Source organism: Streptomyces sp. WAC 06738 (genome assembly GCF_003945505.1).
Lineage (GTDB): Bacteria > Actinomycetota > Actinomycetes > Streptomycetales > Streptomycetaceae > Streptomyces.
Genome location: NZ_CP029618.1, coordinates 5,739,180 through 5,854,522, shown reverse-complemented (window position 1 = coordinate 5,854,522; position 115,343 = coordinate 5,739,180). Strand labels below are relative to the sequence as shown.

The 115,343-nt window shown below is 69.7% G+C and carries 79 protein-coding genes and 10 pseudogenes (2 of these 89 cut by a window edge); 49 read left to right on the top strand and 40 right to left on the bottom strand.

All coding sequences use genetic code 11. The features are described from left to right. Nucleotides 1-2,219, top strand: the 3' portion of a protein-coding gene (locus DMB38_RS25860) for a family 20 glycosylhydrolase (RefSeq protein ID WP_125937167.1). It extends 598 nt beyond the left edge of the window; only the last 2,219 of its 2,817 coding nucleotides appear in the window; its start codon lies beyond the left edge, outside the window; it ends in the stop codon at nucleotides 2,217-2,219. Nucleotides 2,220-2,341: 122 nt separating this feature from the next. Here DMB38_RS25860 and DMB38_RS25855 read toward each other — a convergent pair. Further along, nucleotides 2,342-2,859 (bottom strand): annotated as a pseudogene (locus tag DMB38_RS25855) (alkaline phosphatase); the annotation flags it as partial. A gap of 348 nt (nucleotides 2,860-3,207) precedes the next feature. On the opposite strand from DMB38_RS25855, the gene DMB38_RS37180 reads away from it, so the two are divergent. The 4 genes from DMB38_RS37180 (at nucleotide 3,208) to DMB38_RS25845 (ending at nucleotide 6,024) form a co-directional block, all read left to right on the top strand. Continuing rightward, entirely contained in the window at nucleotides 3,208-4,530 is a 1,323-nt protein-coding gene (locus tag DMB38_RS37180) for a family 20 glycosylhydrolase (protein WP_240662474.1), read from the top strand. A gap of 99 nt (nucleotides 4,531-4,629) precedes the next feature. Beyond that, nucleotides 4,630-5,256, top strand: a complete 627-nt coding sequence (locus DMB38_RS37175; RefSeq protein ID WP_240662473.1) for a LamG domain-containing protein — start codon at nucleotides 4,630-4,632, stop codon at nucleotides 5,254-5,256. Nucleotides 5,257-5,310: 54 nt separating this feature from the next. Continuing rightward, nucleotides 5,311-5,442, top strand: a complete 132-nt coding sequence (locus tag DMB38_RS37555) for a hypothetical protein (protein WP_276314975.1) — start codon at nucleotides 5,311-5,313, stop codon at nucleotides 5,440-5,442. A 132-nt stretch (nucleotides 5,443-5,574) separates the two neighbouring features. Then, nucleotides 5,575-6,024, top strand: a complete 450-nt coding sequence (locus tag DMB38_RS25845; RefSeq protein WP_125937166.1) for an SgcJ/EcaC family oxidoreductase — start codon at nucleotides 5,575-5,577, stop codon at nucleotides 6,022-6,024. 293 nt (nucleotides 6,025-6,317) lie between these two features. Here the strand turns inward: DMB38_RS25845 and DMB38_RS25840 are convergent, their stop codons facing one another. The 4 genes and pseudogenes from DMB38_RS25840 to DMB38_RS37165 all read right to left on the bottom strand — a co-directional run. Continuing rightward, on the bottom strand, nucleotides 6,318-7,610 hold the full coding sequence (locus DMB38_RS25840) for a Gfo/Idh/MocA family oxidoreductase (protein WP_125937165.1): 1,293 nt from the start codon (nucleotides 7,608-7,610) through the stop codon (nucleotides 6,318-6,320). 460 nt (nucleotides 7,611-8,070) lie between these two features. Further along, nucleotides 8,071-10,158: a ThuA domain-containing protein gene (locus DMB38_RS25835; protein WP_125937164.1), complete on the bottom strand. Its 2,088-nt coding sequence runs from the start codon at nucleotides 10,156-10,158 to the stop codon at nucleotides 8,071-8,073. After that, nucleotides 10,155-10,334, bottom strand: a pseudogene (locus DMB38_RS37170) (RICIN domain-containing protein); the annotation flags it as partial. The pseudogene DMB38_RS37170 and the gene DMB38_RS25835, both read right to left, overlap by 4 nt. A 44-nt stretch (nucleotides 10,335-10,378) precedes the next feature. Beyond that, nucleotides 10,379-10,829, bottom strand: a pseudogene (locus DMB38_RS37165) (hypothetical protein); the annotation flags it as partial. A 469-nt stretch (nucleotides 10,830-11,298) separates the two neighbouring features. On the opposite strand from DMB38_RS37165, the gene DMB38_RS25820 reads away from it, so the two are divergent. The 3 genes from DMB38_RS25820 to DMB38_RS25810 all read left to right on the top strand — a co-directional run bounded on the left by DMB38_RS25820 (nucleotide 11,299) and on the right by DMB38_RS25810 (nucleotide 15,008). Beyond that, nucleotides 11,299-13,122: a heparinase II/III family protein gene (locus DMB38_RS25820; RefSeq protein WP_125937163.1), complete on the top strand. Its 1,824-nt coding sequence runs from the start codon at nucleotides 11,299-11,301 to the stop codon at nucleotides 13,120-13,122. 190 nt (nucleotides 13,123-13,312) lie between these two features. Next, nucleotides 13,313-14,086: a hypothetical protein gene (locus tag DMB38_RS25815; RefSeq protein WP_125937162.1), complete on the top strand. Its 774-nt coding sequence runs from the start codon at nucleotides 13,313-13,315 to the stop codon at nucleotides 14,084-14,086. 145 nt (nucleotides 14,087-14,231) lie between these two features. After that, a complete protein-coding gene (locus DMB38_RS25810; RefSeq protein WP_164716115.1) occupies nucleotides 14,232-15,008 on the top strand; it encodes a serine protease in 777 nt (258 codons plus the stop codon). A gap of 107 nt (nucleotides 15,009-15,115) precedes the next feature. On the opposite strand, the gene DMB38_RS25805 is transcribed toward DMB38_RS25810, so the two are convergent. From DMB38_RS25805 to DMB38_RS25795, 4 genes and pseudogenes are all read right to left on the bottom strand, one after another. Next, on the bottom strand, nucleotides 15,116-16,717 hold the full coding sequence (locus tag DMB38_RS25805; protein ID WP_164716113.1) for a sigma-70 family RNA polymerase sigma factor: 1,602 nt from the start codon (nucleotides 16,715-16,717) through the stop codon (nucleotides 15,116-15,118). A gap of 476 nt (nucleotides 16,718-17,193) precedes the next feature. Beyond that, entirely contained in the window at nucleotides 17,194-17,616 is a 423-nt protein-coding gene (locus tag DMB38_RS37160; protein WP_346429543.1) for an RICIN domain-containing protein, read from the bottom strand. Continuing rightward, nucleotides 17,608-19,170, bottom strand: a pseudogene (locus DMB38_RS25800) (beta-N-acetylhexosaminidase); the annotation flags it as partial. The pseudogene DMB38_RS25800 and the gene DMB38_RS37160, both read right to left, overlap by 9 nt. Nucleotides 19,171-19,594: 424 nt before the next feature. Further along, the gene (locus tag DMB38_RS25795; protein ID WP_125937158.1) at nucleotides 19,595-21,439 is read right to left on the bottom strand and encodes an alpha-L-fucosidase; all 1,845 of its coding nucleotides are present in this window, start codon (nucleotides 21,437-21,439) and stop codon (nucleotides 19,595-19,597) included. A 350-nt stretch (nucleotides 21,440-21,789) separates the two neighbouring features. Here DMB38_RS25795 and DMB38_RS25790 point away from each other — a divergent pair, with 350 nt between their 5' ends. The 3 genes from DMB38_RS25790 to DMB38_RS25780 all read left to right on the top strand — a co-directional run bounded on the left by DMB38_RS25790 (nucleotide 21,790) and on the right by DMB38_RS25780 (nucleotide 25,879). Further along, nucleotides 21,790-22,710 (top strand): helix-turn-helix domain-containing protein, encoded by a 921-nt coding sequence (locus DMB38_RS25790; RefSeq protein ID WP_240662472.1) that lies wholly within the window; start codon nucleotides 21,790-21,792, stop codon nucleotides 22,708-22,710. 365 nt (nucleotides 22,711-23,075) lie between these two features. Continuing rightward, nucleotides 23,076-24,989 carry an alpha-L-fucosidase gene (locus DMB38_RS25785; protein WP_164716111.1) on the top strand — a complete coding sequence of 638 codons (1,914 nt, stop codon included), beginning with the start codon at nucleotides 23,076-23,078 and terminating at the stop codon, nucleotides 24,987-24,989. Nucleotides 24,990-25,471: 482 nt separating this feature from the next. Then, on the top strand, nucleotides 25,472-25,879 hold the full coding sequence (locus DMB38_RS25780; RefSeq protein ID WP_125937156.1) for a hypothetical protein: 408 nt from the start codon (nucleotides 25,472-25,474) through the stop codon (nucleotides 25,877-25,879). Between the two features lie 277 nt (nucleotides 25,880-26,156). On the opposite strand, the gene DMB38_RS25775 is transcribed toward DMB38_RS25780, so the two are convergent. From DMB38_RS25775 to DMB38_RS25750, 6 genes and pseudogenes are all read right to left on the bottom strand, one after another. Next, nucleotides 26,157-28,247, bottom strand: a complete 2,091-nt coding sequence (locus tag DMB38_RS25775; protein WP_276314974.1) for an alpha-galactosidase — start codon at nucleotides 28,245-28,247, stop codon at nucleotides 26,157-26,159. Between the two features lie 129 nt (nucleotides 28,248-28,376). Next, nucleotides 28,377-28,559, bottom strand: a pseudogene (locus DMB38_RS25770) (RICIN domain-containing protein); the annotation flags it as partial. Next, on the bottom strand, nucleotides 28,505-29,197 hold the full coding sequence (locus tag DMB38_RS37550; RefSeq protein ID WP_276314997.1) for an Ig domain-containing protein: 693 nt from the start codon (nucleotides 29,195-29,197) through the stop codon (nucleotides 28,505-28,507). The gene DMB38_RS37550 and the pseudogene DMB38_RS25770, both read right to left, overlap by 55 nt. Before the next feature lie 1,866 nt (nucleotides 29,198-31,063). Continuing rightward, a complete protein-coding gene (locus DMB38_RS25760; protein WP_125937153.1) occupies nucleotides 31,064-31,891 on the bottom strand; it encodes a carbohydrate ABC transporter permease in 828 nt (275 codons plus the stop codon). Continuing rightward, entirely contained in the window at nucleotides 31,888-32,823 is a 936-nt protein-coding gene (locus tag DMB38_RS25755; RefSeq protein ID WP_125937152.1) for a sugar ABC transporter permease, read from the bottom strand. The genes DMB38_RS25760 and DMB38_RS25755 overlap by 4 nt, the downstream gene beginning before the upstream one ends. A gap of 1 nt (nucleotide 32,824) precedes the next feature. Further along, nucleotides 32,825-34,111 (bottom strand): extracellular solute-binding protein, encoded by a 1,287-nt coding sequence (locus DMB38_RS25750; protein ID WP_125937151.1) that lies wholly within the window; start codon nucleotides 34,109-34,111, stop codon nucleotides 32,825-32,827. Between the two features lie 241 nt (nucleotides 34,112-34,352). On the opposite strand from DMB38_RS25750, the gene DMB38_RS25745 reads away from it, so the two are divergent. Then, on the top strand, nucleotides 34,353-35,381 hold the full coding sequence (locus tag DMB38_RS25745; protein ID WP_125937150.1) for a LacI family DNA-binding transcriptional regulator: 1,029 nt from the start codon (nucleotides 34,353-34,355) through the stop codon (nucleotides 35,379-35,381). 150 nt (nucleotides 35,382-35,531) lie between these two features. Here the strand turns inward: DMB38_RS25745 and DMB38_RS37150 are convergent, their stop codons facing one another. From DMB38_RS37150 to DMB38_RS25735, 4 genes and pseudogenes are all read right to left on the bottom strand, one after another. Further along, nucleotides 35,532-35,645: a discoidin domain-containing protein gene (locus DMB38_RS37150; RefSeq protein ID WP_240662470.1), complete on the bottom strand. Its 114-nt coding sequence runs from the start codon at nucleotides 35,643-35,645 to the stop codon at nucleotides 35,532-35,534. A gap of 39 nt (nucleotides 35,646-35,684) precedes the next feature. Next, nucleotides 35,685-36,407 (bottom strand): discoidin domain-containing protein, encoded by a 723-nt coding sequence (locus DMB38_RS37145; protein WP_240662469.1) that lies wholly within the window; start codon nucleotides 36,405-36,407, stop codon nucleotides 35,685-35,687. 145 nt (nucleotides 36,408-36,552) lie between these two features. Further along, nucleotides 36,553-37,446 (bottom strand): annotated as a pseudogene (locus DMB38_RS37140) (glycoside hydrolase family 20 zincin-like fold domain-containing protein); the annotation flags it as partial. A 505-nt stretch (nucleotides 37,447-37,951) separates the two neighbouring features. Next, entirely contained in the window at nucleotides 37,952-38,713 is a 762-nt protein-coding gene (locus tag DMB38_RS25735; RefSeq protein WP_125937149.1) for an FCD domain-containing protein, read from the bottom strand. Nucleotides 38,714-38,924: 211 nt separating this feature from the next. On the opposite strand from DMB38_RS25735, the gene DMB38_RS25730 reads away from it, so the two are divergent. The 12 genes from DMB38_RS25730 to DMB38_RS25675 all read left to right on the top strand — a co-directional run bounded on the left by DMB38_RS25730 (nucleotide 38,925) and on the right by DMB38_RS25675 (nucleotide 50,648). After that, entirely contained in the window at nucleotides 38,925-39,992 is a 1,068-nt protein-coding gene (locus tag DMB38_RS25730; protein WP_125937148.1) for a sugar ABC transporter substrate-binding protein, read from the top strand. Beyond that, the gene (locus DMB38_RS25725) at nucleotides 39,989-41,518 is read left to right on the top strand and encodes a sugar ABC transporter ATP-binding protein (protein WP_125937147.1); all 1,530 of its coding nucleotides are present in this window, start codon (nucleotides 39,989-39,991) and stop codon (nucleotides 41,516-41,518) included. Before DMB38_RS25730 ends, DMB38_RS25725 begins: the two co-directional genes overlap by 4 nt. Nucleotides 41,519-41,603: 85 nt before the next feature. Continuing rightward, a complete protein-coding gene (locus tag DMB38_RS25720) occupies nucleotides 41,604-42,560 on the top strand; it encodes an ABC transporter permease (RefSeq protein WP_240662748.1) in 957 nt (318 codons plus the stop codon). Nucleotides 42,561-42,657: 97 nt separating this feature from the next. Further along, nucleotides 42,658-43,509 carry a fumarylacetoacetate hydrolase family protein gene (locus DMB38_RS25715; protein ID WP_125937146.1) on the top strand — a complete coding sequence of 284 codons (852 nt, stop codon included), beginning with the start codon at nucleotides 42,658-42,660 and terminating at the stop codon, nucleotides 43,507-43,509. Nucleotides 43,510-43,534: 25 nt separating this feature from the next. Next, entirely contained in the window at nucleotides 43,535-44,872 is a 1,338-nt protein-coding gene (locus tag DMB38_RS25710; protein WP_125937145.1) for an L-fuconate dehydratase, read from the top strand. Further along, entirely contained in the window at nucleotides 44,869-45,645 is a 777-nt protein-coding gene (locus DMB38_RS25705; protein ID WP_125937144.1) for an SDR family oxidoreductase, read from the top strand. Before DMB38_RS25710 ends, DMB38_RS25705 begins: the two co-directional genes overlap by 4 nt. After that, nucleotides 45,645-46,640, top strand: a complete 996-nt coding sequence (locus DMB38_RS25700) for an aldo/keto reductase (protein WP_125937143.1) — start codon at nucleotides 45,645-45,647, stop codon at nucleotides 46,638-46,640. The genes DMB38_RS25705 and DMB38_RS25700 overlap by 1 nt, the downstream gene beginning before the upstream one ends. 2 nt (nucleotides 46,641-46,642) lie before the next feature. Further along, complete coding sequence (locus tag DMB38_RS25695) at nucleotides 46,643-47,383, top strand: (Fe-S)-binding protein (protein WP_125937142.1); 741 nt, start codon at nucleotides 46,643-46,645, stop codon at nucleotides 47,381-47,383. Continuing rightward, nucleotides 47,380-48,834: a lactate utilization protein B gene (locus DMB38_RS25690; protein ID WP_125937141.1), complete on the top strand. Its 1,455-nt coding sequence runs from the start codon at nucleotides 47,380-47,382 to the stop codon at nucleotides 48,832-48,834. Before DMB38_RS25695 ends, DMB38_RS25690 begins: the two co-directional genes overlap by 4 nt. 2 nt (nucleotides 48,835-48,836) lie before the next feature. After that, nucleotides 48,837-49,475 carry an LUD domain-containing protein gene (locus DMB38_RS25685; RefSeq protein ID WP_206337743.1) on the top strand — a complete coding sequence of 213 codons (639 nt, stop codon included), beginning with the start codon at nucleotides 48,837-48,839 and terminating at the stop codon, nucleotides 49,473-49,475. A gap of 13 nt (nucleotides 49,476-49,488) precedes the next feature. Beyond that, a complete protein-coding gene (locus DMB38_RS25680) occupies nucleotides 49,489-49,800 on the top strand; it encodes an L-rhamnose mutarotase (protein ID WP_125937140.1) in 312 nt (103 codons plus the stop codon). Nucleotides 49,801-49,805: 5 nt separating this feature from the next. After that, entirely contained in the window at nucleotides 49,806-50,648 is an 843-nt protein-coding gene (locus tag DMB38_RS25675; protein WP_240662468.1) for an amidohydrolase family protein, read from the top strand. A gap of 154 nt (nucleotides 50,649-50,802) precedes the next feature. On the opposite strand, the gene DMB38_RS25670 is transcribed toward DMB38_RS25675, so the two are convergent. Then, complete coding sequence (locus DMB38_RS25670) at nucleotides 50,803-53,487, bottom strand: glycoside hydrolase family 95 protein (protein ID WP_240662467.1); 2,685 nt, start codon at nucleotides 53,485-53,487, stop codon at nucleotides 50,803-50,805. A gap of 792 nt (nucleotides 53,488-54,279) precedes the next feature. Between DMB38_RS25670 and DMB38_RS25665 the strand changes: the two genes are divergently transcribed. The 5 genes and pseudogenes from DMB38_RS25665 (at nucleotide 54,280) to DMB38_RS25640 (ending at nucleotide 62,229) form a co-directional block, all read left to right on the top strand. Then, nucleotides 54,280-54,558, top strand: a complete 279-nt coding sequence (locus tag DMB38_RS25665) for a transposase family protein (RefSeq protein ID WP_125937139.1) — start codon at nucleotides 54,280-54,282, stop codon at nucleotides 54,556-54,558. 405 nt (nucleotides 54,559-54,963) lie between these two features. After that, complete coding sequence (locus DMB38_RS25655; protein ID WP_125937138.1) at nucleotides 54,964-57,945, top strand: PDZ domain-containing protein; 2,982 nt, start codon at nucleotides 54,964-54,966, stop codon at nucleotides 57,943-57,945. Between the two features lie 417 nt (nucleotides 57,946-58,362). Next, a pseudogene (locus DMB38_RS25650) lies at nucleotides 58,363-58,511 on the top strand (IS5/IS1182 family transposase); the annotation flags it as partial. Between the two features lie 230 nt (nucleotides 58,512-58,741). Continuing rightward, nucleotides 58,742-58,903: pseudogene (locus DMB38_RS37705) on the top strand (transposase); the annotation flags it as partial. A 737-nt stretch (nucleotides 58,904-59,640) separates the two neighbouring features. Further along, nucleotides 59,641-62,229, top strand: coding sequence for an alpha-L-fucosidase (locus tag DMB38_RS25640; protein WP_125937136.1), 2,589 nt, complete (start codon nucleotides 59,641-59,643; stop codon nucleotides 62,227-62,229). A gap of 432 nt (nucleotides 62,230-62,661) precedes the next feature. On the opposite strand, the gene DMB38_RS25635 is transcribed toward DMB38_RS25640, so the two are convergent. The 6 genes from DMB38_RS25635 to DMB38_RS25610 all read right to left on the bottom strand — a co-directional run bounded on the left by DMB38_RS25635 (nucleotide 62,662) and on the right by DMB38_RS25610 (nucleotide 72,078). Continuing rightward, nucleotides 62,662-66,069, bottom strand: a complete 3,408-nt coding sequence (locus DMB38_RS25635) for a ThuA domain-containing protein (protein WP_240662466.1) — start codon at nucleotides 66,067-66,069, stop codon at nucleotides 62,662-62,664. 262 nt (nucleotides 66,070-66,331) lie between these two features. Further along, on the bottom strand, nucleotides 66,332-67,276 hold the full coding sequence (locus tag DMB38_RS25630) for a sugar phosphate isomerase/epimerase (protein ID WP_240662465.1): 945 nt from the start codon (nucleotides 67,274-67,276) through the stop codon (nucleotides 66,332-66,334). Then, on the bottom strand, nucleotides 67,273-68,502 hold the full coding sequence (locus DMB38_RS25625) for a substrate-binding domain-containing protein (RefSeq protein ID WP_125939272.1): 1,230 nt from the start codon (nucleotides 68,500-68,502) through the stop codon (nucleotides 67,273-67,275). Before DMB38_RS25625 ends, DMB38_RS25630 begins: the two co-directional genes overlap by 4 nt. A gap of 8 nt (nucleotides 68,503-68,510) precedes the next feature. Beyond that, nucleotides 68,511-69,545, bottom strand: coding sequence for an ABC transporter permease (locus tag DMB38_RS25620; protein ID WP_125937134.1), 1,035 nt, complete (start codon nucleotides 69,543-69,545; stop codon nucleotides 68,511-68,513). Next, nucleotides 69,542-70,600, bottom strand: a complete 1,059-nt coding sequence (locus tag DMB38_RS25615; RefSeq protein ID WP_125937133.1) for an ABC transporter permease — start codon at nucleotides 70,598-70,600, stop codon at nucleotides 69,542-69,544. Before DMB38_RS25615 ends, DMB38_RS25620 begins: the two co-directional genes overlap by 4 nt. Continuing rightward, on the bottom strand, nucleotides 70,597-72,078 hold the full coding sequence (locus DMB38_RS25610) for a sugar ABC transporter ATP-binding protein (protein WP_125937132.1): 1,482 nt from the start codon (nucleotides 72,076-72,078) through the stop codon (nucleotides 70,597-70,599). The genes DMB38_RS25615 and DMB38_RS25610 overlap by 4 nt, the downstream gene beginning before the upstream one ends. A 180-nt stretch (nucleotides 72,079-72,258) precedes the next feature. On the opposite strand from DMB38_RS25610, the gene DMB38_RS25605 reads away from it, so the two are divergent. The 3 genes from DMB38_RS25605 to DMB38_RS25595 all read left to right on the top strand — a co-directional run bounded on the left by DMB38_RS25605 (nucleotide 72,259) and on the right by DMB38_RS25595 (nucleotide 74,384). Further along, on the top strand, nucleotides 72,259-72,510 hold the full coding sequence (locus DMB38_RS25605) for a helix-turn-helix domain-containing protein (protein ID WP_240662747.1): 252 nt from the start codon (nucleotides 72,259-72,261) through the stop codon (nucleotides 72,508-72,510). Nucleotides 72,511-73,125: 615 nt separating this feature from the next. Continuing rightward, nucleotides 73,126-73,473, top strand: coding sequence for a hypothetical protein (locus DMB38_RS25600; RefSeq protein WP_125937131.1), 348 nt, complete (start codon nucleotides 73,126-73,128; stop codon nucleotides 73,471-73,473). 47 nt (nucleotides 73,474-73,520) lie between these two features. Then, nucleotides 73,521-74,384, top strand: a complete 864-nt coding sequence (locus DMB38_RS25595) for a helix-turn-helix domain-containing protein (protein ID WP_125937130.1) — start codon at nucleotides 73,521-73,523, stop codon at nucleotides 74,382-74,384. 350 nt (nucleotides 74,385-74,734) lie between these two features. Here DMB38_RS25595 and DMB38_RS36245 read toward each other — a convergent pair whose 3' ends face one another. The 7 genes and pseudogenes from DMB38_RS36245 to DMB38_RS25560 all read right to left on the bottom strand — a co-directional run bounded on the left by DMB38_RS36245 (nucleotide 74,735) and on the right by DMB38_RS25560 (nucleotide 83,839). Then, on the bottom strand, nucleotides 74,735-76,057 hold the full coding sequence (locus DMB38_RS36245) for an LAETG motif-containing sortase-dependent surface protein (RefSeq protein ID WP_164716106.1): 1,323 nt from the start codon (nucleotides 76,055-76,057) through the stop codon (nucleotides 74,735-74,737). A gap of 638 nt (nucleotides 76,058-76,695) precedes the next feature. Further along, nucleotides 76,696-80,004, bottom strand: a complete 3,309-nt coding sequence (locus DMB38_RS25585; protein ID WP_164716104.1) for a type ISP restriction/modification enzyme — start codon at nucleotides 80,002-80,004, stop codon at nucleotides 76,696-76,698. A 788-nt stretch (nucleotides 80,005-80,792) separates the two neighbouring features. Then, nucleotides 80,793-80,978, bottom strand: coding sequence for a hypothetical protein (locus DMB38_RS25580; protein ID WP_125937128.1), 186 nt, complete (start codon nucleotides 80,976-80,978; stop codon nucleotides 80,793-80,795). A gap of 74 nt (nucleotides 80,979-81,052) precedes the next feature. After that, nucleotides 81,053-82,424 (bottom strand): annotated as a pseudogene (locus DMB38_RS25575) (tyrosine-type recombinase/integrase). Next, a pseudogene (locus DMB38_RS37135) lies at nucleotides 82,421-82,537 on the bottom strand (MerR family transcriptional regulator); the annotation flags it as partial. The pseudogenes DMB38_RS25575 and DMB38_RS37135, both read right to left, overlap by 4 nt. 21 nt (nucleotides 82,538-82,558) lie before the next feature. Then, the gene (locus tag DMB38_RS25565) at nucleotides 82,559-82,936 is read right to left on the bottom strand and encodes a hypothetical protein (RefSeq protein ID WP_125937127.1); all 378 of its coding nucleotides are present in this window, start codon (nucleotides 82,934-82,936) and stop codon (nucleotides 82,559-82,561) included. Between the two features lie 189 nt (nucleotides 82,937-83,125). Next, nucleotides 83,126-83,839, bottom strand: a complete 714-nt coding sequence (locus tag DMB38_RS25560; protein WP_164716102.1) for a hypothetical protein — start codon at nucleotides 83,837-83,839, stop codon at nucleotides 83,126-83,128. A gap of 629 nt (nucleotides 83,840-84,468) precedes the next feature. Between DMB38_RS25560 and DMB38_RS36475 the strand changes: the two genes are divergently transcribed. From DMB38_RS36475 to DMB38_RS25545, 3 genes are all read left to right on the top strand, one after another. Then, a complete protein-coding gene (locus DMB38_RS36475) occupies nucleotides 84,469-84,837 on the top strand; it encodes a hypothetical protein (protein ID WP_206337742.1) in 369 nt (122 codons plus the stop codon). A 14-nt stretch (nucleotides 84,838-84,851) separates the two neighbouring features. Continuing rightward, nucleotides 84,852-86,291, top strand: a complete 1,440-nt coding sequence (gene gndA, locus DMB38_RS25550) for an NADP-dependent phosphogluconate dehydrogenase (RefSeq protein ID WP_125937125.1) — start codon at nucleotides 84,852-84,854, stop codon at nucleotides 86,289-86,291. Between the two features lie 282 nt (nucleotides 86,292-86,573). Next, complete coding sequence (locus tag DMB38_RS25545; protein ID WP_125937124.1) at nucleotides 86,574-87,893, top strand: epoxide hydrolase family protein; 1,320 nt, start codon at nucleotides 86,574-86,576, stop codon at nucleotides 87,891-87,893. 112 nt (nucleotides 87,894-88,005) lie between these two features. Here the strand turns inward: DMB38_RS25545 and DMB38_RS25540 are convergent, their stop codons facing one another. The 4 genes from DMB38_RS25540 to DMB38_RS25525 all read right to left on the bottom strand — a co-directional run bounded on the left by DMB38_RS25540 (nucleotide 88,006) and on the right by DMB38_RS25525 (nucleotide 94,256). Further along, a complete protein-coding gene (locus DMB38_RS25540; RefSeq protein WP_125937123.1) occupies nucleotides 88,006-89,397 on the bottom strand; it encodes a sulfatase in 1,392 nt (463 codons plus the stop codon). Nucleotides 89,398-89,574: 177 nt separating this feature from the next. Then, nucleotides 89,575-91,635 (bottom strand): sulfatase, encoded by a 2,061-nt coding sequence (locus tag DMB38_RS25535; protein ID WP_125937122.1) that lies wholly within the window; start codon nucleotides 91,633-91,635, stop codon nucleotides 89,575-89,577. Nucleotides 91,636-91,661: 26 nt separating this feature from the next. Continuing rightward, entirely contained in the window at nucleotides 91,662-92,327 is a 666-nt protein-coding gene (locus tag DMB38_RS25530) for a hypothetical protein (RefSeq protein ID WP_125937121.1), read from the bottom strand. 27 nt (nucleotides 92,328-92,354) lie between these two features. Next, the gene (locus DMB38_RS25525) at nucleotides 92,355-94,256 is read right to left on the bottom strand and encodes a sulfatase-like hydrolase/transferase (protein ID WP_206337741.1); all 1,902 of its coding nucleotides are present in this window, start codon (nucleotides 94,254-94,256) and stop codon (nucleotides 92,355-92,357) included. A 404-nt stretch (nucleotides 94,257-94,660) separates the two neighbouring features. Here DMB38_RS25525 and DMB38_RS25520 point away from each other — a divergent pair, with 404 nt between their 5' ends. The 4 genes from DMB38_RS25520 to DMB38_RS25500 all read left to right on the top strand — a co-directional run bounded on the left by DMB38_RS25520 (nucleotide 94,661) and on the right by DMB38_RS25500 (nucleotide 100,426). Then, a complete protein-coding gene (locus DMB38_RS25520; RefSeq protein WP_125937120.1) occupies nucleotides 94,661-96,067 on the top strand; it encodes an arylsulfatase in 1,407 nt (468 codons plus the stop codon). 235 nt (nucleotides 96,068-96,302) lie between these two features. Continuing rightward, nucleotides 96,303-99,308, top strand: a complete 3,006-nt coding sequence (locus tag DMB38_RS37700) for a sigma-70 family RNA polymerase sigma factor (RefSeq protein ID WP_346429519.1) — start codon at nucleotides 96,303-96,305, stop codon at nucleotides 99,306-99,308. 141 nt (nucleotides 99,309-99,449) lie between these two features. Next, the gene (locus DMB38_RS25505; protein ID WP_240662464.1) at nucleotides 99,450-99,683 is read left to right on the top strand and encodes a hypothetical protein; all 234 of its coding nucleotides are present in this window, start codon (nucleotides 99,450-99,452) and stop codon (nucleotides 99,681-99,683) included. Next, the gene (locus tag DMB38_RS25500) at nucleotides 99,680-100,426 is read left to right on the top strand and encodes a peptidoglycan-binding domain-containing protein (protein WP_125937118.1); all 747 of its coding nucleotides are present in this window, start codon (nucleotides 99,680-99,682) and stop codon (nucleotides 100,424-100,426) included. The genes DMB38_RS25505 and DMB38_RS25500 overlap by 4 nt, the downstream gene beginning before the upstream one ends. A gap of 188 nt (nucleotides 100,427-100,614) precedes the next feature. Here the strand turns inward: DMB38_RS25500 and DMB38_RS25495 are convergent, their stop codons facing one another. Beyond that, nucleotides 100,615-101,406, bottom strand: a complete 792-nt coding sequence (locus DMB38_RS25495) for an SAM-dependent methyltransferase (RefSeq protein ID WP_125937117.1) — start codon at nucleotides 101,404-101,406, stop codon at nucleotides 100,615-100,617. Between the two features lie 148 nt (nucleotides 101,407-101,554). Between DMB38_RS25495 and DMB38_RS25490 the strand changes: the two genes are divergently transcribed. The 3 genes from DMB38_RS25490 (at nucleotide 101,555) to DMB38_RS25480 (ending at nucleotide 105,469) form a co-directional block, all read left to right on the top strand. Beyond that, nucleotides 101,555-102,643: a MerR family transcriptional regulator gene (locus tag DMB38_RS25490; protein ID WP_125939268.1), complete on the top strand. Its 1,089-nt coding sequence runs from the start codon at nucleotides 101,555-101,557 to the stop codon at nucleotides 102,641-102,643. A 223-nt stretch (nucleotides 102,644-102,866) separates the two neighbouring features. After that, entirely contained in the window at nucleotides 102,867-103,427 is a 561-nt protein-coding gene (locus tag DMB38_RS25485; protein WP_125937116.1) for a GNAT family protein, read from the top strand. 74 nt (nucleotides 103,428-103,501) lie between these two features. Then, nucleotides 103,502-105,469: an ABC transporter ATP-binding protein gene (locus DMB38_RS25480; protein ID WP_240662463.1), complete on the top strand. Its 1,968-nt coding sequence runs from the start codon at nucleotides 103,502-103,504 to the stop codon at nucleotides 105,467-105,469. Nucleotides 105,470-105,497: 28 nt separating this feature from the next. Here DMB38_RS25480 and DMB38_RS25475 read toward each other — a convergent pair whose 3' ends face one another. Then, nucleotides 105,498-106,952, bottom strand: coding sequence for an aminotransferase class V-fold PLP-dependent enzyme (locus DMB38_RS25475; protein ID WP_125937115.1), 1,455 nt, complete (start codon nucleotides 106,950-106,952; stop codon nucleotides 105,498-105,500). A gap of 341 nt (nucleotides 106,953-107,293) precedes the next feature. Between DMB38_RS25475 and DMB38_RS25470 the strand changes: the two genes are divergently transcribed. The 6 genes from DMB38_RS25470 (at nucleotide 107,294) to DMB38_RS25445 (ending at nucleotide 114,039) form a co-directional block, all read left to right on the top strand. Continuing rightward, the gene (locus DMB38_RS25470; protein ID WP_125937114.1) at nucleotides 107,294-108,211 is read left to right on the top strand and encodes a class I SAM-dependent methyltransferase; all 918 of its coding nucleotides are present in this window, start codon (nucleotides 107,294-107,296) and stop codon (nucleotides 108,209-108,211) included. Between the two features lie 229 nt (nucleotides 108,212-108,440). Beyond that, complete coding sequence (locus tag DMB38_RS25465; RefSeq protein ID WP_125937113.1) at nucleotides 108,441-109,190, top strand: class I SAM-dependent methyltransferase; 750 nt, start codon at nucleotides 108,441-108,443, stop codon at nucleotides 109,188-109,190. A 160-nt stretch (nucleotides 109,191-109,350) separates the two neighbouring features. After that, a complete protein-coding gene (locus DMB38_RS25460; RefSeq protein ID WP_125937112.1) occupies nucleotides 109,351-111,360 on the top strand; it encodes a sulfatase in 2,010 nt (669 codons plus the stop codon). Nucleotides 111,361-111,454: 94 nt separating this feature from the next. Beyond that, on the top strand, nucleotides 111,455-112,135 hold the full coding sequence (locus tag DMB38_RS25455) for a DNA alkylation repair protein (RefSeq protein WP_125937111.1): 681 nt from the start codon (nucleotides 111,455-111,457) through the stop codon (nucleotides 112,133-112,135). Nucleotides 112,136-112,232: 97 nt separating this feature from the next. Then, nucleotides 112,233-112,685 (top strand): SPW repeat protein, encoded by a 453-nt coding sequence (locus tag DMB38_RS25450; RefSeq protein ID WP_125937110.1) that lies wholly within the window; start codon nucleotides 112,233-112,235, stop codon nucleotides 112,683-112,685. A 223-nt stretch (nucleotides 112,686-112,908) separates the two neighbouring features. Continuing rightward, complete coding sequence (locus DMB38_RS25445) at nucleotides 112,909-114,039, top strand: beta-lactamase family protein (RefSeq protein ID WP_240662462.1); 1,131 nt, start codon at nucleotides 112,909-112,911, stop codon at nucleotides 114,037-114,039. Nucleotides 114,040-114,051: 12 nt separating this feature from the next. Here DMB38_RS25445 and DMB38_RS25440 read toward each other — a convergent pair whose 3' ends face one another. Next, a complete protein-coding gene (locus DMB38_RS25440; protein ID WP_125937109.1) occupies nucleotides 114,052-114,666 on the bottom strand; it encodes a TetR/AcrR family transcriptional regulator in 615 nt (204 codons plus the stop codon). Nucleotides 114,667-114,772: 106 nt separating this feature from the next. Here DMB38_RS25440 and DMB38_RS25435 point away from each other — a divergent pair, with 106 nt between their 5' ends. Next, nucleotides 114,773-115,343, top strand: the 5' portion of a protein-coding gene (locus DMB38_RS25435; protein ID WP_125937108.1) for an ABC transporter permease. 404 nt of this gene lie beyond the right edge of the window; only the first 571 of its 975 coding nucleotides appear in the window; it begins with the start codon at nucleotides 114,773-114,775; its stop codon lies beyond the right edge, outside the window.

Genomic DNA, 115,343 nt, shown 5'->3' with positions numbered 1-115,343 from the left:
CTCGCTCGTTCCAGGACGTCGGGGAGGTCAAGGAGTACATCGACACCCTGTCCCGGCTGAAGATGAACGTGCTGCACCTGCACCTCGCCGACGACCAGGGCTGGCGGATCGAGATCACCAACGACGGCAAGGCGCCGGGCGATCCGATCGACTACAGCGCGCTGCACCGCGAGTCCGGCGCGACCGCGATGAACCAGCAGGGCCACCGCAACGAGTTGGGCCTTACCGGCTACTACACGCAGGAGGAGTACCGCGACATCGTCGCCTACGCCAGGGAGCGGTTCGTCACCGTCGTCCCCGAGGTGGACGTTCCCGGCCACACCAATGCCGCCCTGCACGCGATCCCGGAGCTGAACACGGACCGCTCGCTCCCGGCGCGCGACCCCGGCACCGGGGTGGTGGACTGGAACGGGACCGGCAGCGTGGGGTACTCGGCCCTGGACGAGCAGCACGATCTGACGTACACCTTCGTCAAGCATGTCTTCGGGCAGTTGGCCGAGATGACGGGCGGCCCATACGTGCACCTCGGCGGCGACGAGTCGCATGCCATGGGGCACGAGCGCTACGTCGACTTCATCTCCCGCGCGGTTCCCGACATCAAGGCCGCGACCGGCGTCGGGACGGTGGGCTGGTCGGAGTACGCCGAGGCCGGGCTGTCCCAGGGGCCGGGTTTCTGGGACGGATCGGTCGTGCAGTACTGGGTCGGCAGCGGCGACTGGGTACGCGACTTCATCGCCAAGGGCGGCAAGGCCGTGGTGTCCGCCGCGGGCGGTGCGTACCTGGACCAGAAGTACACCGGCGAAACCCCGATCGGCCTGACGTGGGCCTGCAGCGGCACGTGCGACTTCCAGCGCTACTACGACTGGGACCCGACGACGACGGTGAGTGGCGGCATCCCCGAGGAGGGTGTCCTGGGCGTCGAGGGCCCGCTGTGGTCGGAGACGGTACGCGGCGGTGACCAGGCGGCCTTCCTCACCCTGCCGCGAGCCGCCGCGATCCTGGAGACCGGATGGACGCCCGCGGACCAGAAGGACGTCGCCGACTTCGGCGCCCGTCTCGCCCGGCTCGGCCCGCACCTCACCGTGGCCGGCGCCAACTTCTACGAGAGCCCGGGCACCCGGTGGGCCGCCACTGTCGCCGGTACCGACGCGACCGCGCCACGAGGCGTCACGACCCGCGTCGAGCTGGGCCAGGTCGCCGCTCCGGGGACCAAGGTCGCCGAGGACGGCACGCAGATTCTCCCGGACACCGTGTCGAGCGACGGTGACCCCGCCTCCGCCAGCGCACTGACCGAGCCTCTGACCGCGACGGCGACCTGCGGGAACCGGGAGCTGCCGGTGACGTTCACCCAGAGCCGGTCACGCGATTCCCTGCACGCCGCCGGTCTCTACACCGCAGGTGTGCAGGCGGCGTTCACCAAGGACACGGCCTGCACACTGAGGACGTCGGCGGGCGACGAGGTGTCTGTCAAGGTCAGGAGTGCCGGCACCCCGGACGCCGAGGAGCCCGCCGCCGCCTCTCCTACGATCTCCGTCCCGTCCGACGTGAACGCGGGTACCTGGGTGCCGCTGAAGCTGACCGGTTTCGCGCCCGGCTACGTCGACATCCGCATCGACGGCGAGACCGTCTACACCGTGCGCGCCGACACGGCCGGCCGGTTCGAGCGCCACGGCGTCATACCGGCTGAGACCTATCACGGTGAGCAGACGATCAGCGCCGTCCAGGGCGAGCGGTCCGCGCACGAAACCGTATCGGTCACCTCTGAGGTGCGGCCGCTGCCGGATCTCATCGACCAGTCCACGCTGCGCGTGCATGACGTCGACAGCGAGGAGACCACCGGCGAGAACGGCGCCGCGGTCAACGGCATCGACGGAAAAACCAACACCATCTGGCACACGCAGTGGCACGGCACGACCCCAGGCTTCCCCCATCACCTCACCCTGGACCTGGGCCGGCAGTACGACGTGACCGGCATGCAGTACACGCAGCGGCAGAACGCCCGCAACGGCCGGATCAAGGACTACCGGATCGAGGTGAGCGCCGACGGCACCACCTGGACCCAGGTAGCCACCGGCTCCTTCACCGAAGCACTCACGCCGCAGAACGTCGAGTTCAGCGCCTCGGGCGGCCGGTACGTCCGCCTTACGGGCCTCAACTCCCAGGCGGGCAACGCCTTCGCCGGCGCAGCAGAACTCAATGTCGGAGGCCGCCCCATGTGAGACCAGGTGCCCCGGTGTGACACATGCTCCGATGCCAGGCGTGCGGAACCTGGCATCGGAGCATGCCGGTTCCGCGAAGGCGCCGTACGGGTCGACGTTGGGCCAGTACAAACGCCAATATCTCAGACGCTGATCACTTCGACTGCGGCGTCGGTGAGACGAGCGATCACTTCGGGAGAGGCGGCTGAGTCGGTCACCAGGACGTCGATGCAGTCCAGGCCGCAGATCCTGGCGAACGCCCGCCGCCCCAGCTTCGAGAGTCGGCAGCCACGATCACCCGGTTGGCACGTTCGGCGAACAGGCGGCTGACGCTCGCCTCTTCCTCATGGTGGGTCATCAGTCCCAGCTGGGGATCCACCCCGTCGATGCCGAGGACCGCGACATCCAGCGACACGTCGCCCATCACGCCGTTGACCAGCGGACCGACGAGTTCATACGTCTGGGGTCGCGCGACACCGCCGGTCAGCACCAGTTTGATCTGCGAGCGGACTGCCGCTTCGCCGGCGATGTTCAGCGCATTCGTCACCAGGGTCACGCTCGGCGCCGGTGTCCCTGCAATCTGCTCGACGCCTTCTCCTGCTGCGCGGATGATCAGCGCGCGTGCCACCTCGGTCGTGGTGGTACCACCGTTGATGCCGACCGCAGTCCCCACCCCGCCACCCCGTGCCCCCGCGCGGTCTCCGCGGGCCGCTTCTCGTCCTCGGTCGTCGCGATCCTCCCGGTCGTCGTGCTCCTCGCCCTCATCGAGCGGCACGTCGTCCCGGGTCTGACGACCGACTCCGTCACACAGAAGGCTGGAGGCGCGTCCGAGCGCCTCTGGCCAACGTTCTTGATCAATGGGGAGAACAGTGACCATGCGTCGTTCACTGCCGGTGCTCATCGCCGTCCTCGCCGCCTTGCTCGGCTCCCTCCTCGCCCCGGCCGCGGCAGCCGGCCCCAACTCGCGTACCGACGGCGGCCCACCGCCCGTCGTGCCCCGGCCGGCGCAGTGGGAGGACCTCGGCGGCACCGTCGCCCTGACCGCGCCCGTACGACCACCGAGGCCGGACGACGCGAACTGCCGGGCCCCGCCCGGCAGACCGAGCAGGAACTGGCCCGGCAACTGCGCGCCGGCATCGAGGCGGTCACCGGGCTTCGGCTGCCGGTCAGCAGCGGGCCCAAGGAGCCCCGGCCGGGCGACATCCACCTCCGGCTCACCGACGACGCCGGACTCGGCGCCGAGGGCTACCGTTTCGACAGCGCGGACGCGATCCGCATCGAGGCGGCCTCCACCCACGGTCTGTTCTACGGCACCCGCACCCTGCTCCAGACGCTGCGCGCCGACTCGTCACACCGCGCCGTGCCGCGCGCCCGCAGCACCGACGTGCCCACGCAGCAGGTGCGGATGGTCCAGCTCGACGCCGGGCGCAAGTACTGGGAAATGGACTACCTGGAGAACCTGATCCGGCGCATGGGCGACATGAAACTCAACACCCTCTTCCTGCACCAGTCGGACTCCGAGGGCTTCCGCCTCTCCAGCCCGAAGTTCCCCGGGCTCGCCGACCGCGAGCACAGCTACACCCGCGCCGACATCGAGCGGCTGAAGGCGCTGGCCGCCCGCCACCACGTGCAGGTGATGCCGGGGATCGACGTGCCCGGGCACGCGACCGTGATCAGCGAGGCGTTCGGCATCGGCTTCGGCACCGAGCCCGACCCGTGCACCGGCGCGCACACGCACTCCCATCTCACCCCGGACTGGATCATCGACATCACCGACCGGCGAGCGATCAGGAAGACGAAGGAAATCGTGGCCGAGTTCAGCGGCTGGTTCGACGCCCCGTTGTTCAGCGTCGGCGCGGACGAACTGCCCGGGCAACTGGAGCAGTGCCCGCGCGTGCAGCGCCACCTCGCCGGGGACCCGGGCGTCAGCACCCTCGGAGACCTGCTCAACCGCTACATCAACGACCTCGACGACGTGGTGACCGCACACGGCAAGCGGACCGCGATCTACAACGGTTCCGAGCACATGGAGGCGCCGCAGCAGCGGGTCCACTCCTCGGTGGTCTTCCTCACCTGGGAGGGAACCGGCAGCGAGCCGGTGATCCCGGGTCACGACGAGATCGCCATCGGCCCCTTCTACGTGACCCCGAACAACTACCACAACCTCTATCCCGACGAGCCGTGGATGTACGCGCGGTGGGTGCCGAACACCGCACCCGACATGCTCGGCTCCGGCCTGACGAACTGGGCCGACTACAACTTCTGGGCCGAGGACGCGTACTTCGAGCAGAAGATGGCGGCCCCGCGGGCGCTGCTGGCGGACCGTACCTAAAACGGCTCCGCCGTCCCCGACTCGCTCACCGCCTTCCGGACCCGGGTCGTCGCAATCGGCGACCCGCCCGGGGTCACACCCGCGCCGCAGCCGCCCCGGGTGGACGACGGCCGCCCCAGCCACCACTGGACCTTCGACGCGGCTCCGTACCCGGCCGGCTGGACCTACGCCGGCCGCCCGCCTCATACGATCATGGCCGAGGAGGTGGCCGGCGACCTGCCCGGTACCTCGTACATCATCAACAACCCGGCCCTCGTCGACGACGGCGTGCGCGGCCAGGCGTTCCGCTTCGACCATGACAAGGACGGGGTGGGCTTCGGCGGCCTCGACGTCGCGGCACCCTGGACCGCCTCCACCTGGGTCAAGCTCACGGGCACCACCAGCGACCAGGTGCTGCTCAGCTCCAGCGCCGGTGCGCTGAAGCTGCAGCAGTACCGCACCGCCAAGGTCGGCTTCACCCGCTTCGGCGTCGCCGACCACAGCTTCGACTACACCCTGCCGCTGAACCGCTGGGTCCAGCTCACCTGGGTGGCCGAGCCGGACCGCACCACCCTCTACGCCGACGGCGACCCCGTCGGCACCGTCAACGCCTCGATCCCCCTCCCCCAGAGTTCGATCGGCGCGCCGCACGCAAGCCTCCACGGCGACCTGGACGAACTCCTCACCTGGGACGAGGCCCTGAGCCCCGACCAGGTGCGGGAGAACTTCGCCGGGTACGGACGCTGACCCGTGCCATCAGGTGGCCCCAGAGACCCGGGGGGGTGCCTCAACCGCGGCCGGGTGGTTGAGGCACCGCAGCGGCGTCAGGCGAATCCGGCGCCACTGCGCCTCCTCCGCTCGATCCACCCGCAGATCCGGGACATGATCGACAACGCCCCTCAGCCGGACGAACTGCTCGCCACCGCAGCCTGAGGGCCCAGCCTCAGCCGTACAGGATAGATTCTTAAACAACCCTCAGGCGGTCGAAATCACCGGGACGGTTCCGACGTCTCCTGCAACAGGCGCCCGAGAAGAGGGTGCCACTGAGACGACAGGAACGCGGTCATGACCGATGATGAGCAAGAGATCCGCACCTTGGTGAAGCGGTGGGCCGCGGCAGTACACGCCGGCGACCTGGCCGCGGTCATCGACCGTCACGCGGACGACATCGTGATGTTCGACGTACCGCCGCCGTATGAGGGTGTGCACGGCATCGACGCCTACCGCGAGGTGTGGCCGGGCTTCTTTGCCTGGCAAGCGCAGGGTGCACTGTTCGAGATCGAATCCTTGGGCGTCACCGCCGGCGCGGAGGTCGCCTTCGCTCATGCCCTGCTGCGCTGCGGAACCTCGCAGGAACTGGCCGAGCGCCCCGAGATGCGCATGCGGCTCACCCTCGGGTTGCGTAAGGAAGCCGGCCGGTGGGTGGTGGCGCATGAGCACCATTCGTTCCCCGACCTCTCCGATCCGGAGGCCGACCAGCAGGTGTGGGCGTCCATCAGCGGTTGCCCGAGGTGACCGCGGCGAAGGGCGAGCTGATGACACACATCGCCGAGGACGTCGTCTCCCATGGCCACGAACCGCCGCTTGCGTACGTCAGGCGAAGGACGTGTGCGGGTTTCTGTCGGCTGCATTCTTCAAGTCGGCGGCGTGCGCGGCGGTCGCGAGGTCCTTGATCAGGTCGCGCTGCGACAGCCGGCTGGGGTGTTCGGCGGTGGCGGGGACGAGGCTCTCGTACAGGGGGTTCGGCGAGGCCCAGCCACTACTGATTCCCCTCGCGCACGGAGCGAACCTTGATGGACCAGCTCCGATCAGAGGGTGATGACGACGCCTTCCCGGCGAGCGCGTTCGGCGGCGAACACGACGCGGTGGCTGGCGACGCTTTCGGCGATGCCGGACAGGACGAGATCGGGGCGGCCCTCGTGCAGGGCCGTGACGAAGGACCTGATCAGTCCGGCGTCTCCGCCGGCGTGGCCTTCGGCGGCCGAGGATCCGTCCACCGAGGTGTCGATGACGGTCGTCTGCTCGGTGCGGAAGTCGTAGATGCTGAGGTGGCGGCCGTCTCCGGTGAGCTGGCCGCGCGTCCCGAAAATCTTGGTATGCCGGTTCTCCAGCGGGGTGAACGCCGTCAGGGTGAAGGAAGCGGTGACGCCGCCCTCGTATTCGATGTTCACCACCTGGTGGTCGACGACGTCGTTGTCACAGGAGTAGACGCACCGGCCGTAGGGGCCGTCGGTCAGCGCGGCGGTGACGGCCTCTTCTGTAAGGACGTTCCCGGTCATAATCCGGGTGAAGTACTGCTTGGTGCCACCGTTGCGCAGCCCTTCCCGGTACATCCGCGCCGCCGAGTAGGCACAGTCCCCTTCGACCGGGCAGGTGACGCACCGGTCGGCCGCACCCTCCGGCTTGTTCTCCGGCCGGAAGTGGCGCAGGCCCCCGAAGGAGGACACTCGGCGGGCCTCGCGGCCGATGACATAGCCTAGCCAGTCGATGTCGTGACAGGACTTTGCCAGCATCGCGAACGTGGCCTCCTCCTCGCGCCGCCAGTTGCCGCGGACGAAGGAGTGCGCGAAGTGGTACCAGCCGACCGGTTCGAGGTGCTCGACGGAAACGATCTCACCGATCCGCTCAAGCATCGCGAGGACCGCCCGTGTGTAGGGCGTGTACCTCATGACGTGGCACACCGCCACCATCGCACCGGTCTGCGCAGCAACCTCGCCCACAGCCATGGTCTCGGCTTCGCTGGGCGCGATCGGCTTCTCCAGCAGGATGTCGTAGCCGAGACCGGCGAAAGCCTCTGTCGGCGCGAGATGATCGGCGTCCAGGGTGGCGATCAGCACGGCGTCAGCGATCCGGCCGCGAGCCGCCAGTTCCTGCCAGGTGTCGCAGACCAACTCGGGCCTCAGTTCGTGCCGGTCCGCGAAGTACTTGCGCGCCGCCTCGCGTGGTTCGGCCACCGCAACGATGCGAACCTTGTCCGGCCACTGGGCGGCAAAATCGGCGTACGCGCTGCCGCGCGCACCCGCGCCGACCACGGCCAGAGTCAGCGGGCGGTCCAGCGTCCGGCCGATGTGATCGCGCAGGTTGATGTGTGACTGGGTCATCCTTGGACAGCTCCTCAGGGGTGAAACCCTTGGACCAAGGGTTTCTGCGGCAGACGGGAAGCGAAGGCACCCGAGGCGGCGGTCGCGCAGCAGGACGGCCGCGGATCTCAACGGACGTCCCAGGCTGAGCGGCCACATCATCGGTCGAGAGTTTCCCGGGTGTGGCTCCTGCCTCGGTGGTGCTCACCGGTCTGGGGTATCGCGGATCCTCGACGTCCCAGACCGGTGACGTGCCGCGCGTGAGCCTGTGGGCGATCTCCTCCCTCGCGGGGAACTCGTCGGGGGTGCACCGATGGACCTCAGGTGCCGTGGAGGGTGCGGTCCGACGGCGCGCTACAGATGCTCGGCAAATGTGTGGACGTGACGAAACGCAGCCCTCCGGCGCGGAGCGAGAGCGGTACCCAGACCGCGCCGGAGGCATTCGAGTGACGACTCTGCCGCCGATGAGGATCCGACTGCGCTATCCGGAGTGTGTCCACTTCTGGTGGGCGCCGCCCCAGCAGGTCCACAGGTGCACCTTCGTGCCCGGGACCGCCTGTGCTCCCTCGACGTCGAGGCACTTGCCGGAGTTCGGGTTCACCAGCGAGCCGTCGGCCCGCATCTCCCAGTCCTGGGCACCGGATCCGTTGCAGGTGTACAACTGGATCTTCGCCCCGTTGCCGGTCGCCGCTCCACCGACGTCCAGGCACTTGCCCAGCGCGCGCAGCGTCTGTCCCGACCGGGTCCAGGTCTGGGCCGCGGTTCCGTTGCAGGTGTACACCTGCGCCTGGGTGCCGTCTGCGGTCGCCCCGCCCTGGACTTCCAGGCACAGACCGCCCAGCCCCACGACAGGGCCCCCCACGGCGGGACTGTCCTTGGTGAAGGTGAATTCGTCGATGTCGAACAAGCCGGATCCGCCGCCCGTGAAGGTCAGGAAGACGTCCTGGGTTCCGGTCGGCACGTTCGACAGCGTCGTCGACACGTCGGCGAACGTGGACCAGCCGCCGGTGTTCGGCACCGCGACCGACCCCAGAATCGGACCGGTGGGCGAACCGGTGCGCACCTGGAGGGTGCCGCCCGGGCCGCCGGACACGACCCGGGCACGGAAGCCGGTGGCGCCGCTCAGGCCGAGCCCGTCGTAGCGTGCCCAGTCCGCGGGGTCGATGTACCCCAGGGTCCGTCCGCCGCTCGCTCCCTCTTTGGCGAACGACTCCACGCCGCTGGCTGCCGAGAACGCTTCGGCCTGCACGGCCGTCCCGGAGAGCTCCTTGAGCCGGATGTTGCGGAAGGACACCTCCTCGCCGGCTCCGTGGTTCTGGATTCCGACGTGTCCGGCCAGGGAGCGGGCGGGGTCGGTGTTGGTGAAGTCGTTGATCTTGACGCCGTTGAGGAGAACCTGCAGACGTTCGCCCTGAACGAGCAGTTCGTAGGTGTTCCACTCCCCGGGCGGGTTGAGTGCGGCGTCGCGGGCGGCCTGGTCAGCGGCCTTGAATCCGTAGACGGCGCCGGTCGTCTTGTCCGGGGAGTCGGTGGCGTCGATCTGCACTTCGTAGCCGTTGTCTATCGCCGACTGCGGGTCGCCGGAGGGCGGGAAGCCGATGAAGACCCCGGAGTTGGCGTCGCCGGTGATCTTCCAGTCCAGCTTGAGCGAGTAGGACGTGTACTGCTTGGCGTCGTACCAGAACAGGCCGGTGCCTCCGACCGACGACAGCGTGGCGTCGGAGTTGGTGAAGCTCCCGGGGCCGGCCTGTGACCAGCCGGTGGGGGACCCGTTGTAGAGCGGCGTGTACCCGGTCTCCGGACGGCAGTCCGCCTTGGAGACGCCGGCCGCGTAGCGGATGCCGCCCAGCAGCATCTTCTGGAAGGCCGGTTCCGCGTAGGTCTCCTTGGTGTGTCCCAGGCCGGTGTACCAGGATCGTCCCGCGTCCAGTGACTTGCACCAGGTGATCGGGTGGTCACCCATGGGTGCGCCGGGTGAGTAGCTCGACTCGTCCAGGCTCGCCAGGACGTGGGCGGTCGAACGCGGATTGGTGCGGTAGTCGTACCATTCGTCGGTCCGGGTCCACGGTGTGGATGCCAGATGCCCGGTGCTCGCGTGGGCGCGGTCCTCAATGTCCACCCGGGCCTGCTGGATGTCCGGGTGGGTCTTGAACCGGGCGCCCACGGTCTCCCCGTAGAAGGCCCAGTCGTACTCGGTGTCGGCGGCGGAGTGGATGCCCACGAAACCGCCGCCGGCGCGGATGTAGTCCTCGAACGCGTCCTGCTGGGCGCCGTCGAGTACGTCGCCGGTGGTGTTCGCCCACACGACGGCCTGGTAGTTGTCCAGGTTGGTGGGGGTGAAGTCCGAGGCTTCTTCGGTGGCGTCCACCGTGAACCCGTTGGCCGCGCCCAGGTCCTTGACCGTCTGGACGGCCTGCGGGATGGAGTCGTGGTGGAAGCCGCTGGTCTTGGAGAAGACCAGGACCTTGTAGGACGGGTCGGCCGCCCCGGCCGGTGCGGCGGGCAGTTGGGTGAAGGCGAGCGCGGTCAGCACGGCTGCCGCGCCACCCAGGAGTGCTTTCTTGGTCATGTAAGGGTCGCCCATCTCTGGTTGACGTCTCCGTGACAGCTCCACAGATGCACCTTCGTTCCGTTGGCGGTCCCGTGGCGCTCGGCGTCGAGGCACTTACCGGAGGCCGGGTTGACGATCGTGCCGTCCGGCTTGACGTCCCAGTTCTGGGCGCCGGACCCGTTGCAGGTGCTGGGGGAGTTGTTCGCGGGTTCTTTTGCACAGTCGAACTTCCCCCCGCTCGTGTTGGCCGGTTGAACTCGACCTGTCCGCCCGGGCCGCGGTTCGGATCGGAGCCGCCGGCGTCCGGGCCGTAGTCGCCCAGATAGACGGCGCCACTCGTCTTGCCGATGCTCATCCGGTACGGATTCCGGAAGCCCATCGCGTAGATCTCCGGCCGGGTCCTGGTCGTGCCCTCCTGGAACAGGTTGCCCGCGGTGTCGAAGTCGATGTCGCCGCCCACGTGACAGCAGGTACCCCGGGTTTCCCGACGACGGTCGTGTTGCCGTCCTTGTCGGTGCGACGCAGATTCCCGTCACGTGCGGTGTGCAGAACCGACCGATCAGGCAGCACCTCCATCGCCATGGGCTCACCTAGTTCCTGTCCCCCTTTCGCGAGGGTGCCCTCGGCGAAATCCTCCGGAACGATCTCGTGTGTGCCCGCGGGACGGAGAGCCCGGCGAAAGCAGTCAGCGAAGAAACGATCAGAGTGAGCGCGACAGCCGAGCGTCTGCGACATTGTCTTCGAAACACAGGGAATGTCCTTCGACTGGCGACGCGTACGCCGACCACGTCGAGCGTCCTGAGGGGTTGTCCCGTCGGTGTGCCACCGCCGACTTCGTGACTGCTGCCACCGTGCCAGCCCGCCAATCGCAGGGCAACGTACACAACACAGCGAATGCATGGACTTCTTCCTGGTGACCGTCACAAGGAGCTTTTACTCACGTAGCATGGCGCAATCGAACCAGGGCCGGTGTCGAATCCGTCCGAGGTTGACACTGCCCCCGAAGCCGGTCCGGAGCGCTCCAAGCGAGCCGTTCCGACACCTGGTCACGCCGAGCCCGGGTGCGGTGCGCGTGGCCGCCGTGCGGCGCGCTCCGGACCAACCTCCGCGGCCCTCGTGACGCATGCGTCCGCGGTACGGCATGGAGAAGGCGAGTAGATGAAACATCGCAGCCTCGCCGAACTCACCCGTCTGCTGGAGCAGTCGCCGCCCGTCGCGCCCTTCCACCTCGAGAACGTGCGCAAAAATGCACGGCAGCCATACGCGGCAACCCTGATGGAGGCGATACAGCAGGAGGCGGCCCGCGGGGTGGCCGAAGGACCGATGCCTCAACTGCCCTGGTCCCTGCAGCGGCTCTACGACGAAACCGGCGACCGGACGGGGTACGAGCGGCACCGGTTCGCCCGTCGTCGGCGGCTCGTCGCCCTGGCGATGTCCGCCCTCGTCGACGGCGGCCCCGAGCGCGGGCGCCGCGAAGTCCTCGAGGCTCTGGCCGGCATGCTCTGGTCGGTGTGCGACGAGTACACCTGGTCCGTTCCCGCGCATGCGACGTACGCCCAAGCCCACGGACGCACCTTGGAGACCTGCGTCGACCCGTTCTCCTGCGAGACCGCCCACACCCTGGCCGAGGTGGTGTTCCTGCTGGCAGGGCGCCTCCCGGCCCCGGTGGTCGAGCGGGTCCGCGCCAATGTAAGCCGCCGTGTCCTCGACCCGCTGTACGCGGACCCGCGCCCCTGGCCGTGGGAGTCCGCCCGCACCGCCTGGGCGGCGGTGTGCGGCGGTGCAGCCGGCATGGCCGCGCTGCTCCTGGAGGACGACCCGGCGCTGCTCGCCGCCGGTATCGACCGGTCGCTGCGCGCACTGGACACCTTTCTCTCCGGTCTGGCCGCCGACGGCGGCTGCGCCGCCGGCATCGGCCACTGGGCCTATGGCTTCGACTACTTCACCCACTTCACCGAGGCGCTGCGCGCCCGCACCGGCATCGACCTGTTCGCCGAGAGGCCGCTGGCCTGCCTGGCGGCCGAGTTCCCCGCCGCGGTGGCGCTGGGCGCAGATCGCTATCCGAGCTTCGCCGGCAGCCCCGGGAGCCACGCGCTGTCCCCCGGGCTCCTCACGCGCTTGCACGAGCGCTGCGGCGTCCGGCTGCCACCGATCACCGCAATTCCTGAGTTCGGTTCCGATCACTGCCACCTGTGGGCGTTGACCCGCGACCTGGCCTGGACCGACCCGGCGGTACTGAACTCCGCGCCCTCGATGGGCACCACGTGGCTGCCGGAGTTGGGCTGGCTGACCGACCGCCGCCTGGCCGCCGACGGCCTGGCGGTGGCGTTCGCCGCCAAGGGCGGGCACAACGGAGAGCCGTACAACCACAACGACCTGGGGCAGTTCATCCTCTCCGCCGGAGGCGAGCAGTTGCTGGCCGATATCGGTCCGGGCGAGTACGCAACCGGCTTCCTCGACCCCCACCACTCCGCGGCCCGCCTGCACCCTTCTGCCGAGGCGCACTCCGTGCCGGTGGTGGACGGCCACCCGCAGCGCGCGGGACGAAACGCGGCGGCACGCGTGGTGGAGCAGCGGACGACAGGCCAGAGCGCATATCTGGAGCTGGATCTGTCCTCCGCATACGAAGGTGGCGCCGAGATCCGCCGGCGCTTCGAATGGCGGGCAGACGGCCACCTCACCCTCACCGACTTCTTCACCGGCGCCAAGCGGGCGCGGGAGGTCTTCATGAGCCGCCTGCGTCCGGAGCTCGACACGGGCGTGGCCCGCTGGCGGGGCACCTACGGCGTGGCCGAGCTCAGGTACCGCCACCGGTGCTGGCGTCCTGCGGTCGAGGAACTGGAGGTCACTGACCACCTGGGGCGGCCTGGGACTGTGTACAGGCTGCGGCTCGACACCCGCGGTGCGGTGCCGAAGCGGGCTGTTTTCGAGCTGGTCCTCGCGCGGAACCGTGCTGCGACCTCCTCGGTGCGCGACGGCTGAGTGGCCTGTTCCGGCTCGCGTCCTCGTTCGCTCGAACCTGTGATGGAACTGATCGGCAGATGTGTCACAAGAGTCCATCAGCCAGTCGGAAAAAGTCCATCAAATAGTTGGACAGAGTCCATACCCCCATCGGGATCGGCGAAGCACGGTACTTGTCAAGAACATGCCCCCCACAAGAAGAGGATTGCCCATGTCAGCAGTCACCACATTCCGCACATGCGCCGTAGCCGCCGCAGCGACCGGGCTGGCAGCAGGGCTGTCGATATTCGCGCCGGACACGGCTATCGCAGACGTCGGCGGCGGGAACGTCCTGGTCAGTTGGTCGATCCCCGACACCCCGGAGGAAGGGCTGACCGACCTCACCTTCCCGATCACCGTGAACCCCACGACGGCCCACCAGTCCGGGATCTACTTCGCCCAGCAGTACAGCTTCGCCGACGGCATGGGCTACACCGGCCTGCAGCCGCGCGCGAACAGCGGCGGCAGCGAGCGGCTGTCCGCCCGCTTCTCCACCTTCACCGCCGGCGCGACCACCTCCGACCCGTTGTGCCATGAAGGCGCCGACGGCGGCCCGGGCGTCACCTGCGCGGTGGACTTCGACGCCGTGTACGGGCACCGGTACGACATCACCGTCGAGAGGACCGGAACCGACACCTGGTCAGGCACGGCCACGGACACGGTCACCGGCGCCTCGACCCGCCTGGGCTCCTGGACTCTCCCCGTCGGTAGCGGCAACCTCCAGGGCTCCCAGGTGGGCTTCGTCGAGTACTACGCGGGCATCCCGAGCTGCGCCGAGATGCCCCGCTCCGACGGCGTCTTCGGCGGCCCGACCACGACCGCCGCGGGCGGGCTGAGCGGCACCACGAAGGCCGAGTACGAGTACAGCGACTGCGTCGGCGAGTCCGGCTACCACGCCGAGCCCGACGGCACGGGCACCCACGTCACCCGCGGCTTCGTCTCGTGAACGCCACGGGCCGACCGGGAGCAGAACCCTCACCCGCTTGATTGGCAGGTACCTGACATTCCCGCACCACCGGGAGCCGTGTCGCATCCGACGAGACAGGAACGGCGACACGGCATGTGTCTCGACAATGAGAGAGGAACAAGTCATGCGAGGACGACCCCCCACACGAGGACGAGCGCTGCTGATCGCAGCGCTCCTGGCACTGGCGGCGAGCGCGCTCGGCTTCGCCCCCACCGCCTCCGCCGAAGTCCCCCCGTCACATGCGCCGGGCGACATCAGCACGAAGATCTTCGGTGGCGGCACCGTCACCGAAGAGCAGCCCTCGATCGCGGCGTTCTACAACGGCGGCGCCTTCTGCACCGCCTCCATCATCGCCCCGCGCTGGGTGCTCACCGCCGGACACTGCGCCGGCGAGGGCGACACCCCGGAAGTACGGGTCGGCTCCCTGGACCGTACCCAGGGCGGCACCACCGCCAAGGGTGTCCAGGTCTTCAGGCACCCCGGCTACAACTGGCCCGGCAACGACATCGCGCTCGTGCAACTGGACCGGGACGTCGACACCACGTACTCTCCGCTGGCCAGCGCCGGTGACATCGCCCAGGGCCAGGAGGCGGCGATCTACGGCTGGGGCGTGGAGAACGCGGACTGGTCCGGCGACATTCCCGTCAACCTCAAGTACGCGAGCGGCACCGTCACCAACACCGACTGCACCAGCGCCAACCCGAGGATGCTCTGCTTCGGGGGCAACGGAAGCGCGGTCGCCGGCGACTCCGGCGGGCCGCTGCGGGTGAAGAGCCCGCAGACCGGCCAGTGGGTGCAGGCGGGCGTGAGCGCGGTCAGCCCCATTCCGGCGGGCGACTGGAGCGGTTACACCGACATCGCCAAGAACCGTGACTGGATCAAGGAGGTCGCGGGCGTGTAGAACTCGGCGGCCGCCCCCGGCACTCCCGGCTCCCAGCGGCCGGCGGCCGGGGGCGGCTGCAGCCGGGTGCGGGGACCCCGGCAGGTGCGGGAAGGCAATGAAGCCGATCAGCCACCGAAGGCGTTTCCTGCATAGCGGAAGCGGAGGGACGGAGTGTCGTAGTAGTTCGCCGTTGTACCGATGTCCGGGGCGTGGGGTTCGCCTTCGCCGGCGGCGTGCCAGTCGTCGAGACCGAGGAGATACAGCGACGCGCCCGGCAGAGCGAAGGCGACCGTGCCGTCACCCTTGGTGAAGTACGCCCAGCGGGCCGTCTCCGCGCCGGAGTGGCAGGCGCTGCGCTGCTGACGCACCGGAGCGCCATCGGTCTCGGTGCCGGTATGGGTGAGACACATGCCTGTCGCGTAGTTGCGGATCCGCGCCTGCTGGCCCGCCCGGTCGACCAGCAGTTCCCACTGCTGGCTGCGGCCGCCGTCGCACTCGGCCTCGTACGGCTCGGCGCCTTCGGCCGCGGAGATGTCCATGCAGCGGCCGGTGGACGCGATGGGAAGCCGGGCGCGGTCATCGGCGGCCGGCTGCCAGGACGGAGGTGCCTCCGCCGTCGGGCTGGCGCTGCGTGGTGACGGAGTACTGGTTGGCGATGCGGTGCGGGGTGGCGGGGTCGGATCCGCGGTCTCGTCCTGCTCCGGTGTGGGAGTAGGGGCCGAGGTGGACGGAGCGGCGCTGGGATTCGGTGGCGGTGTGGAGGGCTGACCGCGATCCGGGAAGAACATGTAGGCGCCGAGCGCGACGACGAACACGGAGGCGCCGAGCATGCCGGCCTTCACGGCCGAGCTCAGCCCGGTGGCTCCCCCGGCGACCGCGCCGCCGGAGGCCGCCGCCGCCGGCTTCGCACCGTACGAGGCTCCGGCCCACAGCAGGATGCCGACGGGGAGCACGGCTTTCAGGCTGCTGTTCAGATCCTGCAGTTGCAGGCCCGCGCGGCGGCAGCGGAAGCAGCCGGCCAGGTGGCGTTCCAGCGCCCGGTGTTCACGACGCCGCCGACCGGCCCGGCGAATCGAGCCGGCCAGCATCCCGGAATAGTGACGGCACTCCTCCGATGCCGCCGTGTCCTCCACGTGCGCCTCAAGGTAGGCCTGGCGCAGTCCCTCGCGGGCGCGTGCGGTGAGCGATCTGACGCCGCTCGGGCTGAGACCGAGCAGGGGCGCGATGCGGTCCGGCGGCTCACCCTCGACGGCTGTGTGCCACAGGGCGGTCTGCCACCGTTCGGGCAGACTGCGAAAGGCGCGCAGCACCAGGTCGGCGTTCTCCCGGTGCAGCACGTGCTCCTCTCCGTTCTCCGTCACCCGCGCCTGCGTCAACCAGGCCTCGAAATCCGGTGCGAGCTTCGCACGGCGGGCGGTGCGCGACCAGTCGGCGGCGGTGCGGCGGACCGTCGTCAGCAGATAGGGCCGCCAGGCCCCCTCTGGGCCACGGCCGCCCTGGAGAGCGTGCAGTGCGCGGGTGAACGCCTCGGAGACCAGGTCCTCCGCGGTGTGCCAGTCCTGGGTGCAGCTGCGCGCATACGCCAGAACCGGCCCGCGATGCCGCCGGTAGAGCTCGTCGAGCGCTGCCTCGGCGGCGGGGCTCGGACCGGTACGCACCAGGCGAGTCAGCTCGGCATCGCTTTCGGCAGCTTCGGAAACGGCGGAACCGGTGGTGGTCTCGTGCATGGCGGTCATTCTGTGAGTGGGCGGTGGGTCGGGAGCGTCGTCTCGCACAGAGCAGGCAGCAGCGACGCAACCCGCGAGGGTACAAAGCCGTTACGCGGCATGGCACGGTCGTACAGCCCGAGGTCGCGCGGAAATCACTGCACCACGAGTCCCTTCGTTCTTTTACTCGCAGGTGGCCACGACCGCAATGGACGAATGGCCGGAGTTCATGGACTCTTTGAGAACGAAGGTCCGTGCCAGGGTCACGTCAGGCGGGGCCTCGGCACGGACGCACGGGGACGGTATATCGTTACCGCAGTTCGTCGGGCCGGATGTTCCGGAAGGACACTTTGCACGTGCCCCAGCGGTTCTGCAGGCTGATATTGCCGTCCTTTAGGCTGCGTTGGGGGCGGTGTTGGTGTCGACACGCCCGCGCGCGGCGGCACCGTGATCACGGTGCCGCCGCGGTCGTACGGCCTTCGGCTGTCAGCCGGCGGTTACCCACGCACGAACGCCTGACTGCCGATGTCGGTGGAGCGGCAGGCGGACAGCTTCATCGTCGCCCCGTTCGCGGTCGCCTCGTCCTGCACCTGCAGGCACTTCCCCGACTGCCGGCCGACGATCTGGCCGGTGCCGTTGAACGCCCATTTCTGATTGTCGCCGCCGTTGCACGTCCAGATCAGAATTGCGGTGCCGTCGGCGGTCCCGCGGCCCTCGGCGTCAAGACACTTGGTGACGCCGTTGACGGTCGCCCGTAGCTCACCGGCGTCGGTGAGCTGCCATCGCTGGTTGTCGCCGCCGTTGCAGTCCCAGATGGCCGGCTTGGTGCCGTCGGACATGTTGTGCGCCGGGATATCCAGACAGCGACCGGACGACGGGTTGACGATGGTCGTGGACGACTCGGTCGACGGCCAGTCGATCTGCGGGGATCGGTAGAAGTCGATGCCCATCGCCTCCCACCTCGGTCCCTGCGCGGCCAGCCGTTGGCGGTAGGCGTTCCAGTCGTGTGTCGACTTCGGAGACCAGCCGAGTTCGGCGGTGCCCGCGAGCCGCGGGAAGGCCATGAACTCGATGTGTTCGGTGGTGGAGATGGTCTCCGTCCACAGCGGTGCCTCGACGCCGAGGATGGCGCTCTCCGGGACTCCGCCCTGCATGTACGCGCCGGGGTCCCAGTCGTACGACTGCTGTACCTCGACATACCCGGCCCAGTCCGTCCCCACCGGGGTCTGCGCGTTGTACTTCATGTCGAGGTAGAGCCTGTTGACCGGCGACAGGATCAACGGCGTGCCCGCCTTGGCGGCGTCGATGACCTCCTGCTCACCGCCGCCCTGGCCCCAGTACTGCGCGACGGCGCCCTCGACCGGGTTCGCGCCGGCGAGCTGGTGCCAGCCGATGACCTTCTTGCCGTACTTGCCGACGACGGCCTGCGCGCGCTCCATGAAGGCGACGTACTCCTCGTGCGGGGTGGAGTGGGCCTCGTCGCCGCCGATGTGGAGGTACGGGCCGGGCGTCAGCGCGGCCAGCTCGCGCAGGACGTCGTCCACGAAGTCGTACGTGACCTCCTTCGGCACGCACAGCGAGCTGAAGCCGACGCTCGTGCCGGTGTACAGCGGCGGGGCGACGCCGTCGCAGTTCAGCTCGGCGTACGAGGCGAGGGCGGCGTTGGTGTGGCCCGGCATGTCGACCTCGGGCACGACGGTCATGTGCCGGCTCGCGGCGTACGCGACCAGCTCGCGGTACTGGTCCTTGGTGTAGTAGCCGCCGGGGCCGCCGCCGACCTGCGTGCTGCCGCCGTACTCGGCCAGGTCCGGCCACGAGTCGATCGCCAGCCGCCAGCCCTGGTCGTCGGTGAGGTGCAGGTGGAGGGTGTTGTACTTGTACAGCGCGAGCTGGTCGATGTAGCGCTTCACCTGCTCGACGGTGAAGAAGTGCCGCGCGACGTCGAGCATCGCACCGCGGTACGCGAACCGCGGATAGTCGATCACCCTTCCACCAGGGACCACCCAGGGGCCCGGCTGGGCCGTGTCCGACTCCACCGTCGGGGGCAGCAACTGGCGCAGGGTCTGCACGCCGTGGAAGAGCCCGGCAGCCGTCTCTGCCCGGATGACAACCGCCGTTTCGGTCACATCGAGCTGGTAGCCCTCCTCGCCCACCCGATGGTCGGCGCCGGACAACAGCAGCGAGATGCCGTTGCCCGGCTCGCCGGACGCGGCCTCCACCGGCAGCTCGTACCCCGTCGCAGGGCGCAGGAGGACGGCAAGCTGATCGGCGACGTCGGACGCGCCAGCGTCCGCGTGTATCGTCGCGTCGTCGGGGAGCGTGTAACTCACCCCGGCGGCGGGCGTCGAGGAGACGGGGGCGGGCACCACATCCTGAAGCGAGGCGACGGCCGCCGACGCGGCCGTGGAGGGTGTGATGACGGTGGCGATCGGGGCGATCAGGAGCACCACGAGCAATCCGCGTGCCAGGCGCATGCGCACTCTGGTTGATCGGTGTACGAAGGGCATGGTCAGGGCCTCTCGGGAATCCAAGCCGTCAGCCTGCGACTGCCGTGGAAGGACCCGGGGTTTCACGAGTATTCACGCGCGCGCAGGCACACGGCAATCACAGGTGTCTCCCCGCGTTGTACCGAGTCTCAATCACCTGTTGCAAGAGACGTATACGCACTTGTATATGGACTCTTGGACCCGCTCCGGCGGGCGCGTCGGAAATTCCTTCTGACCGCACTGTCGTCACCCGTGGAAATGTCCAGCAGGACGTCCGAAGAGTCCGTTCCGGAGAGCACACTCCAGCCGCACACACCGGTTCAGGATTCCGGAACGTCTTGCGGGCAGAGGGCCCGCCGCCGGGGAGGTGCGGCGGGCCCTCAGGTATTCGCTCCGAGTGCTACCGCTCGGGTCAGCTCGGATGGAGCTGCTGTTGCGGCACGATCTGCTGGTTCTGCCCGGGACTCGACCAGAGCAGCTTCATGTACGCCTCGCCGGTCTGCTCCACGTACTCGACCTTGACCGAGTGGCGGGTGCCCGCTGCGAGTTTCACCTGGGCCTTGTCGACCTTTGCCGCGTGCGGCGTCCAGTTGTCGATGACCAGCTTGCCGTCGATCCAGACACGCACGTTGTCGTCCGAGACGGTGGTCAGGGTGTACGTCTCGGAGCGGCGCGGTTCGATGCTGCCGGTCCAGCGGACACTGAAGCCGTCGGCCGGGATGTCCGCATGCGGGGACCCGCTGAACTTCCAGGAGTGGTTGACGGTCGGGTCCGTGCGGGTGAGCTTCGGCGTGCCGGACAGCGCGGTGTTGTCGAAGACCTCCTGCTTCAGGCCGGTGCCTCCACCCGGGGCGGCGGTCGGTCCGGGGTCGACGGTCAACTCGATGACGGTGGCGGCCTCGTTGGTGGCGGCGCCGGAGGGCGTGAGGTCGTAGCCGTCACCGGCCTTGGTGACGGTCACTTCCTGGTCGGAGCCGAGCACGCGGGCGTCGGTGACATCGAAGTCGGTGCGGGCCTTCAGATGCAGGGCACCGCCGGCCTGGGGCCACTGAGTGACGGCGACGTAGAGCTTGTCGCCCTTGCGGCTGACCGAGCCCCAGTCCGGCTCGTCGACCAGCCCGCCGTAGTCGGCACCGTAGACCGCCTCGCCCTGGCCCGCGGTGCGCAGCCAGTCGCCCATCTCGCCCAGGCGCTCGACGGACGGTGCCGGGATCCGGCCGCGGGCGTCGGGACCGACGTTGAGGAGATAGTTGCCGCTACGGGACGACGTGGCCAGCAGGTTGCGCACCAAAGAGGTGCTGGACTTCCAGTTCTGGTCGTGGCGGGCGAATCCCCAACTGCCGTTGATGGTCATGCAGGACTCCCAGAGCTGACCGTCGACCGGTGTCTCGGGGATCTCCTGCTCGGGGGTGCCGTAGTCGCCGTCGACCACCCGGCGCTTGCCGACCCGGTTGTTCACGACGAGATCGGGGTTGAGGTCATGCAGGTAGGACTCGAGCCTTTCGCCGTGCTGCGCGGTCCAGGGGTTGTGCGGACGGTCGGTGTCCCACTCGCCGTCGAACCACAGGAGCGCCGGGTCGTAGTTGTCGACCAGCTCTTTGAGCTGGGCGTACATGCGCTCCTCGTACCGGGGGAAGGTCGCCGGGTCGGGGAAGTCCGGGTCGTGCCAGTCCCAGATCGAGTAGTAGAAGCCGAGCTTGATGCCCGCCGCATCGGCCGCCTGCTTCAGTTCGGCCATGATGTCCCGGCGCTTGTCGAAGGCCGAATGGTCCCGCAGGTTCCACGAGTTGACCTTCGTCGGCCACATCGCGTAGCCGTCGTGGTGCTTCGAGGTGATGACGATGTACCGCATGCCGGCGTCCTTGGCCGCCGAGACCACGGCCTCGGCGTCGAAGTCGGCGGGATCGAAGGTCGCCGCCTGCTTCTCGTACGCCTCCGTCGGGATGTTGCACTCCCGCTTGATCCACTCGGCGTTACGGCAGACGGTGCCGTCCGGGCGGGTGTACTCGCCCTCCAGGTTGGAGTACGCGCCGAAGTGGATGAACATGCCGAAGCGGTCCTGGCGGAACCAGCTCGTCCGGTCGGACGTGAAGGGGTCGTCGACGGCGTAGTCGGTTCCGGGGCCCGCCGCTCGCGGGGCCGCCTTCGCCACGGCGGCGGGCATCGCGGCAGGCAGTGCCGAGGCGGCTAGCGCCGCGGCGACGAGCAGGGGCAGTGCGGCGACTCTTCGGTTGTTGCGGATGTGTGGGGTGTGCATCGCGACTCCAAGTCATCGGATGACTGGACGGTAGGAACGGATACATCGGATGTCAATGGACTATCTCCGGGGAAAACTTCGGACTACCTCCCTCCCAGCCGACCAGATGTCCGATGTATCGTCACGATCGGGGGATCCGAACGAGCGCACACACACCGACCGCTCGTGGGGAAGGCCCGCCCTTACTTGCTGCGGCGCCGGTACGCCGGACGGCGGCCGTCGCGGCCGCGGCCCGTCCGTGGCCCACAGCAGTGGACAGCCGTGACGGCAAACGGATCTCCGGCGGAGCGTTGGGTGACATGGGCGAAGAGGTGGCCGGCTCGACAAGGGCGAGCCCTGGGCTTCGGGTGATGACCGACGACCGAGCCTCGACGCCGATCCCGGACTTCACGACCGGTGGGAGAGACATGAACGATTCGCCGCACCCCATGGGGGATGACGACTGGGTCCCCGGTCGCGAGCACGGTAGCCACTGGCTGCGCACGTTCACACCACCCACGATGGCGCAGAGACCGACGCTGGTCTGCACGACCATCGGCGCACAGCCCAGGCACCTGCTCGAAGGACCTCGTAGGTTCGACCACCATGTGGCGCTCGTCATCGCGTCCGGGTCGGGCCGGCTCTCCTGGGGCGGGCGCGAGCCCTTTGACGTGATCGCCCCCGTACTGCTGTGGCTCCCACCCGGCGTGGAGCACCACTGTGAACCACGGGAACCCGGTTGGTGGGAGTGCTTCGTCGGCTTCACCGGGCCGGCCGCGAGCGCCCGACCGGAACTCGGACACCTCGGCGACATCGTCGTTCCGCTCTCCTCGGAGCAGCCCCCACGCCGCGCCGTCCGCAAGTTGGCCACGGTGTGCAACGAGACCGAACCGCACTACGCATCGTCCGTCGCGGCCGCTCTGCACGAGTTTCTGGCCACCTTGCGGCGCTGCCGGGCGGATGTGAGCCGGTACGTCCCGACGGTGCTCGAGCGCTTCGCCGACGCCGCCTGCCTGCCGATCTCCGTACCCGAGCACGTCCGCAGGCTCTCCCTGTCCGCGGACGAACTGCGCGATGCGGTCGGGCGCACGGCCGGTTGCAGCCCCAAGGAGTTCATCCTGGCAATCCGCCTGAACCTGGCGAAGGACCTCCTGGCCACCACCGATCTCACCGTCGCGGCGATCGCCCGCCGCGTCGGCTACGACGACCAGGGGTACTTCACCCGGCTGTTCACCAAGCGGGTCGGGATGCCGCCGAGTTCGTTCCGCAGGCGGCACGCTCAGCGCTCCTGACTCCTGGAACCACGTCAGGACCGCACGACAGATACATCGGATGACAGTGCCAATTTTGCCGGAGATTCACGCTGCTGACCTCATGAAGAATCCATTGACATCCGATGTATCCCTCCCTACATTTCCGGTGGACAGCAGGCGGGACGCCACGAGCCACCCAGCCGCGGTCGGCGTCGGCCCGCCCGTTGCGGGACGCAGCAACTTCCAGAATCTGTCTTGACCGCACGCTCCGGCGTGTGGCCGAGCCGCGGAGGCGTGCCGGGTCATTCAGCCCGGGGGCCGTACTCCGCAGGCCCGCGCGCATCGAGCGCTACTTCAACGCGGCATTCCTCACCACCGCACCCCAGTCGCCACAGGAGGACCACATGTCACAAGCGCAGTCTCCCGACACGGGACCGAATTCGTACCGGACGGAAGGGTTCCGGCGCCGCGGGGTGCTCGCCACCATGCTGGGCGTGCCCGTCGTAGCCGCGATCGGCTCCCCCGCCGCGGCGCTCGGCCATGCACCGCAGCGCCGTTCCGATGAGGTGGACAGCCTGGATCCGCGGCGCGCCGGCGACATCCTCGCCTCGCTTCGGTTCGGGATGTTCGTGCACTTCAACCCGTCGGCCGTGGTCGGCATGGAGATCGGCTGGGGCCGCAACGCCTACCGGCCGGGCGAGCCCCCGGACAACCAGTACAAGGATCCCTCGGTGAAGGACGATCCGGTGTACGACGTCGCCTACCGCGACTTCCTGCCTGAGAAGGACTGGGCGCCCACGCTCGCCGCCACCGCCAAGGCCGCGGGCATGACCTACCTGGTCTTCACGGCCAAGCACCACGACGGATACCCGAACTTCCGGACGGACAACGTCACCCGGTCGTTCTACCCCGACTACGCGGACACCCCGATGGGCCGGTCCAAGCGGGACCTCACCCGGGAGATCGCCCGAGCCACCAGGGATGCCGGACTCAAGTTCGGCTTCTACTACTCACCCCGGGACTGGACTCAGCCCGACTACGTCAAGGGCGACTACGACACGTACTACGGCTACATGATGGAGCACATCAACCAGTTGCTCACGGACTACGGGAAGATCGACTTCCTGTGGTACGACCACATCCCCTACGCGGACATGACTCCGTTCCACCCGCCCCTGCTCAACACGATCCCGCGGGACCTGCAGAAGGGCATTCTGGTCAACGACCGCGGCTACGCCACCATGGGCTTCGAGGCCAGGCCGGCCACACTCTCCGGCGACTACGACACGCCCGAGCAGAAGGTCGGAGCGTTCGACCCGGTCCGGCCGTGGGAGTCCTGCATCACGATCACACCGCCCCACTGGTCCTGGCAGCCGAACCAACCCAGGTCCGACTTCGCGACCGTGGTCAAGACCATCGTCGCGACGGCTGTCGGAGACGGCAACCTGCTGCTCAACGTGCCGCCGACGAAGACCGGCTACCTGGAGGACGACATCACCGCGACGCTGCACCAGGTCGGCAAGTGGATGGGCACCTACCGGCGCACGATCGTCGGGACCCGCGGCGGACCCTACCGCTCCAACAGCATCGGCGGGGCCACCTACCGCGACCGTACGATCTACGTGCACCTCACCGGCGGCCTCCAGCCCGGCAAGCTGCGGCTGCCTGCGCTGAACGCCAAGGTCGACTCGATCACCACGTTCGACGGCGACCAGAGCGTGCCGTTCACCGAGACGGACAAGGGCGACCTCCTCCTCGACGTGAGCGGGCTCACCGCGTCCACACCGGACATGATCCTCAAGCTCGCCGTCGACCGGCCGATGACCGTCGAGTACGTGACGCGCAAGCCGATGTCGTGGGACATCAAGAAGCCCGGCGAGAACCTCGCCCGGGGCAAGCCGGTCAAGCAGCACTCGACCGCCTTCGGCGGAGTGCCCGAGCGCGCGGTCGACGGCAGAACCGACGGCACCTACCAATCCGGCACCATCACGCACACCGAGGATGCCAAAGAAGCATGGTGGCAGGTCGACCTCGGCTCGTCCGCCGACATCGGCCAGGTGTGGCTGTACAACCGGACCGAGGACAACTTCGGCCTGCGGCTGAGCAACTTCTGGGTCATGACCTCGGACACCGAATTCACCTCCGGAAGTCTGGCCGAGTCGCGTAACGCCCCCGGAGTGACCGCAGTCAGGACCGACGGCCCTGCCGGCGACCTGCGCGCGGTGGACCTGAACGGCCGCGGTCGCTACGTGCGCATCCAGTTGGAGGCGGAGAACACGCCCCTGTCGCTGGCCGAGGTTGAGGTGTACGCCCGCTGAGCCCACCTCCGGAACCTGGGGCCGGCGCCGCACCCGCGGCCAAGTGGCGGGATTGCTCCTGCATCGCTCGCCATGGGCGCGCGCCGGCCCCGCGGGGATTGATCTTCAGTTCACGGGTACATCGCCGTGGCAGGATCCGGCCAAGGAGGACTGGACTCTGGCGGACGGATCTCCGGCGCTGGCCCGCGGGTTCGTCCAGATCCCGATGGCCGACTTCGGCCGCCCCAGCTCCACGGAAGGCCCGCCCCCGCCGGACTGGCCCACTGAGCCCGTCGAACGGACCCGCGAGTCGCTGGCCGAGCCGCGACTCGGTGCACGGGTCACCGGGGTGTACTCCGTCAGCTCCGTGCCCGCCGGCTCCGCCGCGGCTGCGGCAGGATTCCTCAGCGGCGACGTCATCCGCACGGTCAACGGCACCAAGCTGACCGAGAAGAACAGCTTCTGGACACTTCGGCATCTGGCGGAACCAGGCAGCCGGCACCGTGACGCTGGCCAGACCCGGTGGCACCGAGAAGATCAACAACACCTCGGGGGTCGTCTACACCGGCGCCGACTGGCTGTGGCGCGACGGCGACAAGGGCGGTGGCGGAAACTGGCTCGACGACATCGACGCGACGAATGCCGCGGGCGACTCGTTCACCCTGTCGTTCCACAGCACCCGGCTGAAGATAATCACCGAGACGTTCTCCGACGAGACCACGATGATGATCTCGGTCGACGGCGGCCCGGAGCAGAGCGTCGACCTCCGCTCGCCCTCACGGGTCTACCAGACCACCGTGTTCGACACCCGGGGCGCCGGACTCCGGCAAGCACACCATCTCTCAGCCCGGTCCGCGACCACGGAGTACGACGTCACCCGGCTGGCGCGCCAGGTGGTGCTGATCCGGTAGCCCACTCGTCCGGGCAGGCCGGCTGAGACCGCCGCGACGGCGACGGCCACGCGATGGACCCCCTGCTGCCGACGGGTGCACCGGTCGGAGAGGCGGCGTCCGCGACGGGGGACGGCATCGCCCCGTGGGCGAGGGTGACGAGGGCGAGGGCGCCGCCCGTCTTCAGGACGCTGCGCCGGGGTGGGCTGGACTCTGCATTCATCGGCTCTCACTCCACATTCGTCGGTTGTTCCCTGTGCCTGACGCCGACTCCAGGGCTGATCTGTGGGTTTGATGATCAGCCGGTCCGGCGCAAGCGGATGAGGGTGCTGGACCAGTCGCCGGACGGCAGGCGGTCGTGGACCGGCACGCCGGCGGTCATCAGAAAGCGGCCCGAGACGGCGAACCCCGGTCGATCGAGGTCCGTGTAGACGGCGTCGGGATCGAGACCGGCCAGGAGCACCGACGGCGCGTGCGGTCTCAGTTCGACGCGGGGGCGGTAGACGAACACCGCGACGTCCTCGTTGTCGACGTAGGCGATCGCGGACAGGCTCTCGCCGGGTTGTCCGCCCAGGCGGTACTGCTCGCCCTGCTGGACAAGAACGCGAACAGCCTTGTACACGGCGATGTTCTCCCGCGCCTGCTCACGCTGCCGGTCGTTCCAGGCGTTCAGGTCACCGCCGATGCCGAGGGCTCCGGCCATGGCGACGTGGTAAGCGTACTGGTTGCGCTGGGGGTCGGTGCTGTACGGCTGGTCGGTGACCCAGGCGGACATCACACACGCCGGATACAACTGGCTGAAGCCGTGCTGGATCGACTGGCGGTAGTGGGCGACCGTGTCGTCGGACGTCCAGACCTGGTCGGTGCGTTCGAGGATTCCGTAGTCCAGCCTTCCGCCGCCGCCGGCGCATGACTCGATGCGCAGTCGCGGGTGGCGGGCGCGCAACCTATCTATGACGTGGTAGACGCCGCGGGTGTGCTCGATCCACAGCCGGTTCTGACCCTCACCGTCCTCGGGCCAGCCGGCCTGGGTGAAGGCCCTGTTCATGTCCCACTTGAGGAAGTCGATCTCGCCGTCGGCCACCAGCGCGTTGAGCCAGCCGAGCGCCCACATCCGCACGTCTTCGCGGGCGAAGTTGAGGACCAGTTGCGACCGCAGTTCGTCGCGTTGCCGGTCTGGGTGATGGAGTACCCAGTGGGGGTTGGTGCGGTACAGGTCGCTGTCGGGGTTGACCGCCTCCGGTTCCACCCAGATGCCGAACGCCATGCCCAGTCTGTGCACTTCCCGGGCGAAGGGGGCCAGGCCGTTGGGGAAGCGGGCGGGGTTGGGCCACCAGTCGCCCAGGCCGGCCCTGTCGTGGGTGCGGGTGCTGAACCAGCCGTCGTCGATCACGAACAACTCGGCGCCGAGCTCTGCCGCCTGGCGTGCGAGCGCGGTTTGCTGGTCCTGGTTGAGGTCGAATCCGACCGCTTCCCAGGAGTTGTAGACGACCGGACGGATCTCGTCGGGATGGGGCAGGACGGAGGTACGGGCGTGGGCGTGCCAGGCCCGGCTGACGCCGCCGAACCCCTCGGCGCTGTGGAGGCCGAGGATCGACGGTGTGGTCAGTTCCCCGCCGGGTGCGAGTGGGAGGGTCAGGCCCTCGTGTCCGAAGCCGCCGCTGACGGCGACCCGGTTCTGGTGGCGACGCTGGGTGGTGAGCCGCCACGAACCGCTCCACGCCAGCGCGACACTCCAGACCTCGCCGCGGCCCTCGGTCGCGGTGCCGTCGTCGATCATCGTCCAGGGGTTGCTGTGGTGCCCAGTGATGCCCGTACGGCTCGACAGGGTGTACTCGCCCTCCGGCACGATTCCGCGGCGTACCTGGCCCTCGGCGTAGTAGCCGCCGGACGCCACGCTGTACCGGTAGTCGGCCATCGGCGGGATCAGCCAGCTGCCCGCGTCCGCCCGGCTGATCTCGAACGTCTCGCCTTCCGGATCGGTGTGCCGCAGGGTGACCCAGCGCTCTATCACCTCCGACGCCTCGCGCACCCGGTAGTGCAGGACCACCTCCAGTGGAAAACGGACGTCGGCCATCGTCAGGTCCAGCCGTGCGGCGTCCTTCTCCTGCTCGATCCGCTCCCCGACCAGGACCGGCTCCAGCGAGCGCACCCCGCCGGGGAACGTCACCTGGAGTGAGGCGGGTCCCCACCGCAGCCCGCCGTCGACGGGCAGTTGCTCCTCGACCTCCAGAGGCAGCCCGTACGGCGGCACGATCGGACCTGCCGTGCGGGGTAGCTGCTGCACGTCCTGCGGTGCCAGCCGCTGCCCCCAGTACACCTGAACCAGTCTGCCACCCTGGTCCAGACCCACGACGTAGCTGGTTCTCGTGGTAGTCAGATGCCACAAGCCCGGCTCACGGCCACCGGTGATCGATTTCAAGTCCTGTCCCTGTCGTCTCGGAGCACGCTTGCTGCGGGTCGCCGACGCGGAGGCGGTGCGGTCCGCGTCGGCGACCACTGATCGGAGGTCAGCCGCTTACGGCAGTGACCACTTCTGGTTGGATCCGCCGTTGCAGTCCCAGACCACAAGCTGGGTGCCGTTGGCGGTTCGGCCGCCCTGCGCGTCCATGCACCTGCCCTGGGCGCGGAGGCTGCCGTCGGGGGTCATGGTCCACTCCTGGGCTGCGCTCCCGTGTTGCCCTGCGAGGTCACGCCCACGTTGTTGGACGCCGGCGCCAGGCTCAGCGGACCCGCCTGCGGCTTGCCTGCAGGCGCGATGGTGAAGGTGCGTACTGCGTCGGCGCTGCCCAGGGAACCCTTGCCGGTGATGGTGAAGGTGGCGGCCTTCTTGGAGACCGGAATGCCGGTGATGCCGCCTGTGTCCGCGTTGAGCTGCAAGCCTCTCGGCAGGTCACCGGAGGTGACGGTGTAACGGGTGGTCGAGGGGTTGTTGGTGGCCACCCGCGCCTCGTACAGGCTGCCCTTCGTCATCGCCGGAAGCGAGGTGGTCGTGAACGCCGGAGTCGGAGCGACGACCCGCTGAGCCTCGCCGACGGGGTTGCCTGAGCCGTCGAGCTGCTGCAGCGACCAGGACTTCCCCGGGGTGTCGGCGCTCAGATGCCAGTGCGTCGACTGGTCGCGGAACTGCGCGAGCTGTGCGGGCGTGAAGGCGCCGAGGTTGCGCGCGGTGTCCCACTGCTTGATCGCGTCGAGCAGTTCGGCGGTGTTCGGGCCCGCGGCCAGGCTGCCGATCGACGTGCGGAAGCCCGAACCCGCATTGAAGCTGGCGGCGCGGGCCAGAGTGTCCTCCAGGTCCGCGAGGCCGCGGTTGCCCGGCAGGCCGATCCAGCCCAGCATGCCCGGCAGGTAGTTGTCCTGGTAGTACGCGTTGTGGAGGTACAGCTGATCCATGCTGGTGCTGCCGATCTCGCCCCAGCTTGCCCGGGACAGCCCGTCCCAGGTGTTCGAGGTCACCCGGCTGGTCTCGGAGATGAACCCGTCCGTGTTCACCTGCCGGCGGAACATGTCGTTGACCAGCCTGGAGATGCCGTAGGAGCCCCAGCCGGACTGTGAGGATCCCTCCAGTCCGTCGAACGACATTCCGGTGATACCGGTGGTGTCCCAGATGTCGGCGAACCGGGTGGCGATGTTGTCGATGATGGGCAGACCGGCGAGCGCGCCGCCGTACGCGTTGCCCGGAATCCGGGCGACGGTTGTGCCGGCCGGGTGGGACGTCGCAGTGGAGCCCCAGATCCCGCGGGTGACGCCGGTGACCTTGCATTCATCGCCAGCCTGGGAGTATGCACTGTAGTCGGCGGTTTCGCCGCCGATCGTGACCCTGGTATTGCCGACACCGTCGGCCAGCGGTGCGCAGTCGGTGAGATACAGCTCCTTGTCGCCGGCAGCCGCGGCACGGCTGAGGGTGGCGCTCTGGCCTCTGGCCACGTCAGGGTGCAGCGACGGCGTGGCATAGGGGTCGTTCGAAGTGACGAAGCTCGACAGGGTGTGGGCTCCCACCTGGATGCCGTTGGCCTTCGCCCGGTCCACCAGGGCCTTCGCGGCGGCATCGTTGCCCCCGAAGCTCTGGTCGAACTCGTAGTGCCCGTCGCTCTGCCACGGACCGTCGGTGCTGCCAAGCGCGTAGACCATGTTCATCCCGCCGTCCTTCGTGAACTCGGCGGCCTGGTCGACGGTATTGGCGTTCAGGTCGTTCACGACCAGGATCGACTGCGATGTCGCCTGTGCCGTCTTCTGCCACTGTCCGTTGATCGTCGGGTAGGGCAGGTCCTGGTCCTTGGCGATGTTCGACAGAACGGTGGGCGCCATGTCCGGCGCGGTGCCGAACAGTGCGATCTTGGAGCCGACGACCTCGCCCTGATCTCCCGGCAGCGGCCCGACCGGGATCGGGTAGTTGACACCGCCGTCCCGGCCGGTGAGGCGGTCGCGCTTCTCGGTGTAGTCGAAGGTGAAGGCCCGCAGCAGCGTTCCCCACGGGGTACGGGCGCCCACGCTCCACTCCTCCAGCGGGGCGACCTGCACCCGGGAGGGGTTGGCCTCGACCTGGTCGCCCCAGCCCATGTCGGGGTTCTCGCGGGGCCAGCCGCCCTCGGTGCGGTCGGTGAGCGGCTTCATCCCGACGGCGAAGCTGCTGTTTCGGACGATCCCGACGGACTCGCCGAGGGTCTGGGTGATGTCTGTCGCCAGCGGGCCCCACAGCAGGGTCTGAACGTCCGCGCCCTGCGGTGCTTGGACGTCGGTGACCTCGAAGGAGGTGTACGTCGCCTTGTCCCGAAGCGCGACGTCGATCTCGACGCCGGCTTCGGAGTTGGTGAAAAGCAGCGTGTTCTTGCGGCCGAGGGTCAGTTTCGACGGCTTCACCTGCTTCCCGTCGATCACCAGGCTGACCAGCGGTGCGGTGCCGTGTCCGGTGGCGAGGTGGTTCTTCGCGGTCCGCAGGTCGACGAGGGAGTCGACCTCGCCCGTGGCGTTCATGCCCAGACGCAGGTATCCGGCGTCGACCACGACACCGCCGTCGTCGTCCGGGCCGACCGCCGACAAGGCGGTCTGCGCACCCGCGCCTGTCAGTGCTGTGACCATCATGCCGATGGCCGTGGCGAGCGCGGATATCCGCCCTCTCCGTGCGGGAGTTGATGGCATGTCGTACCTCTCATCGTGTGGACGAGGTCCCGTCGAGTCGTACGGAGTTCTTCCGGGCGGCTCCTCTCATCCCTTGGTGGCCCCACCGGTGAGGCCCTTGATGAAGTGGCGCTGCAACATGAGGTAGAAGATCAGCACCGGGAGGGTGGCCAGGAGCATCAGGGCGAACACCGAGCCGAAGTCGGCCTGGTACTGCCCGATCGAGCGGTAGATGCCGGTGGTCACGGTCGTGCCGCGACTGGGCCCGAGAATGACCAGCGGATTGATGAAGTCGTTCCAGATCCACACCCCGAGGAAGATCATGACGCTCGCGCTCGCCGGCCGGAGCAACGGGAACACCACCCGCCAGAACACCTGGGTGCGCCGCGCTCCGTCGACCATGGCCGCCTCCTCGAGTTCGATCGGGATGCCGCGGACGAAGCCGGCGAACACGAACACGCCGAAGGGCACGTAGTAGCCGATGTTGAACAGCACCAGCCCCTGGACGGTGGCCATCAGGTGCATGGACTCCAGCACGTCGGTGATCGGGATGAGGATCACCTGGGGCGGGATCATCAGCCCGGCGAGGAGCACGAGAGTGAGGACCTTGGCCCAGAGGCTGCGCTTTCGCGCCAGATAGTGCCCGAGCATCGCCGACACCACGGTGAGGACCACGACCGAGACGGCGGTGATGATGAGGCTGTTGGACAGGCTGACCCAGAACAGGTTGTCGGGCCGGGTCAGCACGGCCTCGAAGTTCGCCAGCGTCACCGGCCAGGGCAGCGAGGACGGCGACCCGGAGATCTTGTCACTCTGCTTGAACACATTGGCCAGCACCAAGTACAGGGGCACGAAGAACAGGGAGCTGACGACGAGCGCCACCGTCGGGCGCAACCAGGCGATCCGGTCTTTCACAGCTCGACCTCCCTCCTGCGCAGGATCCCCAGGGCGACGGCGGCGACGGCGGCGACGATCAGCAGCATCAGCACCGCCATCGCCGACGCGTAGCCGACGTGGTTGGCGTCGAATCCGGTGGCCAGAACGTTGAAAGCGATGGTCGCGGTGGTGCCGGAACCGGGCCCGCCGTTGGTGATCACCTTGATGTGGTCGTAGGTCTTGAAGGCAGAGATCAGCAGAACCACGGTGTTGATGGTCAGTGCGGGGGCGAGCATGGGCCACGTCACAGCCTGGAATCGGCGCGCGGGTCCCGCACCGTCGAGTGCGGCGGCTTCGTGCAGTTCGGCCGGCACTCCCTGCAGGCCGGCCAGGTACACGACGACGCAGAATCCGAGCATCTGCCAGGAAACGATCGAGGCCACCGCGTAGAGCGCGAAGTCCGGGTCGGACAGCCAGGCCGGCGGACTGTCGACACCCAGCCCGCGGAGGGCCTGGTTGACCGGTCCGTCGGCGTCCAGCAGCCGGGTCCACAGGACGCTGACGACCACGGAACTGAGGATCACGGGGGTGAAGAACACGCCGCGCATGGCGTTGTAGAATCTGCCGCGCTTGTCCAAGAGCAGTGCGACCAGCAGCCCGAGGACGTTGGGGACGATCACCACGATCGGGGTGAGCACGGCGGTGACCCGCAGTGCGGTGAGAAACTCGGTGTCCTGCAGCAAGTTGGTGTAATTGTCCAGACCCACCCAGCGGCGCGGCGGGTTGAACGGATTGGCATTGGTCAGGCTGTAATAGACGGTCAGAATGATCGGGACCAACACGAAGCACGTGTACACGAGCACGCCGGGGGCTGCGAAGACGGCGAAGTGTGCGAGGCCGGCGCGCAGTCCCCGGCCGCGCCGGCGCCCGGCGGCCGACGGCCCGGGCCGGAGTTTGGTAATGCGGGTCACCTCAGTTTGCCTTCGCCCATTCGTCGTCGAGGTAGTCAGCGGCCTCGGCGGGACTCTTCCGGCCGGTGATCAGGTCCTGGGCGACGGCGTCGACCTTGTCGGTCACGCCCGGCAGCAGGCCGTCGTCCGCGGTCTCAAAGCGGAAGGCGTGCACCACCGCGTCCTTGGCGAGCGCTTCCTGGTACAGGTCGTATCCGGCCTTATAGACAGGGCCGACGTCTGCGGGCGGCTGGTAGCCCTTGATCGCGGGGATCAGGCCGTCGGCCTTGACCGAGGCGTCCAACTGGGTCTTGTCCAGTTGGAAGGCGAGGGCGAAGCGCTTGGCCGCGTCCAGGTCCTTGGCATCCGCATTGACTATCATGCCGCCACCGGTGTAGGCCGGGACCACCAGGCGCCCGTCGGCGCTGGGGAAGTTGAAGACGCCGATGTCCTTGCGCTTCTTGCTGTCGGCGCTGGCGGCGAACCAGTTGCCCATGGGGTACATAGCGCCCTTGCCGTCGAGGAATGCCTGCTCGGTTGCGGCATAGTCACGCGAGACGTCGGACTTCTGGAGGTAACCGCGCTCCGCGAGATCGGCGAACTTGGTCAGGGCCGCGACGAAGTCCGGGTCGGAGAACTTCACCGAGTCGGCCCGGCGCTGGGTGAGCCAGTCCGGGGTCTTGCTGTACAGGTCCACGCTGACGATCCCGGACAGGAGCATCGAGGAGGCGAAGCCGTCCTTGCCGCCGCCGACGACGAACGGCGTGACTCCGGCCGCCTTGAGCTTGGCGCACACGTCGAGCAGCCCGCCCCAGTCCTTGGGGGGCGCGGTGATCTCGGCATCGGCGAACGTCTTGGTGTGGTAGTAGATGGGCGGAATGCTCTGGGTGTTGGCCGGGAGCTGGTGGTGCTCGCCGCCTATCGGGTTGGCGGTCGGGAAGATGAAGTCCTTGAGCTCGTTCTCGGACCAGGCGTACAGGTTGCCCGCCTCGGCGAAGCCCGCGGGCGTGACGCCGACCATGACGTCGGGGAACTGGCCCGACTGCAGCAGTTGCTTGGCGTAGCCGGTACGGCCGTCGGCCGTCGGCGAGACGATCTTGTTGACCTTGATGTCGGAGTGCTTGTCGGTGACCCGCTTGATCGCCGCGTCCCAGTAGGCCGGCGTGAGGTTGGGCGTCTCGAACGTCAGGAAGGTGACGTTCGCGTCACCCTCCGAGGTGCCGCCGCTGGTGCTGCAACCTGCCACAGCCGAGGCGGAGATGAGCGCGGTCGTACCGACGATCAGTTGTCGTCTTGTCACCGGAGTCATGGCGATGCTCTCTCGTCAGGTCGAGGGTGAGGTGATGTGGCGTGCTTGGAAGCCGCTGGGGATGCGAGGCATGTACGCGCGTTCACAGGAGCTGGCGGCGAAGGTAGTCCGCTCACAGAAGCGTCGTCAAGAGCCTGGAAACATGTTGGTTATCGCGCGTTGACAGATGCCACCCGGCATGCGGACACTCCTGCAGGGGTTGAGAACGCGCGTTCACGATACGAAGGACGAAGGGTAGACGATGGCCACAAGTGAAGACGTGGCGCGCCTGGCGGGGGTCTCCCGGGCGACGGTCTCGCGCGTCATGTCGGGCACGGCCCGGGTGAGTGAGGCCACCCGCAGGCGGGTGGAAGCGGCGGCGGCGAGTCTCGGCTACGAGCCGGACGTGGCCGCCCAGAGCCTGTCCGGCGCCCGCTCCAAGACGATCGCGCTGGGGTTCTTCGCCAACGACATGTGGGCGCTGTCCCAGATGATCCGGCCGCAGTACCACTTCCACCTCGACGTCCTGCGTCACATCGAGGAAGCCGCGGCCAAGGCCGGCTACGACCTGTTGATGCCCTCGCGCCCGGCCAGCGCGTCCAGCGACAGCTATGTCCGGCTGCTGCGGTCCAGACGGGTGGCCGGCACGATCATGGTCGCCTGTCCCCCGGGCGACGTCCGGACCCAGGCTCTCATCGAATCCAGGCTGCCGACCGTGTTCATCGACACGATCGGCGTCGGGCCGAGCGCGACGTATGTGACCTCGGACAACACCGACGGCGCCCGGCAGATCACCGAGCACCTGCTCCAGTTGGGCCACCGCCGCATCGCCCGGATCACCGGCACCGAGACCGACCCCTCCGGACACGACCGTCTCGCCGGTATCCGCCAGGCCCTGGCCGCGCACGGCGTTGCCGAGGACACGGGCCTGGCACGTAAGTCGGACTGGTCCGTCGAGGGCGCTTACCGGGAGATGCTCGAACTCCTGGACAGGCGAGGAGACTTCACGGCCGTGATCGCCGAGAGCGACATGATGGCCATCGGGATCCTGCGGGCCCTGCACGAGCACGGCCTGCGGGTGGCCGAGGACGTGTCGCTGACCGGTTTCGATGACATCGACCTGAGCGCCTTCGCCTCGCCGCCGCTCACCACCGTGCGGCAGGACGCCGAGGCGATGGGGGTTGGCGCCGTCCACGCGCTGCTCGACCTGGTCGACGGCCGCAGCGTGGCCCCTCTGGTGTTGCCGACCGAGATCGTCATCCGGAGTTCCACCGCGGCACCCCGAGGCTGATGCTCTGCCGGCCGGCCACGAGGCCCGCTACGTCCGCGTCCGACTCGTCGTCGCCGACCGGCCGCTGTCCCTCGCCGCATACAGATCTTCACGTAACCCGAGCTGTCGGCGGCGGCCGCTCTTGCTGCCGCCGCCGACAGCCGCGCGGCATCAGCCCCGGACCTCGAAGCGGTACAGCGAATACCCATAGCCCGTCTGCCGCTTCAGGCCGAGCATCCGGACGTGCCGGGCGGTGACCGGTTGGGGCAGTTCCACGGTGTCCACGCCCGCCTGTGTGCGGTCGCGGCGGGCGGCGACCGTGTCCTATGTCGTGCCGTCGTCGGAAACCTGGATGTCGTAGTCGCGGCCCGCGGCGGATTCCCAGTCGAGGAGGACCCGGCGGATCGGCGCCTGCGCGTCGAGGTCGACCGCCAGCCATTCGCTGTCCGTGTAGCCCGAGGCCCAGCGGGTGCTCGGGTCGCCGTCAGTCGCGTTCGAGGCAACCAGCGTCGAGGTCTCCTGCGAGGACGCAGTTGTCGTCTTCCCGCGCGCCAGATCAGGGGCGTCGAAGACCTGCGCGGACCACAGGCTCCAGCGTGCCGTACCGCGCTCCCGGCCGTGCAGCCGCACGTACCGCGCCCGGACGGCGGCGAAGGTCAGCTCATCCCAGCCCGCCCCGTCACGGCCCCGGCGGCTCGCCACCGTGCGCCACGCGGAGCCGTCGTCCGAGACCTCTACGTCGTAGGAACGGCCGTGTTCCGCCGCCCAGTCGAGCCGGACCCGGGCGAAGTCCCGCGGCTGCCCGAGGTCGATCCGCAGCCACGGCCCGCCCCGTTCCGCGCCGCTGGTCCAGCGCGTGACCGGATTGCCGTCGACTGCGGCGGAAGGGTGCGCGCCGGAGGAGGCAGTGGCCGCGGCGCCGGGTGAGACCTGTTCGGGTTCGGCGAGGGTCGGTGAGACCGTGGTGAGTCCGGGGCCGAGGGCGGCGCGGCGGAGCTGCCCGGTGAAGGTGCCGTACGGCACACTCGCGGCGGTGCCGCTCCACATCTTCTGGCGCCCGCGGATGCTTGCCGAGGCCGCGCAGGTGGGCGGCCATCCCGTTGAAGTACGTGCGATAGTGCTCCTCCGGACCGGTGTACTCGTCCGCCCCGAAGTGCACCTCGGGGCTGCGGAACCACGGGGCGAACTCGGCGAAGACCGACTCCATGAAGGGGAGGGTGTCCGGGTTGCCCAGGTCGAGGTGGTCGGAGTTGGCGCCGCCGAGGCCGATGTCCGGCCGGAAGCGCACGAACGAGCGCGCGTGCGCGGGGGCGTCGATCTCCGGCGTCAGCTGGACGGCGTGCAGGGCGGCGGTGTCCTCGAAGGAGTCCCAGTCGGCACGTGAGTACGAGCCGTCGGGGGCGGCCAGCCCGTCCCACTCGGACTTGTCACTACGCAGCCGGAACGCATCGTACGCGCGCGACCAGTCGCCCTCCGGCGGCCGGATCTCGTTGTCGTTGAGGTGCAGTTGCAGGTCGTTGAGCTTGAACCAGCCCATGATGCGCAGGTAGTCGCGTACGAACTCCGGGGTGAAGAAGCGCCGCCCGACGTCCAGCATGTAGCCGCGCAGCCGGTAGTTGGGCCAGTCCCGCGCCGTTCCGGCCGGGACCCGGCGGCGCAATTCGTCCTGCAGCAGGATCTGCAGCAGCGTAGGGGTGCCGTAGTAGACACCGCTGTAGGCGGGCGCCATGACGGACACCGAGCGGGCGCTCGCCTCGAACGTGTACCCCTCGCGCGCGTAAAGTTCACCGCCGCGCGGGTGGGTGTCGTCGCCGTTGAGTCGCAGGATGACGGCCCCGTCGGGCACGGTTGCCGAGACCTGGGGGGTGGCCGTGCGGATGCCGGTCACGTCGGCGATGTCCCGCGTCAGTTGCGCGGCGAGCGGCATCAGCCGCCGGGCGTCACGGGCGGCGACGACGACGCGCGAGCCGGCGGTCAGCCGGAAGGCACCCGTGCCACCCACCCACTCCTGCAGCGCGGGAGCGACAACCGGGCGCGGGTTGGGGCCGCCGGCACCGACCCTTGCCCGCGGCACCTGGGCCGCCATGGCCTGCGTCGGCGGGACCGTGGTGGCCGCTGCGGCAATGGCGACGGAGGTGATCACAGATCTACGCGAGAGATGGCTACTGTCGCCCATGCGTGGCCGGGCTGCTGCCGGTCGGCGTGGTCGCCCCCCTTCGCGGCGTCGGAGTCGGTGACTTTCGGGTGGACGTGGTGTGCGCCGGCGAGTGGCACCTCCACGGAGAGCCCTCGGGCGCCCGCAGTCCGACGCTGTCGTTGGCCCCGGCGACCGGGCCTCCTTCCTGACGAGGGCTACCGCGGGCTCTTCCTCGTCACACCGCTGGGGCACCCGGTGCGCGCCGAGCAGCAAGATCATCTGAGCCGGGCAGCCGCCCCTGAACAACCCCGTCCCGAGGGTGCCTACTCACCGCACCCCCATGTCAGGCCGGCCCGGTCGCCCGGTTGGTCCTCACGCGGCGGAAGCCGATACACGAGCCCTGCCGCCGCGCTCACCGCGCCTGCGACACCACCGGTCCCGCAATGACCCGCCCTCACCGAGGAGCACCGCTGATGGCGGCCGCCCCTCGGTGATCGCCGCCCAGTTGCCGCCGCAGCCACCCCTCGACCTCCGCCACGTGCACGGAGGCCGCGGCACGAGCCGCGTCCGGGTCGCGGTCGACCAGCGTCCGGTAGATCCGCGTGTGCTCCAGCACCGTCCGCTCGAACGCCCCCTCCTCCTGGTAGCCCCGCCACACCCGGGCGCGGAACGTCCGCGAGGAAAGCCCTTCGAGGATCGCCGCCATCGACTCGTTCCCCGCCGCCGCCGCGATGGTCCGGTGGAAGGCGAGGTCGTGGGCGAGGATTTCCTCGGGGTCGTCGCTCGCCCGCATCGCCTCAAGGTGCCGCCCCACCTCGGCGAGCTGGCCGGCGTCGATGCGGGCCGCGGCGATGCCTGTCGCCGTGGATTCCAGCACCCTGCGGACCTCAAGGAGTTCAAGAAGCTGAGGCCCGGAGGACAGGTCCGCAACGGCCCCGAAAGTCTCGAACAGGTCGCCGGCCCCGAGCCTGGTGACGTAGACCCCTGAGCCGTGCCGGGCCTCCAGGATCCCCAGGACGGTCAGAGCGCGCACCGCCTCGCGCATGGAGCTGCGGGAGATGTTGAGCTGTGCCGCAAGGTCACGTTCCGTAGGCAGTCGCTGCCCCGGCTGCAGCACCCCCTCGCGGATCATCGACTTGATCCGCTCGATGGCGCGCTGCGTCACTGTGCCTTTGGGCGCATCCGCCCCCTCGACCTGTTCCGCACGCCTCTCCACACCGGCCTCCAAGGGTTGGTACGCGGAGTCTAGCTCCACAATTGACCCGACCTCTATAGATCATCATGGCGGAAATCGTCTGCATGCCCCCATTGACAGGGCAGAGTGATCCGATGAATATTTGAGCCCAGCAGCCGGTGTTACGCCCCGGCCCTCCCACAAGTCAGCCATCCCCACGAGTCAGCAGTCACCCCGATGAGGAGCCGCAGCAATGACCGGTACATCTCTGGGAACCACTTCGCGGGCAGCCCGCACAGCGGCCCTGGCCGCCTGCGCCGCCCTCGCTCTCGCAGCATGCGGCAGCACCAATGACTCGGACTCCTCCTCGGACGGTGAAGGCGGCGGGGAGGGCAAGGTCGGCGTCGTCCTGCCGTTGCTCACCTCGCCGTTCTGGCAGTCGTACAACGACTACGTGCCGAAGATGGCGAAGGAGGAGGGCGTCGACGCGCTGAAGACGGTGAACTCCAACAGTGACCCGTCCCAGCAGATCACCGATATCAACAACCAGCTCAACCAGGGCGTCAAGGGCCTGGTGGTGGCCCCGCTGGACAGCGCCGCGGTCTCCGCCGGACTGGATCAGGCCGAGCGCAAGGGGGTCCCGGTGGTCGCCGTGGACGTCGCCCCCGACGAGGGCAAGGTCGCCATGATCGTGCGGGCGAACAACAAGGCGTACGGCCAGAAGGCCTGCGACTACCTCGGCGAGACGGTCAAGTCGGGCAAGGTCGTACAGATCATGGGCGACCTCGCCTCGGTCAACGGCCGCGAGCGCTCCGAGGCGTTCCGCTCCTGCGTGAAGGAGAAGTACCCGGACCTGAAGGTCCTGGAGATCCCCGCCAAGTGGGAGTCCGACACCGCCGCCGCCAAGCTCGACACCCTCCTCAACGCCAACCCCGACATCAAGGGGATCTACATGCAGGCGGGCGGCGTCTACCTGGCGCCGACACTGCAGACGCTCAAGTCGAAGGAGATGCTGAAGAAGGCTGGCGAGGACGGCCACATCGCGATCGTCTCCAACGACGGCATCCCGCAGGAGTTCGAGGCCATCCGCAAGGGCGAGATCGACGCCACTGTCTCGCAGCCCGCGGACGCCTACGCCAAGTACGCCATGTACTACATCAAGCGCGCCATGAAGGGCGAGACGTTCAAGCCCGGCCCGACCGACCACAACTCCGAGATCGTCAAGCTGCCCAACGGCCTGTTGGAGGACCAGTTGCCCGCGCCGCTGGTCACCAAGGAGAACGTCGACGACCCCGAGCTGTGGGGCAACACGGTCGAATGAGCACCGCCGACACCCTCACCCGCCCGCTCGTCGCCGCCGAGGGCATCGTCAAGCGCTACGGCCCCACCGTGGCGCTTGCCGACGGCCGCGTGACCGTCGTCCCCGGCGAGTCCCACGCCCTGGTCGGCCGCAACGGGGCCGGCAAGTCCACTCTGGTCTCCGTGCTCACCGGGCTGACGGCCCCCGACGCGGGCACGGTGGCATTCGACGGCGAGCCCGCACCGGCGCTCTCCGACCGCGACGCCTGGCGGCGCAAGGTCGCCTGTGTCTACCAGAAGCCCACCGTCGTCCCCGGTCTGACGGTCGCGGAGAACTTGTTCATCAACCGGCAGCCGGCCCGCCGGGGCGGCTTCATCAGCTGGCGGCGCATGCACACGGACGCCGCCGAACTGCTGGACACGTGGGACGTGCGGGTGGCGCCGGACGCCGTCACCGCGGAGCTGAAAGTCGAAGACCGGCAGCTCGTGGAGATCGCCCGTGCGCTGTCCTTCGGCGCCCGCTTCATCATCCTCGACGAGCCCACCGCGCAGCTCGACAACAAGGAGATCGAGCGGCTCTTCAGCCGGATGCGCGGCCTGCAGAAGTCCGGCGTGACGTTCCTGTACATCTCGCACCACCTGGAAGAGGTGTACGAGGTCTGCCAGACGGTGACGGTCCTGCGCGACGCCCGCTGGATCACCACGGCGCCGGTCGAGGACCTGCCCCGCAGCGCTCTCGTGGAGGCGATGGCCGGCGAGGCCATGGCCGAGCGCTCCGCCGAGGCCGCACGCGCGGTCCCGGGCACGGACGAGCAGGCACCGGTGCGCCTCGACGTACGCGGTCTCACCGGCATCGACGAGGTGTTCAAGGACGTCGACCTGACCATCCGCCGCGGCGAGGTGGTCGGCCTGGCCGGATCCAGCGGCAGCGGCAAGATCGAACTCGCCGAGAGCCTCGCCGGACTCCACACCCCGATCGCCGGCGAAGCAGAGCTGGACGAGGAGAGGCTGCCGTTCGGAGACGTGCCCGCCGCGCTGCGGGCCGGCGTGGGCTGCGTGCCCCGCGACCGGCACTCTCAGGGGCTCGTCACCGGAATGACCATTGGTGACAACGCCACGATGAGCATCCTCGGCCGCCTGGGCCGCTACGGTCTGGTCGGCACCGCCGTCCGGCGAGCCTTCACCGGTGACCTCATCAAGCGTCTCGACATTCACGCCGAGGGCCCCGACCAGCCGGTCTCCGACCTCTCCGGCGGCAACGCGCAGAAGGTCGTCATGGCCCGCGCGCTGGCCTCCGACCCCCACCTCCTCGTCCTCATCAACCCCACCGCCGGCGTGGACGTGAAGTCCAAGGAATCCCTGCTCGCCAGGGTGGACACCGCCCGGGACGACGGCACCGCCGTGCTCGTCGTCTCCGACGAACTCGACGACCTGCGCCGCTGCGACCGCGTCCTGGTGCTCTTCCACGGCCGCATAGCCGCCGAGCACCCCGCCGGCTGGAACGACCACGAGCTGATCGCCTCAATCGAAGGAGTTGACCGTGGCTGACGTCAAGGCCCTGAACCCCCGGGCCGCCGAGAAGGGCCGGGCACCCGCCGGCCCGCCCTCGGCACCCGGCGGCAGCCGCAATGTCCTGCTGCGCCGGGCCCGCGAGCTGGCCCTGGTACCCGCACTCCTGCTGCTGCTCCTGCTGGGTGCGCTGGTCAACGACTCCTTCCTCACCGAGCGCAACCTCATCTCGATCCTCGGCGCCTCCGCCGCCCTCGCCATGGTCGTACTCGCCGAGTCCCTCGTCCTGATCAGCGGAAAGTTCGACCTGTCGCTGGAATCGGTCCTCGGCATCGCCCCGGCGCTCGGCGCGCTCCTCGTCCTGCCCGCGGCGAACGCCGGCTTCGGCACCGAATGGCCGACGGCCGTGGGGCTGCTGGCGATCGTGGTAGCCGGCGCAGTCCTGGGCGCCTTCAACGGGGTCATGGTGGTGATCTTCAAGCTCAACGCCTTCATCGTGACCCTGGCCATGCTGATCGTGCTGCGCGGCGTGCTGGTCGGCGCGACCGAGGGCAAGACCCTCTTCGGCATGCCGGATGCCTTCTTCACCATCGCGACCACCACGTTCCTCAACGTCCCGATGTCGGTGTGGGTCGCCGCGGCAGCCTTCGGCATCGCCGGGTTCCTGCTGAAGTACCACCGCTGGGGCCGCGCGCTGTACGCGATCGGGGGCAACCCGGACGCCGCGCGCGCGGCCGGCATCCGGGTGGAGCGGGTGATGCTCGGCGTCTTCATCGTCGCCGGGATGCTCGCCGCGGTCGGCGGCCTCATGCAGACCGGCTACGTCGGCGCCATCAACGCCAACCAGGGCCAGAACATGATCTTCACCGTGTTCGCCGCAGCCGTTATCGGCGGCATCAGCCTCGACGGCGGGAAGGGCACCATGTTCGGCGCGCTCACCGGCGTTTTGCTGCTCGGTGTGGTGCAGAACCTGCTCACCCTGGCCCAGGTGCCGTCCTTCTGGATTCAGGCCATCTACGGAGGGATCATCCTCGTCGCCCTCATGATCGCCCGGGTGACGACCGGCCGCGCCCAAGACTGATGACGGCGTGTCCGATGCCCCGAAACGGCTCACGCCACCGCTGTGCCGTACCCCGCAGACCGGAGCGCCGGACCCCGTCCCGCATGGAGAGATTTCTGTGAAACTGATGCGCCTCGGCGCCCCAGGCCGGGAGCGGCCCGCCGTCCTCACCGGCGACGGCCAGTTGCTGGACCTGTCTGCCCTTACTGCCGACATCGACGGCGACTTCCTCGCCTCCGACGGTCTGCTACGGACCCGGACCGCGGTCAAGGAGAACACGCTGCCTGAGCTGGCGGCAGCGGGTCTGCGCACAGGCGCCCCCATCGCCCGCCCCGGAAAGGTCGTATGCATCGGCCTCAACTACCGCGACCACGCGAGGGAAACCGGCGCCGCCATCCCGGTCCGGCCCGTGGTCTTCATGAAGGACCCGGGCACCGTCGTCGGCCCGTGCGACGAGGTACTCATCCCGCGCAGCTCCACCATGACCGACTGGGAGGTCGAGCTGGCCGTGGTGATTGGCTCCCGCGCCCGCTACCTCGGCAGCAAGGAGGAGGCCCTGGGCTGCATCGCCGGATACGCGGTCAGCCACGACGTATCCGAGCGCGAGTTCCAGCTCAAGTTCTCGACGCAGTGGGATCTCGGCAAGTCCTGCGAGACCTTCAATCCCCTCGGACCCTGGCTGGTCACCCCTGACGAGGTGGGCGAGCCGCCCGCCCTGGGCCTTCGGCTGGCGGTCAACGGAACGGTCCGGCAGGAAGGCCATACCAAGGACATGATCTTCCCGGTTGCGTATCTCGTCCAGTACCTGAGCCAGTACATGGTCCTGGAGCCCGGCGATGTGATCAATACCGGCACCCCAGCGGGAGTCGCCCTCGGCCTGCCCGGACAGCCGTATCTACGTCCCGGAGACACCGTGGAATTGTCCGTCGACGGCCTCGGCAGCCAACGCCAGGTCTTCGCCGCAGCGTGACACCCAGTGAATGAGGTCCCACATCGTGACTGCAAGCTCTCCCCGGATCGTCGCCGTGGACACGTACGACATCCGATTCCCGACCTCGCGCGAGCTCGACGGCTCCGACGCGATGAACCCGGACCCCGACTACTCCGCCGCCTACGTGGTGCTGCGCACCGACGTGGAGGACGGGCTTGAGGGGCACGGCTTCACCTTCACCATCGGCCGCGGCAACGAAGTCCAAGTCGCCGCCCTTGATGCGCTGCGGCCGCACCTCGTCGGCCGCCCGGTCGACGACGTGTGCGCGGACCCCAGCTCGGTGAGCAACGACCTGACCGGCGACAGCCAGCTGCGCTGGCTGGGGCCCGAGAAGGGCGTGATGCACATGGCGATCGGCGCCGTCGTCAACGCCGTGTGGGACCTGGCCGCCAAACGGGCGCACAAGCCGCTATGGCAGTTTCTCGCCGAGGCCGAGCCGGAGTGGCTGGCCGAGCAGGTGGACTACCGCTACATCGCGGACGTGCTGAGCCCGGCCGAAGCCATCGGCCTCCTCGAACGCGGCCGCGAGGGTGCCGCACAGCGTGCGGCGGACCTGCGGGCGATCGGCTACCCCGGCTACACGACCTCCGCGGGCTGGCTGGGCTATCCCGACGACAAGCTCATCCGGCTGGCCAAGCAGGCCGTCGCGGACGGCTTCACGCAGATCAAGCTGAAGGTGGGCGCCGACCTGAGTGACGACATCCGCCGCTGCGGCGCCGCCCGCGCCGCCGTCGGACCGGACATCCGCATCGCGATCGACGCCAACCAGCGGTGGAACGTCGACGAGGCCGTCGCATGGGTCCAGGTCCTGGCCGAGTTCGAGCCGTACTGGATCGAGGAGCCCACCAGTCCGGACGACGTCCTGGGTCATGCGGCGATCCGGCGGGCCGTGGCGCCTGTGAAGGTGGCCACCGGTGAGCATGTACAGAACCGAGTGATCTTCAAGCAGTTGCTGCAGGCCGGTGCCCTGGACGTGCTGCAGATCGACGCCGCGCGGGTCGGCGGGGTCAACGAGAACCTGGCCATCCTGCTGCTCGCCGCCAAGTACGGCGTGCCGGTCTGCCCGCACGCGGGGGGCGTGGGGCTGTGCGAACTGGTGCAGCACCTGTCGATGTTCGACTACGTGGCGCTGTCGGGCAGCACCGAGGACCGCGTCATCGAGTACGTCGACCACCTGCACGAGCACTTCACGGACCCGGTGCGCATCGTCCGCGGGCACTACGCCGCCCCTTCCGCCCCCGGCTTCTCGGCGCAGATGCACCAGCAGTCCATCGACACCTACCGCTATCCCGACGGCACCTTCTGGAGGGCGGACCGCGCCGGCCGGAAGGGGGCGGCATGACCGGCACGAACGACACCGGCGGCGACCTGCACGGCCTGAACGCCGTAGTCACGGGAGGCGGTTCCGGAATCGGCCTGGCCACGGCCCGGCTGCTCGCCGCCCGCGGCGCCCACGTCGCGGTCCTCGACCTCAAGCCCGACACCGCCGAGGCACCGTTGCACGGTTACGCGGCGGACGTGGCGGACAACGCCTCCGTCAGTGCGGCGGTGCAGACGGCGGCCGGAGACCTCGGCGGCATCGACATCCTGGTCAACAACGCCGGCGTCGGCGCGATCGGCACCGTGGAGGACAACGACGACGCCGAGTGGGAGCGGGTGCTCGGCATCAACGTGCTCGGCATGGTGCGTACCACCCGGGCCGCCCTGCCGTATCTGCGCGAGTCGGCGCATGCCTCGATCGTCAACACCTGCTCGATCGCGGCCATGGCCGGACTGCCGCAGCGCGCCCTGTACAGCGCCAGCAAGGGCGCCGTGCTGGCGCTGACCATGGCCATGGCCGCCGACCATGTGCGCGAGGGCATCCGGGTCAACTGCGTCAACCCCGGCACGGTGGATACCCCCTGGGTGGGCCGCCTGCTGGACCAGGCCGCCGACCCCGTCGCCGAGCGGGCCGCGCTCGACGGCCGGCAGCCGATGGGCCGGCTGGTGTCTGCCGACGAGGTGGCCGCCGCCGTGGTGTACCTCGCGAGCCCGGCTGCTGCTTCCATCACCGGCATCGCACTCGCGGTCGACGGCGGCATGCAGGGGCTGCGCCTGCGCCCGGAGGAGCAGTGATGCGCACGACGACACTCGGCGGCAGCGGCGTCGACGTCACCGTTCTGGGCTTCGGCGCCGCGTCGATCGCCGGGCTCTACACGCCTGTCGACGAGCAGAGCGCCGCGGCCACCGTCGAAGCCGCCTGGGACGCGGGTATCCGCTACTTCGACACGGCCCCGCACTACGGGCTGGGGCTGTCCGAACGCCGCCTGGGAGCGGTGCTGCGCGGCAAGCCCCGCGAGGAGTACGTCGTCTCCACCAAGGTCGGCCGGCTGCTGGAGCCGTACGATGGCGCAGATCCGGCGCCGTCCGACCTGGCCGACGGCTTCGCGGTACCGGCCACGCACCGGCGGGTGTGGGACTTCAGCGCCGACGGGGTACGCCGATCGCTGGAGGAAAGCCTGACCCGCCTCGGCCTGGACCGCGTGGACGTGGCGCTCTTGCACGATCCCGACGACCACGGGGAGCAGGCGTTCCGCGAGGCGTACCCGACGCTGGAACGGCTGCGCGCCGAGGGCGTCGTACGGGCGATCGGCGCCGGCATGAACCAGACCGGGATGCTCACCCGCTTCCTCACCGACACCGACGTGGACGCGGTGCTGTGCGCCGGCCGCTACACCCTCTTGGAACAGGCGGCACTCGACACACTCCTGCCCGCCGCCGCGGCCCGCGGCAAGAGCGTCATCATCGGCGGCGTCTTCAACTCCGGTCTGCTGGCCGCCCCCCGGGCTGGCGCCACCTACAACTACAGCCTCGCGCCCGTGCCCCTGCTGGAGAAGGCGCTGAGCATGCACAAGGCCACCGAGGCACTCGGGGTCCCGCTGCGCGCCGCCGCTCTGCACTTCCCGTTCGGCCACCCCGCCGTCGCGTGCGTCCTGACGGGGCCGCGGTCGGCCGAGGAGGTCCGCGACTCCGTGGCGCTGCTCAGCACACCCGTACCGGCGGAGGTGTGGCACCGGCTGCGCGCGGAGGACCTGCTGCCGCCCCTGATCCCGGTGCCGGAGGCGGGGTAGTCATGCGTATCGCCCTGTTCGTCACCTGCATCAACGACACCCTCTACCCGCAGACCGGCAGAGCCGTCGTGCGGCTGCTGGAGCGCCTCGGCCACACGGTCGACTTCCCGCGGGCCCAGACCTGCTGCGGCCAGATGCACTTCAACACCGGTTACCGGCCCGAGGCAATGCCCATGGTGCGGCGGTTCGCCGCGGACTTCGCCGGCTACGACGCGATCGTCATCCCCTCCGGATCGTGCACCGGCATGGTCCGCGACTTCCACGCCACGCTGGCCGCCCAGCACGGCGACGCGAACCTCCGTGCCGCCGTCGCCGACGTCGCCCCCCAGGTCTACGAGCTGTCCGAACTGCTGGTCGACGTCCTCGGTGTCACCGACGTGGGCGCCTACTTCCCGCACCGCGTCACCTACCAGCCGACCTGCCACTCGTTGCGCATGCTCCGGGTCGGCGACCGGCCCCTCGACTTGCTGCGCGCCGTCAGGGGCATCGACCTCGTCGAGCTTCCCGAGGCGGAAAGCTGCTGCGGCTTCGGCGGCACCTTCGCCCTGAAGAACCCCGACGTCTCCAACGCGATGCTCGCCGACAAAGTCCACGGCGTGCAGACCACCGGCGCCGAGGTGCTGTGCGCCAGCGACAACTCCTGCCTGATGCACATCGGCGGCGGCCTCGCCCGCCTCCGTACCGGCGTCGGCACCCGGCACCTGGCCGAGATCCTGGCCTCGACGGAGGAAGCCGCCGCATGAGCAGTTCCCCTACCTCAGGCGACGTCGTCTGGCTCGGCACCCCCTCCTTCCCCGAAGCAGCCCGGGACGCGGTCGCCGACACCCGGCTGCGCGTCAACCTGCGCAAGGCCACCGGCACCATCCGCGACAAACGCCTCGCCGTCACCGGCGAACTGGACGACTGGGAGGAGCTGCGCACCGCGGCCGCCGCCATCAAGGAGGCCACCCTCCGCCACCTCGACCGGCATCTGCAGCAGCTTGAGCTGTCGGTCACCATGGCCGGGGGGACCGTGCACTGGGCGGCGGACGCCGCCGAAGCCAACCGCATCGTCACCGAGCTCGTCCAGGCCACCGGCGAGACTGAGGTCGTCAAGGTCAAGTCCATGGCCACCCAGGAGATCGGCCTCAACGAGGCCCTCGCCGAAGCAGGCGTCACGGCGTACGAGACCGACCTCGCCGAGCTCATCGTGCAGCTCGCCGACGACCGCCCCTCCCACATCCTGGTCCCGGCCATACACAAGGGCCGCGCCGAGATCCGTGAGGTCTTCCGCGCCGCGATGGGCGCGTGGGGCAAGCCCGCGCCCGAAGGGCTCACCGACGACCCGCGCGACCTCGCCGAGGCCGCGCGGCTGCACCTCCGGGAGAAGTTCCTCACCGCCAAGGTGACAATCTCCGGCGCCAACTTCGCCGCCGCCGACACCGGCACGGTCGCCGTCGTGGAATCCGAGGGCAACGGCCGGATGTGCCTGACCCTCCCGGAGACGCTGATCACCGTCATGGGCATCGAAAAAGTACTGCCCTCCTTCGCCGACCTGGAGGTCTTCCTGCAACTACTCCCACGGGCCTCCACCGGGGAGCGGATGAACCCGTACACCAGCATGTGGACGGGGCCGGTGACGGGCGACGGCCCGCGCGACTTCCACCTGATCCTGCTCGACAACGGCCGCACTGCGACGCTGCGCGACACCGTCGGCCGCCAGGCGCTGGGTTGCATCCGGTGCTCCGCCTGCCTCAACGTGTGCCCGGTGTACGAGCGAACCGGCGGCCACGCCTACGGCTCGCCCTACCCCGGGCCCATCGGCGCCGTCCTCACCCCCCAGCTCGCCGGCATCGAACACGCCTCCTCCCTGCCCTTCGCCTCCACACTCTGCGGCGCCTGCTACGACGCCTGCCCCGTGAAGATCGACATCCCGGAGGTGCTGGTGCATCTGCGGGCGCAGGCCGTCGACGCCAAACGCGGCCCCGTACCCACCCCCGAGGCTCTGGTGATGAAGGCCGCCACCGTCACCCTGACCTCACCACGCCGCCTCGGCGCGGCCCAGCGGGTGGGCCGGATCGGCGGCCGACTGCTGTCCCGGCGCGGCGTGCTCCCCCGGCTGCCCGGACCTCTGTCCCGCTGGTCACACACCCGCGACACCCCGGCCCCGCCGCGCGAGACCTTCCGCGCCTGGTGGCGCCGGACGAGGAGCTGACCGTGAACAGCCGCGAAACCGTTTTCGCTCGGATCAGGGCCGCCCTGACGGACGTACCCTCCACTGAGACGTACGACGCCGCACGCATCCCCCGCGACTACCGCGACAGCCACGCCGGCGATGCCGACAGCGACATCGTCGGCCTCTTCGCCGAGCGAGCCGCCGACTACCGGACCATGGTCACCCGGACCACCGATCCCCTCCCGGTCATCTCGGCCGCGCTCGCAGCGTACGGCACCGCGGGCATCGTCGTCCCCGACGGCTTTCCCGAGGAGTGGCTCCCGGACGACGTCCCGCGCCGCACCCTCACCGACACCCCGCCACTCCGCGTCCGCGAACTGGACGCCGCCGGGGGCGTCCTCACCACCTGCGCCCTGGCCATCGCCGTCACCGGCACGATCGTCCTCGACGGTGGCCCGGGACAGGGCCGCCGCGCGCTCACCCTGCTCCCCGACTACCACCTGTGCGTCCTACGCGCCGACCAGATCGCCGGCGACGTACCCGAAGCGCTGCGCCGCCTCGACCCGCACCGACCGCTGACCTTCATCTCCGGCCCATCCGCCACCAGCGACATCGAGTTGGAGCGGGTCGAGGGTGTGCACGGCCCGCGCACCCTGGACATCGTCGTCGTCGACCCCTGAGGAGCCCTCATCCATGCTCATCGCCCTGCACACCGCGGTCCGGCCGGACCGCATCGACGAGTACGAGGCAGCCCATCGCGAAGTCCCGGCAGAGCTCACCGCCGCGATCCGCGCCGCCGGAGCCACCTCCTGGACCATCTGGCGCAACGGCACCGACCTCTTCCACGTGATCGACTGCGAGGACTACGCCCGGCTCCTCACCGACCTGGAGCGGCTGCCGGTGAACACCGCGTGGCAGACCCGGATGGCCGAACTCCTCGACGTCGCCCACGACTACTCCTCCGCTGGCGCCGATGCCGGCCTTCCCGTCGTGTGGAAGCTCTGACATTCGTGGCCATCACCGACGCGCACCACCACGTGTGGGACCTGTCCGTACGCGACCAGAGCTGGATCTCCGGGCCCGAACTCGCGCCACTGCGCCGCGACTTCCACCTCACTGACCTGGAGCCACAGGCGCGGGCCGCCGGCATCGACCGCACTGTGGTAATCCAGACGGTCACCGTGCCGGAGGAGACACCGGAACTCCTGGCGCTCGCGGCCGTCAGCGACCTCGTCGCGGGTGTGGTCGGCTGGACCGACCTCACGGCACCCGGCATCGCCGACGAACTGGCCCGGCTGCGCACCCTGCCCGGCGGCGAGCGGCTGCGCGGCATCCGGCACCAAGTGCAGGAGGAACCGGACCCGCACTGGCTCACCCGCCCCGACGTACTGCGCGGGCTACGAGCGGTAGCCGACGCCGGGCTCACGTACGACCTGGTCATCCACCCCGGCCAACTGGCCGCCGCCACGGCCGCCGCCCTCAGGCTGCCCGACCTCATCTTCGTCCTCGACCACCTGGGTAAACCGCCCATTGCGGCGGGCACACTGCAGCCCTGGGCACAGGCAGTCCGCCAGCTCGCGGCGATGCCGAACGCCGTGTGCAAGCTGTCCGGCATGGTCACCGAAGCGGACTGGCACGAGTGGACCACCGACGACCTCCGCCCCTACGCCGACACCGTGCTGGACTCCTTCGGTCCACAGCGGCTGATGTTCGGCTCCGACTGGCCGGTGTGCACGCTCGCAGCGGACTACGCCCACGTGGTGGAGTCCACGCGAACCCTGCTGGCCGGCCTGACAACGGGCGAGAAGACCGAAATCCTGTCGAGCACGGCAGCACGGGTATACAGACTGTGACCACCCCGGAGCAAGCTGCACAATCGGGAAGAATTCTCGATGAGTTGGCCCGACCACTTGCGTCTCACGGTCGGCGAGCGCATCCGTCGGGCGCCGGGACAGTCACGCGACGCGTGCCCGGCGATCGACGTCACCGGGCACGCGCCTCGGTGGATCAGCGGAACGTGGCTGCCAGCGCGCTGAGCGCCTCCACCAGCTTCGTGCTCGCCTTCCCCTTTCGTGCCGCGGTGTCGAGTTGCGCGATGACCGCACGGTTCGATACCGGCGATCGGGCAAGGTGCTCTGCCCGCGCGATGTGCTCCCGGACCTGTTCCGCGGCGGAACTCGGGATCTCCCCGGTAGTCTCGGCGCGATCGACGTGCCAGGAGACGTTGGCGAACCCCACGCCTTCGGGCTCGAAGGCGATCGTGTAGGTCTGCCCCTTGGCCGTGTCGAACGAGATCTCGTCCGAGCCGTTGGCTCTTGTGGCCACGAGGTTCCCGTCCGCGTCCTTTACCGTGGTCTGCGCGATGCCCGGGTAGTCGCCGACGAACGTGCCGCCGTTGCGGGCCGTCACCCGGAACTCCGTGGCAGCGCTGTTTGCCCACTTCATACCCAAGACGAAGTTTCCGCGCGCAACGAGGCCGTGGACGCTCCCGTCCTTCCACGCACGGGGGAGTGCCGGGAGGAACTGGGTGTAGCCGAGCTGGCTTTGCACGAGCATCTCGGTCATGCCGGCGGTCAGCCCGAAGTTGCCATCGATCTGGAACGGCGGGTGGGAGTCGAGCAGATTGTCCATCAGGCCGTTCCGGTTACCGGCGAGCATCGCACGCACCATGGAGTAGGTGTCCTCGGCGAGGCCGGTCCTGGCGTACATGTTGATCTTCATGGCCTTGGACCAGCCCGTGCCGTTGAGGCTGCGCTGCTCGAGCGACTTGATGGAAGCATCCATCCACTCGGGCGTGTCCTTGCTGATCAGCGTGCCGGGGAAGAGCCCGACGAGCTGTGAGGTGTGGCGGTGCACAGAGCCTTGGTTGGCGCTGCCGCCGGCACCGAAGTTCCAGATGTCGACCTCGGGGAGATCGCCGGCCTGGGCCTTGCCGAGGGTGGTCTCCTCGAACCACTCCTTCACCTGGCCCTGCTGCCCGATCAGGATCGGGTCGAGCTGCGACTGCTTGTCCTGCCACTCAGCGCGCAGGTCCGCGTCGACCCCGAGTTCCTCGGATGCCTCGATCGCCATGCGGTACAGCTCCCATACCAGGGACTGGTCGTATGCGGTTCCGACGGCTGTCGGGCCCTGCTCGGCCGAGACGCTCGGCGTCACGGTGAGTCGCTTCTGGTACGGGCTGTACCAGAGGTACTCGTTCCAGAACGCGGCCATCTCCTTGAGCATGGGGTACACGGTGTCGCGCAGGAAGGTCTCGTCGCCTGTGAAGAGGTAGTAGTCGTAGAGGTTCTGCATCGCCCACGACGATCCGCCGATGTTCCAGCCGTACTCCTGCGAACCGATCGGGGCGGTGTGCCCGAACGGGTTCACCTGGGTGTTGATGAGGAATCCCTTGCCGGTCCCGAGCGGCGCGTCTGCGAAGTCCTCGGTCTTCACCGCTGCGGACCGCTCAGCCGTCAGTCGACCCGGAACCACGAGCGACTCGACGAACTCGTTGAGCGGCACCTGGGTTTCGGCGAGGTTGGTCGACATCGCCGGCCAGTAGTTCATCTGGGCGTTGACGTTGAAGTGGTAGTCCGCTCCCCAGAAGGCGCTCGCGCTGCCGATCATCCACAGGCCGCAGAGGTTGGTGGGCAGGTCGCCGATCCGTGAGCCGGCGATGCTGAGGTAGCGGCCGAACTGGTACGCCATCTGGTCGACCGTGAGATCGTGGGATCCCGCGCGGTAGTTCCTCATGAGCTGATCGGTGGGGATGTCGGGCACGGTTGCGCCCAGGTCGAACTGCACGCGCGAGAAGAGCTCCCGGTAGTCGGCCAGGTGCCTGTCGAGCAGGGCGGGGTATCCGCGGGCGATGGCTGAGTCCACGCGTTGCGTGAGCTTGCCGTGCGGGTCCTCGCCTCGGTACGTCGGGTAATCGTTCTTGTAGTTGGTGCCTGTCGAGTAGACGAGCGTGACGGTGTCCGCGGCGGTGACGGTCAGCGTGCGGCCATCGCTGCTCGAGACAGCTCCGCCCTCGTTCTGCAGCTTGAGCTGCATCTCAGCACGCATCTGGTTGTCTCTCACCTCGCCGGCGAGGGTGATCCGCTTCTCGTCCGGATCCGCGGTCGCGGAGGTGTTCAGTCCGCTCGCCGCCGACGTCGACGTCGTGAAGCTGAGCTTTCCCGGCTCGGAGGCACTCAGACGCACCACGGCGACCTGGTCGGGATAGCTCACGAAGTACTCACGCTCGTAGTGCACGCCGTCATGGTCGAAGTTCACACTCGAGACGGCGGAGCTCATGTCCAGGTCGCGGACGTAGTTCGATGCCGATGCGTCGGTGATGCCGGTGGCGCCGAAGTCCAGGTAGAGGTCGCCGAAGTCCTGGTACATGCCCATTCCACCGGTGTCGCCGAACATCATGCTGGTGAGCTGCGAGTTGGCGCCGCCGGGGCCGGTGGGCGGCAGGCCGAAGACGTTCGTGGTCTTGTCGTCGAGAGCGTGGCGGTAGTTGTTCAGTTGCTGAGGCGTGATCGCCGTCGCCTTGTTGCCACCGAGGTAGGTGCGCCCATCAGCGGGCCCGCCTGTCCACAGGGTCTTCTCGTTGAAGTGGAGGCGGTCTCGCCCGGGGTTGCCGAATGCCATCAGGCCGGTCGTGCCGTTGCCCTGCACCAACGCCTGGCTCTCCCAGTCAGATACCGGGGTGGTGTACCACATACGCAGGGGATTGCCCCCATCCGCGCGTTGCGCCGGGCCCGCCGTCTGGTGAGCGGGCGCCCCGAGAGCACCGAGCGCTGTGGGAGAGGAAGCCAGCACCAACAGCGTGCTGAGAACGAGGACAAGCCTTGTTCGCATGTTCCTGTAGACCTCTATCAGAGTGGCGATCACAGAATGACCGACATGCGTGGCCCACTGGGCTGGAGGGACGCCCTCGCCACCTTTGGGACCGACCGCCCCACCCGTTCAAGCGGGCACCGGCAATGCCTTGCGACTGCCTCCCCCTTCGAGTGCTCTCGTCGTGCAGCGACTGGAAGAGAGGATGAAGAGATCGGATGAACCGCCTCCCGTCTGGCGGCTTGGGCCAGGAGTATGCATGACCTGTCGGGCACAGTCAACGAATCTGCAGCGAGGAACCCATCAATAGATCCGATGTCTGCTTACCAGGGGATCTGGAGGGTCTCTGGTTGCAGGCATAACCCCTATTGCAGGACATATGCCCCGTTATGTTCTTCTCGGTCCTGCATGAGGGCCGCCGGCCTCCGGACCGGCATGACTGTCGCCCCCTGATGAGATCGCCGCCCTGCCGATCATCCGGCACCGCTCCCACGGCTACTGGAACTACACCCTCCGCCCCAGCACCCACTGGACGCGACACCCACCAACAGCACGACACACCACGACCCGCTGACTCCTGCACCGGAGGTTCAACACGAGCGAGTACTCCGCACCCGCCGCGGTCACGAGCGCTCGGTCGCCCCCGGCACAAGCGCAACAGCCAAGTCCACCCCCATGGGGCGGATCCTGGCCACCGCTCTCCACGTGCGCAAACTCGCCACCATGGGCCTCCTCGGCCAACTCTTCGGCGTGACCGCCATGACCGTCAGCCGGGCGAAAAAAGAGGCCCACCCGCTCCTGGAAGCACACGGCCACCACGTCAACACCTCAACCGCCCGCCTCCGCACACCGGCCGACGTCACGACCTTCCCCGGTTCCGACCCCACTCCAACCAAGATCAAAACGACGAGTTTAAAGAACTGCACGCCCTTGGCACCGCAATCCAGCAGTTGACCGTCGAGATGAAGGAACTCACCCACTGGGTCAACCGCACCGTCCGTACCTGCCACCCGCAGCTCCAATACAGCATCGGCGTCGACTCCGACAGCGCCGCCGCCCCGGCGCTCACTGTTGAACTGACGGGCCGGTTCGCACCCTTGTGGACCTGGCGCTCACGCCGGAACGCCGGCGCGGCCGCGGGGCCCTGTACACGGGATCAACCGGGGCCGGGGCAACGTCACTTGAAGCCAAGCAGACCTGACGTGTGGAAGATCGATAACGTCCGTTCTCGCGATACATAGGACCTCTGCCAGTCTCATGCGTTCGAATTTGACGGTGTCCCGCCTCTTGTCCTTGCTCAGCAGCTGAGGCTAGCGTCAAGACATCGGATCTTTATCTGGCCTGCCGAGGAGGCAACCCATGGCCCTCGTCCGCCTGCGATTGTGGTCGACCGCAGCCCTGTCCGCTCTCGCGCTCGTACTCACGGCCGTTCCGCTGGGGATCGGCCCAGCCGTCGCCGCCGCGGGCCCCAAAATCGTCTCGGTCTCCCCGAACGGCTCCGGGATGGCATGCCAGCCCAAAAAGCCGTGCTCGTTGACCAGCGCGCGCGCCAAGGTCCGCGAGGTCCTGGCCGAGGGCATCGACCGGGACATCGTCGTGCAGCTCGGTGAGGGCACCTACCGCGTGTCGGAGGCCCTGTCACTGGATGCACGGGACAGCGGTTCCGCAGAGCATCCGGTGCGCTGGGTAGGGACCGGTTCGGGTGCCAGGATCGTCGGGGGCCGGGAGCTGAGCGGGTCGTGGCAGCCCACGGCCGAAGACAAGAGCGTCATGGTGACCGACGTTCCCGCGGGGATCGATTTCGATGAGCTGTTCGTCAACGACGAGCGGCAGGTCATGGCTCGCTATCCCAACTACGACGAGTCCGCGCCGCGACTCGAGGGTACGACGACCCTCAGCGACCTCAATACCCGCTCGGCCGGCTGGCAGGACCCCACGACGGGTTTCGTGCGGGCCATGCACTGTCACGACTGGGGGAGCGTCTCCTTCACCGTCACCGGTCGGGACAGCGACCAGCTCGGGCTGAACTTCGTTGGTGATAACAACCGTCCGCAGGACTGCGGCAGCGGTCTGCCGCTCAAGCGGGACGCCGTCCTCGTGGAGAACATCCGGGAGGAACTCGACGTCGCCGGTGAGTGGTACCTCGACAGGGCGAGCAACAAGCTGTACCTCAAGCCTCCCGCTGGAGTCGACCTCGCCACGGCCGCAATCGAGACAGGTGAGCTCGACCAGCTGATCACCCTCACAGGAGATTCGCCCGGGGAACCGATTCACGACATCGTGCTTGAGAACCTGCACTTCGAGCGGACTCACCGGACCCTGTTCAACAGCACCTTTGAAGGGCTCTCGCGTGGCGATTGGTCGGTGGTCCGCAAGGGTGCGGCGTACCTGAAGAACGCACGGGGCATCACGATCACGAAGTCGTCCTTTACCGATCTCGGCGGCAACGCCGTCTTCATGGACGGCTACAACGAGCGTAATCAGGTTACTTCCAGCACATTCGACTCCAACGGAGCGACCGACGTCCATGTTGTGGGCTCTCCCGCCGCGGTCCGCAACTACGCCGGAAACTACTTCACCACCCCACGGATTACCGACCTGAAGAGCGGCCCAAGAACCGAGGACTATCCCCGGGATATCCTCATCAAGGGCAATGTCATGAAGAACAATGGCCGCTACGAGAAGCAGACCTCGTCGGTCAACATCTCGATGGCCCTCGACGTCACCGTTCGGGGCAACTCATTGTCCGACAGCCCGCGGGCCTGCCTCAACTTCTCCGACAACACCTGGGGTGGCCATCTGATCCAGGACAATGACATCTTCGACTGTGTCCGCGAAACAGGAGACAACGGCTCGATCAATTCCTGGGGACGCAGCCGCTTCTGGCGCACCGGAGCCAGCAGCGACAAGTTCGCCAGCTTGGCGGAGGGAGTTACCTTTCAGGGCAACACCGGTGGAGAGCTCACCGCTGAGCAGGCACGCGCGATGATGCATCTCGACGTCATCAGGCCCATAACCATCGATCACAACAGGTTCTGGCACGACGGCGACTGGGCCATCGACCTCGACGACGGCTCGTCCAACTTCCGGATGACCAATAATGTCCTGCTCAAGGGAGGGGTGAAACTCCGCGACGGATTTGAACGCACCATGCACAATAACCTGATCCTCGACGGCCGCACCTTCGAGCAGGTGAGCTACATGCCTGGCGGCGACGTCATCGAACGCAACGTCACGCTGGGCAGAATGCCATACGATAATGTGCTGAACGATCCGGTCCGCGCCAAGTACACGATCGGCAAGAACCTGTTCTGGAACGCAGGGGCTTCTATCAGCATTTCGCCGAGCGGGGCGGGCACCGAAAAGCTCTCGGCCGACGGCAAGACAATCAACCCGGAAACGAGTTGGTATCGCGCCGGCATGGACCTGGACTCGTCGATCGGAGATCCCAGCTTCGCGAATCCCGATCCCACTGGCACCTACGACTTCACGCTGGCCGACAACTCGCCCGCGCTGGCACTGGGTTTCCGGAACATTCCGACGACCGGGTTCGGTGCGCCCGGCGGGGCACTACCCCCTGAGGCTGTTCTGCCGACCGGCTCCGATGACGACGATCCGATCGAGGTCACCCGCAGGAAGCACGTGGAGAAATTGATGGGTGCCGACGCCACCAACATCACCACCGAGGCCGAGCAGTCGTCCTATGCGATCAACGACTTCAAAGGACTCAAGCTCGCTAGCGTGCCCAGCGACAGCTATGCCGCCGAGGCCGGGCTGCTCAGCGGAGACCTGATCCGCACGATCAACGGCAAGGAGGTCGACGAGGACCGCAACAGCTTCTGGCGCGCCTACAACGAGCTGCCGGCCGGCGCCCCTGTCTCCCTCGGCGTACGGCGAGCCTCGACCGACGTCAAGGTGAACCTGACCAAGATCACCACACCCGAGCAGCTCAACAACACCTCCGGGGTTGTTTACACGAACAGCGGCACAGGCACGCGCGAGCACTGGCTCTGGAGAAACGCGAGTCGAGGCGGCGCGGGTGCCTATCTCGACGACATCGACGCCACCCAGAACATCGGCGACACTTGGGAGCTCGACTTCAACGGTACGGGCCTCGACATCATCTCGCAGGTCAACACCGACGAGGGTGACGTGGATATCACCATCGACGGCAAGTTCTACAAGACGGTGTCATTCCACAACCCCAGCCGCGTCCACCAGAAGACGGTCCTTTCGATCACCGACCTCGCGCCGGGCCCACACACGATCACCGGCACCATGAAGTCCGGCGACTACATGATCGTCGACGCCTTCAAGACCCACCCGGCAACCGCGGGCTGACCGCCCGAGAAAACCGCCAGCGCTGGCCCGGTGCCCCGCGCAACGGGCCAGGGCTGGCCGGCGGGCGCCCTTCGGGATGCTCGCGCAGTGCGTCCTCTGCTCCAACTACTGTGGTGCACACGCCCGTCGACGGCACCATTTGTCGGTTCGATCAGATCACACGACGCTCCACTCACATCGAGAAGAGAACCATTGTCGGCCGAATCCGTGAGGGTCGGCCGTCGCAGGCCGCTGTACCCGTCATCGTCGCGAGGGTTTCCCGGGCGTGGCCGGTACCGAGCAAGCCAAGGACAACCTCGCGGACGGGCCAGACCCGGAGACCACTGTCGGTGAACTCCTTGCCTCGCTTCCGTTCGGCATGTTCGTTGAGGGGCCCCGAAGATCCCGGACAGGGACCCAATGGGGTTGTCCCGTAACGGCTCGGGCACGACCTGTTGGCGCAGGTTGCGGGACTGGAACGAGCCGGTGTGTGGCAGCGGCTGCACGAGGTTCTGCTCGCCGAGCTGAACGCGGCCTCGCGGATCGACTGGTCGTGCTGCGTGGTCGACTCCTCGCACCTCAGAGCGTTCAGCATGAACGGTGGCTGTCGTACTCGGTCGGCATGACCATCACCGAGCAGATTCATCAGGCCGTACGCAAGGTCCTCGCCCTGGTCTGGACGGCAGCGGTCGTGCCCGGGAGCGAGATCCGGGACGGGGACCCCCGGTGGAAGTACTCGGGCGGCGTGCGCCAGCCTGCGCCCTCCTGCGTCCTCACCGCCCACACCGGGCTCCGCCTCCCCCGGGCCGCCGCTTACCTCCGCCACCACGTGGTCTGTCCGGCTCGTGTACCGAACCCATCCCGGCCAGGCAACGGCCGTCCTCCCGGCACGAAGAACCGTCACCCCACCGCCCGACAGGACGTCGGCAAGACTGCCGAACAGCCCGAGAGCATCAACGAGGCGACAAGGTCGCGCTGAGCGCCTCGCGTGCGACCCTGGCCGCGCTGGGCATCGCCCCGGCGGAGCAGGTGGAAGAAGACCGTTGCATGCCCGGGGCATCGGGTGGCACCAGACGGCTCCGGGCGGCCGAGGCAGTGCAGGCGGGAATTCGGGGAGGGCGACGTGGCGGATAGCGTACGCGCACCGCCCGCTGACTGCTTCGCCGCGGCCGGGCGGTGGACGGGTCCCGCGCACGACCAGGCCCCACGGCCGCGCACGGAGGCCGAACTGCTGCTGCGGTTCCTCGAAAGGGCCGGTCGCGCGCAGGAACCACGCGGCCGGATGAATCCAGCGAGCCGCCCGTGCGTGAAAACCTGCCGCCGCTGCCCGAATGCCTGGGTGCTGAGGTGCCGGCGATGCTCGCCGATGCACATGAAGGCGCTCCGTTCTGGACCGCCGGGCAGCTCACAGCGTCCGCTGCGGCGCCGACAGCCGGCGGAGGGCTCCCCCTCCGCCGCACGACCGTCCCTGATCGTCCCAACTCCTGGACGCGGTGCACGGCAACGGCGGCCCAGCGAAGCCACTGCCCTCATCGGCCGGAGCCCTTGTATACAAGACCGCTGGGCCGAGGAACCACAGAACTGACCGACCCCCACGGTCGTGCTGCGACGCGGCATCGGCGGTGGTACCCGATCCGCCTCCTGCGGGTGATCGCACTCTGCCCGTACACCACCCCTCAGGGACTTACATTCGGCCTCCGACCCCGTTAACATCCGATGTCTACGCCCTTCCTGACTCATCATGGGAGCAGCAGCGGCTGGACTCCCCCTAAAGATCGGGTGTATCACCGATCTCCACGAGGAGGTAGCAGTGAGATGCGCAGAGCACTGGCGTTGGTAGCGGCGATGGTGACGTTCGCTTGTCTGGCCGGGTTCGGTCCGGGAGCGATGGCGCGGGACTCGGCGCCGGAGGAGCCGACTGTCCGGGGTGTGTCGGGAGCGGTCGAGCTCAGTGAAGATGCGGACGTCGCGGCCTGGCAGCGTCTTCAGTACGGCATGTTCATCCACTGGGGACTGTTCTCCGAACTGGGCGGCGTGTGGCAGGGGGAACCGGTCACCCGGGGCTACAGCGAGCAGATCCAGATGTGGGCGAACATCTCCGAGGAGGACTACCTCGGAGTGGCTGAGCGGTTCCGGCCCGACCGGTTCGACCCGGCCGAGATCTGCTCGCTGGCCAAGCAAGCGGGGATGCGCTACATCGTCATCACGAGCAAGCACCACGACGGCTTCTCGATGTTCGACACGGACTCCACCACCTACGACATCGTGGACTCCACCCCGTACGGCAAGGACCCGATGAGGGCGCTCGCCGACGAGTGCCGGTCCCAGGGGCTGAAGTTCGGCTTCTACTTCTCCCTGGTGGACTGGCACCAGGGCCATGCCTTCGCCGGCAACAACTCGAATCCGATCCCGGCATCGATGGAGCCGGTGATCAAGCAGCAGATCCGCGAGCTGATGACGAACTACGGCGACATCGCCGAGGTGTGGTTCGACATGGCGGCGCCGACCGCGGATCAGAGCGAGGCCTTCGCCTCGATCGTCCGGGAACACCAGCCGCACGCGGCGATCAACAGCCGGGTGTGGAACAACAGGGGGCACTTCCGGACGCTCGGCGACAACGAGGTCCCGGACGTGCCTCTTGACGGCGCCTGGCAGACGCCTTCTTCGATCTACCACGAGACGTGGGGCTACCGCAGTTGGCAGAAGCGCGACGACCTTCCCGGTAAGGTCCGTGACCTCGTCACAGGGCTCACCAGCGTGCGCGCCCGGGGCGGAAACTACCTGCTGAACATCGGCCCACGCGGTGACGGCTCGGTCGTGGAGTTCGAAGCGGACGTCCTGGGCGGCATCGGCGACTGGCTGGACCGCCACCCCGGCGCGGTGCTCGATGCGTCGGCCACCCGCTTCGGCGGCCAGCCGTGGGGTGAGGTAACCGTCAACGGCCGCGAACTGTTCCTGCACGTGACCAACTGGCCGGCCGACCGTCAACTGCGCCTGCCCGGCCTGGCCACCAACGTGACCGACGTCCGGGAAGACGGAGCGGCGTCCGGGCTCGACTGGCGGTTCGACGGCGACGACCTCGTCGTCACACTGCCCGAACAGCCGCAGGACGAGGTCCTGCCGGTCATCCAGGTCGACCTCGCCGGCAAACTGCGGGTCATCCCCCGTAACACCGTCGCCCTCGGCAGCGACACCAGCGCCGTCATCCAGCCGGCCGACATCGAGTCCGGTCACAGCTACGCAGATCAGGGCTACTACGACAGCAACCGCCGCACCACGGTGCGGCAGACCGCCCACATCACCACCGGAAAGTCCTCCGAGGTCTCGATCGCCGTCACCGGCCAGGCCCGTCCCGACGCTTCGTACCGCGTGACAGTCGGCGACAAGTCCCGGGTGGTACGGGGGAGCGACCTGACCACCAATGCCATCGGCCCTTTCAGAGTGCGACCCCGAGCCGTCACTCCGGTGACCGTCAGGCTGGATCAGCCGACGCACCCCGGCGAGGACCTCGGCCTGCGGATCGACACGATGCTGGTCGGGCAGGCCGGCCAGGTGGTGTCCTGGCTGGAGGCACCGGACCAACTCGAACAGGGCGCATCGACCGACATCCCGGTGCACGTGACCAACCTGGGCACCCGGCCCGTCAGCGGCACCACCGTGCTGCGCACGCCTGAGGGCTGGCAGGCCGGCGACGCCGCAGACTACACCGACCTGGCACCGGGCGGCACCTTCACCACCACCATGACCGTGACGGTGCCTGCAACGACCCCCCTGGGGAACTACACACTCACCGCCGACGCAACGGGCGAGAAACACATCGTCGAACTCGACGCAAGCCTCACGGTGGTACCGCCCAACGTGGCCGTAGGCAAGACAGCGACACAGATCAGCACGGCGCATGAGGGCGTGCCCGCACGCGCCGTGGACGGCAACACCAACGGCGCGTACTTCGACGGCTCGGTCACCCACACCGCGGAACCGTCACACCAAGCCTGGTGGCAGGTGGATCTGGGTGAATCCCACCCCATCGACTCCATCGAGGTCTGGAACCGGACCGACTGCTGCTCCGAGCGCCTGTCCGACTACTGGGTCCTCGCCTCCGACACCCCCTTCACCACCGACTCGCTCGACGAGGCCAAGGCCGCACCGGGAGTGACCGCCCTGCACCAGGCCGGCACCGCGGGACGACCCACCACCGTCGACCTCGGCGGAGCCAAGGGACGCTACGTGCGGATCCAGCTCGCCTCGACCACTAATCCGCTGGCACTGGCGGAGGTGATCGTCAGGGCGCAACCCGCCGCATGACCGACGACCTGCTCGCTCCGGCCTCGGCCGGAGCGAGCAGGCACCGGGCCGCCCTTACTCCTGGCGTGCCGCTCGTACAGACCGAGAAATGTGCGGCGGTGAGCCCGTCCGTGGCGAAGGCGACCGCGTCGTCGTCGCCATGCGGCACGTCAGGTACCTGCCGATCGTGATCGGTGTAGCAGCCGGGCTGCCGGTACTACGAGTCCGCGCCAGGGCCTGGTCAGGCAGGCCCCGGCGCGGACGTCCGGGCGACGTGCGTCTGCCTCAGCTCGTCGCACTGGGCGTTCCCACGGGCACTTCGTGCCTGCAGGACGACACGCCGAGTTCGCTTCCGTGGTCACGGAGCTGCCGGGCCCTCGAAGCCGTCGAGGGTGAGGGCCGGCAGCTCCGTGACCAGAGCCGATGGCTATCGGCCCTTGGGGGCCGGTTCGGTTACTTGAAGGCCCACTTCTGGTTGGCTCCGCCGTGGCAGTCCCAGACGATCAACTGGGTGCCCTCGGCGGAGCTGTTGCCGGTGGCATCGAGGCACCTGCCACCGTTGCGGATCGTGCCGTCCGACTGCACCGACCAGTCCTGGTTGGCACCGCCGTTGCACTCCCAGAGCTGGGCCTTCGCCCCGTTCGCCGTGCCCCCTGCGGCGACATCCAGGCACTTGCCGAGCGAACGCAGTGTGCTTCCCGTGGCGGTCCACTTCTGGTTGGCGCCACCGTTGCAGCCCCACAGTTGGACCTTCGTCCCGTTCGCCGTGCCCAATGCGTCCACGTCGACGCACTTCTCCCCGATACCGACGATCTGCTTCCCTTCCTGGGTGGTGCCCGTGCCGAGGCCCGGGCCGATGAATGTCATCGAGTCGATGTCGTATGAGTTGTTGCCGGGCGTCTTGAACACCAGGTACAGCTCCGTGGTCCCGCTGGGTGCGGTGACGTCGACCGCCGCTGTGCTGGTGTAGTTGTCCCAGCCGCCGGTGCTCTGGATCGGCACCGTGGCGATCAGGTCACCCTCCGGCGAGCCCGCCCGGAGTTCGACGTTGCCGCCGCCGGACGGCGAGGAGTACCTGAGTGAGACTTGGTTGATGCCCTTGAAGTTGACCGGCTTGAAGGAGATCCAGTCGTTGTTGCTGATGTCGCCGATCCGGGCTCCGGACTCGGCGCCGCCCTGGGAGACGACCCGCACTCCGGACTGCCCGTTGAAGAACTCGGCCTGCTTGTGCTTGGGCTGCAGCACCACCTTCGTGCTGCCGGTCAGCGCGGGCACGCCGTCGGCGCCCTTGTCGGTGTAGGTGGAGGTCGCGACGTAGAACGAGTTCACGTCGGCGTGCGCCGAGTCGGTCTCGGGCTTGAGAGTGCCCGAGCATCCGGTGATCGCATCGGTGTCGTGCGCGTGCCCGTCGTGGCCCAGTGAGGGCACGGTCTTGACCTTGGAGCAGTCGACCTCGCCGTCCTCGGGGTCGGTGACCTCCACCGTGTACGGGATCGAGTCACCCCACTCGTACATGCCGCCGTCCGGGATCGACAGCTTCACGGTGGGTTCGGTGTTGCCCGAGGTCACCGTCACGCTCGCGGTGCCGGTCTTGCCGCCGCTGTCGGTCACCTTGAGGCTCGCGTTGAACTGGCCCTTCTCTGCGTATGTGTGCGTGGGGTTGGCCTCGGTCGAGGTGGCGCCGTCGCCGAAGGTCCACTCATAGGTGAGGGCAGTGCCCTCCGGGTCCTTCGAGCCCTCGCTGGAGAACTTCACCTCCAGCGGGCTTCCTCCCGACGAAGGGGCCGCGGTGGCCTTCGCGATCGGCCGCCGGTCGCCGGTGGTGTAGTCGATGCGGTACAGGCCGGAGTCCGGGTTGTCCCGGCCGAAGCCGGTCCCCCACTCCAGCAGGTACATCGCTCCGTCCGGGCCGAACTTCATGTCCATCGGGGACTTGAAGCTCATGTTCGACAGGAAGTCGTTGATCTTCAGCAGCTTCCCGTCCTTGTCCAGCCGGAACTCATGCAGTTTGTTGCGCGCCCACTCGCCGAAGAACGGCGTGTCGTCGAAGTAGGCGGGGAACTTCGTCTCGGAGGGATTGTCCGGGTCGTACTGGTACGCGGGGAAGGCCGCCGGCGCCTCGCCGCCGTCGCCCATCTCCGGGAACTTGTTGCCGTTCGCGCCGTTGCCGTACCAGACGTCGGCCTTCTTGGCAGCCGGCAGGTCGGTCAGGCCGGTGTTGTTCGGCGAGTTGTTGACCGGCTTGTCGCAGTCGAACTTCGGTCCGGACTGGCCGGTGGCGAAGTCGTAGTCGTTGTACGGGATGTTGTCGCCGACGCAGTACGGCCAGCCGTAGAACCCCGGCTCCTTGATCGCGTTCCACTCCACGAGCGCCGCCGGGCCCCGGTTGGGGTTGTCGTTGGCCGCGTCCGGGCCGTAGTCGGCCGCGTAGATCGTGCCGTCGTCGGGGTCCACGGTGAACCGGAAGGGGTTACGGAAGCCCATCGCGTAGATCTCGGGCTTCGTCTTGTCCGTGCCCGGCGGGAACATGTTGCCGTCCGGGACCGTGTAGGTGCCATTGTCCTCGGGGTGGATGCGCAGGATCTTGCCGCGCAGGTCGTTGGTGTTGGCCGAGGTCGCCTGGACGTCGTTGTTCGCGTTGCGCTCGTCGATCGGCGCGTAGCCGTCGGAGCGGAAGGGCTCGATGTCGTCGCCGGTGCCGATGTAGAGGTTCTTGCCCGGCCCGAACGTGAGGTAGCCGCCGGTGTGCCCCGGCTCGGGGGACTGCCGCGACGACGGCACCTTCATCAGCACCTGCTCGCTGGCCATGTCCAGCGAGTCGCCGTTGACCGTGAACCGCGACACGCGCGCGATGTCCTCGTCTCCGCCCGCCGGCGAGTACATCAGGTAGATCCGGTTGTTGGTGGCGAAGTCGGGGTCGAGGGCGAGTCCCGTCAGGCCGTCCTCGCCGCCGGTGTAGGCGTTGATCGTGCCGGCGGTGGCCACCTGACCGGTGTCCGGCTTGTGCACCTTCACCTTGCCGCCGTACTCGGCGTAGAACACGCGGCCGTCGGCGGCGACGTCCAGCGCGGCGGGGCCCACGGTGCTCTCGTCCAGGGCGACCTTCTCGTAGGCGGCCCACGTCGTCGGCCCGCAGTCCGCCTCGACTTTGCCGCCCGCGGACTCCACGCCGCCCACTATGTGCGCACGGAACTCCGGCTCGGAGTAACTTGCCGCCTCGTGGCCCATGGCGGTGGCCCAGACCTTGCCGCCCTCGGCGTCGCGGCACCAGGAGATGGGGTGGTCGGCGCCCATGGCGTCGCCGCCCGGGTCGTACGTGGTCTCGTCGGCGGTGACCAGGACGTGGACATTGCCGCGCGGGTTGGGATCGAAGTTGTACCACTCCTCGTTACGCACCCAGCGCTCCGGCAGGCCCTTGGTCGACGGGTGCAGCTTGTCGGCGACTTTCGCCGTGCCCTTCAGCGTGCCGGGCGAGTGGGTGGGCATGTGGGCGCCGCCGTTGATCAGCTCGTCCCACCAAGGGAACTCCTTCTCGATCCCCATGTCGAGCGTGTTGTGGATGGCCGCAACGCCGCCGCCCTTGTTCACGTAGTTCTTCATCGCCTGCCGCTGGGCGTCGTTGTCCCACACCATGCCGGAGTTCTGGAACATCACGACGACGTCGTACTCGGCCAGATCGTCGTCATTGAACACCGACGAGTCCTCGGTCTTCGTCAGCTCCCAGCCGCGCTCGGCGGCCAGCTCCTCGAACATCGGGAGGCCCGCCTCGATGGCGGGGGTATGCCGGTAGGCCCCGGGTGCCGTCTTGCTGAACACCAGGACGTGGAACCCCTCCGGATGCGCGGTGGCAGGCGCGGCCATCCCGCCCATCAGGAGCACTGCTCCGAGCAGTGCCAAGAACAATCGGGTTGGTCGTGATCTCATATCGGCTCCTGAGACTCATCGGATCACTTGGGTAGAGCTGGAACCGCCGCCGGTACGTGCGCGCGGCGGAGCGAACAGCCAGGGGTGGATCGTCCGGCCCGTCGGAGAAGCGATCCGTCAGCGGGCTGAAGCGCTGAGCGGTGAGGCCACCGGTGCGGCTCGCGGGGCGGTGATCACCGCACCGGTGGGGCTTGTCCCGTCAGGCCGTTGGCGTGGGAGGGCGGCTGGGTCGGGAGGGGACGGGCATGACCCGCCGGAGGAAGGCCAGGCCCTCGGTAGCGATGGCGTCCTGAGTCGACGCGAGGGGCCGCCACACGGACGCCGCCACGGCGATGGTCGCGTTGTGCGCCGTGAACGACTCGATGCACAGCGGGCCGCGGTAGCCCGCCTCGTCCAGCGCGCCGAGGAAACCGGGCCAGTCCAGGTGGTCCGCGCCGGGCGCGCCCCGGTCGTTGGCGCACACCTGGACGTGCGCGATCCGCCCCGCCGCCGCGCGCACGGCGCCGGGCAGGGAGCGCTCCTCGATGTTCTGGTGGTACGTGTCGAGGGCGACCCCGATCGTCTCGCCGGGCAGCCCGTCCAGCGCCGTCACGGTCTGCGCGACGGTGTTGAGCAGGCTGGTCTCGTACCGGTTGAGCGGCTCGACGGCCAGCAGCACCCCGGCGGCCGCGGCGTGCGCGACGACCGGCGCGATGTTGTCCCGCCACTCGGCGTACGCCGCCGCCCGCTCGTCCTCGTCCATCCGCCAGGTCCTGCCCACCGCCGCGTACATCGGCCCGGCAACCACCGGCGCACCGACCTCGTACGCCGCATCGACACAGCGCAAGAGGTAGTCCCGCGTGGCACGGGTAGTGAGCCGGCCCGCCTGCACGAGCTGACGATCGGGCGGCATGACGGCGATCACCGCTGCCGGAGTCAGGCCGGTCGACCGCAGCAGTTCCCCGACCATCCGCGGTCTCCAGTCGTCCTCCTGCTCCAGCGGCAGCTCGACGCAGTCGAAGCCCCATGCGGCCAGCCGCGGCAACAGCAGCTCAAGTACCTCGGTGGTGACCGGGGAGTGCCAGATCCACGGGTTGGCGCCGACGGGGAAAGCGGCTTGCCGTGCGGGCGACGGGGGCAGCGTCGGTGCGGGGGCCGGCATCATTCACCGCCCCAGTCGCCGGGGTAGCCGGGCAGGTCCTCGCAGCCGCAGGCGCCGTAGTGCAGCGGGGGCATGCCCTCCTTGTAGTACTCGTCGAAGTTCTCCTCGGTGACGACCGGCTGCGGCAGCGTCCACTCCTTCGGGACCTCCTCGCCGGCCAGGATCTTGAGCGCGGCGATCACGGGCGTACGCCACTGGAACGTCGGGTACGCGGGCGCGATGGCGGTCAGGTCCTTGTCCTTCCACGCCTGGAGGAAGTCCTGCTGGTCCTCGCCGGTGATCGGCGGAATGTCCTCGCCCGCGTCCTCGAACGCCTCGACGGCGGCGACCGACGTGGCGCCGGAGTCCATCCACACGCCGTCGATCTGGCCGTGCCGCGCGATGGCGTCGGAGACGATCGACTTGGCCTTCGACGGGTCGCCGTCGGTGAACTTCACCTCGACCACGTCGAGTCCGGCCTTCTCGAACGCGATCTCCGCGGCCGACCAGCGGGTCTCCAGCACGTCCACGCCGGGCGAGATGCGCAGCGCCACGATCTTGCCGCCCTTGTCCACCTCGTCCACCAGGAAGTCCGCGGCGGCGGCGCCGTAGGCGTAGCCGCCGATGGGACTGATGAACGTCACCGCGCAGTCGGTCTCCACGCCGCGGTCGAAGACGATCACCGGGATCTTGCCGCACGCCTCCTCGACGGCGGGGGTGAGGGTGGCGGTGGTGTTCGGCGAGACGATCAGCGCGTCGCAGTTCTTCCCCGACAGCTCCTGGATGTCGGAGATCTGCTTGTCGTCCTTGCCCTGCGCGTCCAGGACGGTGAAGTCCTCGATCTCGTCGTGCTGCGCGACCTCCGCCTCCATGGTCTTCAGCCCCACCTGCCGCCAGGGGTTGAAGACGCCGGCGTTGGAGAAGCACAGCTTGACGCCGCCGTCGCCCTTCTTGGCGTACTCGGAGGTGTCGACCATCCCGCCCGACTGCGGGTCGAGCATCTGCTCCCAGGGCTTGCCCTCGGGACCCTCGGGGGTCGCCTTCGTCAGCTCCAACTGCCGGTCGTAGTCCGCCTGGTCGAAGAACTCCGACTTCGCATCGCCGTCCCCCGCCCCGGCAGACGACGACGCCTCATCAGCGAGATCATCCTTGGGAGCATCAGAGGAACACGACACCAGCAGCGCGGCAGCGAACAGGGCCGCCGCCGGAGCAACCAGCCTCGAACGTCCTCTCCGGGGTCGTATGAACATCGTGCGGCTCATGAGGGCTTTCCTTCCGGAGAAGACGATGGTGAACGGCGTCGGCGCAGCCGGGAGAAGTCGGTGGCGCCGAGGCCGACGGCCGCGATGACGATGAATCCCTGGACCGTGGACTCCAGCGCGCCCGAGACGCCCTGGAGGTTGAGCAGCGTGAACAGCGCCTGGAGCGAGAACGCCCCGGCCATGGCGGCGACGACCGAGCCGCGGCCGCCGCCGAGGATGACCCCGCCGAGCACGACGGCGGTGATCGCCTCGAACTCCAGCCCCCGGCCGGCCTGCGCCGAGACCCCGGAGAAGCCGGCGACCAGCACCGCGGCGAGCGCCGCGGCGGTGCCGGAGAGCACGAACGCCAGGGTGCGCACGCGGGGTACGCGCACGCCCGCGAGCGCGGCGGCGCGCTCGTTGTCGCCGGTGGCCAGGAGCGTACGGCCGAAATCGGCGCGCATCAGCCACACGGCGACGGCGCCGACCGCGAGGCAGGCGAGCACCGCCCACGGCAGCCAGCCGCCGGCCTCGCCGCGGCCGAACTCGCGGAAGGACTGGGGCAGTACGCCCTGGGGGGAGCCGCCGGTCCAGTAGAAGACGGCGCCTTCGAGGATCAGCATCATGCCGAGCGTCGTGATGAACGACGGCACCAGCAGCACGGTGGTGATGAGCCCGTTGACCAGGCCGACGATCGCCCCTGCGAGCAGCAGCCCGGCGGTGACCAGCAACCAGGGCGCGTCCGGGTACGAGCCGTAGAACTCGGCCCCGGCGACGACCCCGGCCGTGACCACCGCGCCGACGGAGAGGTCGAAGCCGCCGGAGACGATGACCATGTACTGGCCCGCGGCGAGGATCACCAGCGGGGCGGCGCGCTTGACGAACGCGAGGAAGGAGTCGGGCTCGTAGAACCCGGGGTCGGTGATCGCCAGCGCGGCGAGCAGCACGGCGAGGAGCACGTAGACGGGGGCACCCGTACCGAGCCGCCGCCCGATGCCGGCAAGGGGCGACGCCGGCCCGGCGGTGGACGTGTCGGGAGTCGTGGTCGTCATGCGACCGCTCCCTTCTGTTCGTCGTTCTTCCGCGCCAGGTCGCGGGCCTTCGCCCGGCGGCGGAACGGACGGGCATACAACGCGACGGCGGCGATGATGACCACACCGCGGACCACGTTCTTGAAGAACGGATCGACGGACAACTGGTTGAAGATGCTGTCCAGCACCGACAGCAGCAGCACCCCGCCCAGCGTCCCCGCCACCCCGCCACGACCGCCGGCCAGCGCCGTGCCGCCGAGCACCACGGCCGCGATCGAATCCAGGTCGTAACGCGCCTCAGTACCCGCCCACGGAGCCCCCGCCCCCAGCCGCGAAGCCAGGAACAGCGCGGCGGCACCCACACACAGGGCACACAGCACATGCGCATAGATCACCGTGCGCTTGGTCCGCACGCCCGACAGCCGCGCGGCGTGCTCATCACCGCCGGTCGCGTACATGTGATGACCCAGCCGCGTACGTTTCGTGATCAGCCACAACACCGCCGCCACCGCGATCAGCAGGAAGACCGAGACCGGGATGAAGCCGATCCGGTCGTAGCCCAACCGCTGGAAGGACGCGGGGACATCACCCGCGGGTCCGGTGTAGTTGTCCTCGATGTAGCCGCGCAGGATGAAGGACATGCCGAGGGTGGCGATGAAGGCGTTGACCTTCAGCCCGGTGACGATCAACCCGTTGGCCAGCCCCACCGCCACGGACAGCGCCAGCACGGCCAGCACCGCCGTGACGACGCTGCCGTCCTCCATCGTCTCGGCGGCAACCAGCGTCCCGAGGCTGATGAGGTACGCCACCGACAAATCCAGCGAACCCGTGAGGATCACCGCCGACTGACCCACCGCGACCAGACCGAGCGCGACGGAGTTCTGCAGAATCCCGGTCGCGTTCGACTGGGTCATGAACTGGCCGCCGTCGATCGCCACGACGATCCAGCCGATCAGCGTGACCGCGGCGGCGGCCAGCCACACCCCGACCACGGGATCGGTGACCTTCAGCCGTCGCAGCCCCGGCGACCTACCACCGGAAGTCTCCACGACCACCTCGGTCTGCACAGCCGTCATGCGGCACGCTCCTTCGACGGCTCGCCCGTCGCCAGGCGCATAATGTCCTCCTCGCCCGCCCCGGCGGGGAGTTCGCCGGCGAGGGTGCCGTCGGCCATGACGAGGATGCGGTCGCTCATGCCGATCAGCTCGGGCAGTTCTGAGGAGACGATGAGGACGGCCATGCCGTCGCGGGCGAGTTCGCGGACGAGGGTGTGGATGGCGGCCTTGGCGCCGACGTCGACGCCGCGGGTGGGCTCGTCGAAGAGCAGCACGCGGGGCCTGGCGGCGAGCCACTTGGCGATGACGACCTTCTGCTGGTTGCCGCCGGAGAGGTACTGGACCTCCTGGTCGTGGCCGCGGGAGCGGAGGTTGACCCGGTCGAGCAGGGCCGAGACCTCGCCCGCCTGCGCGCCGCCGGCGTGGACGGCGCGGGTGACGAGGAGGGCGTTGTCGCGTACGGACTGGTGCAGGGCCAGGCCCTCGCCCTTGCGGTCCTCGGTGACCAGCGCGACGCCGCCGCGGATGGCCTGCCGGGGGCTGCCGGGGCGCAGCGCGCGGCCGGCGACGGTCATGCTGCCGCGGGTGAAGGGCGCGGCGCCGAAGAGGGCCCGTACGAGGGAAGTCCGGCCCGAGCCCTGGAGCCCGGCGACACCGGTGACTTCGCCGGCCCTGAGGGTGAGGTCGATGCCGGCGAGGCGCTCGTTGCCGGCGCCCGCCGTCGTCAGCAGCGGCTCGCCGATCTCCTCGGCCTGGGCGCGGGGCGGGTAGTACGAGCCGAGCTCGCGGCCGACCATGGCCCGGACGACGTCGTCGGGGCCGGTGTCGGCGGTGGTGAGGGTGGCGACCTTGCGGCCGTCCTTGAGGACGGTGATGCGGCGGGAGAGGTCGAAGACCTCGCGGAGACGGTGGCTGATGTAGAGGATGCCGATGCCGCGGGCGGCGAGGCGGCGGATGAGCGCGTAGAGGAGTTCGACCTCGTGGTCGGCCAGCGGTGCGGTCGGCTCGTCCATGACAAGCACACGGACATCGGACGCCGCCAGCGCCTTGACGATCTCCACCGTCTGCTGGCGGGCCACCGAGAGGTCCTTGACCTGGGTGTGGGGGGCGATTCCGGTCTCGTCCAGCTCGGCGAGGAGCTCGGCGGTGCGGCGCTCCATGGCGCGCCGGTCGACGAGCCCGCGACGTACCGGCTCGCGGCCGAGGAAGACGTTCTCCGCGACGGTGCGGTGCGGGAGCAGCGCGAACTCCTGATGGATGAGACCGATCCCGGCGGCCTGGGCCTGTACGGGGTGCGAGAAGGCGTGCACCGTGCCGTCGAGCGTGATGGTGCCCTCGTCGGGGGCGTACTCCCCGGCGAGCACCTTCATCAGCGTCGACTTGCCCGCGCCGTTCTCCCCCACCAGGGCGTGGACCTCACCCGGTTCGAGGTCGAGCGACACCCCGTGCAGCACCCGCACCCCGAGAAAGCTCTTGGACACGTCCTGCATCGTCAACATGCTTGGAGGGTTCCTAGCTCACTTTGACCCGTCAAGGGTTGAAGCAAGGCACGAACATGGACTTCTTTCACCTCATTTGGTCGATCATCAAACAAAGATTGCCTTCTCTCGCACTCAAGGCTTCTCTGTGGTGCCTCCTGTGACAGCGACTTCCTCGCCGACGCCGCCACCCGCGCCGAGATCGCCCGCCTCACGGGCCTCGCCCGCTCCACCGTCTCCCAGCGCGTCGACGCGCTCATCGCGCACGGCTTCGTCGACGAGGACGCGGAAGCCGGCTCCACCGGCGGCCGCCCCCCGCGCCGCCTCTCGCTGCGCACACGCGAACACGCCGTCGCCGGCCGGCGTCGACCTGGGCGCCTCGCACTGCCGGGTCGCGCTGCTGGACATCGGCGACACGCTCCTCGCGGTCCGCGTCGAAGGTCTACTCGATGACGGTGGCGGCGTCCTTGGTGGCGGTGTCGGACTGTGTGATGTCCCAGCCGTCAGCGCCCTAACGGCCTCGCGCTGGTCCGCGGTGTCGACGGCAGACGGCGACGCCGCACCGAGGACGACCCGGAGCGTAAAGCGTTGGCAAAGTGGCGGGACGCACGAGCCGATCGCCACTTACTCGCCTGTGGGATGCCTCCGAGCCAGTAAAAGACGCAGGTCAAGGGCGACGGAGTGCAGGACGGCGGGAGGGGGACCGCAGGACCCGGGAGGCGAGATTTCCGGTCCGGCGCTCTCGACTGCGGTCTCCCCTGGGGCAGAACCGGCGAGGACAAGGAAGGACGTGGGCAGCGTGGCGGCGAGCAGAGAATCCGACAGCATGCTGGTCGATGTGTCGCGGTGGGGTAGCCGACCGGCAGGGGACGTGCTTTTCGTCTCGCATCTGCCGCGCGTGGACAGCACCGTCGGCCGGGCGCCGAACGGGCATGGCGCAGGTGATCATGATCCGCATGCTCGGCGGCCAGCAATCGTTGCCGCGCCCGGAGAGCTTCCTGCCCTGGCTGGCCGCCTTGACGGGAAACCAGATCCGTACGCACCGGAGTGGGCTGAGTGCCGCACCGGGTGGTGCAGGCCAGCTGGTTGCGCACCACCTGGCCCATCCGGCCCCCAGGAGGGCCGAAGTCTGCCTGCGACGACACGGTGTTGCGCGACAGCGCTGCAGCGTACCGGCGCCTCGGCCGCGCCGTTCAGCCGTACAGCAAGGGCATCCCGGCCGCCACTACTACGGGTACACGCCTCAACGGCCGCAGCTTCACCGACCGGGCCTTGGCTCAAGGCTGTGAGCCTCCCGGCGCGGACACCATCGCCCGCGACCAGAACTTCCCGGAAAGCGTGGTGACGTCATGGATGAACTCAGAAGGTCAGGTGACCACCGACGACCGGGCCTGGACGCAGATATTCAGCTACTGAACCGCCCGGAGCCGTCGGAAGGCCAGACGGATTCGACCTGGAGAGGCATGGACACTCCGACGCATCCCCAGGGGGATGCCGACTGGGCCTTCGGCCGCGAGCACGGCGACCGCTGGCAGCGCACTCTCACACCGCCCACGACATCAAGGAGACCGACCCTGGCCTGTACAGCGGTCGGCATGCAGCCCAGATACCTGCCGGAAGGGCCACGCACGTTGGACCACCACCTGGCGCTCGTCATCCTGTCCGGATCCGGCTGGTTCTCCTGGGGTGGGCGCGAGCCCATCGACGTGGTCGCCCCTGTGCTGCTGCGGCTCCCACCCGGCATGGAGCACCACTACGGGCCACACACATCGGATTGCTCGGAGTGCTTCGTCGGCTTCATCGGGCCGGCCGTGGACGCGCACACGGAACTCGGGCACATCGGCGACATCGTCGTCCCGCTCTCCTCGGCCGAGCCTGTCCGTCGCGCCGTCCGCAAGGTGGCAACGGTATGCAACGAATCGGAGCCACATTACGCATCATCCGTCGCGACCGGTCTGCACGAGTTTCTGACCACTCTGCGTCGCAGCCGGACCGGCACGGGCCGACACGCCCCGACGGTGCTCGAGAGGTTCACCGAAGCCGCCTGCCTGCCGATTTCCGTGCCCGAACACACCCGCAGGCTGTCACTGAGCAGGGACGAGCTGCGCGATACGGTCGGGCGCACTGCCGGATGCAGCCCCAAGGAGTTCATCCTGGCAACCCGCCTCAACCTGGCGAAGGAGCTCCTGGCCAACACCGACCTCACCATCGCGGCGATCGCCCGCCGCGTCGGCTACGACGACCAGGGGTACTTCACCCGACTCTTCACCAAGCGGGTCGGTATACCGCCGAGTTCGTTCCGCGAGCGCCACACCCGACGTTCCTGACCCCTCCGAGCGTCCGGCCCACGCACATCACCGAGGGTCGGCGCGTTCCTCACGAGGCAGACCAGGCATCAGGTCAGGCACCGTGGCGCAAGCTGCAAAGAGGGCGCCGAATCTCCGAGCCGCAGTCCAGGAACTGCGACGCGCTGACTGTCTCGCCGAGCACCCATGCCCCCTCCCCTACCCGCGACCCGTAGGAAGATCGCCCGCGGCTACGAAACTGACCTTTTTCGTATACGAGGCGGCCCGAGAGCGGGTGACGGCGCGTCCGTTCGCCGCTCGCCCAGCTCCGAATGTGAGCACGGCTAAGGCGCCCCGCCGGCCACGAACTGGCCGGCGGAGCGCCTTCGGCTTCAACGTGCGCGGTGAGTCGCGGAAGGAACGCGCTTGCGCCGTGACTTGACCACGAACGCTCCACCGAGCACGACCAGCGCGGCGCCACCGGCCACGAGCGGTGTCGAGACTCCGGAGTCCGCGCCGGTCTCGGCGAGACCGGAGTCGTCGGCCGCGCCGGAGCCGTCTTCCATGCCCGAGCCGGCCGGCTTGGTCTTCTCGCTCTGCGGCTCCGCCTGCTGCTCGCTGGCCACACCGGCTGCAGCCGGTGCGGGTACACCGTTCAGGCTGACCGCCACAGTTGCTGAGGCGCCCTCGGAGTTGACGACCTCGACCGCAACTTTGTGAGCCTTGCCCGTCAGGGTGACTCCGGCTGCCAGGGCATCGGCATCCGGCTCACCCGAGTCGAAGGAGTGGTCGGCCTCCGGGGTCATGTCGATCATCTCCGCCCCGGCGTAGTTGCCCCCCGGGATCCGGTAGGCGTGGACGCCCTGGAGGTGCTTGTCCAGGGTGCCGGACGCCTGGCGGTACTCCACGACCAGGCGGTCCTCGCCGACGGGGATGTCCAGCGCACGTATCTCGTCCCGCGCCCCGTAGAGGGAGTTGAGCGTGTAGGTAGCGGACTTCTTGACCTTGACCGCCTCCTTGTCCGACAACCAGCTGGAGTGCAGCAACTCGGGCGCCGTGAGACCCACCGACCGAGTGCCGCCGCCCATGGGCGTCTTGCGGCTGTTGGCACCCTCGGACTCCTGGCAGTCGGCGAGATCGGTGCCGGGGCAAGAGATCCGCGGTTGATGCGGATAGCCGAAATTGTGCCCGAACTCGTGGACCAGAACCGTCTGATCGACACCGCCGCCATCACCCCCGACGGGCAGCCAGGTGATGCCGCCGCCGACCGAACCGAGCCCCCCGAAACCGCACCCCGCCTTGTCGCCGGGGAAGGCAAGCGACAGGTGCGCGAAGTCATCCCACCCGAGACCCTGCTTCTCCATCTCCTTCAATGTCTCGTTGTAGATCTTGTTGGTGTCGCAGCCGGCGGCCACGGGGATGTCGACCGGCCCGTACACACCGCCCTCGCCGGCGCCGGATTCGAAGGTGGCTGCCCCCTTGGTGATCTCGTTGTAGTACGACGTCAGGGAGTCAGTCTCGCCGAAGTAGGACTGCTCCAGATCGGACCGGCTTTTCGCCGGATCCGTGAACGAGCTGTCAGTGAAGTTGACCATCACCACCTGGACCGAGCGGGCATCCTCGTCGGCGGCGACGGCCGTCGTCTGAAGCGCCGCGGTGAGGGCAAAGGAGGTGCAGGCAGCGGAGATGAGCAGCGCACGCTGCGACGGACGCATGATCGGGGTCCTTCCAGGGGGTCTGAGTCGCCGCCGGGTGTGGCTTCGGGCGGCGACTCGCTGCGTTGTCATCCCCGGTAAGCCCCGCGGCCGACGACCGTCCCGTCGCGTTACCGACTCGTTATACGTAGCCGACGAAGGCTCGTATCACTGGGAGTTGGCCCGGGCTGCGCCATCGCTTGAGACGGGCGGGACGTGCTTCACGACAGCACAGTCGCGGGCATGATCGAGGTCGGACGCTCATCGGCTTCTCCGACGGCATCCGCCTTCCGACGATTTCACCGAGGGCTCAAACCTGTGCGTCTCCACGTCGCGCACGCTCTGAGGGCTGTCAGTGCCGCCGAGCCCCCGGAGTCCGGCGTTCCTCCGCGCTTCTCCCTCGACTGTCAACCTCTTCAACGGAAGGTGCAGCAGGCCGTTCCGAGTCGGAAGAGGGGCGATGCCCAGCGCGGGACGGCGGCCACAAGCGCCCGAGACTTCTTCGCCCCCACTCCCCGCCAACAGCAGCTCAGTCACGTTCAGTACCAGTGTCACGAAGCCAGCCAAGATCAGCAGACGGCGAACGATCGCGGGGCTGGCTGACGTCGGGGCTGTCTTCCTGCTGCCCACTGGTCATGCAGGTGGCAAGCCTGTCTCGTTCAGAGGTCGAAGAGTCCGTCCCCCGCGTCCGAAGCGGCCTTCAGCGGCTTGGTCGCCTCTCTCGGCACGGGCAGTATGTCTTCCTCGGTCAGGTCGGCCACGGTGATCAGTGGGCCCGTGCAGATGTCACTGAGGAGTTCTCCCTGTGCTGGTTCCTGCTGGACCAGCAGGCCGAGGACATTGAGTAACTCCAGCAGCTCCGTCGTCCATATGGGAGACCATCGCTCGGCGACCACGTGGTCGAGTTCCAGGCGTCGCTTGCCTGCGGGCTTCTTCCTCCGGTAGCCGAACCACTTGTCCAGGACGTTCATGCCGGAGACCTGATAGTCCCGGACGGCGGGAGGAACGGGGTTGATCCGCCCGGCTCCAACCCACAGGTCCTGTGTCACCGGGTCGTATGCCAGCCGCTCGGGCATGCCTTCCGGGTCGTCCGGGATCTCCTCCAGGCAGCGTGGTCGGCGACTGGCCGGAAGCAGGATCTTCCCGTGCGGTCTGCCAGCCGCCGCGTCCGCGTACCGCTCGCCGTAGGTGTGCAGCCACAGCACACGCCGGCCGAGGTCGACGGCCCGCTCCCACAGGTGCGGGTCGGCGGTGAGAGGTATCCGTACGCCCGGGACTTCCAGGTCATCCAGGAACCGCTCGGTGTAGCCGGGGTGGGACGCGACGGCGGCGATGTAGGCCAGGGTGTCTGGCGGTGTGACGGAAAGGGCGAGCCGTCGGCTGAGCAGCGGGAGCAGTCCGGGCACCAGGTTGGAGAGGGTGCAACTGGCGTTGCGGTACAGGGGGCGAGCGCAGCCGCTTCGGCCGTTGTAGTAGTGCATGTCGGGCAGCAGAGAGCTGAAGACCAGCGCCGGGCCGTTGATCACCGCGTGGGCGTTCTGCTCGATGGTGTAGATCTGACGCTCGCCGCGCACCCGCCACAGGTCGGGCCGGGCTACGACCATCAATCGGTGGTCGGGCATGATCCATTGCCGGTCGAACGATCGGTAGGCGATCTGCTCGGGCTCCGGCTGGGGCCTGTGCTCGAAGCGCAGGGGCGTCCGGTCGTAGCCGGAGGTGCCGGGCAGTGGCTCCACCCTGCTGTCGAGATGACGGTCTCTGGCCTCGCCGAGCATCGCGCGGCGGCGCCCGGTGTCGGCGGCCAGGAAGCGCCGCCAGCGTTCGTGGAGTGTCTCCTTGCCGGGCGCGTACACCCACATGCGCCCCGGGGTCACTCCGCGCGAGGACCACGGCATGAGGTCTTCCAGTAGGGGCGTCGCCTCCCACACGTCGCTGCCGGGCGGCAGGAGCGGGGCCGTCTCACCCGGTGCGCATGCACACCACTCGGGGTCGTCGAAGGCCAGGGACATCAGGCGGTCGATCTTCTGGTCACGGCGCCCGCCGACCTTCAGGTGCCAGAAGGTGGCGGAACCAGATGTGCGTACCTTCCAGCGGACGAAGATCGCGATGCATAACTCCTGTGCCACCTCCGGGAAGAGCCTGGTGGCTACGTCGGCTCGCTGACCTTCCGGGGAGATGTCGATGATCCAGCCTGCGTCAGCCGTTCGGCGCAGGTAGCGGCGCATCCCTGCGAAAGCCCGCCCTTTCAGCCACGCTTTGGGCGTGATCAGCGCGACCACCCCGAACGCGGCGTCGTCATGAGCGTCAAATACCTTCCAGGTGGCCCAGCGCCAGAAGTACACGTGGAGATTGGAGATCTTCGATTCGTATCGGCCGTTACCCGGGAGCCGGAAATCGTCCAACGGGGCGGGAGTGCCCGCTTCTGGGTCGCCACGTTCCACCCACTTGCCCGCCCCCTTGCCCACGGCGTCGTGAGGTGGGTTGCCCATGACCACCATGACCCGCTCGTCACGCTTGACGTGATTGGCCTGGCGGCGGGACTCGGCCAGCGCTCGGTAGGTGTGGGGAATCCAGTTCAACTCGGCCGTCGGGCTGTCCAGCGCATCGGCCACCAGCAGCCTAAGTCCCTGGGCGGGGGCGGCGGACCGGTATTTCTTGAGCATGGCGTGCATGCGCAACTCGGCCACGGCGAACGGGCCGGTCTGCATCTCGAAGCCGACCAGCCGACGCGCGACCATCTCCCTCAGCCGCGGCCCCACCGCCCCTTGCCCCTCCTCCTCGGCGATCGTGATCGCCGCATGTTCCAGCGCGGACAACAGAAACGTGCCCGTGCCCATGGCCGGATCGACGACGACCACGTCGGGCGAGGCGAATCCTGAGGGGATGCGGAAGCCCTCCTCTTTGAGGATGTCCTCCGTCAGCCGTGTCACCGCTGCCACGACGCCGTGCGGCGTGTAGTAGGAACCAGTGCGGATGCGGAGCTCGGGATCGTAGATGCGCAGGAAGTGCTCGTATAGCAGAAAGTAGGCGTCTCCAGTGCCGTCGTCCAGCACTTCCCAGTCGACGACGCTGACGACCCGCAGCAGGGTGTTCAAGGTGGTGGACAGTTCGCTGACCGACTCGCCCGCGAGGACCTCCAGCGCCTTGCCCATCAGGGAGTGTTTCTTGCCGAGCTTCGTGGCGATGCCGTGGATGGTCTCGCCCTCGAAGACGATTCCCTCTACCCGGGCCAGCAACAAGGCGAACACCACGGCTTGGCCGTACTGCTCGATGAACTGGGCATCGGTGGTCTCCGGGAACAGCAGGTGGCGCCAGTCCTTGGCGAGCTTGGTGAAGACCGGAGGGCGCTGGCGGGCCCTCTCCAGTGCGATCGACTCTCCCACCTCCTCTGACAGCAGCTGGCACAGGCTGGCGACGGTGTGGACGAGTTGGCTGGTGGTGCGGGGCTTCTGAGGCTTCCAGGTAAGGAAGTCGTGCAGCACGCGCGCCAGCGTTCCGTCGGCAGGGGCAAGCCGGAAACCGGAGGTACGCACCGACCCCCTCATCCGGGCCACATCCCCGACCTGCTGGCCGTTTTGATGAACAGAGAACTCATCACCGTCACACAGCAGCACGTTCGGCAGCAATCGCAACTTCTCCCACTGCTCCGCATTGCGCCCCGTGAAAACGGCTGGATCAGCCTGTGTGCCCGGCTTCTTCAGCTCGATGTAGCCGACGAGCGCACCACCCACATCCATCGCATAGTCCGGCCGGGCATTGAGGTCCACCAAAGGCACCTCGCCGGTGAGCGTCACTTCCAGCCCCAAGCCGCGGCATACCGACCGGATCAGAGTCTCCAGCGGGCCGCGCAGTTGGTCCTCCTGCCAGCCGCGTCCCTTGAGCTTCGGGGTTACTTCCGCGCCGAACACCGACACCGCCGCCCGGACTGCCTCCTCGTAGCTCGTGTAACTCCTACCCCTTGAAGCCATGCCATCCCCTCCCCTCGGGGGCGGAGGCGGGTACGGCCGCCCCACACCCCGCTCCTCGTAGCCGCCGTTTGCCCTGCCTAAGACGCAGAATCCGGATTTCCGGCGCCTCGTCATCGAATTACCGTAGATGGGCATCGCGGAGCCGTGCAGGGGGCTTGAAGCCATTCGGGGCGTACGCCCAGCGCATCAGGCAGCACTGGGCTTCTCACCAGGCCGAGACCGGACGGCACCATCCCGTAGATCGGCCGTTCACCCACCGCTCCCGCAGCACCACTCAGGTCCGCTTGTGACCTCCCGCCGGCCACTCGAACCTGCGGCTTGAAGTCTCTTCGGGAAGTCGTACGTCGCTGCGATCGTCACTCGACCACCGGAAACCCGATGGTCACAGCCGTTCCGATCTGCTGAGCGCTCCCCCAATGGGGACAGATGGTCGAGTATCGCTGATCTACCGGTTCAGTCGGGTGATCGTCTGAATCACCAGCTGCCCATCCCCGACCAGCGGTTTTCCCAGTTCCCATGTTCTGGGTCCCCCGCCGGGGGCACCTCGCTTGAGGTGCCCAAGACCCCGTGACCAGCGCAAGCGCTGAGGACGGGGTCTTCTTGCGTACGCAGCCAAAGGCCGCCGGATGCAGCCCCAGTCACTGATCACGTAATGACCACGTAATGATCTTCGAAGCGCTTTCCGCAGATCAGAGCCGCTTTGTGAGGTCACCGAATGTCCAACCGAGCACGATGAGAGCCCCGGAAGATTCCGGGGCTCTCATCGCGTCCAGCACGTTCTTCCTTGGTCAGTCGTCCTGTGTCCCACCAGACTCGCGTACGGCTTCTGCCAACTCCAGTAACGCGTAGGCGATCGCGTTCTGAGCGAGGACGCTACTCAGGTGCGCCCGGTCGTCAGTGTCCCTTGCGTACTCCTCAGCCCACTCAGCGATTCGCTGTGCCTTGATCCCGTTTATTCCTGCTTCCTCTGTCACGTCACCCTCCCCGTCCGTGCTCGGTCTTGACCGCGAGGTTCTGCCCATCCCCCACACGTGGGCAAACTGCCACATCAGGTGTCACGGTCCTCGTCGCCGAGGCCCAGCATGATCCGGTCATTCATCTCGTCCTCTTGGCCGTCGATGCACTTCGCGTAGATCTTCAACAGCACGTCGACCGAGTGACCAGCGCGGGCGGCCGCCTCCGGCGCAGGAACGCCTGAGTTCAGCCATTGAGAGACGCCCGCGTGCCGCAGGTCGTACGGCCGAGCCGCCAAGACCGACGAGACCTGCGGCGGCAACAGCGCCAGCTCCCGCGTCTGCTTCCACACCCGCGACTACGACGAAGCCGCTACGACGTTACTCCGCTCGCTGGCGAACAGCCGGCCGTCCTTGGCTGTGCCGAACTCGGCTGGGTGCTCGCGGAGCAACCGCACCAACGGCGGCGGGATGGGCACAGTGCGCACCTCGCCGTCCGCACGCTGCTTCAGCCCGCGCCGGTCGTGCGCCTCACCGGAATCCGTCCACGCTTTGCCCGCCGTGGGGCGGGTCTCGGCCAGCTCGATACGACGCCAACCCTTCGCCGAGAGCGTGCTGTCCGAGCGCCGCAAGCCCAGTGCCTCACCCGGGCCGCAGCGCGGCGTGGTATGGGCACCCGAAGAACGCCCGCAGCCGCCGGCCGCTGGCCCGTTCCCAACCGCCGACGTACGTCACCGCCGCCAGCAGCTCCCGGGCCTATCGCGGGTTGACCACCACGCGGCGATCGACCTCCAGCATCGCCCGGTGCCCGCGCTTGCCCCGTACACAGCCGAGCGGATTGGAGGCATCAAGTTCAGCTCGACCGCGTACTCCAGGGCGCTGAAGACCACCACACGGCGACGTCGGTACGTGTGCGTTGCCGACGGCTTGCCGTCCAAGCGAATCGATCAGCTCATGGACCCGGACGATCTCCTCCAGCTCGGCGACCTGCAACGACGCCTCATCCAGCCACCGCACGGCCGCCGCGATCTCCTCGGGCCGCTCCCGCTCCCGTCGAGGCGGAGGCAGCAGGAACGAGCGCAACGCCTTCCGCAGCACCTTCGCCGCCGGCCGCCCCGCACCGGATTGACCAGTGCGGGGACAACCGTCGCCAGGGAGTCGGTCATGCTGTCGCGCTGTTCGCCGACGCCTCCGCCCAGCGATGATCGACGTACTTCAACACCAGCTCCAGGAGGGACAGCGCCGCCTTGCCCCCGCGGAGCGAGTCCGGCAGCTCGTCTCCGTGTCGAAGGGCTCGCCCTTGTCAGCGGCCCGCAGCAGCTTCGCGCGGAAACCGTCGGCCAACCCCTTCGTCTTGTATGACATGTGGAAGGGCTCACCGTCCACAGACCACCGGACGAGGTACGTCGGCTTCTTCGCCCACCGGTTGATACTCAGCTTCCAGAGGGCGACCTTGTACGACTTCACGACGCCGCCCCCTCCCTACGCTCCTCCAGCCAGTCGTTCAGCACGTCACGCCGAACTCGCAGCTCGCCGTTCGGGAGCCGGATGCACCGCGGCGCGGTCCGCAACTGCCGCCATGGCCGGGATCTCGGCCGAGATCAGCGGTGATTACGGTGCTTCCCATGACGCGCGCCGTCCGGTTTCGTCTCGGCAACGATGGCGTCGCCTTTCCGGCGGTTCGGGTCCTGGGCGGAGGCAGGTAGCTGGAACATGGTGAGCCAGTCGGTGTTCACCGCGAAGAATTCGCGCAAGTCTGCGGTCAGGTGAATGCGGACGTTGTCCGAGACCAGCAGGATCGGACCGCCCAACTGGATCCGGGTACGGACCAGCACATCACGTGAGTCCGGCGAGCCGAAGTCCTTGGGATGGTTCTTGCGTCCCCGGAATTCGCGAACTGCGTAGATCCCCCGTGACCGCTTACCCGTCTTGTAGCAATGTACATACAGACACCCGGCCCGAGCCTCGGCTCCTGACACGAACCACCGTGTCTGGCCGATTCGAGCCCAGTTCGTGGGTACGCGGCGGCGTCAGCGACAAGTCGGCCTCGTCTGCGGAGACTATCCAGCCGTGTGCGCCGCCACGGTGCTCTCACCCGCGGCCAGACCTCTTCCTTCCATGGCCTACGTCACAGACCGCCGCCTACTGACTGTGATCCGGCAGTACAGTCAATTCGACTGCATAAGTTTGGGAAGGCCAGCTAGATATCGGTTGAATTTCAAGTCGCTATGGGCCTCTTGAAGTACGGCCGACGCGGAATTCAGAACACTCGCAGGAACTTTCCTGAACTCATCCAGCGAAACTCTAGACACGGCGCCAGAAAAGCTGTAGCGGATCTCCACGCCACCTCCCTGCCGCACAGCCGAAATCGAATCCTGAGTCTGCGAAGTTTCTACCACTGACTCACCCGATGACTCAACTTCCCGATAAAGCTGCCCGAGCATCAGGACGAAATCTACTACAGGTAGACCAGGGGTCCTCAGGCAAATCTCATTCTCCCCATCGTTGATCACTACATCGGCGCGGAAGCAGTGAAACGTAAGGTCATCAGCAGTCAATGTACGGACTGACCGCTCCTGCATGTCTTCAGAACCCCAGGAAGGGTCGTCACTGCGAGGCAGGAACCTAAATGAAAGCATCATACCGCCTAATTGCATAAACTTCGGCATTGCAGTGACGAAGTTGCCTGCATCATCAACCATGACCCTCATGCCGTTTTGCCCCAGCGCGCCAGCTTCGACATTCCCGAAGTTGTGGTCGATGTAATAACCACCCCGTCGGTCAGACTTAGCCCTCGGGACATCCACCCCGTTCTTGATCACCTCGTCAATCATCTCACGAAAGCGTACTTTATCGATGTCCTTAGCAAGTACATTCTCCATCCCTTCCCGATAGCAAGCACCACATACCTATGCTGATCCCAGGAGTGCTCGAATCGTTTCATTGTCACAATGCAATTTGCGTTGTGAACGAGCACCAGTGTTTTTCCTGCCAGCGCATTGTGGACGGTGGTCTGGGTGGTCCAGCGGTTGATGGCTGTGATCTGGACGTGGGTGCCGGCGCTGGTCTGGACACTGGCCGGTCTGGAGGTCGGTGGCGTCGATCCATTCGCCGAGTTCGGGGACCCATAAGCGGTGGCCGTCGGTGGCGGTGACGGTGGCGGTCTTCAGAACATCCCGCGATCCGCCATGACTCTGCACAGGTGCCAGCGGTGATCGAGCTTGCCCGACCATCGCCGGCTCCTTCCTCGCCACACCCCGGCGAAGGCCGGGGCCAGGGCCGGGGCAGTGTTCATCCCTACTCGGATGGATGAATCTACTGTCGATCCGTCTTCGTTCAAACAATGCCCATGCCGTTCTTCCACCGCCGCGACCTACAGGCCAACGGTGTGTAGTACCTGCGCGGCCTGCGAATTGCACGGCTATCGGCGTGATATTGCTGGTGGCGTGATGCGGCCGAACGGCTCGGAGGCGGGGCTCGGACGGCCACATACCGAAGGACGGCATCGAACATGCATACGGCCACCTTGAGCATGAGCGGGTTGCGGGTCTCCAGGATCGTCTTCGGCACCTGGCAGCTGGGCGGCGATGGGGGCTCGTTCGACGAGGGCACCGCGGTCCAGGCGATCCGGCATGCCCGCGAGCAGGGGGTGACCTTCACCGGGGCGCTCACACCGGACACCGCCTTCGAGGCGGACGACTGGCTGCCACGGACATCGACCTCACCGATGTGGACGTGGCACGGATCGAACAAACGCACCGCAGATCCGATCCCGGTCACGGGCGCCAATCCGGAGGGCGTCGCCTGGCAGGGGCCGCGCTGTCGGGGGTTGCGGCGGGGCAGCGCTCGCCTGGATGCGAGCACGGGTAGGGACACCTAGGAAGGACTGCAGTAATGAGCGCTACGGCACAGATCGGCGTCACGGGACTTGCCGTGATGGGTCGCAATCTGGCGCGCAACTTCGCCCGTAACGGCTATACCGTGGCGCTGCACAACCGCACCGCCTCCCGCACCCGTGACCTGGTGGCGGAGTTCGGTGGTGAGGGAGAGTTCGTGCCTACCGAGAGTGCCGAGGACTTCGTGGCGGCGCTCGAACGTCCCCGACGGCTTGTGACCATGGTCAAGGCCGGCCAGCCGACGGATGCCGTGATCGAGCAGTTCGCACCCCTGCTCGAGTCCGGCGACGTGATCATCGACGGTGGCAACGCGCATTTCGCCGATACCCGCCGTCGCGAGCAGGCTCTGCGCGAGCAGGGAATTCACTTCGTCGGCACCGGCATCTCCGGAGGTGAGGAGGGTGCACTGCACGGGCCGAGCATCATGCCCGGAGGCAGCGTCGAGTCGTACACCTCGCTCGGCCCGATGCTGGAGAGGATCTCGGCGAAGGCGAAGGACGGCGCCCCCTGCGTGACGCATGTCGGTCCGGATGGCGCGGGGCATTTCGTCAAGATGGTCCACAACGGGATCGAATACTCCGACATGCAGTTGATCGGCGAGGCGTTCCAACTGCTACGGGATGTCGGCGGGTATTCCCCGAGCCGGATCGCGGAGATCTTTCGCACCTGGAACACCGGCCGCCTCGATTCGTACCTGATCGAGATCACGGCAGAGGTCCTGTCCCACGTGGATGCGGACACCGGGAAGCCGTTCGTCGATGTCGTCGCCGACCAGGCCGAGCAGAAGGGCACCGGCCGCTGGACCGTGCAGACCGCCCTCGACCTGGGGGTACCGGTATCGGGCATCGCCGAGGCGGTCTTCGCCCGTTCCCTGTCCGGGCACGCCGATCTGCGCGCGGCATCCAGGCATCTGGCCGGCCCGAAGCCGCAGCCCCTGAGCGAGGCAGAGGCGGAAGGGTTCGCCGACCAGGTCGAGCAGGCCCTCTACGCCTCGAAGATCGTGTCCTACACGCAGGGCTTCCACGAGATCGCCGCGGGCAGCACCGCGTACGGCTGGAACATCGACCCGGGCGCCGTGGCCCGGATCTGGCGCGGCGGCTGCATCATCCGCGCTGCGTTCCTCGATCGCATCAGTGCGGCGTACGGCGCCGAGCCCGCGTTGATCTCGCTCCTGGCGGACGAGGGCTTCGCCGGTGAGATCGCCGCCGCACAGAACGACTGGCGGGCCGTGCTGAACACCGCGACCGCCCAGGGCGTCCCGACACCGGGCTTCGCGGCGGCGCTGGCCTACTACGACGCGCTACGTGCCGAGCGGCTGCCTGCGGCCCTCACCCAGGGCCAGCGTGACTTCTTCGGCGCCCATACCTACCGGCGAAGCGACCGCGAGGGGACGTTCCACACCCGCTGGGGCGGTGATCGCGCGGAGGTGCCGTCCTGAGGGCTGACCTTGCGCTTTCACGGGATCCGTCCTCCGAGACGTGATCCCCCGGCCCAGGTGCCGAAGGACTGCCGGCGCGGGCGGCAACTGCCGACCGACCATGTGTAGTTGACACCTAAACTAAATGCAGGCATGGTTGACACGCCAACCAGATGGATGAAGGTGGCGGCGATGACGCGCGCGGCCGCCACCCCGCAGCACCCCGCCCCGCCACCCCTACAACTCCCTGCGCGCAAGCCCGTACGCCGCCGGCCAGCGTCCCTTCGAAGTTGGAGCACACCCATGCGTTCACCGCATCCCGGTCCGGTCGCGGACGAGCCCTCCTTCAGCCCGTCCCGGCGCAGCCTGCTGCGAACCGCCACCACCGCCGGACTCGCCACCGCCGCACCGGTCGTCCTGGGCACGGACCTCGCCTCCGCCACCTCCGCCGGCGCCGTCGGCCCGCTGAACCTGCCGGAGGCCACCAGCCGGATCACACCGCTGGACCTGCGCGTCCCCGAGGCCCTCCTGACGGACCTGCGTCAACGGCTGGCCCATGTCCGGCTGCCCGAGCGGGAGACCGTCACCGACAACTCCCAGGGCGTCCCACTCGCCAAGCTGACCGGCCTGCTGGAGTACTGGCGCACTCGGTACGACTGGCGCCGCTTCGAACGGCAGATCAACGCCCTGGGCCAGTACCGCACGCGGATCGACGGCCTGGGCATCCACTTCCTGCACGTCCGCTCCCGGCATACGGACGCCACGCCGCTCCTCCTCACCCACGGCTGGCCGGGCTCCTTCGTGGAGTTCGTGAAGGCGATCGGCCCCCTGACCGACCCCACGGCGCACGGCGGCAGCCCGCGGGACGCCTTCCACGTGGTCGTCCCCTCGCTGCCGGGGTTCGGCTTCTCCGACCGGCCCGGCACCACCGGCTGGACCAACGCCCGCATCGCGGCGGCCTGGGCCGCCCTCATGGAACGCCTGGGCTACACCCGGTACATCGCCCAGGGCGGCGACTGGGGCGGCGCCGTCACCACCCAACTGGGCAAGCTGCGGCCCAAGGGCCTGCTGGGAGTGCAACTGAACTTCCCCGAGTACACCTTCAGCCCGCCGGTCACCGACACGACCACTCCCGCCGAGCAGACGGCACTCGCCCAGATCCAGACCTTCTTCAGCCGGCTCTCCGGCTACTCCCTGGAACAGTCGACCCGTCCGCAGACCATCGGCTACGCCCTCGCCGACTCTCCCTCAGGACAAGCCGCCTGGATCTACGAGAAGTTGCTCGACTGGACCGACAACACCGGCCGGCCCGAAGGCGTCCTGTCCCCGAACGACATGCTGGACAACATCACCCTGTACTGGCTCACCGGCACCGGCGCCTCCTCCGCCCGCCTGTACTGGGAGAACTACGGCGCCTCCGGGCTGACCAAGCTGGACCTGCCGGTCGGACTGAGCGTCTTCCCCCGCGAACTGGTCCGCAGCCCGAAGATCTGGGCCGAGCGCGCCTACAGCAACCTGGTCTACTACAACGACCAGATCCCCTACGGCGGCCACTTCGCGGCGTTCGAGCAGCCCCAGCTCTTCACCCGGGAGGTCCGGAAGTTCGCCCGGCTGGTGAAGTAAGCCCGCCCCCGCGGCGAACGGGCCGCGGCGAAGGCGGCGGCGGTAGAGGCGGCGGCGGTGAGGACACGTCCACCGCCGCCGCCCTCGTGGCATCTACGGCCGGGCCCGGGGGCTAGCGGCCGCGGGCCGCGTTCAGCCGGCCGGCGAGGGCTGGGATGCCGAGGGCCCGTTCGTCGGCGGGGGTGGCCGCGTGCAGCAGGTTGGTGAGCTGGTGCGGGTCGGCGGCAAGGTCGTAGTACTCGCGGAACGTCACCGCCCCGGTGCCGGAGACGGTGCCGTTCTTGTCGGTCGTGAGGTCGTAGTACTCGGTGTACTGGCGGTCCCCGGCGACGAGTGAGGCCCAGCTGCGCCGGCCGCCCGCACCCTGCTTGAACCACTCCACCAGCAGGTGGTCGCGGCTGTACGGGCGCAGGAGCGACTTCCCGTCCTGGGGAGTGTCCGGCTCGATGCCGGCCGCGTCGAGGATGGTCGGGGCTATGTCGATGTTGGCGACGATCCGGTCGTCGGTGGTGCCGGAGGCGAGGCCGCCGGCCGGCCAGGAGAGACGGAACGGCACCTCGTGGGAGGGGGAGTAGGGCACGGACTTGCCGGTCCAGGCGTGGTCGGCCCAGCAGAAGCCGTTGTCGGCAATGTAGATGACCAGGGTGTTCTCCAACTGTCCCAGCTCGCGGAGCTTGTCCTTGAACGCCTGCACGGCGTCGTCGACGGAGAGCAGGGTGCGTAGCTGGCGGGTGCGGACGGCCTGCCCGTCGGTGAGGGTGGCGGTGGCGTTCCGGATGTACGGGGGCTTGTCGGCGCGGTCGGGCTCGGGGACCGAGGGGCGGCCGTCCCAGGCCGGGACGGGCGTTTCGGCGTACTGCTCCTCCGGGGTGTTGGGGCCGTGGGAGGCGTACGGCGTGACGTACGCGAACCAGGGGCGGGAGTCCGTCGCGGCGCGGTCCAGGAACGCGAGCGTCCGCTCCCTGATGACGGTCGTGGTGTAGCCGGGAATCGTCTGCACCGTGCCGTCGACGTTGTACGTGCCGTCGACGTAGCCGGGGCGCAGCAGGGCGAACTCCTCGAAGTGCGGCGGGTTGTCGGCGATATTCCAGGAGTTGAGGTATTTGCCGAAGAGACCGGTGCGATAGCCCGCTTGGCGCAGATAGCGCTGGACGGTGGTGTGCTGGTCGAGCCGGCCGGAGGCGGCATTGTTGCGGACCTCGTGGTTGTGGGCGTACCGGCCGGAGAAGATTGACGAGCGGGACGGCGCGCAGAGCGGTGTGGTGACGTGGCCGTGGGTGAAGGTGACGCCCTCGCCGCCGAGCCAGTCGACGGTCTTCGGGGTCGCCCACTCGGTCTGTTTGGGCTGGTCGTCGGTGACGACGAGCAGGATGTTCGGGCGGCGCGCGGTGGCGCCGGCGGCGGGTGCGGCGGCGGCGACCGCGGGCACGGCGGTGGCCGCTGCCGCGGCCGAGCCGGCGAGGAAGCCGCGCCGCCCGAGCGACGTACGGTTTGTCTCACACATGGGTCAGCTCACTTCTGTCGGCTGTTTTCGGGCGCGGGAATTCCCGTGGGGAAACGTGCCGGAGAGGAAAAGGGGCGGGGTGAATCCGTGAGCGCTGCGGTGCGTGGGTACGTCGAGGTTACGTGCGGCCCGGGGGCCGGACAACGGAGACGTGGGCGGCCCTCACAGAACTGACATCTATTGCGGGCTCGTTGTATTCGTGTTGCCGGCCGGCGGCCGTTTCGCCCGGGCGCGGTGTGCGCCGAGGCCGTCGAGCGTGAGGGTGCCGTCGTCGAGCCGGGCGCCGAGGGCGTAGCGGTACTGTGCGCGCACCGCGGGGTCGCGGAGGTCGAGCGCGCCGCCGGTGTCGGTCGTGAAGAGGAACTCCCAGCCGCCGCCCTGGTCGGCGTAGGCGGTGGCGGCACTGCCGCGGAGCACGAACGCGTAGCGGGCGCCGGGGCCCGTGAGGTCCACGGTCCCGTCCAGGTTGCCCACGGGTTCGGCGCCGGCGGTGATCAGTGCGCCGTCGATGCGCAGGTCCCAGCCGACGCGGCGCAGTCCGTTGTGGTAGCGGAAGAGCAGGTAGTTGTCCGCGTCCCGGGCGAGGCCGACGAAGACGGTGTCCTGGGTGCCGGCCCCGGCGAACGTGCCCGGGTCCAGCACGACCGCCACCTCGTCCGAGCCGGGCGCGACGCCGGAGCGGAACACCAGGTGCGTGAGCTGGTCCGCGCTCACCGCGAGCCGGCCGTCGCGCACGGCCACCCGGCCCGCGTACGGCGTCACGGGCAGCACGTCCCAGTGCGCCAGGCCGGCGTCGAAGCCCTCCTCCACCTCCGGTACGGGATACGCCCGCAGGCCCGGCGGGGCGGGGAGGACGTCCAGTTCGGCGAGGTGCTCCCGGAGCAGCGCGCCCAGCCGGCGGGCCTGCGCGGGGTGGCTGCGGGAGAGGTCCGTGGTCTCGCCGGGGTCGCGGCCGAGGTGGTACAGCTCGCTGCGGCCGTCGCGCAGGTACCGGACGAGCTTGAACTGCCCGGCGCGGACGGCGGCGTGCGGGTGCGTCTTGCCGATGAAGTGCGGATAGACCCAGAACAGGGTGTCGCGGTCGAGGGTGCCGGAGCCGGTGAGCACGGGCGCGACGCTGACGCCGTCGAACTCGTCGCCGGGGCTGCCGCCCGCGAGGTCCAGGGCGGTCGGGAGGACGTCGACGGTGGACGTCGGCACGGCGGTAGGGCGGCCGGCGGGCACCCGGCCGGGCCAGTGCGCGATCAGCGGCACCCGGATGCCGCCCTCGTAGAGCTCTCCCTTGCCGCCACGGAGCGGCTGGTTCGCGTCCCGGTAGGGGCCTCCGTTGTCGGAGGTCACCAGCAGCAGCGTGTTACCGGCCAGGCCCAGCTCGGTGAGCGCGCCGGCGATGCGCCCCACCTGCTCGTCGACGCTTTCGAGCATGGCGGCCAGCACCGGGCGGTTCGGCGCGTCGCCCGCACCGGGCTTTGCCCGGTACTTGGCGACCAGTTCCGGCTTGGCGTCGAGGGCGGTGTGCACCGCGTAGTTGGAGACGTGGAGGAAGAACGGCTCGTCCCGGTGGCGGGCGAGGTAGTCGACGGCCTCGGCGGCGAGGCGGTCGGTGAGGTACTCGCCGGGCTCGCGGGCCGGCAGCTCCGGCATGAAGAAGTACGGGTGGAAGTAGTCGCCGTCCGCGATGTACTTCTCCTCCGAGGCGATGACCTCGTCGAAGCCGTGCGCGTACGGGTTGCCCGGCCGCTCGGCGTACGGACCGCTGTAGGTCTCGGTGAGGTGCCACTTGCCGATCAGGCCGGTGGTGTAGCCGTACGGGCCGAGGACGCCGGGCAGCGTGGGGATGCCGGGGTCGAGGTACTTGGCGCTGGGCGCGGCCTCGCCGCGCAGGAAGTCGGTGATGCCGGTGCGTGCCGGGTAGCGGCCGGTGACCAGCGCGGCGCGGGTCGGCGAGCAGAGCGGGGCGGCGGCGTACGCCTGGGTGAACAGGGTGCCCTGGCGGGCGAGCCGGTCGATGTGCGGCGTCTCGTTGAAGATGTTGCCGTAGGCGCCGAGTTCGTCCCAGCCGAGGTCGTCGACGGAGACGAAGACGATGTTCGGGGGCCGTCGGCCGGGCCGCCCCGCCGCCTCCCGTGCCGTCGCCGTCGCCGTCGAGGGGCCCGCGGCCAGCCCGGCCAGGGCGGCGCCCGCGGCGCCGCCGAGGATGCCGCGCCGGGAGAGTCCGGCGCCGTTGCGTACGTTCATGGAGACTCCTCCGGTCTGCGGGGCGCTCATACGTCGTCGAACGGGGGGCGGACCGGCCAGCCGTCGAACTGCCGCGTCTCCCGGTCGTGCGGGTGGCCGTCCCACGGCCAGGACCCGAGCGTGAACGCCCGTGCGGCGGGGTCCACCCGGACGATGCCGTAGCCCTCCCGCTTGAGGCTGCTCTCGCCGACCCCCTGCCCGGTGGGGTAGCCCGCGCGGTAGTCCGCGAAGGACACCCGCGGGTTGGCGACGGCGAGGACGCGCGGCCTGGTGCCGAAGCCGTCGGTGAGGTCCCCGGTATGTTCCGTGGTGCCGATGAGGAAGCCGGAGAAGCCCGGGCCCGGGACGAGTGTTCCCGTGCGTACCCGCAGCCGCGCCGGCCGGTCGCCGGTGAGCTCCCGGGTGAGCACCGCGACCGTACGCAGCCGGTGCGGTCCCGGCGGCGCGACGCTCTCGATGCGTCCGCCGGCCGGCCGCCGGTCCTGGAGCCGGTTGGCCCAGAAGTCAGGACCGAGCCACGGGCGTTGCACGTCCGCCGGCAGCCGCCCGACCGCGCCCGTTCCGGTTCCGGGTTCGCGCGCGGCGGCGTCCGCGGTGGCGTCCAGGGCCGGGGTGAGGGCCGGCGCCCCGGTCGCGCCGCCGGCGGCCAGGAGCGTATGCCGGGCCAGGTGCCGATCGTGCTGCTGCGTCATGGGTGTGCTCCTGCCTCGTACGGGCGGCTAGCGGATGTCGGGCTGCTCGCCGCGGAGGACGGCGGCGGTGTGGGCGGCCTTGGACCTGACCTGGCCGTCGGTGTCGTCCACGGCCGCCTTCTCGATACGGGGCAGCTCGGGCCGGGCCGCGTCGCCGATGTTCCGCAGGGCGGCGACCGCCTGGAGCCGGACCCGGTGGTGCCCGTGCCCCGCCAGGGTGCCGGCGAGCCACGGCACGCTCTGCTCGGTGCGCCCGGTCCGGGCGAGGGCTTCGGCGGCGGCGATGCGGACGTGCACGGACGGGTCGTGGGCCAGGAGGCGGCCCAGCGTGTCCGCCGCCGGTTCCGCGCCCGCGTCGAGCATCACCGCGCCGAGGGCGCCCCAGTAGCGCACGACCTCGTTGTCGTGCCGCATCGCCGCGACGAGCCGGGGGAGGTTCTCCGGCGCCCGGCGGATGGCGGTCCCGGCGACGGCGAGCACCTCGGGCAGCGGATAGGCGCCGGGGGCACGGCTGGCGTCGTAGCCTTCGAGCGGCGAGCCCTCGGGGATGAAGCCGTTGTCGTGGGTGTCGAGCAGGTGGGCGTCGAGGGCCCGGCGCAGCCGGCCGCGGACCGTGCGCAGGGCGGGGTCGTCGATGAGGTTGTGGACCTCGTCGGGGTCCTTGGCGAGGTCGTACAGCTCCTCGGCGGGTTTCTGCCGCCAGAAGCGGGACTGTGTCCCGTTCAGCTCGCCCCTGGCGTACAGGTCCTGCCATTCGCGGTAGCCGGCCTGGCGCCAGCCGTACACGACGTGCTGGCCGTAGACGAGGTGGGGCAGGTAGTTGCGGATGTAGCGGTAGCGGCGGTCGCGCACGGTGCGCTGCATGTCGTACGTCTCGTCCATCCGCCCGCGCTGGGAGAACGCGTACCGGCGGGGCCGCCCCCGGCGGCCGGCGAAGGGGACGCCGCGCATGTGGGCCGGGACGTCGAGGCCCGCGAGGCGCAGGACTGTGGGCGGCAGGTCGATGGCGCTCACCGGATGGCGCACCACCGAACCGGGCCCGTCCGGGGCGAGGTGGGCGACGTTCCGGCCGAAGCGGACGATCAGCGGGGTGTGCAGGCCGCTGTCGTAGCAGTAGCGCTTGCTGCGCGGGAGCACCCCGCCGTTGTCGGAGTAATAGAAGACGATGGTGTCGTCGGCCAGGCCGGCCGCCTCGAGTTCGCCGAGCCGGGCGGCGATCTGCGCGTCCATCGTGGTCATCTGGTCGTGGTAGTGCGCCCGGTCCCGGCGCAGCGTGGGCGTGTCCGGGTGGTACGCGGGCAGCCGGACCGACTCCGGCGGGGTGGTCGGCGTCCCGTCGGCGAACATCACGGACTCGTGGGTGGACTCGTGGTTGAAGACCGCGAAGAACGGCGCTCCCGCGGGCCGGCGGCTCCAGTGCGCCTGCTTGCCCGAGGCGTCCCAGACCGCCGCGGGGTCGAAGGGGCCGTTGTAGTCGGTCTTGGCGTTGTTGGTGCAGTAGTAGCCGGCCGCACGGAGGTAGGCGGGGAAGCCGCGAAGCCAGCCCGGTGTGCGCGCGTCGGCGCGGTGGTGCTGGCCCGGTCCGCACTCCTGCGGGTAGACGCCGGTGAGCAGCGCGAACCTGGACGGTGCGCACACCGGGGCGACGGAGAACACGTTCTCGTAGCGCACGCCTTCCGACGCGAGCGCGTCGAGCGTGGGGGTGCGGGCCACGGGGTCGCCGTAGGCGCCGATGAACGGGTTGTTGTCCTCGCTGACGAGCCAGACGATGTTCGGTCCGCGCGGGGCGGTCTCCGCGGCGGCGCCGCCGGACGGGGCGAGGGAGAGGCCGCCTGCGCCGGCGACCGCCGCGCCGGCCGACAGGAACCGCCGCCGGGCCATTCCGTCGTCGTCGCCTGCCCGGGGGGCTGGAGGCGTGGTCGTCGGCATGCGGGCACATCCCATCTGAGGTCCGGAGGGAAGGTGGTGTCTGTCGGTGTACGCCCCGGGGGCGCCGGAGCGCGTGGGGTAGCGGGAGGGACGGGCCGGCGAGGGCAACGGCCTGCCGGCCGCGGCGGGTCACCCCTGGCGAATCGGTCGCCGGGGCGGCGGGGGTCCCGGCGGACATCGGATCACGTGTCCGGACGGAAGCCGAGGCCGGTGGCCGGGCCGAAACATGATCGCCATGTTCGGGAACGAGGGCCCCGAGCCGGCCGTGCCGGTGCGGGACGTGCCCTGACGCGCCGGTGAGCCGTGCCGAGGCGCGCCGGTGGGTGGCGCCGACCGTGGACGTTTCATTGCAGGGTCATGTCATCCATGGTCCCGGCGGTCGACTGCGTGTTCCCCTCCGGGGCATGACACACGGTTCAGCTTTTCCGTCCCGGCCGGGCTTCTCCCGCCGCGGCTTCCTCGGCGGTGTCGCCGCCCTGTCCCTGGCGGGGGCCGGCGCGGTGCCCGGCCGAGCGGTGGCCGGCACCGGGCAGCACGGCGGCGGCCGGCGGCCGAACATCGTGCTCATCGTTCTCGACGACCTCGGCCGGGGCGAACTGGGCTGCTACGGCCAGCGCCGGATCCGTACCCCGGTGCTGGACGGACTGGCCGCGGAGGGCATCCGGTTCACCGACGCGTACGCGAATCCCTCCTGCGCGCCGACCCGGGCGTCGCTGCTGACCGGGCTGCACACCGGCCACGCGTCGGTGAAGTCCAACGCCGACGCCGCCACCGGGCTTGCGGCCACGGACCTCACGGTCGCCGAGGTGCTGCGCTCCGCCGGCTACACCACCGGACTCGTCGGCAAGTGGGGCCTCGGCCCGGAGACGGGCGGCAACCCCAGCCACCCGAACAGCCAGGGCTTCGACTCCTTCTTCGGCCACATCGACCAGCGCCACGCGCACGACTACTGGCCCACGTACCTGTGGCGCGACGGCGAGCGCGTGTCCTACCCGGAGAACGACGGCGCGGACGTCACGTACACCACCGACCTGTTCACCCGGGAGACGCTGGAGTTCCTCGACCGCAGCCGGGACGAGCCGTTCTTCCTGCACCTGAACTACACCACCCCGCACGCCCCCAACGAGATCCCCGACGACGCGCCCTATACCCACGAGGACTGGCCGGAGGGCGAGCGCAACCACGCCGCCCAGATCACGTACACCGACGGCGAGATCGGCAAGGTGCTGGCCCGGCTCGCGGAACTCGGCCTGGCGGACGACACCCTGGTCCTGGTCACCAGCGACAACGGTCCGCACGCCGCCGGACACAACATGGGGCACGTGGGCAGCACGCTGCCGCACGACCCGGAGTTCTTCGACAGCAACGGTCCGCTGCGCGGTATCAAGTTCACCGTCTACGAAGGCGGGATCCGGGTGCCGCTCATCGTCCGGCTGCCGGCGGCGCTGCGCACCGCGCGCGGCCCGGCGCCCGGCTCGGTGCTGCACGACCCGGTGGCCGTCTGGGACCACCTCCCCACGCTGGCCGAGGTCGGCGGCGCCGCCGCACCGGAAGGGCTGGACGGCGTGTCGTTCGTGCCCGCGCTGACCGGCCGCAGGCAGACCCGCCACCCCTACCTGTACTGGGAGGCCGACGGAGCCGACGAGGCGGTGCGCTTCGGCAGGTGGAAGGGCGTACGCCCCGAGGACGGACCGGTCGAGCTGTACGACCTGCGCGCCGACCCCGGCGAGCAGAGCGACGTCGCAGCCGCCCGCCCGGAGCTCGTCCGCACCGCCGAGCGGCTACTGGCCGACGCCGTCGCGGAGCGCTGACGCGCACCGCTGCGCCCCCGGGGCCGACCGGCGCCGCCCGGCGGCACGTCGGCCCTGGGTGACGCCTTCGGTGGGGGCCTGGGGAGGGCTGAGGGCCGGCGGTACGCCGTTTCCGCCGGACCGCCCCGTCCGGGGCCGGCGGGCGCGAAAAGTGTTATCGCGGGCCCGTTCCCTGCGTCACCTGTAACAGGTGCGCTGCTCGGCGCGCCCTTCCCCCCACTCACAGGAGCCGCACATGGGCCACCACAACGCACCCCGCATGAGCCGCCGCAGCGTCCTGCAGATCGCCGGAGGGGTCGCGGCGGCAGGGGCGGTGGGCAGCTCGGCCGCCGCCTGGAGCGGCGAACCCGCCGCCGCTCCCGGGGCCGCAGCCTTCACCCACCCCGGTGCGCTGCACACCCAGGAGGCGTTCGACCGGATAGCGGAGAAGGTCGCCGCGGGCGACCAGCCGTGGCTCTCCGGCTGGGACCGGCTCACCGCCAACTCCCACTCCGCGCCGGGCAGGGTCCCCAACCCGCAGAAGACGATCGTCCGCGGCGGCGGCGAGGGCGAGAACTACTGGATCCTCTACAACGACATCCACGCGGCGTATCAGAATGCGCTGCGCTGGAAGATCACCGGCGACACCGCGCACGGCGACACCGCGCGGGACATCTGCAACGCGTGGTCGCAGACGCTGGAGTCCCTCGACCCCACCTACTCCGAGTCGCGGCTGGCGTCGGGCATCTACGGGTATCAGTTCGCCAACGTCGGCGAGCTCATCCGCGACTACGAGGGCTTCGACCTGCGCCGGTTCCAGGAGCTGACGAAAGCTGTCTTCTACCCGCTGAACAGCGACTTCCTGGTCCGCCACAACGGCACTTGCGATACCCACTACTGGGCCAACTGGGACCTGTGCAACATGGTCTCGATCATGGCCATCGGCATCCTCTGCGACGACCAGGCCCTGTTCGACGAGGCCGTGGACTACTTCCACAACGGCGCGGGGACCGGCGCGCTCGCGAACGCGATCCCCTTCGTCTACGACGACGCCGGTCTCGCCCAGTGGCAGGAGACCGGTCGCGACCAGGCGCACAGCATCATGGGCATCGGCCTGATGGGCACTCTGTGCGAGATGGCGTACAGCCAGGGCGTCGACCTCTACGCCGCGGACGACCACAGGTTCCGCAAGGCGTGCGAGTACGTGGCCCGGTACAACCTCGGCCACGACGTGCCGTACACCACCTACGACAACTGCGACAACGTGAACCAGACCGCCCCCGGTACCGGGGGCCGCGGCCAGGTGCGCCCGGTCTGGGAGCGGGTCTACCACCACTACGCGGGCCGGCTGGGCCAGGACTGCCCGAACATGCGGGAGACGGCCGAGGCCAACTCCCCGAGGGCGGCGGCGGCGACTACGGCGGCAACAGCGGCGGCTTCGACGAGCTGGGCTTCGGCACCCTGCTCTACGTTCAGTAGCCTCGCCGCGGCAGCGGCGGGTCCGGCGATGCGAGGAGTGACGGTGGACGCCCGGGACTGGCGCGCGGTCATCACGGCGGCGCAGGCCGGGGACCGCGAGGCGATGGAACGGCTGGTGGCCGGCTGGCTGCCGTTGGTCTACAACATCGTCGGACGGGCGCTCGACGGCCATGCCGACGTCGACGACGTCGTACAGGAGACGATGCTCCGAGCCGTGCACCGGCTCCCCGCCCTCCGCGACCCGGACAGCTTCCGCTCCTGGCTCGTCTCGATCGCGATGCGGCAGATACGCGACCGGGCACGGCGCCGGGAGCGGCAGGCCGCCGAGTCCCGCGCGAGGGCCGACGTCCCCGACGGGACCGTGGACTTCGCCGAGACCACCGTGCTGCGGCTGCAACTGGAGGGCCAGCGGCGCGAGGTCGCCGAGGCGGCGCGCTGGCTGGACGGCGAGGACCGGCAGTTGCTCTCCCTGTGGTGGCTGGAGGTGGCCGGCGAACTGAGCCGCGGTGACCTCGCCGCGGCGCTCGGCGTCAGCCGGGCGCACGCCGCCGTACGCGTCCAGCGGATGAAGGAACGGCTGGAGAGGGCGCGCGGCATCGTCCGCGTGCTGAAGGAGTCGAACGACCCGAAGCACGCCGGCTGCGACGGCCTGCGCGCCCTGCTCGGCCGCTGGGACGGCCGGCCCGGTTCCGTCTGGCGCAAGCGGCTGGCCCGGCACATCCGCGGCTGCGCCCGGTGCGCCGTGTCGCGCGAGGAGATCGTGCCGGCGGAGCGGCTGCTGGTGGGCCTGGCCCTGGTGCCGATCCCGGCGGGGTTCGCCCTCTCCCTGGCGCTGGGTGGCAAGACCACCGCGGCAGCCGCGGGCGCCGGCTGGGCGGCCAAGGCGCTGGCGGCATTCGGCAAGCCCGTGGCGGCGGCCACGGCGGGGGTGACCCTCGCCGCGGGTGGCACGGCGCTCCTGGTGTACGAGCGGCCGGCGGACCCGGCGCCGCGGGCCACCGCCTCCCCGGCCCCGCCCACGTCCGGGCGGGCCGGTACGCCGCCGGCGAGCCCGCCGGCGACGAGCAGGCCCTCGACACGCACGCCCTCGGCGAGCACGCCGCCGGCCACCCCACCGGGCACCGGGGGCCCGACGTCCGCTCCCGCCGCCCGGTACGGCAGCGTGGTCGACGCCGTCGACTCCCCGCCCGACCCCGGCCGGCCGCCCGGCTCCCTGCCCCACCGGCCGGAACGGGGCGTGACCAGCACCGTCGAACCTGACGTCACCCTCACCCACCGCGGGGAGAGCGCGACCCTGCGCGGCAGGGGATACGTGCTGGTCCGCTGGCAGATCGTCACCGCGGAACGCGGCGGCAGCCTGACCATGCCCACCTGGACGGGCCTGGAGGGCAGGCTCTTCCATGCGGCCTCCGGCGGCGGCCGGCGGATGGACGACGTCAAGCCGGGCGGAGCCGGCGAGACCTGGATGGAATCACCCGACATCGGCACCACCGTGCTCCCCGAGGGCACCCAGCAGATGTGGCAGAGCGAGTTCTTCTGGCTCGACGGCGCGGTCACGCTCCACCAGAACGAGACCGGGGAGGACTACAACGTCTTCGTCCAGCCGACGGACCACGCGTCCATCCTGCGCGACCTGCACACCGCGCCGGACCCGGCGACGGGCATCGTCCGCTACGGCCTCGTCCGCGACACCGGCGACAACCGCACCCCCGTACCGCAGTACCTCACCCGCGGCCGCCCGGCCGACCCGGCCACCGTGCCGCAACGTTCCCGGGTCGGATAGCGGCAGGACGGGACGGCCGGACCCGCGCACCGTCCGCTGCGTGGCCCCCTGGCGGCGCAACCGGGGCGCTACCGGTGTGCTGTACCTCTGGGGTGCGCGAGCGAGTCAGCCGACGTACCCCCACGACCGTCTGGAGACGACATGTCGCAACGACCATCCCGCCGTGGCTTCCTGGGGATAGCCGCGGTCGCCGTGGCCGGCGCCCCCGTGATCTGCTCCGGTGCGGCCTTCGCCGCGGATCCGCGGGAGTTGCCGATCGTGAACCGGCCCGGGCATCCCGGCGCGGTCTACGCGTCCGGCGGGCTGCGGCGGGCGCAGGACGAGCCGCTCAACGCCACCGTCGACTGCGCGCTGTCCGGACGGAGGGGACAGTGACCACCTTCGTCTCCCGGTCCGCCTGGGGTGCACGCGCTCCGCGGAACACCAACAGCAACATCACGCCCCAGAACGGCGGCGTGACCATCCATCACGTCGACGCCGTCCACGTCGCCCGCGCGAACCACGCGGACTGCGCCGCCCAGGTGCGCGGGATCCAGAACCACCACATGGACGGCAACGGGTGGGCGGACATCGCGTACAGCCACCTCGTCTGCGTGCACGACTACGTGTTCCAGGGCCGCGGTGAGAACCGCCGGACGGCCGCGAACGGCACCGACCCCGGCAATCAGAACTGGTACGCCGTCTGCGGTCTCGTCGGCGGGACCGCCGGGGACTACGACACCATCACCACCGGCCTCATCAACGCCTTCCGCTACGCCGTCAACCGGCTGCGCACGCAGGGTGGTGCGGCCCGTGCCATCTGCGGCCACCGCGACCACCTGAGCACCGGCTGCCCGGGGAACCTGTACGTGAACGGCGTGCTCAACGGGGCGACGAACCCCGGCGGCGGCCCGCTGCCCCACCCCGGCGTCAACTTCCGCCAGCCGCCGACCTTCAGCCACGCGAGCGTGGCCACGTGGCAGAACCAGATGAACGCCCGGCACGGCTACAGCCTCACCGCGGACGGCGCCTACGGCCCCAACTCGTACGCCGCGTGCCGGGACTTCCAGGCGAAGAAGGGCCTCACCGTCGACGGCATCGTCGGCCCCGCCACCTGGGGCGCCACCTTCCCCGCCTGAGGGGCGCGCCAGTCGGGAACGCTGTGGATCACCGCCCGGAACGGGCCCGGCCCGGGCGGGCGCTTGCGGGTCGTGCGGCGCGCAGTCGCCGGGCGATGCGGGCGGTGATCAGCAGCGAGGCCGGCAGGGGAGGCGGCAGAACCCATGGCGGCTCGCCGTAAGCCGCCCCACCGCGGCCCCTGCGCACCTCACGGCTTACGGGCTACGCCGCCGTAGACGGCCACCTCCGGCAGGTCCTCCGCGGTGCTCTCCGGCCGCCACCGCGGGCAGGAGACCACGCCCGGGGGCAGGAGGTGCAGGCCCTCGAAGTAGCGCTCGATCTCGTGCGGGGCGCGCGGTGTGTACGGGACCGCCGCCCCCGGGTTGTGCCGGCGGAGGGCTTCGACGTAGGCCGGTTCGGTGGTCGTGCCGTCGTTGAGGGCCAGGTGGCTGCCCGGGGGCAGGGCGGCCAGCAGGCGCCGTACGAGCGACCGGGCCTCGTCGTACTCCTCGACCAGGCCGAGGATCCCCATCAGCATCAGCCCCACCGGCCGTGTGAAGTCCAGCGTGCGCGCCGCCTCTTCGAGGATCCGGTCGGTATCGCGGGCGTCCGCGTCGACGTACTGGCACCGGCCCTCGGGGCTGGAGGTGAGCAGGGCCCGGGCGTGGGCCAGGACCAGGGGGTCGTTGTCGACGTAGACGATCCGCGCCTCCGGCGCGGTGCGCTGGGCGATCTCGTGGGTGTTGTCGGCGGTGGGCAGTCCGCTGCCGACGTCCAGGAACTGGCGGATGCCCGCGTCGCGCACCAGGTGGCCGACCACGCGGCCGGTGAACTGCCGGGAGTGGCGCGTGATGCCGGCCATCCCGGGGAAGACCGCGAGGATCGCCGCCGCGGCGGCCCGGTCGGCCTCGTAGTTGTCCTCGCCGCCCAGCAGGTGGTTCCAGATGCGCGCCGAATGCGGGCGGCTCGTGTCGATCGCGTCCGGTGCGTGGTCTGCCATGGGGACCGCCTGGAACTCGCGGGGTTGACCGGGGTGCGTCGCGGCTCAACGTACTGCGGCGCTACGGGCCCGGGAAAGGCCGCTTGACCCTCACGTGGCGTGAGGGGGCATCGTCGGGGGCGTGGCGGAACATCTGACCGTGGGGCGCGTGGCCGAGTTGGCCGGGGTGAGCGTGCGCACCTTGCATCACTACGACGAGATCGGCCTCGTACGCCCCTCCGCGCGGACCGCGGCCGGCTACCGGGCGTACGCGGCGGGCGACGTGGAGCGGCTGCGGGAGGTGCTCGGGTACCGGCGGCTGGGGTTCGGGCTGCGGGAGATCGCGGAGCTGGTCGACGACCCGGCCACCGACGCGGTCGCCCACCTGCGCCGGCTGCGCGCCCTGCTGCTGGCGCAGCGCGAGCGCGCCGCCGCCATGGTGACGGCCATCGACGCGGAGCTGGCGGCGCGGGCGAAGGGGATCAGGACGACGTCGGAGGAGCAACTCAGGGTGTTCGGACCACAGTTGTACGAGGCCATCGGCGCCGCGTATCCCGCGACCCGGCGCACCGAGCCGCGGATCGCCGCGCGGATCTGGGACGCCCTCGGGGACGCCCGTACGGTGCTGAACGTCGGCGCCGGCACCGGTTCGTACGAGCCGCCCGGCCGCGACGTCACCGCGGTCGAGCCGTCGGCCGTCATGCGGGCCCAGCGGCCGGCGGGCGCGGCGCGGTGCGTGGCGGCCAGTGCGGAGCGGCTGCCGTTCCCGGACGGGGCGTTCGACGCGGCCATGGCGGTGAGCACCGTGCATCACTGGCCCGACCCGGTGGCCGGGCTGCGGGAGATGCGGCGCGTGGCGCGGCGGGTGGTGGTGTTCACGTACGACGCCTGCGACCCGGGCAGGCGCGAGCGGTTCTGGCTCACCCGCGACTACCTGCCGGAGTTCGCCGGACTCCTCACCGACTGGCCGTCGCTGGCCGACCTGACGCGCGCGATCGGCGGGCGCGCGGAGCCGGTGCTCATCCCGTGGGACTGCGCGGACGGCTTCTTCGAGGCGCACTGGCGGCGGCCCGAGGCGTACCTGGAGGACGAGGTGCGCCGCGCGGTGTCGGTGTGGACCAGGGTGGGCCCGGCGGCGGAGCGGCGGGCGGTGAGCGGCCTCCGCGACGACCTCGCCTCGGGCCGCTGGAACGAGCGCAACCGCGACCTCCTCGCCCTCGACGCGGCCGAACTGGGCCTCCGCCTCCTCATCGCCTGACGCGTTTCCCGCCCTCTCCCCCGCGCCGCGGAATGCAGGCCGCCGGAAGGGGAGATATGACAACAGGCTTATCCGGGCCGTCCGATGAGCGGATGGCCGTCGCGGCCCGGGCCCGCCGCCGTGATTCACCCGTAAGCCGCGGCGTCCGCTTTCCCCCGAACGGGCACGGCTTGCCGGGGGAATGCGTTTGCGGGCAGCGGGTCCCGCCGGTTAGGAAACAGGGATGCTACGAGGCACGAAGGTCGGGCTCAGGGCCCGTCACGCGGACGACATCCCGATTCTGCAGGCCGACCTCTACGACGACGTCGTCACCGGCTCCCGGGCCCAGGCCACACCGTGGCGGCCGATCGCGGCCGCGTCCAAGGACAACCCGCTGCTGGTGGACGACAAGGCAGAGGGGACCGTCCCGTTCTCCGTGGTGGAGCTGGAGGGCGGGGAACTGGTCGGCACGGCGTCGCTGTGGGGCATCGACGCCCATCACCGCTCCGCGCACGTCGGCCTCGGGCTCATGCCGTACGCGCGCGGCAAGGGCTACGGCACCGACATCGTCGCCGCGCTCTGCCACTACGGCTTCGTCGTACGCGGCCTGCACCGGCTGCAGATCGAGACCCTGGCCGACAACGCCGCCATGCTCCGCGCCGCCGAGCGCAACGGCTTCGTCCGCGAGGGCGTGCTGCGCTCCTCGGCCTGGGTGCTGGGCACCTTCCTGGACGAGGTGGTCCTCGGGCTGCTCGCCCCGGACTGGCGGCCGGACGCGGCCTCGCGGCCCGACGACGGCGGCTGACGGATCGTCCGATCGTTGGTACCGCGCGCGAGCCGCGGGGGTCCGGCACCCCGAACCTTTGGCATGCTGCACTCATGTCGACGCCGCCCCTGCGCCCGGGTGCCTCCCCCGGCGGTCCCGCCGGTGTGTCCGTTCCGCCGGCCGCCGGCCTGCGGTTGCGGGCGCGGCGGGTGAGCCGGGACGTGCGCGGGGCGGGCCGGGTGCTGCGCGGGGTGTCGCTCGACGTCGCGCCCGGGAGCCTCACCGTGATCGCCGGGAGCAGCGGCGCCGGCAAGACGGTCCTGCTGCAGACGCTCGCGGGGCTGAGCGTGCCGAGCGAGGGCGAGGTGTGGCACGACGGGGCGCCGCCGGGGCCGCCCGGGCCGGAGTTCGGGTACGTGCCGCAGGAGGACATCATCCACCGTGAGCTGCCGCTGCACCGCACGCTGGTGTACGCGGCCGGGCTGCGGATGCCGCCGGGGACCCCGGCCGCGGCCGTCGCCGCGACGGTCGACCGGGTGCTGGCCACCCTGGGGCTGACCTCGCGGCGCGATACGCCGGTACGGGCCCTGAGCGGCGGCGAACGCAAGCGGGCGAGCATCGCGGTGGAGCTGCTGACCCGGCCCCGGGTGCTCTTCCTCGACGAGCCGACGTCCGGGCTCGACCCGGCCACCGGCGCGGAGCTGATGCACACCCTGCGCGGGCTGGCCGACGACGGCACGACGGTCGTGCTCACCACGCACGTGCTCGCCGATCTGCCGCGAGGCGACCAGGTGGTCTTCCTCTCGGCCGACGGCGAGGTCGCCTACGCGGGTGAACCGGGCGCGCTCTGCGAGACGTTCGGCGTGCGCACCGCGGAGGAGGTGTACGGGGCGGTGGCCGCCGGCGCACGGGCGCCGGGGGCGGGCGCCGGCGACGTCCCGGAGCGGGGGGACGGCTGGGGCCCCGGGGCGCCCTCCGGCCCGGCGGCACGCGCCGGCCACGCGGTACCTACAGGACACGCGGCACCGACCGGGGCCGTGGCACCCGCCGGTGCCGTCGCGGCCACCGGCCTCGCCACCGCCACCGCCACCGCTGCCGAGCCCACCGCCCGGTCCGGCCCCGCGGCAACGGCCGGTCCCGCAACGCCCGCCGATCCCACCACCCCCGCCGGCCCCGCCGCGCCCGCCCGCGCCCCCTCGTCCGCCGTCCCCGCCACCACACCCGCCCGCGTCGGCGCCCTGCGCCAGTGGGCCCTGCTCACCCGGCGCGGCACCGCGCTCCTCCTCCACAACCGCCTCTCCGTCGCCGTCCTCGTCGGCTCCCCCGTCATGATCGTGGCGATGTTCGCGGTGCTCTTCCGCGGCGGCGCCTTCGACCCCGCGTCCCCCGACCCCGGGTCGACCGCGATGATCATGTTCTGGATCGCCTTCGGCGCCTTCTTCTTCGGGCTGACGTACGGCCTGCTGCAGATCTGCACCGAACTGGCCGTGCTGCGCCGCGAATGGCTCGCCGGCCTGCGGATCGGCCCGTACGTCGCCTCCAAGCTCACCACCATGCTCCCCGCGCTCGCCCTCGCCGACGCGCTGCTGCTGGCCGTCCTGCGCGCGCTGGACCGGCTGCCGCCGGCCGGCTGGGACACGTACGCCTCGCTCTTCGCCTCCAGCCTGCTGGCCTCCGCCGCCGCCCTCGCGCTCGGGCTGCTCGCGTCCGCGGCGGTGGCGGAGCCGGGGCAGGCGACGCTGATGCTGCCGCTGCTGTGCTTCCCGCAGGTGCTGTTCTCCGGGGCGTTCGTGCCGGTGCCGCGGATGACGATGGGCGGCGAGGCGATCAGCCTGGCGATGACCAACCGGTGGGCGTTCGAGGCGCTGGGCAGCGGGGTGGGTCTGGAGTCGCTGTGGCGTACGGGGGTGTCCCCCGCGGGGTGGCCGCTGCTGGCCTCGTACGGAGAATCGTTCGGGCACCCGGCCGCCCGCGGGTGGCTGATCCTGGCCGGCTTCGCGGTGCTCTTCCTGGCGCTGACGTGGTGGGTCGTCGCGCGCAAGTGCCGGGACGGCGCCGAGCGGAGCCGGCAGGGACGGTGACGCGGGCCGGGGTCCGGGGCCCGCGGGGTCAGCAGCCCAGCCGCGGCGCGAGGCCGGCCACGTCGGGGACGCGGTCCCGGTAGGTCTGCGTCACGAACGAAAGAAACGTTTCGACATCGGCAGGCTGCGAGGACGCCCCCAGGGACACGCGCACGGCGCCCGCCGACGGCAGGTGCAGCATCTTCAGGTAGTCCTCCAGCGAGTCGAGCCGCCTGCGGGCCGCCCGGCGCAGCCGGCGCGGCGACAGGCCGAACGCCGCCTCGCCCGCTCCCGGGTTGCAGAAGCAGCCGGTGCGCAGGGAGATGCCGTACGCGCCGCTGTCGCGGATGATGACGCGCTCGTCGACGACCCGCCCTGCGGCGTCGAGGACGTTCAGCGCGACCGTGCCGCCGCGCGGTGCGCCGGCCCGGTCGGGGCCGTACACCCGGACCAGCGGCGAGCCGTCGCCGTGCCGCAGCGTCCGCAGCCCGGCGAGGAGGTGCGCCGTCAGCGCGTCGACGTGGTCGTGCACGCGGTCGATGCCGATGGACTCGATCCAGGCGAGGCCGGCGGTGACGTCCGGTATGGCGAGGAAGTTGACGGTCCCGTCCTCGAACGCGGCCTCGTCGTCGGCGAGGACGTGCCACTGCGCCTGCGCGCTGACGGCGTAGATCGTGCCGCCGGCGAACCACGGGCGGCGCAGCTTCGCGAGCGCGGTCCTGCGGGCGATGAGGGCGCCGAGTCCTGTGGGGTGGCCGAAGAGCTTGTACCAGCTCACGACGGTGAAGTCGGGGTGATGGCGGCCGAGGTCGAGGGCGTTGGTCGGGACGTACGCGGCCGCGTCGAGCACGACGTCGTAGCCGTGGGCCTGTGCGGTGGTGATCCAGTCCAGGGAGTGCTGTACGCCGGTGAAGTTGCTCTGCGCCGGATAGGCCAGCAGCCCCCGGGGAGCGTGGCGCACGAGGGCGGGGCGCCGGGTGCGTACGGCCAGGGCGGCGTGCATCCGGTCCTCGTCGATCCCCAGGTCCGGCGTGCGCAGCGGGACGTACTCGACGGTCGCGCCGCGCGCCCGCGCGTACTCCCGCAGGCCGTTGACGGAGTTGTGGTTGTCGAGGGAGAGGACGAGCCGGCTGCCGCGCCCGAGCGGATACGCCTCGCCGACCAGGCGCAGCGCGCCCGTGGCGTTGGGCGTGAAGATCACGGCGTACTCGGCGGGGTCGGCGTTGAAGTACCGCAGCACCGCCTCGCGGGCCTCGGCGAGCCGGTCCCCCGAGGCCCGGGAGGCGGGGCTCTCGGAGTGCGGGTTGCCGAACAGCCCGCCGGTGATGCGCCGGGCGCTCTCCGCGACGAGGGAGCGCGGCGGGAGTCCGGCGCCGGTGTGGTCGAGATAGGTGTGCCCGCCTTCGTCGAGGTATCCGAACTCCCGTTCCCGCAGCTCCGCGAAGAGGTCGGGGGCGTCCGCCGCTCGTTCGCGTACGTGCCCGGTGGTGTCTGCCCTGCCCATGGGACCCCTCCGCATGAAATCCGCCAAAGGTAGCCATACCAGGATGACACCGACCAGGCCCGGTGGCGGCAGCGAAGCGCGGCTTCGGCAAATCGAACTCAGCGGGGTATTTGATATGGCAGCTCGGTCGCATGTCGCATTCACAGATTTTCGAGTACGCCGGCGGGGGCACCCGGGCCCGGCCGCCGGGGACTTCGGCCGGTGGGCGCGGGCTGCCGGCCGCTCACCTGGATGGCCCGACGCGCGCCGCTCCGGGGGCGCACGCCGCCGGGTGCCGGACGCGGCCGAGCGCCGCGAAATCGGGTGGCGCGGGCGCCGCGCGCGTCACTACGGTCGCAGCCGTGCGGCATGAGGATCCGCTGGCCTACGCGGTCGGCATGGAGGGCATCGCCCTGGTGCGTTCGTTCACCGGGGAGTACGACCGGGCGTTCGTCGCCGCGCGGCTCGGCGGGATCCGGCGGCTGCTCGGCGACGAGGCGCTGGCGGGCGCGGGCGTGGACGTCGCCCGGGTGTCCACGGTCGAGGGGTACCGGATCTGGTCGGAGACGTACGACGGGCCCAACACGGCGTTCGACCTGGACGAGCCGGTGGTCGGGGCGTTCCTCGACCCGCTGCCTCCGGGCCTCGCCCTGGACGCCGCCTGCGGCACCGGCCGGATGGCGGCCCTGCTGGCCGCGCGCGGCCACCGCACCCTCGGCGTCGACAGCTCCCCGGAGATGCTGGCGCGGGCCCGGAAGCGGCTGCCGGAGGGGGACTTCCGCCTCGGCGGGCTGGACGCGCTGCCCGTCGCCGACGGCGCCGTGGACGTGGTGGTCTGCTCGCTCGCGCTGACCCACGTCCCCGATCTGGGCCCGGTGCTGGCGGAGTTCGCGCGGGTGCTGCGGCCGGGCGGGCACCTGGTGACCTCGGACGTCCACCCGGAACGGGTGGCGCTCGGGTCGGTCCCGGCGGTACGGCTGCCGGACGGCGGCCCCGCCCGGGTGGAGACGTACCGGCACGCGGTCGGGGACTACGTGCGCGCCGCGCTCGCGGCCGGGCTCGACGTGCTGGGCTGCGAGGAGCCGGGGGTGCCGGCCGCCGCGGAGGCAACACCGGCCCCCGCTCCGGCGACGGACCCGGGGCCGTGGGAGGCGTGGCCGTGGTCCCTGCGCGAACTGGTCCCCGAGGCCGCGGCGGTGTCCCACGCCGGCGTCCCGGCGGCGATCGTCTGGCACTTCCGGCGGGCCGCCCGCCCGGCGGTCACCTCCGCGGACGCATGACGTCGCAGCGCCTCGCGGCCGTCACCGGGTGCCGGCCGCGGGGCGCGTACGTCGTCGTCAAGTGACGTGCGCGGCACGCCGGTTCGCCCCGGGGTGGGCTGCCGGCCGCGGGGTCCGGGCGTGGCACCACGGGGTGGAGCGCACCGCGCCGGCCGCGGGTGCGGAACCCGGGTGACCTCCCTCCCCGGGGAACTGTCACCCCCGCCGCCACCCGCATAAGGTGGCGAACATGGATCCAGCAGACTTCTACACCGGAATCGTCGCGGAGCTGTACGGGCCGCTGAAGTCCGTGGCCCAGGACCCCGAGCCGTACGCCGCCTTCATCGAGCAGGCCGGTACGCCCGCGCTGGAGCTGGGCTGCGGCGACGGCGAGCCGCTGCTCGAGCTGCGCCGCCGCGGTCTGGACGTGGACGGCGTCGACTCCTCCGCGGACATGCTGGACCGGCTGCGCCGCCGCGCGGCGGAAGAGGGCCTGCCCGTCAGGGTGTTCCAGCAGCGCATGGAGGCCCTGGACCTGCCGCGCAGGTACGCCGCCGTCTTCCTCGCCGGGCCGACGTTCAACCTGCTGCCCGACGACGCCACCGCGCTGGCCGCGCTGCGCGCCATCCGCACCCATCTCGCCGGGGGCGGCACCGCCCTGATCCCGCTGCACCTGCCGGCGCCCACCGCCGCGGCGGACGTCGGCCGGGCCCGCACCGCCACCGGTCCCGACGGCGCCGAACTGCGGGTCCGCGTCGTCGCGGAGAGCCGCGACGAGCACACCCGCACCCAGACGACGCTGCTGCGCTACGAGCGCTACCACCCCTCGGGCAGCAGCATCACCGAACGCCCGTGGGTGCTGCACTGGTACACCCGGGACGGCTTCGAGACCCTGGCGGCGGTCGCGGGGCTCGACGTCGCCGGGATCACGGAACCGGACGGCGGGCCCGCGGCGCCGGACGCCGGCCACATCCACGTACGGCTGCGCGCCGCGGACTGACCCGCGCCCGGCCGCGCCCCGGCCCCGCTCCCCCGCCGCTCGCCCCCGGCCGCTCTCCGCCCGGCCAGCTCCCCTGCCCGCGCGGCGCTCCGCGCGTCCGTCCCGGACTAATTCACCCGGGTGTTGACGCCCGCTCGCGGGCCCCCGGACGCTGAGCCGTATGCCCCCGACGACGTTCCGCCGCCCCTCGCGCCGCGGCGTCCTGCGCGGTGCCTCAGCCGTCGGCCTCACGGCCGTCGCCGCCCCCGCACTCGCCCGGAGCGCCACCGCCGCGGGCCCGCCGCCGCCCAACATCATCGTCGTGTCGGTCGACGACCTCGGCTGGCGCGAGTTCGGCGCGTACGGCAACACCTTCAACGAGACCCCGCACATCGACCGGCTGGCGCGCGAGGGGATGCGCTTCACCCGCGCGTACTCCGCCGCGCCCATCTGCTCGCCGACCCGCGCCGCGCTGATGACCGGGCTGTACCCGGCCCGTACCGGCATCACCGACTTCCTCCGCGAGGCACCCGCGGCGAGTGACAAGTTCCTCTCCCCCGACGTGCCCACCGTCCCCGACTTCCTCGGCCCGTACGGCTACACCACCGCCCTGATCGGCAAGTGGCACCTCACCGAGACCTACAGCGGCGAGTACACCGAGCGGCCCGGCAACCCCTACGCGCACGGGCTGGACGAGGCCATCGCCTCCGAGCGGCTGTACATCGCGGACGGCGACTACTTCCACCCGTACCGCTTCATGCCCGACCTGCCGGCCCGCACCCCCGGCGAGTACCTCACCGACCGGCTCGCGGACGAGGCCGTCGACTTCGTCGCGCGCCACCGCGACGAGCCGTTCTTCCTGCACGTCTCCAACTACGCCGTGCACACCGCCCTGGCCGCGAAGCCCGGACTGCTCGCCAAGTACGAGGCCAAGCCGGGCGCCGGCGACCTGCCGAACCGGCCCGCGCTGGCCGCGATGCTGGAGAGCGTCGACCAGCAGGTCGGCCGCATCGTCGCCGCGCTGGACGAGCACGGGCTCGCCGGGCGCACGCTGATCCTCGTCACGTCCGACAACGGCAGTCCGTACCGGGACGCGACGGCGCCGCTGCGCGGCGGCAAGAGCGAGCTGTACGAGGGCGGGATCCGGGTGCCGCTGGTCGCGTACTGGCCCGGCCGGGTGCCGCCGGGGCGCACGGACGACACGCCCGTCTCCACGATCGACGTGCTCCCGACGGCTCTCGACCTGGCCGCCGGCGGCCGCGCCCCCGCCGCGCGCTTCGACGGCACGAGCCTGGCCCCCCTGCTCACCGGCCGCGGCCGGCTCCACCGCGACACCCTCTTCTGGATCTACCCGCACTTCAACCAGAACCGCCACCCGCACGCGGCCGTCCGCCACGGCGAGTTCAAGCTGGTACGCCGGCTCCGCGGCGGCGCCGCCGAGCTGTACCACGTCGGCCGCGACCCCGGTGAGACCGACGACCTCGCGGGCCGCCACCCCGCGAAGCTCCGCCAGTTGACCGCGCTGCTCGACGACCACCTCGCGGACGTCGGCCTGTTCCCGCCGCCGCCCGGCCCCGGGGCGTACCCCGTGGCCGAACTGGACGAGCGGTTCGACACCGGCCTCGACGGCTTCACCGTGCTGCCCGTACCGCGCGGGTCGCACCAGGGCACCGCCACCGCGGACGACGGCAGGCTGACCGTGACCACGCAGGCGCCGACGCACCTGCTCTTCCTCTCCGGCACCGCGCCGCGCACGGACACCTTCGCGCTGGTGCTGGAGACCGGCACGTTCGCGGGGACGGGCGGCCAGGACACCGTCTTCGTCGGCCTCGCCAAGGACGCGGACAACTATCTGCTCTTCCGCCATCACAACGGGTTGCGGCGGGCCGGCTGGGACCTGCGCGTCGACGGCAGGCTGATCACCGTCGGCCAGGAGCCGCTGGACAACCTCGACGGCACCGTGGACCTCTCCCGCCCCGGCTCCCGCTACGCCCTGGTGGCGCGCGGCAGGGTCACCACGGCGTACGTGGACCAGGGCGCGGGCTGGGAGTTCCTCTTCACGGCGGACGCGGGCGGGGTGCTGGACCTCACGGACCCGGAGGTGCGGGCGGCGTACCGGTACACGGCGAGCGTGCGCCTCGACCGGGGCACGATCACGCTGAACGGGCTGCGGGCGGCGAGCCGCGCGTAGCCCGGGCCGGGCGCCGTCCGGCGCAGAGCGCCGCGCCGCAGGCGGGATTGTCACAGCCGGGGTCTAGGCTCCCACCGACCGGCAGGAGGGTGCGGTGGCGGAGATGACCCTGACCGAGGTAATGGCGGAGCTGGCCGAGCTGGAGGACCCGAAGGCGCGCGCGGTGAACGAGAGGCACGGCGACGACCACGGCGTCAACCTCGGCAGGCTGCGCGCGCTCGCCAAGCGGCTGAAGACGCAGCAGCCGCTCGCCCGCGAGCTGTGGCGGACCGGCGACACCGCGGCGCGGCTGCTGGCGCTGCTGGTCTGCCGCCCGAAGGCGTTCGAGCGGGACGAGCTGGACGCGATGCTGCGCGAGGCGCGTACGCCCAAGGTGCACGACTGGCTCGTGAACTACGCGGTGAAGAAGAGCCCGCACGCCGAGGAGCTGCGCCTGGCCTGGCTCGCCGACCCCGATCCGGTGGTGGCGGCCGCCGGCTGGGCGCTGACCGCCGAGCGCGTGGTGAAGAGCCCCGCGGGCCTCAACCCGGCAGGGCTGCTCGACGTGATCGAGGCGGAGCTGAAGGACGCCCCCGACCGGTTGCAGTGGGCGATGAACACGTGTCTCGCGCAGATCGGCATCGAGTACCCCGCACACCGCGCACGCGCCGTGGCCGTCGGTGAGCGCCTGGGGGTGCTGAAGGACTACCCGACCTCGCCGGGCTGCACCTCGCCGTTCGCCCCCGTCTGGATCGCCGAGATCGTCCGCCGGCGAGGCGGCCCGCAGGCGCTCTGACCGGGCCGGAAGCCCTCACCACGCAGAGTCACCCAAACAGGCGTATCGTACGAAAAGGGATGCATCCGACTCTGTCTCTGGAGAGGAGGCGGCAACCATGTCGAATCAGCAGCACACCACTGAGATGACCTCGCACCCCGATGTAGTGGAGATGCGGGACCGGCTCGATCGCACGGCGGCCAGAGGTGGTGTGATTGCCCTCGAAGGACTGATCCTTCTGGCCGGCCTGTTCGCCGCGATTTCGCCTTGGGTCGTGCACTTCACGGGGAACACCAACCTCACTATCAACAACCTGATCGTCGGCATCGCCGTCGCCCTGATCGGGCTCGGGCTGGCACTCGCCCCGGAGCGGACGTCCGGCCTGGCATGGTTGACGATTCCCCTCGGCGCCTGGCTGGTCATCTCCCCCTGGGTGGTCACCGTGACCCACGGCGCGCCGACGGCCGCCATCTGGGCCAACTGCTTCGTCGGTGGTGTCACCGCCCTGCTTGGGCTGCTCGCCATGGGTCTGACCGTGGCGTTCAAGCACCAGGCGCGAACGCGTATGTGACGGTCCTCGACTCCGGCCGCGGAGCGGGCAGTTGTCTCCCGCCCCTCCGCGGCCGGGTCCTGCCCGAAAGGCGCGGGTCCGGACGGTCGCGCGCCTCCGGGCGGGCCCGGCCGGCCGCCGGGTGGGGACAACCCCCGGTGCGGGACTCCGACCGGCCCCATTCTCTCCTGCCGCCCCCTGCCGCAGGCTCGTCGCGTACGGGACGGGCGAGACGAGAGCGCGGGTGGACCGGGTGAAGCGGGTACGGGGTGTGCTGGTGGCGGCGGCGACGGTGCTGGCGGTGGCGGCCGGGTCGGCCGCCGCCCCGCCGCGGGACGGCGACGAGCCGCCCGGGGCGGCGGAGTTGCGGGAGCGGCTGGACGGGCTGGTGGCCGAGGGTGCGGTGGGCGGGCTCGCGGAGGTGCGCGACGGGCGCCGGGTGTGGCGGGTCACCAGCGGCGTCGCCGAGCGGGACACGACGCGGGCGGTCCCGGCGCGCGGGCGGTTCCGGATCGGCAGCATCACGAAGACCTTCGTCGCCACCGTCGTGCTGCAACTCGCCGGCGAGGGGCGGCTGCGGCTGGACGACCCGGTCGAGGACTGGCTGCCGGGCGCCGTCCCGGACGGCCGCCGCATCACCGTGCGGCACCTGCTGGGCCACACCAGCGGCCTCTACGACTACAAGCGCACCCTGACCGTGCCCCCGGACCCGGCGTTCCTCGACTACCGGTCGCGGACGTGGACCCCGGAGGAGCAGATCGGGCGCGCCGTCGCCCATCCCCCGACCTCCACGCCGCCGGGCACGGCCTACGCGTACTCCAACACCGGCTACCTCCTGCTCGGCCGGATCATCGAGGAGGCCACTGGGCGCCCGTACGCTAAGGAGATCGGGCGGCGGATCCTCCGGCCGCTGCGGCTGCACGCCACCTCGCTCCCCGGGACGTACCCGCGGATCCGCGGGGCGCACATGCGCGGCTACGTCCCGGTCGAGCGGGCCGGCGGGATTCAGCTCGCCGACTTCACGGAGATGAACCCGTCGCTCTTCGGCGCGAGCGGCGAGATGATCTCGACGGCCGGCGATCTCGACCGCTTCCTCGCCGCACTGCTCGGCGGGCGGCTGCTGCCGGACCACCTGCTGGCGGAGATGCGCACGCCCGCGTTCGGGGACCGGACGTACGGGCTGGGGCTGGCCTGGAAGGAGACCTCGTGCGGAGTCACGGTGTACGGCAACGACGGCGACGCGCTGGCCTACCAGAGCTGGTCGTTCACCACCCCGGACCTGCGCCGCCACGTCACCGTCGCGCTCACGCCCGAGCACCGCGCCGACCTCGACGACTCCGTGGACGCGCTCCTGGACGCGGCCTTCTGCGGCTGACCGGCCGCGCGCTCAGGCGTGCGGCGACAGCAGGGCGCGCAGGCCGCTGCGGAGTTCGACCTCGACGTCCTTGAAGACGGCCTGCTGCACGATGAACCCCTGGACGAGCGCCATGAGGGCGCGTACGAGGTGGTCGGTCGGGACGTCGGCGCGCAGGTGGCCGGCGTCCTGGTAAGTGCGGACGACCTTGCCCCACATGGCGCGCATCCGGTCGTAGCCCGCGTTCAGTGTCGCGGCCAGCCCCTCGTCCCGCAGGGTCTCGCTCCAGACCTGCACGATCAGTTCGGCGAACGCGCCCGGCCGGTCCACTCCCGAGGTGCGGGCCTGCTCTTCCAGCACCTGGGTGAGCACCCCGTCGATCACGTCGGCGAGGGGGCGCAGCGGGGCCTCGTGGCTCGCGGACTCGAAGGCCAGCCGCATCCGCTCGAACGCCTCCTCGGCGACGGCCGTGATCAGGTCGCTCTTGCCGCGGAAGTAGCGGTAGACGGCGCCGGAGGAGAGCCCGGTCTCCTGGAAGACGTCCTGCATGGACGTGGCATGGAACCCGTTGCGCGTGAAGCAGCGCCGCGCGCCGTCCAGGATCTGCCGGCGCCGGGCGTCCAGATGGGCCTGGGATACGCGAGCCATGGCCGCCACACTAAAACGAACGTTCCTTCTTGACAAGTCGCGACCGTCCCGCGCAGAGTGAGGATCGTAAAACGAACGATCCTTCTCTTTACGATCGAGGCCCCCGATGTCCTCCACCCGCAGCGTGCTCGCGGTCGTCGTCCTGGTCCCCGCCCTCGTGGCCCTCGCCCTCTGGGCGTTCGTCTGGCCCAACGCCCGGCTCGCGCCGCGCGACCTGCCCCTCGGCGTCGCGGGACCCGCGCAGGCCACCGCGCCGCTCAAGGCGCAACTGGCGGAGCGCGAGGGCGCCTTCGAGGTGCACGAGTACGCCGACGCGGACGCGGCCCGTACCGCGATCGAGGAGCGCGAGGTCTACGGCGCCGTCGTCGCCTCCCCCGGCGGGCCCGAGCTGCTGGTGGCCACCGCCGCCGGGCCCAGCGTGGCGCAGGTGCTCACCGAGGCCGTCGGAGAGAAGGCCGGGCGGCCGGTGCCCACCCGGGACGTGGTCCCGCTGCCGTCCGCGGACCCCCGCGGCTCCGCCCTCAACTCCAGCGTCCTGCCGCTCGCGCTGGCCGGCCTCCTGGTCGGCGGGCTGGTCACCCTGCTGGGGCTGCGGGGCGGTCGCGGGGTGCTCGCCGCGGTGGGCGCGGCCGCGGCCATCGGACTGGTCGCCGCCGCGCTCGCGGACAGCTGGCTCG

What these genes read in the sequence shown, in the direction of transcription:
- DMB38_RS25845 (WP_125937166.1), top strand. Translation starts at nt 5,575, where the DNA reads ATGACCGATGATGAGCAAGAGATCCGCACCTTGGTGAAGCGGTGGGCC.
- DMB38_RS25840 (WP_125937165.1), bottom strand. Translation starts at nt 7,610, where the DNA reads ATGACCCAGTCACACATCAACCTGCGCGATCACATCGGCCGGACGCTG.
- DMB38_RS25835 (WP_125937164.1), bottom strand. Translation starts at nt 10,158, where the DNA reads ATGACCAAGAAAGCACTCCTGGGTGGCGCGGCAGCCGTGCTGACCGCG.
- DMB38_RS25820 (WP_125937163.1), top strand. Translation starts at nt 11,299, where the DNA reads ATGAAACATCGCAGCCTCGCCGAACTCACCCGTCTGCTGGAGCAGTCG.
- DMB38_RS25815 (WP_125937162.1), top strand. Translation starts at nt 13,313, where the DNA reads ATGTCAGCAGTCACCACATTCCGCACATGCGCCGTAGCCGCCGCAGCG.
- DMB38_RS25810 (WP_164716115.1), top strand. Translation starts at nt 14,232, where the DNA reads ATGCGAGGACGACCCCCCACACGAGGACGAGCGCTGCTGATCGCAGCG.
- DMB38_RS25805 (WP_164716113.1), bottom strand. Translation starts at nt 16,717, where the DNA reads ATGCACGAGACCACCACCGGTTCCGCCGTTTCCGAAGCTGCCGAAAGC.
- DMB38_RS25795 (WP_125937158.1), bottom strand. Translation starts at nt 21,439, where the DNA reads ATGCACACCCCACACATCCGCAACAACCGAAGAGTCGCCGCACTGCCC.
- DMB38_RS25790 (WP_240662472.1), top strand. Translation starts at nt 21,790, where the DNA reads ATGACCGACGACCGAGCCTCGACGCCGATCCCGGACTTCACGACCGGT.
- DMB38_RS25785 (WP_164716111.1), top strand. Translation starts at nt 23,076, where the DNA reads ATGTCACAAGCGCAGTCTCCCGACACGGGACCGAATTCGTACCGGACG.
- DMB38_RS37550 (WP_276314997.1), bottom strand. Translation starts at nt 29,197, where the DNA reads ATGCTGGGCTGGATCGGCCTGCCGGGCAACCGCGGCCTCGCGGACCTG.
- DMB38_RS25750 (WP_125937151.1), bottom strand. Translation starts at nt 34,111, where the DNA reads ATGACTCCGGTGACAAGACGACAACTGATCGTCGGTACGACCGCGCTC.
- DMB38_RS25745 (WP_125937150.1), top strand. Translation starts at nt 34,353, where the DNA reads ATGGCCACAAGTGAAGACGTGGCGCGCCTGGCGGGGGTCTCCCGGGCG.
- DMB38_RS37145 (WP_240662469.1), bottom strand. Translation starts at nt 36,407, where the DNA reads ATGTGGAGCGGCACCGCCGCGAGTGTGCCGTACGGCACCTTCACCGGG.
- DMB38_RS25730 (WP_125937148.1), top strand. Translation starts at nt 38,925, where the DNA reads ATGACCGGTACATCTCTGGGAACCACTTCGCGGGCAGCCCGCACAGCG.
- DMB38_RS25725 (WP_125937147.1), top strand. Translation starts at nt 39,989, where the DNA reads ATGAGCACCGCCGACACCCTCACCCGCCCGCTCGTCGCCGCCGAGGGC.
- DMB38_RS25705 (WP_125937144.1), top strand. Translation starts at nt 44,869, where the DNA reads ATGACCGGCACGAACGACACCGGCGGCGACCTGCACGGCCTGAACGCC.
- DMB38_RS25700 (WP_125937143.1), top strand. Translation starts at nt 45,645, where the DNA reads ATGCGCACGACGACACTCGGCGGCAGCGGCGTCGACGTCACCGTTCTG.
- DMB38_RS25695 (WP_125937142.1), top strand. Translation starts at nt 46,643, where the DNA reads ATGCGTATCGCCCTGTTCGTCACCTGCATCAACGACACCCTCTACCCG.
- DMB38_RS25690 (WP_125937141.1), top strand. Translation starts at nt 47,380, where the DNA reads ATGAGCAGTTCCCCTACCTCAGGCGACGTCGTCTGGCTCGGCACCCCC.
- DMB38_RS25680 (WP_125937140.1), top strand. Translation starts at nt 49,489, where the DNA reads ATGCTCATCGCCCTGCACACCGCGGTCCGGCCGGACCGCATCGACGAG.
- DMB38_RS25670 (WP_240662467.1), bottom strand. Translation starts at nt 53,487, where the DNA reads ATGTGGTACACCACCCCGGTATCTGACTGGGAGAGCCAGGCGTTGGTG.
- DMB38_RS25665 (WP_125937139.1), top strand. Translation starts at nt 54,280, where the DNA reads ATGGGGCGGATCCTGGCCACCGCTCTCCACGTGCGCAAACTCGCCACC.
- DMB38_RS25655 (WP_125937138.1), top strand. Translation starts at nt 54,964, where the DNA reads ATGGCCCTCGTCCGCCTGCGATTGTGGTCGACCGCAGCCCTGTCCGCT.
- DMB38_RS25640 (WP_125937136.1), top strand. Translation starts at nt 59,641, where the DNA reads ATGTCTACGCCCTTCCTGACTCATCATGGGAGCAGCAGCGGCTGGACT.
- DMB38_RS25635 (WP_240662466.1), bottom strand. Translation starts at nt 66,069, where the DNA reads ATGGCCGCGCCTGCCACCGCGCATCCGGAGGGGTTCCACGTCCTGGTG.
- DMB38_RS25630 (WP_240662465.1), bottom strand. Translation starts at nt 67,276, where the DNA reads ATGATGCCGGCCCCCGCACCGACGCTGCCCCCGTCGCCCGCACGGCAA.
- DMB38_RS25625 (WP_125939272.1), bottom strand. Translation starts at nt 68,502, where the DNA reads ATGTTCATACGACCCCGGAGAGGACGTTCGAGGCTGGTTGCTCCGGCG.
- DMB38_RS25620 (WP_125937134.1), bottom strand. Translation starts at nt 69,545, where the DNA reads ATGACGACCACGACTCCCGACACGTCCACCGCCGGGCCGGCGTCGCCC.
- DMB38_RS25615 (WP_125937133.1), bottom strand. Translation starts at nt 70,600, where the DNA reads ATGACGGCTGTGCAGACCGAGGTGGTCGTGGAGACTTCCGGTGGTAGG.
- DMB38_RS25610 (WP_125937132.1), bottom strand. Translation starts at nt 72,078, where the DNA reads ATGTTGACGATGCAGGACGTGTCCAAGAGCTTTCTCGGGGTGCGGGTG.
- DMB38_RS25595 (WP_125937130.1), top strand. Translation starts at nt 73,521, where the DNA reads ATGGACACTCCGACGCATCCCCAGGGGGATGCCGACTGGGCCTTCGGC.
- DMB38_RS36245 (WP_164716106.1), bottom strand. Translation starts at nt 76,057, where the DNA reads ATGCGTCCGTCGCAGCGTGCGCTGCTCATCTCCGCTGCCTGCACCTCC.
- DMB38_RS25585 (WP_164716104.1), bottom strand. Translation starts at nt 80,004, where the DNA reads ATGGCTTCAAGGGGTAGGAGTTACACGAGCTACGAGGAGGCAGTCCGG.
- DMB38_RS25560 (WP_164716102.1), bottom strand. Translation starts at nt 83,839, where the DNA reads ATGGAGAATGTACTTGCTAAGGACATCGATAAAGTACGCTTTCGTGAG.
- DMB38_RS36475 (WP_206337742.1), top strand. Translation starts at nt 84,469, where the DNA reads ATGCATACGGCCACCTTGAGCATGAGCGGGTTGCGGGTCTCCAGGATC.
- gndA (WP_125937125.1), top strand. Translation starts at nt 84,852, where the DNA reads ATGAGCGCTACGGCACAGATCGGCGTCACGGGACTTGCCGTGATGGGT.
- DMB38_RS25545 (WP_125937124.1), top strand. Translation starts at nt 86,574, where the DNA reads ATGCGTTCACCGCATCCCGGTCCGGTCGCGGACGAGCCCTCCTTCAGC.
- DMB38_RS25540 (WP_125937123.1), bottom strand. Translation starts at nt 89,397, where the DNA reads ATGTGTGAGACAAACCGTACGTCGCTCGGGCGGCGCGGCTTCCTCGCC.
- DMB38_RS25535 (WP_125937122.1), bottom strand. Translation starts at nt 91,635, where the DNA reads ATGAACGTACGCAACGGCGCCGGACTCTCCCGGCGCGGCATCCTCGGC.
- DMB38_RS25530 (WP_125937121.1), bottom strand. Translation starts at nt 92,327, where the DNA reads ATGACGCAGCAGCACGATCGGCACCTGGCCCGGCATACGCTCCTGGCC.
- DMB38_RS25525 (WP_206337741.1), bottom strand. Translation starts at nt 94,256, where the DNA reads ATGCCGACGACCACGCCTCCAGCCCCCCGGGCAGGCGACGACGACGGA.
- DMB38_RS25520 (WP_125937120.1), top strand. Translation starts at nt 94,661, where the DNA reads ATGACACACGGTTCAGCTTTTCCGTCCCGGCCGGGCTTCTCCCGCCGC.
- DMB38_RS37700 (WP_346429519.1), top strand. Translation starts at nt 96,303, where the DNA reads ATGGGCCACCACAACGCACCCCGCATGAGCCGCCGCAGCGTCCTGCAG.
- DMB38_RS25505 (WP_240662464.1), top strand. Translation starts at nt 99,450, where the DNA reads ATGTCGCAACGACCATCCCGCCGTGGCTTCCTGGGGATAGCCGCGGTC.
- DMB38_RS25495 (WP_125937117.1), bottom strand. Translation starts at nt 101,406, where the DNA reads ATGGCAGACCACGCACCGGACGCGATCGACACGAGCCGCCCGCATTCG.
- DMB38_RS25485 (WP_125937116.1), top strand. Translation starts at nt 102,867, where the DNA reads ATGCTACGAGGCACGAAGGTCGGGCTCAGGGCCCGTCACGCGGACGAC.
- DMB38_RS25480 (WP_240662463.1), top strand. Translation starts at nt 103,502, where the DNA reads ATGTCGACGCCGCCCCTGCGCCCGGGTGCCTCCCCCGGCGGTCCCGCC.
- DMB38_RS25475 (WP_125937115.1), bottom strand. Translation starts at nt 106,952, where the DNA reads ATGGGCAGGGCAGACACCACCGGGCACGTACGCGAACGAGCGGCGGAC.
- DMB38_RS25465 (WP_125937113.1), top strand. Translation starts at nt 108,441, where the DNA reads ATGGATCCAGCAGACTTCTACACCGGAATCGTCGCGGAGCTGTACGGG.
- DMB38_RS25460 (WP_125937112.1), top strand. Translation starts at nt 109,351, where the DNA reads ATGCCCCCGACGACGTTCCGCCGCCCCTCGCGCCGCGGCGTCCTGCGC.
- DMB38_RS25450 (WP_125937110.1), top strand. Translation starts at nt 112,233, where the DNA reads ATGTCGAATCAGCAGCACACCACTGAGATGACCTCGCACCCCGATGTA.
- DMB38_RS25440 (WP_125937109.1), bottom strand. Translation starts at nt 114,666, where the DNA reads ATGGCTCGCGTATCCCAGGCCCATCTGGACGCCCGGCGCCGGCAGATC.